This is a genomic window from Serinicoccus shuyuelongi (genome assembly GCF_045032955.1).
Classification (GTDB): Bacteria; Actinomycetota; Actinomycetes; order Actinomycetales; family Dermatophilaceae; genus Ornithinicoccus.
The window spans coordinates 54,208-166,706 of the sequence record NZ_JBJFZU010000010.1; the positions used below are offsets into that span (position 1 = coordinate 54,208).

A 112,499-nucleotide genomic window follows, 5' to 3' on the forward strand; every position below is an offset into this window, starting at 1 on the left:
TTCGAGTGTCGGACCCACGCCCTGCACGAGGCCGGTGACCACACCCTGGTGCTGGGCGAGGTGCTGGGGATGGAGGCCGAGCCGACCGACCGGCACGCCCTCGTGCACTACCGTGGGCGGTTGGGAGAGCTGCGCTGACGTGGGGGAGCGGCAGCCCCGGGACCATGTGTGACGAGAGGACGAGGCGATGGACGACGCCGTGGACCGACCCACGACGCTGACGGAGGAGTCCGACCGACGCGGTTGGGTTCCGGCGTTGCTCCGGCTGCTGATCGCGGCCGTCGTGCTGGGTGGCGCCTACGTCGCGGTGGCCCTGTACTTCCAGGACCGCGCGCCGGCCGGCGTCTCCGTCTCCGGCGTGGACATCGGGTCGCTGTCCGAGGACGAGGCCCGGGAGAAGCTGGACCGTGAGCTCGCCGACCGGCTGAGCGACCCGCTGACCGTGCAGCTGCGCCCGGGCAGCGACGGCGACGGGGACGAGGCCCTCGACCTGGTACCCCAGGAGGCAGGGATGTCCTTCGACCTCGACTCCACGTTGCGCGGCACCACCGGGCTCTCCTTCGACCCCAGGGTGCTGTGGGAGCACGTGACCGGTGGCGAGGAGACCGACCTCACGCTGGTCGGAGCCGTCGACCGGTCGGCCCTGGAGGAGGAGCTGCAGCGCCAGGCGCAGGACTACGACACCGCTCCGGTAGAGGGTGAGGTCTCCCTCACCGACGAGGGCGTCCAGGTGGTGGACGCGGTCGACGGGCGCACGCTGGACGTCGGGGCCACCGCGGCACGGCTCGACCGCGCGTGGGTCGACCAGGTCTGGGGCGAACGGCAGGAGCCGGGGCAGGAACGGCAGGTGGACGGGGAGGCGATGCTCGTCCCGCCCGCCCTGACCACGGAGGAGATCGCTGCGTTCACCGAGGAGGAGCTGGACCCGGCGCTGTCCGCACCGGTGCTCGTCGAGGCCACCCGCAGCTCGGGGGAGACCGAGCAGAGCGCGACCGCCGAGCTGGGCCGCCGCGACCTGCTCACCCTGCTGCAGATCTCGCAGGACGGTGACGAGCTGTCCCTGTCGATCGACGAGGAGGCCACCCTGGCCCGCGTCCGCCAGGACCTGGGACAGCTCGAGCGCGGTCCACGGGACGCCTCGGTACGGCTGGACGGCTCGGACGTCGAGACGGTCGGGGCGAGAGCCGGCTACAGCCTGGAGACCGACGGCCTGGTCGACGAGGTCTCGGCGGCCCTCGGGGCGACCGGTGAGGACCGTACGGTCACCGCCGAGGTCGCCAGCATCCAGCCGCAGATCCCCGACTCGGTCGCCGAGGACTGGACCTTCGGCGAGATGGCCAGCTTCACCTCGGCGTTCCCGACGGGGCCGGCCAACGAGGCGCGGACCGAGAACCTGCGGGTCGGCGTGCGCAACGTCAACGGGACCGTGGTCATGCCCGGCGAGCAGTTCCGCCTCGGCCAGGCGCTCGGCGACATCAGCGAGGACGCCGGCTACGTCGAGGCCCCGGTGATCCAGGACGGGCGCCTCGTCATGGGTCTCGGTGGCGGCCTGTCCCAGATCTCCACCGTGGTCTTCAACACCAGCTGGTTCGCCGGGGTGCAGCTGGACGCGCACACCCCGCACTCGTTCTACATCGCGCGGTACCCGGCCGGGCGTGAGGCGACCCTGGCGATCCCCTCGATCGACAACGTGTGGACCAACGACACCGACACCCCCGTCGTGGTCCGGGCCGGGATCAGCGGGGACGAGATCACCATGACCTTCCTCGGGGACCGGCAGTACTCCGTGCGCACCGTCGACGGAGAGCGTCAGGACGTGACCCGGGGGGAGCGGCGCAGCGACGACAGCGAGGACTGCGTGCCGCAGAACCCCGCCGAGGGCTTCACCATCCGTACCGTGCGGATCCTGAGCCAGGGCGGCGACGAGGTGGGACGGGACGAGTTCACCACCACCTACCAGGCGGCCGACGAGATCGTCTGCACGAACCCCGAGACCTCCGGTCGCTGACCGGTGGGCCCCGGCGCACCCCGTGGGGCCGAAGGGCCCCGGACGGCTTAGTCTGTGCTCATGACGTACGTGATCGCCCAGCCCTGCGTAGACCTGAAGGACAAGGCCTGCATCGAGGAGTGTCCGGTCGACTGCATCTACGAGGGTGAGCGCTCCCTCTACATCCACCCGGACGAGTGTGTCGACTGCGGTGCCTGCGAGCCGGTGTGCCCGGTCGAGGCCATCTACTACGAGGACGACGTCCCCGAGGAGTGGGCCGAGTACTACAAGGCGAACGTCGACTTCTTCGACGACCTCGGCAGCCCCGGTGGAGCGGCCAAGATGGGTGTCATCGCCAAGGACCACCCGATCATCGCGGCGCTCCCCCCGCAGGCCCACGACGAGTGACCGACCTTCCCCGGCCCCGGCCCCCCCATGACCAGGAGGAACTGATGACCGACCCCACCACCAGCCGCCCGGCGGCGACCCTCACCCACGGTGAGCACGAGCTGTCCCTGCCGGTCGTGCCGGCCGTCGAGGGCAACGACGGGCTCGACGTCAGCGCCCTGCTGAAGACGACCGGGGACGTGACCCTGGACGTGGGCTTCGTGAACACCGCGTCCTGCACGTCCGAGATCACCTACATCGACGGCGGCGAGGGCATCCTGCGCTACCGCGGCTACCCCATCGACCAGCTGGCGGAGCAGTCCTCCTTCCTGGAGACCAGCTACCTGCTGATCTACGGCAACCTGCCCAGCGCCGGGGAGCTCGAGGAGTTCGACCAGAAGCTGCGTCGTCACACCCTGCTCGTCGAGGACATGAAGAACTTCTTCGACGGCTTCCCGCGCGACGCCCACCCGATGTCGGTGCTCTCCTCCGGGGTGTCCGCGATGGGCACGTTCTACCAGGACTCGCTCGACCCGCACGACCCGGAGGCGGTGGAGATCTCCACCATCCGGCTGATGGCCAAGCTGCCCACCATCGCCGCCTACGCCTTCCGCAAGAGCCAGGGCCAGTCGATCCTCTACCCGAACAACGACTACAACCTGGTGGAGAACTTCCTCTGGATGACGTTCGGGCAGCCCACGGAGACGTTCCAGATGGACCCGCTCGTGGCCAAGGCGCTGGATCAGCTGTTCATCCTGCACGCCGACCACGAGCAGAACTGCTCCACCTCCACCGTGCGCCTCGTCGGCTCCTCCGAGGCCAACCTCTACAACGCCATCTCCGCGGGCATCCACGCGCTCTCCGGCCCGCTGCACGGCGGCGCCAACAGCGCAGTGCTGTCCATGCTCGGCCAGATCCAGGCCGACGGCGGTGACGTGGGCGAGTTCGTCCGCAAGGTCAAGGACAAGGAGGACGGGGTCAAGCTCATGGGCTTCGGCCACCGGGTCTACAAGAACTACGACCCGCGGGCGGCGATCGTCAAGGAGACCGCCCACGAGATGCTGGCCAAGGCCGGCAACAACCCGTTGCTGGAGCTCGCGGTCGAGCTGGAGCAGCGGGCCCTGGAGGACGACTACTTCGTCGAGCGCAAGCTCTACCCGAACGTGGACTTCTACACCGGCCTCATCTACGAGTCGATGGGCTTCCCCGCCGACATGTTCACGGTGCTCTTCGCGATCGGCCGGTTGCCCGGCTGGATCGCCCAGTACCGCGAGATGATCAATGACCCGGCCACCAAGATCGGCCGCCCGCGCCAGATCTACACCGGCGAGCCCGAGCGCAGCTACGTCCCGGTCGACCAGCGCGGCTGAGAGCCCTTCAGCCCACCTCGATGACGACGGCGGTCGGTGACAGCGTTCCTGTCACCGCACCGCCGTCGTCGTCGTTCCCGGACTCGACGAAGACCCGGGAGCGCCGGTCCCAGCGCATACCGTCCACCTGGACGCTGACGACGCGCTCGCTGGTGGCGTGGCTCACGGCCCAGGTGGCGGCTGCCCACGCGCGCGCCGTGTCACCGGTCTCGACCCGGACCCGCGGTCCGTCGGTGACCGGTTCCATGCCCAGCTGGGCGTTCACCTTGTCGGCCAGCTCCGCCGGGGAGCCGGTGCCGGTCGGGTCACCCAGCCGGCAGTCCAGGAGGGTCGCGCGGCCCTCCTGCCCGGTCAGCACCGAGGCCAGCACGCGCCCCTCCCACTCGTGGTCGGCGTAGGCGTCCGGGAAGGCGCTGCGCTGCACCTCCTGGGCGACCTCGGTCACCACCCCGGTCTCCCAGTCCTCCACCTGCACCAGCACGTCGTAGAAGGCGTTGCTCGCGTAGACCGCGTCGGTGACGTCGGCCACCGTGCCCCAGCCCTGGCTCGGGCGTTGCTGGAAGAGGCCCTGGCTGTCCGCGTCGCCGTAGCGCAGGTTGCGCAGCTTGCTCTCCTGGATCGCGGTGGCCAGCGCGATCGTGGTGGCCCGCGGCGGCAGCCCACGACGACCGGCGACCGCCGCGATGGTGGCCGCGTTGGCGGCCTGCTCAGGGGTCAGCCGGACCTCCTGGTCGGCGGCGGTGAACACGCACCGGGCGGGCGCGAGCTCGTCCACCGCCCAGCGGGTACCGACCACCGCGGCGCCGACGGTCAGGCCGGCGACGACGAGGAGGACCAGCGGACGACGCGGACGGGAGCGGGGCACCGGGTCAGTCTAGGAGGGCTCCCGACACGGCCCGGGGCGCACGCGCTCCGGCGGCACGGCGCTGTCGTAGGGTCGAGCCGTGACCCGACGCGACTACCACCAGGGGCCGGTGACCCTGCGGGGCAGCCAGGTGCCGCGGACCACCACGGACCAACGGCTGCTGGACGACCACGGCCCGGCCGACTGGCTGCACTCCGACCCCTGGCGGGTGATGCGGATCCAGGCCGAGTTCGTGGAGGGATTCGGCGCGCTGGCCGAGCTCGGCCCGGCGGTGGCCGTCTTCGGCTCGGCCCGGACCGTCCGGGACCACCCCACCTACGCGCTCGCCGAGCAGGTCGGTCACCGGCTCGCCCGGGCCGGGTACGCCGTCATCACCGGGGGTGGCCCGGGGGTCATGGAGGCGGCCAACAAGGGGGCGGCCGCCGCCGGCGGCACCTCCGTCGGGCTGGGGATCGAGCTGCCCTTCGAGACCGGGCTGAACGAGCACGTGGACCTGGGCGTGAACTTCCGCTACTTCTTCGTGCGCAAGACGATGTTCGTGAAGTACGCCGAGGGTTTCGTGGTGCTGCCCGGCGGGATGGGGACCCTGGACGAGCTCTTCGAGGCGGTCACCCTGATCCAGACCGGCAAGGTGACCAACTTCCCGATCGTCCTCCTCGGCCGGGACTTCTGGTCGCCGCTGCTCGGATGGATCACCGACACCCTGCTGTCCGAGGGGATGATCTCACCGGCGGACGTCGACCTGCTGAAGGTCACCGACGACGTCGACGAGGCGGTCGCCTGGATGACCGCGGGGGAGGGCGGCTAGGGCGGCGTCGGACCGGCGTGCCATCATCTGTGCCGTGATCATCATCGGGGCTGTCGCTGCGGTGCTCGTCGTGGGTGCGGGGCTGGCCTGGGCGATCACCCGCACCGGCGTGCCGGGGGTCGCGGACCCGGTCGCCACCCACGGGGCAGTGACCCTGCCCCCCGGGCCGGTCACCTCCGTGGACATCGCCGCGGTGCGTTTCGACCAGGCCTTCCGGGGGTACCGGATGAGCCAGGTGGACGACGTGCTGGAGCTGCTCGGCACCGAGCTGGCCGACCGGGACGCGGAGATCACCCGCCTGCGCGCGGAGGCAGATCGGAGGACGGGCACGGCCGTGCCCGGGAGGGGTGAGCATGACGAACGAGGCTGACTCGGACCTGCACGTCGGTCCGGACGGGGTGGCGCGCTGCGGGTGGAGCGGGATCCACCACGCCGACTACCGCGACTACCACGACCGTGAGTGGGGCAAGCCGGTGCACGGGGAGGCGCCGTTGCTGGAGCGGCTGTGCCTGGAGGGTTTCCAGAGCGGGCTGTCCTGGCTGGTGATCCTGCGCAAAAGGCCCGGCTTCCGGCGGGCGTTCGCCGACTTCGACCCCGACGTGGTGGCCGGCTTCGGGCCCGCGGACGTCGAGCGGCTGCTGCGCGACGAGGGCATCGTGCGCAACCGCCGCAAGATCGAGGCGACCATCGAGAACGCCCGCGCCACGGTGGCGCTGCGCGAGCACGGCGGGCTGGAGGAGGTGCTCTGGACGCACGCTCCCGAGCCGACCCCTCGCCCGCAGGGCTTCGCCGACGTCCCGGCGCAGACGCCCGAGTCAGAGCAGCTGGCCAAGCGGCTGCGCAAGGTCGGCTTCGTCCAGATCGGCCCCACCACCGTGTATGCCGCGATGCAGGCGTGCGGTCTGGTCGACGACCACCTGGCGGGCTGCTTCCGGGCCGGCGCCTCGCGGTCCGGGTCCCGACTGACGGGGATGCGCGCCGGCTCATGACGGTGGCCGACGCTCGGCGCACCGTCCCGGTGCGCCGACTCCTGGACGCCCGTTTCCTGGCGCTCGTCCTGCTGCTCTGGACCGTGCTGCGCCTGGTCAGCGGGGTGATCCTCTGGCAGGTCGCGCACCACCACCAGGACCAGTCCGTCTACGACGGCTCGTCGGTGCCCGTCTTCTTCCAGTTCGCCGTGCTCTGGGACGGGCAGTGGTACGAGCAGATCGCCACCCAGGGATACCCCGGGCGGCTCCCGACCGGGTCCGACGGCACCTCCGTCCAGCAGAACCCGTGGGCCTTCTACCCGATCTTCCCGCTGCTGGCGCGGGGCGTGATGGCGCTCACCGGCGTGTCCTTCGCGGTGGCCGGGGTGGCGGTCGCCACCGTGCTCGGGTATGCCGCTGCCGTCGTCGTCGCCGGGCTGCTGCGGGAGCAGGTGGGGCGGTGGGGCGCGCTGGCCGGGGTCACCCTGCTGGGTGCCTACCCCAGCGCCCCGACCTTCCAGGTCGCCTACACCGAGTCGCTGGCGCTGCTGCTGCTGGCTGCCGCGCTGTGGCTCCTGGTCCGGCAGCGCTGGTGGGCGGCGGCGCTGGTGGCGCTGCTGACCGGCCTGGCGCGTCCGGTGGCCCTGCCGCTGGGGCTGGTCGCCCTGGTCGTGGTGGTGGCCCGCTGGCGGGGCCGCGCCGCACGTCCGGTGCCGCGGGGGGAGTACGCGGGCATGGCCGCGGCCCTGGTCGGCTGCGGCCTGGCCGGGCTGATCTGGCCGGCGGTCGCCTGGTGGCGCACCGGGGTCCCGGACGCCTACACCCGGACCATGTCGTCCTGGCGGGGCGGGGAGAGCGTCACCCCCTTCCTGCCCAGCATCGAGCGGGCGCAGTGGCTGTGGGGGGACGTGCTCGGCCTGGTGGTGCTGGCGGTCGGTGCGGGGCTGCTGCTGACCGCCGTGCTGGGGCCGTGGGCGGCGGGGCTGGGGCTGGCGCTGCGCACCTGGTGCCTGGGGTATGCCTTCTACCTGTTCGCCGCGCTGGACCCGTGGACCAGCCTGTACCGCTACCTGATGCTGCTCTTCCCGCTCTTCGTGGTGCTGGCCGGGGCCGGCTGGGCCCGGGGCGCGGGACCCGACGTGCCCCGATGGGCCGCGCTGACCCGGACCGGGGTGCTGGCCGCGCTGATGGTGGCCTGGCAGGTGTGGTGGGTCTGGTACCTGTTCCAGTTCGTCCCGCCCAGCGACTACCCGCCGTGAGCGGCCTCAGCGCCCGGTGAAGACAGGCCGGTCCTTGGCCAGGAAGGCGGCCACCGCGCTGCGGTGGTCCTCGCTGGTGCCGGTGCGACGCATCTGCTCCTCCTCGAAGGCGAGCGACTCGCCGAGCCCGTGCCCGGCCGAGAAGGCCAGCGACCGGCGGACCGCGCCGTAGGCCAGCGTCGGCCCCGCGGCCAGGGTGGCGGCCACCTCGGCCACCCGGCCGGCCAGCTCGCCGTCCGGGACCACCTCGGTGGCCAGCCCCAGGTCGTGGGCCTCCTGCGCCGGCACCGTGCGCGGGAACAGCAGCAGCTCCTTGGCCTTGGCCGTCCCCACCAGGCGCGGCAACGACCAGGAGGTGCCGGAGTCGCAGGACAGGGCGATCCCGGTGAAGGCCAGGTTGAAGCCGGCGGAGGCCGCCACGTACCTCAGGTCGCAGGCGAAGGCGAAGGCGGCCCCGGCTCCGGCGGCCACCCCGTTGACCGCGGCCACGACCGGCTTGTCCATGGTCGCGATCAGCTCGACGACCGGGTTGTAGTGCTCCGCGACCGTGCGCCACAGGGCGGCCGGGTCCTGCTCGAGCAGGCCCACGTGCTCCTTGAGGTCCTGGCCCACGCAGAAGGCCCTCCCGGACCCGGTGAGCACCACGACACGGACGTCGGGGTCGGCGGCGACCTCACGGAGCGCGTCCAGCAGGGTCTCCTTGGTCAGGACGTCGAGGGAGTTCATCGCCTCGGGACGGGACAGGGTGAGGGTGGCCACCCCGTCCTGGTGGGTCAGGACGACGGGCGGGGTACTGCGCTGCGTGCTCATCCGGGCAATCTACCGACCGGTCACGCGCGCTCCGTCCCGGCCACCTCCAGGGCATGGTCCACGTGCCGACCCGCGGCCGGTGACAGCGTGGCGGCGACCTCCAGGAAGCGGGCCCGCGCCTGCTGCCCCGGCCAGGACGTCGGCAGCACGTCCGGCGGGAGCGCGGGGTCGCGGAAGAGGAACCTGCGCCACTCGTGCACCAGGCGGGTCCGGGTGGAGTAGGCCGGGCCCGGCGCCAACCGGCCCGCCCCCGCCACGCTCGGCAGCCGTGCGGAGAAGTCGGCGAAGTCCGCGCCGAGGCCGTCCAGGTCCCACACCCGGGCGGCGATCCGCGCGGCGTCCTGGGGTGGCTCCAGGTCGCCGTGCACCGCCACCCAGCCGACCGCCAGCCCCTCCAGCGAGGGGGCCAGCTCGGGGTTGGGCCGGGGGCTGACCCAGCCGCCGCCGCCGAGCCGGCCGTAGCCCAGGAACTCCAGGGTCCGGGCGACCTGGTCCCGCCGCCGCCGCTCGCCGCCGGTGCTCACGTGGACGACGTGCCAGCGCCCGTCCCAGGGGGCCGGCCGCTCGGCGTACACCCGCTCGTGCGCGCCCTGCCAGCGGTCCTGCGCGCGGGGGGTCGCGGCATACCCGCGCAGGCCGTGCGCGACCCGGGCGGAGAGCCACCCCTGGGCGCAGAGCCGGGAGATCGCGGTGCGGGTCGCGGCCGGCTGCACGTCGACCTCCGCGGCCAGGGCGACCACCGCCGAGACGGGCGCCCACCAGCCACGATGGCGCAGGTGGTCACCGTAGAGGTCGACGACGGCGGAGCGGGCGTGCACAGGTCCCAGTCTGCCGCAGGCGGCGGGCGGCGATCGACGGCCCGGGCCCGGCGGCGGGCACACCCGATTAGGCGGCGCGCGAGCCGGGGGGGAATAATGGGTGGGTGTTCGATTCCCGCCGACACCGAGGCGGGGGCGGTTCCGAGGGGCCGCGCCACGAGGAAGGGCAACCATGGCAGCAATGAAGCCTCGCACCGGAGACGGTCCGCTGGAAGTGACCAAGGAGGGGCGTGGCATCGTGCTGCGCATGCCCTTGGAGGGTGGCGGTCGGCTGGTCGTGGAGATGAACGCCGACGAGGCCAGCGCCCTGGGCGTGGCCATCAAGGAGTGCGTCGGCTAGCAGCGGACACCCAGCAACGAGCACAGCCCCCGGATCGTGTCGATCCGGGGGCTGTCGTGTCCGGTCGTCCATTGGGGGCCCGGCCGGGGACGGTCGGGGCCAGCCAGCAGATCGGTCAGCGGCGGACGGCCACCAGGAGACCGTCGCCGACCGGCAGCAGCGCCGGCACCAGGCCCTCCTCGTCGCGCAGCTTCTTGCCCAGGTCGCGCAGGGTGGAGGTGGTCTCGTCCCGCGCCGCGGGGTCGGCGACCCGGCCGTTCAGCAGCATGTTGTGCAGGACCAGCACCCCACCCGGTCGCAGCAACCGCAGCGCCGCCTCGACGTAGACCGGGTAGCCGTCCTCGTCCGCGTCGACGAGCACCAGGTCATAGGCACCGTCGGTCAGCCGCCCGAGCACGGACGCCGCGTCACCGCTGATCACCCGCGCCCGCTGGGACGGGATGCCGGCCGCCGCGTAGGCCTCCTTGGCCGCGCGCTGGCACTCCGGGTCGCTGTCGATCGTGGTCAGGATCCCGTCGCGGGGCATCCCCTGCAGCAGCCAGAGGCCGGAGCTGCCGGCCCCGGTGCCGAGCTCCACCACGTGCCGTGCCTGCACCGCGGCGGCCAGCATCCGCAGGGTGGCACCGGCACCGCTGCTGATGGGGGTGGCGCCGAGCTCCTCACCCCGCCGGGCGGCGGACTCGATGACGGGGTGGGGGCTGATGAAGTCCTCGGTGTAGGCGATCGAGGAGGCCTTGGGGGCTGCCATGGGCTCACCCTATCCCGGTGCGCGCCCCGTCCAGCCTCCTCCCAGCCTCGCCTGCCAGCCTGGAGCGGTGACGACGCAAGAGTGGGTCCCCCCGAGCTGGGAGGAGATCGTCCGCGAGCACTCGCCGCGTGTCTACCGGTTGGCCTACCGACTCACCGGTGACCCGCACGAGGCCGAGGACCTCACCCAGGACGTCTTCGTGCGGGTGTTCCGCTCGCTGGACACCTTCCGGCCGGGCACCTTCGAGGGCTGGCTGCACCGGATCACCACCAACCTCTTCCTGGACAAGGTGCGTCGCAAGCAGCGGATCCGCTTCGACGCGCTGACCGAGGACCTGGCCGCGCGGCTGCCGCTGCGCGCTTCCGGCACCGACCCGGAACAGGTCTACGCGATGACGCACCTGGACGACGACATCCAGCACGCGCTGGGGGCGCTGCCGCCGCAGTTCCGGGCCGCGGTCGTGCTGTCCGACATCGAGGGCTGCTCCTACGAGGAGGTGGCCCAGACGCTCGGCATCAAGATGGGCACGGTGCGCTCCCGCATCCACCGCGGCCGGTCCCTGCTGCGCCAGTCCCTGGCGCACCGCCGCCCCAGCCGCGGCGCGAGCCGGGGGGTGGCCCTCGCACGGCCCGCCCCCGCGCTCGGCTGACCGGACCCGCTGGCACAATCTCCTGCCATGACCGATCCCCTGCAGGAGCCGCCGCGGACCGACCGTCCGCCGTCGCGACCCCGCCCCGTGCGCCGCAGCATGCTGCCCGTGCTCGCGGTGGCCGTGGTCGCCGGTCTGCTGGGAGGTCTGGGCGGCGGGGTGCTCGCCCTGCAGCTCGACGCCGCCGGGTCGGGCGACCCGTCCGCGACGGAGGGCGCCGACGCCCCCGAGAGCTCCGCGTCGTCGGCGGCTGCCGACACGGCCGTCCCGCCGGTGCCGACGGACGGGTCGATCAGCGGTCTGTCCAGCGCGGTGCTGCCGAGCGTCGCGCTGATCCTGATCGGTGAGGACGGTGACCTGGGGGTGGGCTCCGGCTTCGTGATCCGCCCCGACGGCTACCTGCTGACCAACCACCACGTCATCGAGGCCGCCGGGGACGCACCGATCAGCGTGGAGTTCCCCGGGGCGGAGCCGTTGACGGCGCAGGTGGTCGGCTCGGACGAGGCCTACGACATCGCCGTGCTGCGGGTCGACCAGGCGGGCCTGGTGGCGCTGCCGTTCGCCGACTCGGCGCTCGTGCAGGTGGGCCAGACCGTGGTCGCGGTGGGGGCGCCGCTGGGCCTCAACAGCACCGTGACCAGCGGTATCGTGTCGGCGCTGGACCGCCCGGTGATCGCCGGGGACCGGGAGAGCACCAGCTACATCAGCGCGATCCAGACCGATGCCGCCATCAACCCGGGCAACTCGGGTGGGCCTCTGCTCGACCTCTCCGGCCAGGTGGTGGGCGTCAACTCGGCCATCGCCCAGGTGCCGAGCGGCGCCGGCGGGGGACGCCCCGCGGGCAGCATCGGCCTGGGCTTCGCGATCCCCGCGGAGCAGGCGAGCCGCACCGCCGACCAGCTCATCGAGACCGGGACCAGCGAGCACCCGGTGATGGGGGTGCTGATCGACCTGACCTACACCGGCGACGGTGCCCGGGTGCAGCCCGGTGCCGGGGAGGACGGCGGCGAGGCCGTCGTCGAGGGCGGACCGGCCGACCGGGCGGGGGTCCGTCCCGGTGACGTCATCGTCTCCGTGGACGGCGTACGGATCGCCGGCTCGCAGGAGCTGCTGGTCACGCTGCGCTCCTACGCGGTGGGGGACACCGTGGAGATGGTGCTCCGCGACGAGGACGGTCAGGAGCGCACGGTGAGCATCACGCTGGCGGGCTCGAACGACTAGGTAGGCTGCACCCTGCCGGCTCGCGCCTGCAGACACCGGACCGTGCCGAACCGAGGAGACGCGTGATTGGGAACCTGTCCGGCGGCGAGATCCTGCTGCTGGTCCTCGCCGCGCTGGTCATCCTGGGACCCGCCAGGCTGCCGGAGTATGCCGCCAAGCTGGCCCGCGGCGTGCGCTGGGTCAGGGACCTCGCCGAGGGAGCCAAGGGCCAGCTCAAGGACGAGCTGGGCCCCGGCTTCGAGGAGATCGACTGGCGCCAGCTGGACCCTCGCCAGTACGACCCGCGCCGGATCGTGCGGGAGGCGCTCAGCACCCCGGCCGAGGGGGGTGCCGCACCCGGCACCGAGAAGCCGGCGACCAGGATGGCCGCGGTGCCGGGGGCGTCGTCGGCCACCGCCCGCCGGGGCGTGGTGCACGACCCGACCCGGGCCACGCCCTACGACACCGACGCGACCTGAGGTCTCAGACCCGGGCGGTCGGGGTGATGCCGAGCTTGCGTCCGGCCAGCCCACGTCCCCGGCGGGCCAGCTGACGCGCGATCCCGCGCAGGGCCGTCGCGGCGGGGGAGTCGGGGTGCTCGGTGACGACCGGCAGCCCCTGGTCGCCGCCCTCGCGCAGGGCCACGTCCAGCGGCACCTGACCCAGCAGCGGCACCTCGGCGCCGATCGAGCGGGACAGCGACTCGGCCACCGAGCGGCCGCCCCCGCTGCCGAAGAGCTCCTGGCGGGAGCCGTCCGGCATCTCCAGCCAGGACATGTTCTCGATGACCCCGGCGAGGCGCTGGTGGGTCTGCAGGGCGATCGCACCGGCCCGCTCTGCCACCTCGGCCGCGGCCTGCTGCGGGGTGGTGACCACGATCAGCTCGCTGCTGGGCAGCAGCTGAGCGACGGTGATGGCGATGTCGCCGGTGCCCGGGGGCAGGTCCAGCAGCAGCACGTCCAGGTCGCCCCAGTAGACGTCGGCCAGGAACTGCTGCATGGCCCGGTGCAGCATCGGCCCACGCCAGACCACCGGCTGGTTGCCCGGCACGAACATCCCGATCGAGATGACCTTCACCCCGCTCTGCTCGGTCACCGGCGGCAGGATCATGTCGTCGACCTGGGTGGGGGGCTGGGAGACCCCCAGCATCCGCGGAACCGAGAAGCCGTAGATGTCCGCGTCGACGACCCCCACCCGCAGGCCCTCCTCGGCGAGCGCGACGGCCAGGTTCACGGTGACCGAGGACTTGCCCACACCGCCCTTGCCGGAGGCGATGGCATACACGGTGGTGAGCGAGTCGGGCTGGGCGAACGGGATCTCCCGCTCCGCCTGGCCACCGCGCAGCTGGTCCTTGAGCGACCCACGCTGCTCGTCGCTCATCACCCCCAGCCGGACGTCGACCCCGGTGACGTGCTCCACCTGGGACACCGCCTTCGTGACCTCGCGGGTGATGGTGTCCTTCATCGGGCAGCCGGGCACCGTCAGCAGGACGGTGACCTGGACCTGGCCGTCCTCGCCGGCCTCCACCGACTCGAGCATGCCGAGCTCGGTGATCGGCTTCCTGATCTCCGGGTCGTCGACGGTCGCGAGGGCGGCGTGCAGGGCTTCGGTGCTGGGGGCGGGCATACCCTCCATGGTAGGCGTCCTCGGGGCCGGTGCCGCCGCCCGGGGGAGGGGGCTCAGCCGGGTGGCCGCGGAGGTGCCTGGTCACCGCCGCCGCGGTCGCCCGGCTCCGTCCGCAGCTGCTCCAGCGCGGCCCGCCGACCGCGCTCCTCGGCCCGTTCCTCGAGCTCCTCGAGCAGGTCCCGCAGCTCGGACCGGACGAAGTCACGGGTGGCGAGCTCGCGCATCGAGAGCCGGAGCGCGGCGACCTCCCGGGTGAGGAACTCGGTGTCCGCCTGGGTGCGTTCGTCGCGCGTGCGGTCCTGCTCCATCTGCACCTTGTCCCGGTCGTCCTGCCGGTTCTGGGCCAGCAGGATGAGCGGCGCGGCGTAGGAGGCCTGGAGGCTGAGCATCAGGGTCAGGAAGATGAAGGCGTACGGGTCGAAGCGCGCCCCGTTCGGCAGCACCGTGTTCCAGGCGATCCAGACGATGACGAAGAGCGTCATGTAGACCAGGAACCGGGCAGTGCCCATGAACCTCGCGAACCGCTCGGCGAAGGCGCCGAAGCTCTCCGGGTCCATCCGCCGCTGCGGCATCCAGCGGGGCTGCTTGGCCAGCGGCTGGTCCAGGCCCACCGTGCGGGACGACCCGGCGGTGCGCTTACGGGCGGCCTGGTCGCGGACCGGTCGGCGGGAGGTCGGCTCAGACATGGCTGCCCACCTCGCCGGTCCCGCCCTCGCGCCAGTCGTCCGGGAGGATGTGGTCCAGGACGTCGTCGACGGTCACCGCGCCCAGCAACCGACCCTCGGCGTCGGCGACCGGCAGCGCGACCAGGTTGTCCGCGGCCAGGGCCCGGGTGACGGTGCCCAGCGAGGCCTCCGGGGGGACCGGGTCGATGTCCGTGTCGAGCACCGAGCCGACCGGCTGGTGGGGCGCCTCGCGCAGCAGCCGCTGGATGTGGATGCTGCCGAGGAGTCGACCGGTGGGGGTCTCGTGCGGGGGTCGGGTGACGTAGATCAGCGAGGCGGTCGCGGGGTGGAGCTCTTCGCGCCGCACCAGCGCCAGCGCCTCGGCGATGCTGGCGTCGGGGCCCAGGATCACCGGCTCGGTGGTCATCAGCCCGCCTGCGGTGTTCTCGTCGTAGGTCAGCAGCCGGCGCAGGTCCGCGGCCTCGTCCGGCTCCATCAGCTGGAGCAGCTGCTCCTGTACGTCCTCCGGCAGGTCGGAGAGAAGGTCGGTGGCGTCGTCCGGCTGCATGGCCTCGAGCACGTCGGCCGCCCGCTCGGTGGGCAGGTGGGTGAGGATCTCCAGGCGGTCGTCGTCCGGCAGCTCCTCGAGCACGTCGGCCAGCGTCTCGTCGTCCAGGGCGTCGGCGACCTCGGTGCGCCGCCGGACGGAGAGCTCGTGGATCGCCTCGGCGAGGTCCTGCGGCTTGAGGTCCTCGTAGGCCTCCAGCAGGGCGGTCGCAGCCTGCGGGGGGCCCTGCTCGGCGAGTCCGTCGACGACCTGGATGTCGACCAGCAGGGTCTCCCCACGTCGGCGCCGGAGCAGTCCGCGTCGCGCCTGCTCGTCGCGGCCGCGGCGCACGAAGAGCTTGGTCAGCCGCCAGTCACCGCTGCGCTGCCGGTCCATCGCGATGTCCTCCACGACGGCCGGGTGACGTTCGTCGCCGTCGGCGAGGGTGACCTGGCGGTCGAACAGCTCACCCACCACCAGGGTCTCCCCGGCCCGCTGCTCGAACCGGCGCATGTTCACCAGCCCGGTGGTGATCACCTGCCCGACGTCGATCGAGGTCACCCGGGTGATCGGGACGAAGAGCCGGCGACGCCCCGGCACCTCCACGACCAGCCCGATCACCCGCGGCCCCTGGGCCGCGGCCCGGCCGCCGAGGGTGACCACCACGTCACGCAGCCGACCGACCTCGTCACCCAACGGGTCGAACACGCTGAGCCCGTTCAGCCGGGCGACGAAGACGCGGGGGGTGCTCACCGGGCCAGACTATCGACCGTGTCCCGTGAGGCACGTCACGCAGTGGAATATCCCGCCTCACCAGGGCGTATCTCATACATGAGAAGTGCTGGTCCGCCCCTCGGGGCGGCCGCACCTCTCACTCTTCCTGTCGCAGCGTCGCGCAGACCCATCGCAGCAACCGAAAGGACCAGCAGACCCTCATGGGCAGCCTGATCGCATACCGTCCGACCGCCGACCGCGCCTACCGCCACACCCTGGCGGAGGATGTCGCGAAGCGTCCCGTCCGCCCGCGTCGCCGCTTCTTCCGGCGCTGACCCGAGCACACCCGCAGACCCCCGACGCCGCCCGGCGTACGGGGGTCCTTTGCTGTCGCGGCCGGGCCGGGGAGTTGGCACAATGAGCACCGTGACTTCCCCCGTCGGCGCGCCCCGCACCCTTCCCGGTCCCACCCTGGACCTCGACTACCCCCGCAGCCTCGGTGTCTTCGAGCAGTACGCGGACGCCCAGGCGGCCGTCGACTTCCTCTCCGACGAGGAGTTCCCGGTCGAGCACGTGCTCATCGTGGGGACCGACCTGAAGCAGGTCGAACGGGTCACCGGACGGCTGACGACCGGGCGGGTCGCGATCGGGGGAGCGCTGTCCGGCATCTGGCTCGGCCTCTTCGTCGGCCTCGTCTTCGCCCTCTTCGCCGGCCCCCGGGACGCCCTGGTCACGGTGATCGGGTCCATCCTCTTCGGTGCCGTCTTCGGCCTGGTCTGGGGGCTGATCGGGTATGCCCTCACCCGCGGCCGCCGCGACTTCACCTCGGTCAGCCAGGTGGTGGCCACCCGGTACGAGGTGCTGACCGAGCACAAGCACGCCGAGCGTGCGCGCGAGCTGCTGGACTCCCGCCCCGGGACAACCACTCTGACCTGACCTGACCTGACCTGACCTGGCGCCGCGCGGTCCGCGGGGCCGGGTCCGCGGCGTCGGCTGCGGTCAGCCCCGCCGGCCCCCGCCCTGGACCCAGGCCTCGACCTCGTCGGCGGTGCGAGGAAGCATCGCGGACAGGTTGCGCGCGCCGTCGGCGGTGATCACCACGTCGTCCTCGATCCGGACACCGATCCCGCGGAGCTCCTCGGGCACCAGCAGGTCGTCCGCCTTGAAGTAGAGGCCGGGCTCGACGGTCAGCACCATCCCCTCGCGCAGCTCCCCCTCCACGTAGTCCTCCCGCAACGCCTGGGCGCAGTCGTGCACGTCGATGCCCAGGTGGTGGCTGGTGCCGTGCACCATCCACCGGCGGTGGAACTGTCCCTCCTGGGCGTCCAGGGTCTGCTCCAGCGTGATGCCCTCGGGCAGCAGCCCCCAGTCGAGGAGGTGCCGGGCGATGACCTCGATGGCGGCGGCGTGCACGTCCTGGAACCTGTTGCCCGGTCGGGCCGCCGCCAGCCCGGCCTCCTGCGCCTCCAGGACGGCGTCGTAGACGCGGCGCTGCACCTCGGTGAACGTCCCGGAGACGGGCACCGTGCGGGTCACGTCGGCGGTGTAGAGGGAGTCCGTCTCCACGCCCGCGTCGAGCAGCAGCAGGTCGCCCTCGTGCACCTCGCCGGTGTTCCGGATCCAGTGCAGCGTGGTGGCGTGGTCCCCGGCCGCGCAGATGGAGTCGTAGCCCACGCCGTTGCCGGTGTGCCGTGCGTGCAGGCCGAAGACCCCCTCGATCCAGCGCTCGCCACGTCCGCGGCGGACCGCCTCGGGGAGCTGCTCGACGACGGCGTCGAAGGCGGTCGCGGTGGACTGCACCGCCTCCTCCATCTGGCGGACCTCCCAGTCGTCCTTGACCAGGCGCTGGGTGGACAGCGCACGGGACAGCTCGGCGTCCGCCTGCGCGCTCGCCTCCACCGCCTCGGTGGAGGCGAGGCCGGCCTGGGTGCGGATCCTGTCGACGATCCCGGCGACCTCGCGGTCCGCCTCGCGGACCACCCGCACGGCCAGGCCGGAGGGGCCGACGTCCTTGGCGACGGCGTCGTCCAGCTCGGCCAGGTGCCGGGTGGTGAGCCCCAGCTCGGCCGACGCCGAGTCCAGCGTCGGGCGGGCCCCCACCCAGAACTCACCGACCCGCGAGTCGGTGAAGAAGTCCGGGCTGTCCCGGTCCGCGAGCGGAGCGAAGTACAGGGTGGCCCGGTGTCGGCCCTCGGGCAGCGGGTCCAGCACCAGCACCGCGTCCGGCTCCCGGTCGGCGCCCAGCCCGGTCAGGTGCGCGAAAGCGCTGTGCGGGCGGAAGACGTAGTCGGTGTCGTTGCTGCGGATCTTCAGCCCGCCGGCGGGGACCACCAGGCGCTCGCCCGGGAAGGTGGCGGCCAGCACCTCCCGCCGCGCTGCGGCATACCTCGCCGCCTCGGTCAGCTCCGGGAGGGAGCCGGTGCGGGGTGCCCAGCCGTCCCGCATGAAGGCCATGAAGGCCTCGCCGGTCGGCCGGTTCCGATGCTCTGCCTTGTGCTGCTTCTCACTCACCTCGCCATCCTAGGTGCTGCCCGGGAACCTCCGACGTGACGGTCAGCGCGGAGCCCTAGGCTGGGCACCGATGAGCGAGCACACACCCCTCACGGACATGCCCGGCGAGGTCACCGGCCCCCAGCGCATCGCGCGCCGGCAGCTGATGCCTGCCTCGCGGCTGGGTCGGCACCTGCGCGACGCGGCTGTGCACGTGGTCCGGAGCACCTCGCCGCCGACCATCCCGCTCGGTCAGCGCTCGGCCTTCGACGACATCTCCCAGCGGCACGCCCGGGCGGTGATCGACCTCGCGCTGCGCGTCGGTGAGGCCCTGCTCTCCACCGGTGCCTCAGCGGCGGACACCGTGGCCACCGTGCTCCGGCTGGGGCACGCCTACGGCATCGTCGCGATGCACGTGGACATCACCTACACGTCCATCTCGGTGTCTATCCACCGCGGTGAGACCGAGGACCCGCTGACCGTGATGCGGGTCATCACCGACCGCTCCCCGGACTACACCCGGCTCGAGGCCGTGCAGAAGCACATCGACGACATCGTCGCCTCCGCGGGCACCGCCGGTCCGCTGGCCGACGTGGACGTGGCCCGGGAGCGGCTCTCCGACCTGCTCGCCTCGCCGCACCCCTACCGGCGCTGGCTGGTGACGGTCGGTGCCGCGGTGATGTCCGTCGGGGTGGTCATGCTCTTCGGCGCCGGACCCTTCATGTGGCTGGTGGCCGCGTTCTCGGCGGCGCTGGTGGACCGGGTGCAGCGCTGGCTCTACATCTGGGGTGTCGCGGCGTTCTTCAGCCAGATCCTCAGCGCCGCGATCCCGGCGGCGATCGCGCTCGGCATGTATGCCCTGGGCCGTGAGGCCCCGTCCGTGGTGGTGATCTCGGGCATCGTGGTGCTGCTGGCCGGGCTGGGGGTGCTGGGCGCCGCCCAGGACGCCCTCGACGGCTACTACGTGACGGCCGGGGCCCGGGGGCTGGAGGTCCTGATGCTCACGCTCGGGATCGCGGTCGGCGTCTCGCTGGTGCTGGGGATCGCCGGATGGTTCGGCGTCTCGATGCAGGCCTCGCCGATCATCGTGCTCGGTGGCACCCCCCTGATCAGCACGATCGGCGCCATGCTGATCGCCCTCGGTTTCTGCCTGACCACCTACGCCGGCCGCCGGGCCACCGTGCTCAGCATCCTCATCTCCGCGCTGGCCTGGCTGGTGCTCGAGGTGCTGCTGCTGGTCGGCATCGCCTCCCCGGTCGCGGTCGCGATCGCCGCCTCCGTGGTGGGGGCCCTGGCGTATGCCGCGTTCCGCCGGCTGCGGGTCCCGGAGGCCGCGATCGCGACGGCCAGCATCGTCTCGCTGCTCCCCGGACTGTCCGTGTACCGCGGGCTCTACCTGATCATGCAGAACACCCCGGTGACGGTGGCGAACGCCATCATCCACTTCGTCGCGGCCCTGTCCACCGGGCTGGGTCTGGCGGCCGGGCTGGCGATCGGCGGGTTCTTCGCGCGCCGCAAGTTCGGGCTGGACCGGGCGGCCATCCGGGCCCGGCGCCGCTCGCGCGGCACCGCAGGCGCCATCGACTGAGGCGCCCGTGCTCAGTCGGTCCAGGTCCAGCTGGCCAGCAGCTCGTCCAGCACCGGTGCCACGTCCTCCGCCTGGCTCTGCACCGCTGAGAAGGTCACCACGTGCAGCGTCCCGTCCCGGGAGATCCAGCGCTGGGTCTGCTGCACGGTGAGGTCCTGCACCTCCCGGGTGAGCGTGTAGCCCGGCGCCAGGTGCCCGTCGACCTCGGCCGGCTCCAGGATCTCGTACTCGCCGTCCTCACCGGCCAGCTGCTCGGCGGTGTTCTCGACCGCCGAGGTCAGGTTGCCGACGTACTCCTCCTGGGTCACCACGACGTTGGTGTAGAAGTCGTCGAGCCGCTCCGTCTGCCGGGCGGCGACCAGCACGGACTCCTCCTCGACGGTGTCCGTCACGTCCTCCCAGCCTTCGGGCAGACTCACCTCGAAGGTGTCGTCCAACGAGGTGAGGACGACCTCCTCGGCCTCCGGCTCCGGCGCGCTCGTCACGGCGGCGTCCTCGGGCGGCTCGGTCTCCTCCGCGTCGTCGGCCGGGGCGCTGGTGACCGCGGCGTCCTCGGGCGGCTCGGTCTGCTCCGCCTCGTCGGCGTCCTGCGGCGCGCTGGTGGCGGCCTCGTCCTCGGGGGAGGAGCTGGTCGACGGCTCCTGGGTGGGCTCCTCCTCCGCGCAACCGGTCAGCGCGAGGGTGGCGAGCAAGGTGGCGGCGCCAAGGGTCGTCAGGGACCGACGGGTGGGGGTCATTCTTCTCCTCGGGTCGGGTGCGCCGAGCGGCACGTCAGGGGTGAGGTTCCAGTATGACCCCATCGGCCGAGCGCATACCGTGTGCTCATGCCGCGACCCCCCCTCGACCCGGACGCCCGGATCGACCTGCACACGCACTCGGACCGCAGCGACGGCACCGAGAGCCCTGCCGTGCTGGTCCGCGAGGCGGCCGCCGCCGGGCTGGACGTCGTCGCCCTGACCGACCACGACGGCGTGTCCGGGTGGGCGGAGGCGGACCGCGCCGGGAGGCGGCACAAGGTGGTCGTGGTGCCGGGGGTGGAGATCTCCTGCAGCTGGCACGGCGTCTCCGTGCACCTGCTCGGGTACCTGGTCGATCCCGGGCACCCGGGGCTGACAGAGGAGCTGGGACGGACCCGGGAGAGCAGGCGGACGAGGCTGCGGCGGATGGTGGAGCTGCTGGCGGCGGAGGGCTTCCCGGTCAGCTACCCGGAGGTGCTCGCGCTGGCCGGGGACGAGGCGTCACTCGGTCGGCCGCACATCGCCGACGTGCTGGTCGGCAACGGCCGGTACGCCTCCCGGGACGAGGCCTTCGCCGACGTGCTGGCCAGCGGCAGTCCGTTCCACGTCGGGCACTACGCCCCCGGACCGGTGCACGCCACCGAGCTGGTCCGGGCGGCCGGTGGGGTCGCGGTGATGGCCCACCCGTTCGCCGCGGCGCGAGGGACGTTGGTCCCGGACGCGGTTATCGGGGAGATGGCGCGGGCCGGGCTGCTGGGCCTGGAGGTGGAGCACCGTGACCACGACCCGGAGCAGCGCGCCCACGGGCGCGAGCTGGCCCGGCGGCTGGGACTGCTGACCACCGGGTCCAGCGACTACCACGGTGCGGGCAAGCCCAACCGGTTGGGCGAGAACCTGACCGGCCCCGAGGTGCTCGACGCGATCCTCGGGGCCGGTAGTGGTCATCCGTTGCTGGGGGACTCCGGCTGACCGGAGGTGGTGCGACGGCGCCGCCGACGACGACCGCCGCCGGACCCGGGCTCGCCGCCCTCTGCGCGTTCGCGGCGCGGACGCTCCTCCTGACGGGGCTGGCCGGCGCCACCGTCAGGACGGCCGCCGCCGCTGCCTCGCCCACCGCTGCTCCGGCCTCCTCGACCTGCGCCACCGGCGGAGGGGCCGCGGCCCCGCTGCTGGCGTCGCTCGCCGGGTCCGTCGATGTCCTCGAGGCGCTCGCCGGAGAGCCCCTCACGGGTACGCGCCGACCTGGGCAGCGTGCCCCGGGTCCCCGCCGGGATCCCCAGCTGCTCGAAGAGGTGCGGGCTGGAGGAGTAGGTCTCCTCGGGCTCGGGGTAGCCGAGGTCGAGCGCCTTGTTGATCAGGCCCCAGCGCGGCATGTCGTCCCAGTCCACGAACGTGATCGCGACCCCGGTCGCGCCGGCCCGACCGGTACGACCGATCCGGTGCAGGTAGGTCTTCTCGTCCTCCGGGCACTGGTAGTTGATGACGTGGGTCACGGCCTCGACGTCGATGCCGCGGGCGGCGACGTCGGTGGCGACCAGGACGTCCACCTTGCCGGCCCGGAAGGCGCGCAGGGCCTGCTCACGGGCCCCCTGGCCCAGGTCGCCGTGGATCGCGGCGGACGCGAAGCCGCGGTCCGCGAGGTCGTCGGCCACCTTGGCCGCGGTGCGCTTGGTGCGGGCGAAGATGATGGACAGCCCACGACCCTCGGCCTGCAGGATGCGCGCCACCATCTCCACCTTGTCCATCGCGTGCGCACGGTAGGCGAACTGCTCGACAGCGGCCACCGTCTGGCCGCTGTCGTCCTCACTGATGGCCCGGATGTGGGTCGGCTGGGTCATGTAGAGGCGGGCCAGCGACACCACGGCGCCGGGCATGGTGGCCGAGAAGAGCATGGTGTGCCGACCGGCCGGGGTGAGGGCCAGCATCTTCTCCACGTCGGGGAGGAAGCCCAGGTCCAGCATCTCGTCCGCCTCGTCCAGCACCACCGTGCGGCAGTGCCCGAGGGTCAGGAACCCCTTGGCCGCGAGGTCGAGCAGTCGACCGGGTGTGCCGACGACGACCTCGACGCCGGCGGCCAGGGCGTCGATCTGCGGCTCGTAGGCGCGGCCTCCGTAGACGGTGAGGATGCGGATGCCCCGGTGCGCGGCGGCCTTGGCCAGGTCACCTGCCACCTGGACGGCGAGCTCACGGGTGGGTGCGACGACGAGGGCCTGCGGGGCTCCCGGGCGCTCGAGACGGGCGAAGCCGTCGTCCCCGGGGGCGACGGTGTTGTGCAGCAACGGGAGCCCGAAGCCGAGCGTCTTGCCGGTGCCGGTCTTCGCCTGGCCGATGATGTCGTGCCGGGCCAGCGCGACCGGCAGGGTCATCGCCTGGATCGGGAAGGGGTGGGTGATGCCACCGTCGGCCACGGCCCGGACGATGTCCGGGTGGAGGCCGAAGTCGGCGAACGTGCGGTCTTCCAGCATGCGTACTCCTGATCGGACGGATGGCCGCCTCCCGACAGGTGTGTCGGGGCGGTCCGGGCCGATCGGGTACGTGTGCGATGAAAGGGGACGGGGCGTTGTGCCCGACCCGCATCAACCGTCTGCCTACGGGGCAGGACGGCCGACCGGGCACCGGTGAACGCTGCAACTCTACCGGACGACGACGACGCGCCCTGCCCGAGCGGGCAGGGCGCGTCGTCGGACGTCGAGGTCAGCGCGTCAGCGGACGGCCTTGTTGTTGCGGCCGGTGATGGCCAGGTAGGCGACGACGGCGATGATCGCGAAGACCGTGCCGAGGATGAGGCCCCAGAAGCTGAACTGGGAGCCCTCGGTGCCGAGGAAGTTGGCACCGACGAAGGAGCCGACCAGGGAACCGACGGCACCCAGGCCGATGGTGGCGGGCAGGGAGATGTTCTGACGACCGGGGAGGATCAGCCGCGCCAGCGGACCGACGATGCAGCCGACGATCAGGGCGACGATGATGGTGGCGATCATGAGGTGGTGCCTTTCGAGACGTGTGTCCAGCACGGGGCACTCCCCGTCACTGGTGTCCTGCCGGCGACATCGGGTCGCCCGCAGGATCGGCGCTCATCGTAGAGCCGATCGGGGCGGCGCACCACCTCAACACGCCACCGCACCGGGGGGTCTCGCGGGGCGTGGCGTGACCGGTGGGTCGGTCAGTGCGTGCCGAAGCCGACGCGCCCCTTCTCCTGCACCCCGATCTCCACGTAGGCGAGCGCGGCGGTGGGCACCAGCACGAGCTGGCCCTTGTCGTCCTCCAGCTCGATGAGGGTGCTGTCCCCGGCCAGGGCCTCGGTGATGGCCGCGCGGACCTTCGCGGGCGTCTGGGCGGACTCGAAAGCGACCTCACGGGCGACGTCGCGGATCCCGATGCGGACCTCCACGGTGGTACCTCCATCGAAGCGGTGGGCAGGGCGGCCCCTGCGGTCGGTCACAGCCTAGTCCTCGGCGCTCGCCGCCCCGACGCCCGGGGGGACGGAGACCAGCCCGGTCCAGGTGACCGTGGTGACCAGGGACAGGACGCGCTCGCGGGGCAGCCGGTGCTGGTGCTGGTACCAGTAGAGGGCGGAGTTCTGCGCGATCCCGACCATGGTGATGCCCAGCAGGACGCACTCGTCCCAGGGAAGCGCCATCTCGGTGGACATCCTCCGCGCCATCGCCTCGCCGCACGCCTGGCGCGTCTCGTCGAGCAGGGTGGCCACCGCCGGTTCGGAGAGCATGTCGGAGGCGAACAGCAGGGAGAACCCGGAGGCCGGTCGTTCCACGAAGGTGAAGAAGTTCGTGAGGCAGGCGGTCATCCGTGCCTCGTTGTTCTCGGACGACGCCAGCGCCCGCTCGGTCATCTCGACGACCTCGTCGGCCACCCGACGCGCCACCGCGAGGTACAGGTCGAGCTTGCTCTCGAAGTGCCGGTACAGCACCGGCTTGCTGACGCCGGCGCGCTCGGCGATGTCGTCCATCGCCGTCGCGTGGTACCCGTCCTCGGAGAACGCCTCGAGCGCGGCGTCCAGCACCATGCCGCGACGCTCCTGCCGGCCGGGTCGTGCGCCCGGTGCAGGCGTTGGGGGGATGCTCACACGTCTCTCCTCTGGGTCGGTGCCCATCCTAGGCCGGGCACCTCGCCCACCGGCCAAGGACGGCACTGTCCGTACCGGGTGATGTGATGGGTGTCATGGCAGGTACCGCGACCACCCCCGCCCCCCACCGGCCGGACCCGGCGCACGCGCAGGTCATCGGGCACCGTGGTGGTGTGCTGCTGGTGCTCGGCGGGCCGGGGAGCGGGCGCACCACCGTGCTGACGCAGCACGTCCAGCACCGGGTGGCGCAGGGCCTCCTGCCGGACGAGTGCCTGGTGATCGCCGCGACCCGGCAGGGCGCCGCCCGGCTCCGGTCGGACATCGGGGCGGGGCTCGGGGCCACGCACACCGAGCCGTTGGCGCGGACCGCGGCCTCGCTGGCCTTCTCCGTCCTGCGCCTGGCGGCGGCCCGCGCCGGCGAGCCGGTCCCGCGGCTGATCTCCGGGGCGGAGCAGGACGCGGTGCTGCGCGAGCTGCTGGTCGGGCACCGGGAGAACGGCACCGGACCCGACTGGCCCGAGCACCTGCGGCCCGCGCTGACCACGACCGGTTTCCGGGGACAGCTGCGCGACCTGCTGATGCGCGCCGTCGAGCACGGGCTGGGGCGGGAGGACCTGGAGCGGCTGGCCGCCGAGCACGACCGGCCGGAATGGGCCTGCGCCGGTGAGGTGCTCGAGGAGTACGACCAGGTCACCGCGTTGTCGGACCCGGGAAGCTTCGACCCCGCCTGGATCTGCACCGCGGCGGCGGACGCCCTCGACCAGGACCACGAGCTCCGTGGCCTGGTGCACCGGAGGGTCCGTCTGGTCGGTGTGGACGACGCGCAGGAGCTGACGACCTCCGCGGCCCGCCTGCTGGCAGCGGTGCGCCCGCCCGGGGCAGACGCGCTGCTGGTCGGTGACCCGGACAGCACGGTGCAAGGCTTCCGGGGCGCCGTCCCCGGTCTGTTCCTGGAGCTGGGGCGCCGCTGGGCCGCCCAGGACGGGACCGGGACCCACCGCATCATCCTGGGGCACCGGCACGGCGTCGGGGCGCAGGTCGGCGAGGTCGCCGACCGGGTCGCCTCCCGCATCGGGGTGAGCGGGGACGCCGGGCACCGGCGGCCAGAGAGCGTCGACGCCGAGCAGAGGTCCGGCTCGGCGATGGTGCGCCTCACCCGGAGCCCGGCCCAGGAGGCGGCGCTGGTGGCCCGTTGGCTGCGCCGCGCCCATCTCGTGGACGGGGTGCCGTGGAACCGGCTCGCGGTCATCGCCCGGAGCGGGGGGCAGCAGGACACCGTCCGCCGGGTGCTCGCATCGGGCGGTGTCCCGGTCCAGGTGGACCGGTCCGGCCTGCCGCTGGGCGCGGACCCGGCCGTGCTGCCGCTGCTGCTGGCCCTGGACGTCGTCACCCGTCCCGGCGCGGAGCAGGGCTGGGTGGTGAGCGCGGAGGAGGCCACCGCCCTGTTGACCGGTCCGTTGGGCGGGCTCGACCCGGTCGGGCTGCGCCGGCTCCGTCGACGGCTCCGGGCCGAGGAGCTGGCGGCCGACGGCCGGCGGGGGGCCGACGAGCTCCTGGCACACGAGGTCACCGACCCCGGTCTGCGGTCCGGGTCACCCGCGCTGGTCCCGGCGGACAAGGAGGCGGTCGTCCGGGTCGGGCAGGTGCTCGACGCCGGGTGGCAGGCATACCACCGACCGGGCGAGGGCACCGCCGCCGGTGCCGGTGCGGCGGACGAGGTGCTGTGGGCCCTGTGGTCGGCCAGCGGGTTGGCGCTGACCTGGGGTGCGCAGGCGGCCGAGGGACGAGCAGTGGGTGCCCGGGCCGACCGTGACCTGGATGCCGTGCTGGTCCTCTTCGCGGCGGCCGAGAGCTACGTCGAGCGACGCCCCGGCAGTCGGGCGCGTGGCTTCCTGGACGAGGTGCAGAGCGCCGAGGTGGCGGCCGACACGCTGGTCACGGGTGCCCGGCGGGCCGAGCAGGTGCAGGTGCTGACGCCGCACGCGGCAGCGGGCCGACGCTGGGACCGGGTGGCCGTCATCGGGGTGCAGGACGGCATCTGGCCGGACCTGCGGCTGCGCGACACCCTGCTCGGCGCGGAGGCGCTGGTGGCGGCGGTGCACGGGCGTCCGGTCTCCGGCCAGGAGGCGTGGCGGGCTGCGCTGGCGCAGGTGAGGGCGGACGAGCTGCGCCAGTTCCACGTGGCCGTGACCCGCGCCCGGGAGCAGCTCCTGGTCACCGCCACCTCGAGCACCGACGACCAGCCCTCGGGTCTCCTGGACCTGGTGGAGCCGGGTTTCCGGGACCGCCCTCCGGTGGACGTCCCGGCGCCGATGACGTTGCGCGGGTTGGTCGGCGAGCTGCGGCGCACCGCGGCGCGTGCCCAGCGCGACGGTGACCGGGCCACCAGGGACCAGGCCGTCGACGTGCTGCTCCGCCTGGGGCAGGAGGGGGTCGCCGGCGCGGACCCGGGCTCGTGGTGGGCGACCCGGGACGTCTCCAGCGAAGGGCAGATCCGTCCGGAGGGTCCCGTGCGCGTCTCGCCGTCCCGACTGCAGACGTACCTCGACTGCTCGCTCCGCTGGTTCCTCACCTCCCGTGGCGCCGACACCGGAGAGGCGTTCGCCGCGGAGCTCGGCACCCTGGTGCACGACGTCGTGGCCGCCGCACCGCACGCGTCGGTGGCGCAGCTCGGGGAGGAGCTGGACCGACGCTGGCCCGACCTCGGGCTGCCCGACGGGTGGATCAACGACCGGGCCCGGGACGACGCCCGCACCATGCTGGAGCGCTACGGCCGGTACGTCGCCGAGGCGGCCGGGCAGGGACGCGACGTGGTCGGCGTGGAGCTGGACCTGGACGTGACCCTGCGCCCGGGGGAGGACGAGGTGGGGCGTGAGGTCCGGCTCGTGGGGGCGGTCGACCGGCTGGAGCGGGACGCCGAGGGTCGTGCGGTCGTCGCCGACCTCAAGACCGGGCGGACTCCGGTGCCGAAGGCGGACGCCGAGCGGCACGCCCAGCTGGGGGCCTACCAGGTCGCCGTCACCGAGGGCGCCTTCGCGGAGCAGGTGGGCACCGAGAGCGGCGGGGCGCTGCTGGTGCAGCTGGGCGCGACCGGGGCGATCGAACGGGACCAGCAGGCGCTGGACGGGACGGACGACCCGGGCTGGGCGCGGCGGATGGTGCTGGAGGTCGGTGAGGGTATGGCCGGGGCAGGGTTCACGGCCCGGGACCTGGAGCGTCGCTGTCGTCGCTGCCCCGCCCGTTTCGCCTGCCCGCTCCAGCCGGAGGGGCGGCAGCGATGAGCGGGAGCGACCCCACCCCGGCGGTGCGGTACACGCCGGGCGACCTGGCTGCGGCGCTCGGCACGCCTCCGCCCACCCCGGAGCAGGAGGCGGTCATCACCGCTGCGCTGCTGCCGACCGCGGTGGTCGCGGGCGCAGGCTCGGGCAAGACCGAGACGATGGCGTCCCGGGTGCTGTGGCTGGTGGCGAACGACCTGGTGGCACCCCAGGACGTGCTCGGTCTCACGTTCACCCGCAAGGCCGCGCTCGAGCTCGCCGGCCGGCTCACGAGCAAGCTGCGTCGGTTGCGTGAGGAAGGGCTCTGGTCGGGCTCGTCCGACCAGATGCCGGAGGGGGCCCACCCCGGTCGGTGGTCGGGGAGCTCCGACGACTTCGACCTGCCGACGATCTCCACGTACCACGCCTACGCCGGTCGCCTGGTGAGCGAGCACGGCCTGCGGCTGGGGGTCGAGCCGGACGCGGTGCTGCTCTCCGAGGCCGCCTGCTGGCAGCTCGCCCACGACGTGGTCAGCGGATACCACGGGGACATGGACGGGATGGACAGCGCGCCCAGCACCGTCGTGCGCTCGGTGATCGCGCTGTCCGGTGAGCTCGGGGAGCACCTGGTGGCGCCGGAGGAGGCGCATCGGCTGCTGCACCGGCTGGCCGACCGCTGCGAGGCGCTGCCGCACGAGGGGCGGCCGCTCAAGACGGGCGCGGACCTGGCCGGCACCCTGCGCAAGCAGGCGCTCATGTATCCGCTGGTGGAGGCATACCGTGCCGCCAAGGTGGCCCGGGGTGCGCTCGACTTCGGGGACCAGATGGCACTCGCCGCCCGACTGGCACGGGACGTCGACGCGGTCGGCCTGGGGGAGCGGACCCGGTACCGGGCGGTGCTCCTCGACGAGTTCCAGGACACCTCCGAGGCCCAGATGGTGCTGCTCACCTCGTTGTTCGCCGGAGAGCCCATGCCGGTGACCGCCGTCGGTGACCCGCACCAGTCCATCTACGGCTGGCGTGGTGCGAGCGCCACGACGCTGACCAGGTTCCCGCGGGACTTCGCCCTGGACGGGCGGGCCGCCCCCGTCCTGCAGCTGAGCACCTCCTGGCGCAACGACCACGCGGTGCTGGCCGCCTCCAACGCCGTCGCCGAGGAGCTGCGTCGGCTGACGGAGGTGCCGGTGGCCACCTTGCGACCGGGGCCGGCGGCGGGACCAGGGCTGGTCGAGGTCGCCCGCCTGGTCGACCACGTGGCCGAGGCCGAGCACGTGGCGGACTGGGTCGCCGAGCACTGGGGCCGGCCCGGAGCGGGCACCGCGGCCGTCCTGTGCCGGGCGCGGGCCCAGTTCCCGACGGTGGTGGACGCCCTGCGTCGCCGGGGCCTGCCGGTGGAGGTGGTCGGTCTCGGTGGCCTGCTGGACACCCCCGAGGTGCTGGACCTGGTCGCCCTCCTCTGGCTGGCGCAGGAGCCGACGCGCGGTGACCAGGTGATGCGGCTGCTCGCGGGCCCGCTCTGCAGGCTCGGTGCCACCGACATCGACGCCCTCTGGTCCCGTGCCAGGGAGCTGGCCCGGGATCCGGGGGACGACGTCGCCTCCGAGCGTGAGCACGCCGCCGTCCTGGCCGAGGCGGTGGAGCAGCCACCACCGCAGGGGTGGGTGGGACGCGGGGGGGAGCACCTGTCGCCGGAGGGCGGCCGGCGGGTGCAGTGGTTGGCGGACGTGCTGCGCAGGGTGCGCGCCCTCACCAGCCTGCCGCTGCCCGACCTCGTCGTCGAGGCCGAACGGCTGCTCGGGCTGGACCTCGAGGTCGCCTCCGACCCGGACCTGCACCCGAGCTGGGGGAGGGCACCCCTCGACGCGCTGGCCGACGTGGCCGCCGGGTACCTCGCCGGAGCCGACCGGAGCACCCTGGGCGGCTTCCTGGACTGGTTGGACGCGGCCCGTGAGCACGAGCGGGGCCTGGAGGACGTGGAGGTCCCCGAGCTGGCCGAGGTGTCGGTCGACGCGGGCGCCGTCCAGGTCCTCACCGTGCACGCCGCCAAGGGGCTGGAGTGGGACCTGGTCGCCGTGCCCGGCCTGGTCGAGGGCACCTTCCCGGCGGGCCGGACGACACCCACCCACCGGGAGGGGGAGTGGACCGTCAAGGACCGTGCCGAGAAGGGATGGCTGGCCGGGGTGGGCAGGCTGCCGACGCCGCTGCGCGGTGACCGCGAGGGACGGCCCGACCTGGCGTGGTGGTCGGTCCCGGACACCCGTGCCCTGCGGACGGACCTCGAGGAGCTGGGCCTGGCCAACGGCAGGTTCTCGGTCCAGGAGGAGCGCAGGCTGGCCTACGTCGCCTTCACCCGGGCTCGGCACCGGGTGCTCCTCACCGCGCCGGTGTGGTCCACCGGCCGGATGCCACGGGTGACCTCCCGCTTCCTCGAGGAGGTCGGTCGCGGTGACGGGGTGGACGTGCGGACCTGGGCCCCGATGCCCGACCCCGACGACGCGGCCCAGATGACCAACCCGCGGCTCAGCGAGCAGCTGAGCGCCCGGTGGCCGGTACCCCAGGACGAGCGTCGGTCAGCGGTGCGTGACCTCGCCTCGGCACTGCTCGCCGCCCGGGCGACCTCGGAGGAGCCCCCATCGACGACGGCCTCGCCCTGGGCGGAGACGGTGACGGTGCTGCTGGCCGAGCGAGCCGCGCGTGCCGGGGCGGCGCCCGGCCCGGTGCTGCCGGACCACCTGTCCACCTCGGCCCTGGTCGAGCTCGCCGCCGACCCGCAGGCTTTCGTCGCGCAGGTGCGTCGCCCGCTGCCGCGGCCACCGGCGCCGCGGACCCGGGTCGGCACCGCGTTCCACGCCTGGGTCGAGCAGCACTACTCCGCGGCCACCCTGGTGGACCTCGACACCCTCGAGTCGGCGGACACGGCCACCCAGCTCTCCCAGGACCTGGCGCCGCTGCAGGCACACTTCCTCGCCAGCGAGTGGGCAGGACGCACCCCGACGGCGGTGGAGGTCCCCGTCCAGACCTCCGTCGGCGGCCGCACGGTGGCGGGCCGGATCGATGCCGTCTTCGCCGAGCCCGACGGGGGCGTGACCGTGGTCGACTGGAAGACGGGCTCCCCGGGCAGCCCCGAGCAGCAACGGGCACGGGTGGTGCAGCTGGGGGTCTACCGGCTGGCCTACGCGCGGCTCATCGGGCTGGACCCGGGCCAGGTGGGTGCGGCCTTCTTCTACGCCGCCACCGGAAGGACGGTGCGTCCCGAGCTGCCCACCGAGGTGGACCTGGTCTCGCTGCTGGACCGGCTGTCCGGGCCCGGCTGAGAGCGGCTCAGGAACGGTCCCGGGGCGGCTGCGTCCGCTCGGGATCCTCGGCGGGCATCCCGTACAGCTCGTGCAGGCGCTCCTCGTCAGCCATCTCCTCGGACGTGTCGTCCTCCTCGGTCACACTCCCGGGAGCGACCCCCTCAAGACTGTCTTCGTCGCGCATACCCTCATCGGGTACGGCGCCGTCGTGCCCGGCCGACCCGACCTCGGTCGAGCGGTCGTCGGTGTCCTCGACGTCCTCGCTGTCCTCGGCGACCGGACGGGGGACCATCACCTCGGCCGTCGCGTCGGGGTCCACCGCCGGCACGTCGCCACCGTCCATCCTGTCCGTGGCTGTACCGGGGGCATCGTGGTCGGGTGCGTCGCCGTCGCCGTCGCCGTCGTCCTCAGGCTGGTCCACAGGGGCGTCCCCGGTGAGGACCGGTCGCACCTGCTCGGTCACCGTCCCTGCCGGGGTCGGTGCGGTCACCCCGGCAGCGCCGCGGGCCGTGGTCGGCACCAGCGAGTCCTCGTCCTCGGTGAGCCTGTCCATCCGCCGGAGCGACTCCACGATGCGACGGGCGAGGTCCTCCTCGCCCTCACCCACGGCCCGGGCGAGGCCCTGCAGCCGTCGGGTCTCGGAGATGAGCCGGGCGCGGGCGTGCAGGTAGGGATCGGGGCGGTGGGAGCGGGCGAGGCCGTAGCTGTCCAGCACCGACTCCCAGGCACCGGGGGTGGCCCGCGAGTACAGGTCCGCGAGGTCGGTCGCGGGGTCCGCCACCATCGCCTCCTCCCAGTCCGTGACCGCGACGACCCGGCCGCTGCCGGCGTCGTCGTCGGCGAAGGCGACGAGCACGGTGGACCCGCGGAAGGCGCCGTGCACCGGCGTGGTCGCGAACTGCCACAACGGCGCCGCCTCGAACGCCTCCTCCCACCGGGCCAGCAGCCGGGTCGGCACCCGGCCTGTCTCGGCGGCCCGGTCGATGTCCGCGATCAGCCGCTGCCGGCAACCGGCGGCGTCGAAGGTGGGCACGTCCTGGTTCTCGAACACGGCGGGAGGGATGTTGTGGATCGCGGCGATCGCCCGCCCCACCGCGTGCGCCAGCCCTGCCCCCTCCGGCAGGTGCGCCAGGTCCAGGGTCATCCCCTCGACGTGCGGGTAGACCGCGGCGCTCCCCTCGGCGCCGACGGCCGCGTACCCGGCCGGGGCCGGCACCGTGAACGGGAGGTGGCGGGACAGCTGGCGCACCAGCTCGTCGTTGCGCTGCAGCCGGGCCCCGGCCACCGCGGTGAGGGGGGCACGCACCAGCCACCGTCGGCCGGTCGCGTCCTCGACCACCGCCTGCTGCAGCTGGGCCTCGGCCTCGTCGATACCCATCCGCGCCACGGCCACCGGCTTCATCCCGGGGACGGCGGCGCTCGCGAGGGCGGCCAGGGCCAGGTCGCTGCGGTTCACGCCTCACACGGTATGCCGTGTCGCACGCCGACGGTGGCAGGCCACCCGGCACGTCCTCACCGTGTCGGGGGCGCCGCCTACAGTGGCGGGCGTGACACCTCCGGACGAGACCTACCTCGACCTTGCCCTCTCCCGTGCGTCCGTCGACCGGTCGGCCGCGGTCAGGGCCGACGACGACGCCGTGCGGGCCGCCCTGGCGGACCGACGCACCCGGGTGGTGGTCCTGCGGGACGGTGCCACGCCGGTGCGCACCGACGCCGACGGCCTGCACCTGCACCTGCGATCTCCGGTACCGGCCGACGCCGAGGGCGACCCCTGGTTCCTCGGTGTGCGTGACGGGGCCACCTACCTGGCGGTGCAGGAGCAGGACGCGCTGCCCGAGACCGCCCTGCCCGACGGAGCAGGTGCCGGCTGGGCCCGCCTCCGCGAGGTCGGGGCCGACCTGGACGACACCGACGCCGGTCTGCTGACCACCGCCACCGCGCTCGCCGAGTGGCACCGTCGCCACGGCCACTGCCCCCGGTGCGGGCGGGCCACAGAGGTGGTCGAGGCCGGCTGGGTGCGTCGCTGTCCGGAGGACGGCTCCCAGCACCATCCGCGCACCGACCCGGCGGTCATCATGGCCGTCACCGACCCCGACGACCGTCTGCTGCTGGGCACCGGGCTGCCCTGGCCGCAGGGACGGGTCTCCGTGCTGGCCGGGTTCGTCGAGGCGGGGGAGTCGCTGGAGGCGGCCGTCATCCGGGAGGTGGCCGAGGAGGTCGGGGTCGCCGTCACCGACCTGCGGTACCGCGGCAACCAGCCCTGGCCGTTCCCGGCCTCGCTGATGTTCGCCTTCCGGGCGAGCGCGTCGACGACGCGGCTGGTCCTGCAGGAGAGCGAGCTGCGGCACGCCGACTGGTACACCAGGGACGAGCTGGAGCAGGGGGTCGCCGAGGGGAGGCTCACCCTCCCGTCGCGGGTGTCGATCGCGCGCCGGCTCATCGAGGAGTGGTTCGGTGGCCCGCTGCCGGGGGACGGCCAGGTGGCCCCCCGGTGACGGAGGCACCTGACCCCGACGCCCTGCTGGCCGGGCTGGACCCCGAGCAGCGTGAGGTGGCCTCCGCCCCGCTCGGGCCGATGGTGGTGCTCGCCGGGGCCGGCACCGGCAAGACCCGTGCCATCACCCACCGGATCGCTTACGGCGTCGCCAGCGGCGCCTACCCGCCCGGTCGGGTCCTCGCCGTGACCTTCACCTCCCGGGCCGCCGGGGAGATGCGCACCCGGTTGCGGCAGCTCGGCGTCAGCGGCGTGCAGGCACGGACCTTCCACGCCGCGGCACTGCGCCAGCTGCAGTTCTTCTGGCCGCAGGCCGTCGGCGGCCCCCCGCCGACGGTGATCGCGGCGAAGGTCCCCGCGGTGGTGGAGGCCGGGGGACGGCTCCGGCTGCGGCTGGACCGCGCCGCGTTGCGGGACGTGGCCGCCGAGATCGAGTGGTCCAAGGTCTCGATGCTGACCGCCGCCACCTACCCGGCCCGGGCCAGGGCGCTGGGGCGCTCCGTCGCCGACCTGGACCCGAGCGCGATGGGCCGGCTGATCGAGACCTACCACGAGGTCTGCGCGGAGCGGCACGTCATCGACTTCGAGGACGTGCTGCTGCTGACCGTGGGGATGCTCGACCAGCACCCGCAGGTCGCCGCGACCATCCACCAGCAGTACCGGCACTTCGTCGTCGACGAGTACCAGGACGTGAACCCGTTGCAGCAGCACCTGCTCGAGCTGTGGCTGGGCGAGCGGAGCGACCTCTGCGTGGTCGGCGACCCGGCCCAGTCCATCTACTCCTTCACCGGGGCCTCGGCCGACCACCTCCTCGGTGTCACCGCCCGGTACCCGGATGCACGCACCGTGCGGCTGGTGCGCAACTACCGCAGCACCCCCCAGGTGGTCCACCTGGCGAACCTGGTCCTGGGGGCGGCCCCGGGCGCCGGGGGACCCGGCACCACCGCGGGCGCGCCGCTGGTGGCCCAGTCCGAGGACGGACCGGCCCCGGCGCTGGCCGCCTGTGCCGACGACGAGGCCGAGGCCGCCGGCGTGGCGCAGGGGGTGGCGCGGCTGCTGGCCGAGGGCGTGGAGCCGAGCGAGGTCGCGGTGCTCTTCCGCACCAACGGGCAGTCGGAGGTGATCGAGAGCGCGCTGGCCGGTGCCGGGATCCCCTACCTGGTGCGCGGCGGGGAACGGTTCTTCTCGCGGGCCGAGGTCCGCAACGCGGTGGTGCTGCTGCGGGGCGCCGTCCGTTCGGACGACGGGTCCGCGCCGCTGGGGGACCTGACCCGGGACGTGCTCTCCGGCGCCGGGTGGGCCCCTGACCCGCCCGCCGGCGCCGGTGCCGTGCGCGAGCGGTGGGAGAGCCTGCAGGCACTCGCCTCGCTGGCCGACGGCCTGGCTCGCGAGTCACCCCAGGCACGGATGGGCGACCTCGTCGTCGAGCTGGACCGACGCTCCAAGGAGCAGCACGCTCCGACGGTGCAGGGGATCACGCTGGCGTCGCTGCATGCCGCGAAGGGGCTGGAGTGGAAGGCGGTCTTCCTGGTCGGGTGCAGCGAGGGCCTGCTGCCGATCACCCTGGCGGACACCCCCGCGCGGGTCGAGGAGGAGCGTCGGCTGCTGTATGTCGGGATCACCCGGGCGCAGCAGCACCTGTTCCTGAGCTGGGCCGGTGCCCGTAGCCCCGGTGGCCGGCAGAGCCGGTCCGTCTCCCGCTTCCTGGCACCGGCGAGCGCGGTGCTCGGCGGGGAGGCCGTCGAGGCGGGACGCCCGGCCAGGTCGGCCAGGCGGTCGACCCGCTCAGGTCCCCGCCCGCCGCGGACCTGCCGCACCTGCGGTGCCATCCTCACCGGTGCGGCCGAGCGCAAGATGGGGCGCTGCGCGACGTGCCCGGCGACCTATGACGAGGCGGTCTTCGAGCGGCTTCGTGAGTGGCGACGGCACCAGGCCCAGCAGGCCGGGCTGCCCGCCTTCGTCGTCTTCACCGACGCCACCCTCATCGCGATCGCCGAGAGCACCCCGGGGGACCGGGTCGCCCTGCAGCAGATCTCCGGGGTCGGCGCCCGCAAGCTGGAGATGTACGGCGACGCGGTGCTGCAGATCCTGCACCAAGACGGCTGACGACCCCGTCGGTGGGCCCGTCGACGAGGTCGTGAGGAGCACCGTGGAAAAAGTCGTTGCGGCTTCTCGAGGAGTGCGCCTAGAGTGTTCCTCGTCCAGCCCGCGGCTCATGGCCCGGGGTCGAGCGCAGACGAGAGGAGGGTGGAAACGATGAAGACCATGATCGTCACCGGCGGCATCGCCCGTCTCCCGAGGTTCACCACGTCCACCCTCCGTGCCTTCCGCCCCCGTGCGGTCGGCGCGTACGAGGACGCGGTGGCTCCGCGCCCGGCCCTTTTCGAGGTCGGCGCTCCGGGGACCGGCACCGTGCCGTCCTCCGACCCCCTCCCTGGCCTGAGCTCTGCCCGGACACCCTAGAAGGCACCACCTTCCTGTTCCGGCCGCGAGTCCTCGCCAGAGGATCCGCGGCCGTTCTGCTGCCCAGCCGGTGCCTCCGGCGGCACGGTTCGTCCCCGGGTCCCTCCATCTCCGACGACGAGGCGACCGCCATGACGACACCGGCCCAAGACCCGCAGCAGCACCGACATCAGGAAGGATCCGCAGTGCTTCCCGCAGCCGACCGGCAGCACCGACCCGACGACCGGCACGCTCCCCTGGGGCTGGTGCCGCCCAGAGCCGCCCTGCCCTGCCACGAGCACCCCGCCGACCTCTGGTTCGCCGAGCTCCCCGCGGAGGTCGAGCACGCCAAGGAGCTGTGCGGCCCGTGCCCGCTGCGGGAGCAGTGCCTCGCCGGAGCCCTTGAACGCGCCGAGCCCTGGGGAGTCTGGGGAGGTCAGCTCCTGCTGCAGGGCCGGGTGATGGCCCGCAAGCGGCCGCGCGGACGCCCTCGCAAGGACGAGGTGGCCGCCTGAGGGTGGCGACGGTGACGTCGGCGAGGAGGGCTGATCCCGCTCACCCACCTGTCCCCGGCCGGTGCCATGGACAGGTGGGGTGGGTGGGCCAGCGGCGTGTCACCACGTGCGGTGGGGCAGGACCGAGCTCGTGCGCGATCCCCAGGACGCGAGGGACGGGCGCGGCCACGAGCAGGACCACCAGCGCCGTGACGGCCGCGACGACAGGGGCCGTGTGCCGCGGCGGCAGGGGCGCCGTGAGCGGGTCGTCGAGCGCGGCCGCGAGCCCTGGCCAATCCCGGTCGCGGTCGTTGCGGTGCAGGTCGAGGCAGTGCAGGCAGGGTCCGTCCGGCTGCCCGGTCCAGGGCCCCACGACCACACGGCCCGTCTGTGGGAGGACCGGCAGCACCGACCGGCCCAGCAGCGTCGGGTGGCGTGCCGATCCGACGGGGACCAGGTAAGGGCTGACGAGCACCACCGGCGCGCCCTCGTCCCCGGGGCCCAGACGGCGCAGCTCGCCGAGGTCGCGCACCGCGGTGACGTCCGGCGACGCGTGACCCAGCTCATCCGCCACCTGCCCGGTCCCGACCACCGTGAACCGGGTGGTGGTCGGGCCGGGCGGGGGTACCTGGGTGGTCCGCTCCAGCTGCCGCAGCAGCTGGGTCGCGGGGCCCTGCTGGTCCAGGGTGGGATCCCACCCGTCCACGACCCACGCCCCCGGGCCCACACCCACCTGGACGCGACCGTCGGGTCTGCGCAGCCAGGAGGGCCTGCCCGGCCCCGCCCCATCCGTAGGCGTCATGGCCAGACACTGCCACGGGTGGTACCGCGGTGCCCAGGGTTGTCCACAGCGACGCCGCGGGCTCAGGTCCTCGGGTCGTCACCGGCGTCGGTGCCGCCGTGGTCCTCCTCCGCTTCCCGGGTCGAGGACGGACCGGCCTCACCGCGCAGCAGCTGCTCGATGTCCGCGTCGGTGACCGTCAGGTCGACGTCGCCGCCACCGGCCCCGTGCCGTTGCACGTAGCCCAGCGGGTCGTCCAGGTCCGCACCGCTGGGGGCGACGTCGGGGTGTCCCCAGGCCTCGTCCCGTGCGTCGCGCCCGTGCTGCGACTCCAGCGCCGCCCACAGGTTGGCGGCGTCCCGCAGCCGACGGGGTCGCAGCTCCAGCCCGACCAGCGACGCGAACGTCCGCTGCGCCGGGCCGCCTGTGGCCCGGCGCCGACGCACCGCCTCGGACAACGCCTCGGCGTGCGGCAGGTGCGGCTCCACCGCCTGCGCGGCGACGACGTCGACCCACCCCTCGACGAGGGCCAGCAGGGTTTCCAGCCGGGTGAGCGCCGCCTGCTGGGCAGGGCTGGGCTCAGGGGAGAAGAGGCTGTCGCCCAGGGCGTCCTGCAAGGACTCCGGGTCCTGGGGGTCCGCCTGCCGGACGGCCTCCTCGATGCCCTCGGTGTTGATCCGGATGTCCCGCGCGTAGTCCTCCACCGCGGTCAGCAGCTGCGGGCCCAGCCAGGCCACGGCGGCGAAGAGCCGCACCCTGGCCGCCTCACGCACCGCCAGGTAGAGATGGACCTCGCCGCCGTCCACCTCCAGGCCCTCGGCGAAGGCGGCGACGTTGGCCGGCAGGATCGCGACCGACTCGTCGCCCATGATCGGCAGCCCCACCTCGGTGCCGGAGATCACGTCCCCGGCCAGGGTGCCGACAGCCTGTCCGACCTGACCGCCGAACATGCTCGCGGACATCCGGCGGACCATCGGCTCCATCTGCCCCATCATCGCGGCGGGGTTCATCCCGGGCGGCAGCCCGGGGATGGCGGGCGCACCGTCCTCGCCCAGCTGGGAGAGCTGCTGCTGCATGGCCGACGTCATCGCGGCCTGCAGGCCCTCCGCCACCGGTGTCGTCAGGCGCTCCCAGAGCGGGAGCGTCCGCTCCACCCACTCCGCACGGCTGAGGGCGATCCCGCTCCCGTCGGGGCGGGGCATCTCGGTCACCTGGTCGAGCCAGAGAGTGGCGACCTGCACCACCTGGTCGACGTCGCGGCGGGTGGCCTCCGTGATCGAGGAGTCCCCCTCCTGGGCGACGAGCTGCCGGGCGACGTCGTGCGCGAGCTCGGAGTTCACCGGTCCGTCGTCGCCTCCGCCACCTCCCATCAGCATCTCCATCTGGGACCGCATCTGTGCGACCTGGTCGGCATCGATGTCACCCAGCCCCATCGACTCCAGGGCGTCACGCAGCTGGGGTGGGACCGGGCCGCCGAAGATGGCCTCCAGGGGGTCCGGCTCGTCGGGGCGCTCTGCTGGCTCGTGATCGGACACGTGCGGTTCCTCCTCGGGTCAGGTGCTCGACCACCAGCCTGCCACTGCTGGGACGACACCGTGCGCGGTGCCGTCCCGACCGATGGTCCTGCAGTGTCCAACACCGCGCGGCCCGTGGGAGTTCCGCCCGCGAACCTGTTCCTGCGGGGCCGCGGCGCACAGCGGCCTCCCAGCCGGGATCAGGCATGATGGCCGCGTGAGCCAGCACCAGTCGATCGTCGTGGACGTCCGGGACCTCCCGCTGTCCGTGGACGAGGCGCTGCGCGAGGTCCGGCACCCCCGGGCCGGGGCGGTCAGCCTCTTCGTGGGGACCGTGCGCGAGCACGACGAGGGTCGCGAGGGAGTGACCCGCCTGGACTACTCCGCGCACCCCGGGGCCGTCGACCGGGTGCAGGCGCTGGTGGACGAGGTGGCCGGTCGACCCCAGGTGCACGGGGTGTACGCCGTGCACCGGGTGGGCACGCTCGAGGTCGGTGACCTGGCCGTCGTGTGTGCCGTCGCCGCCGAGCACCGAGCCGAGGCCTTCGACGGCTGTCGGCACCTGATCGAGGAGCTCAAGTCCACCGTGCCCATCTGGAAGCGTCAGCAGTTCGAGGCAGGGGAGCACGAGTGGGTGGGTCTGTGAGCGGGCAAGAAGCGGAGCCCACGGCCGCGAGGGCACCCGGCCGCTCGCATTCCGGCCCACCGCATACCCGGGTGGGTCGCCGCGCCACCGTGCTGCTCAGCGTGGTGGCCACCGGTGTGCTCGCCGGCTCGCTGCTGAACCTGGTGGAGGTGGACAGGGTGGTCTACGTGCCCGGTCCGGTCTACGACACCCTGGGCGAGATCAACGGCACCAGCGTGGTCAGCGTCGACGAGCAGCTCGAGAACTTCGACACCGACGGACACCTCTTCTTCACCACCATCCGGCTGCGGGGCGGCCCGGGGGACCCGTTGAGCGCCTGGGAGTGGCTGCGCGCCGAGCTGGACGGCTCCGCCACCGTGGTGCCGCGCGAGGACGTCTTCCCCGACGACGTGACCGCCGACCAGGTGCGGGAGCAGAACACCGAGCTGATGCTGCACTCGCAGGACGACGCCGCGGTGGTGGCGCTGCGCGCCACCGGCCTGGAGATCGAGGAGCAGGTGGTGGTGGCCCAGGTCATCGTCGACGCCCCGGCCGACGGGGTGCTGCGCGTCGAGGACCAGATCCTCCGGGTGGCCGGGCAGGACGTCACCGACGCGGAGGCGGTGCGGGAGCAGATCCAGGAGGTCACGCCCGGCACGAGCGTGCCGATGACCCTGGTGCGTGACGGTGAGGAGGTGACCCTCGAGGTCCCCACCGTCGAGGACGAGGAGACCGGACGCACCATCGTCGGGGTCTACCTGGCCCCGGTGTACGACAACCCCTACGAGGTCACCATCGACGCCGGGAACGTCGGCGGGCCGAGCGCCGGGCTGATGTTCTCGCTCGCGGTCTACGACGAGATCACCCCCGGGGCGATGACCGAGGGCCTGTCCGTCGCCGGCACGGGCACTATCACCGGCAATGGTGACGTCGGCGGGATCGGCGGGATCACCCAGAAGATGTATGCCGCCCGGGAGGCCGACGCCGCCCTGTTCCTCGCGCCGGCCAGCAACTGCACGGAGGTGGCCGGTGCCGAGCCGGACGGGCTGACGGTGGTGCCGGTGGCGACCTTCGACGAGGCCGTGCAGACGGTGGAGACCCTCACCGCGGACCCGGACGCCGATCCGGCGGAGCTGGACCTGCGCACCTGCGCCGAGGTCCTCGCGGAGGGGAACGGCTGACGCTACCGGGCGTCGTCCACCAGGGTCATCGCCAGCGCGTGCGTCAGCCCCGGTGCGAGGTCCTCGCCGACCGCGACCGCGTCGTCGGAGTCGTGGTCGCGCTGGCGCAGCAGGCAGGTCCGGGTGCCGTCGCGCAGGCAGGCGGCCAGCAGCCGCACGTCCTTGCGCGCGGGGTGCGCCATCAGGGTGTCGGTGGCCTCCTGACGGTCGGTGGGAAGGTCGCGCTCCGCCTCCGGCGGGACCACGATCCGCTCGATGGCCAACGCCACGCCTTCCACGTCCTCCGGCCAGGCGATCCGACCGAGCAGCGACTCCAGGTCGGTGGTCGGGGGGAGACGCTCCTGCTCGACGGCGGTGAAGCCGTCGTCCTCCGGGGCGGTGAGCTGCTCGGCCAGCGCCGGCTCGCGGTCGCGCAGCAGTCCGGTGCGGACGAGGGCGAAGAGTCGCGGCGGCTGGTCCCACCCCCCGCGGGCGACGTGCTGCTCGGTGTCGACGGCAGCCCGCAGCAGCGGGCCGGGGCCGGGGGTGTCGGCGGAGGACGGGGTGGTGTCGATCGGTGGCACCCCCACATGGTCGCACCGGACGCGCGTCCGCGACGACCCTGGCCGCCGGTTAGGCTGGAGCGGTGAGTGACGGCGATCCCAAGAACGGCCCTGGTCCGGACGAGTCCTCCAGCGGTATGCCCGGCCAGCGGCCGACTCCCGGGTCGGGAGGCGCCGGATCCGGTGGGCCGTCCTCGGTCGGCGGGCCCGGACGGGGCCCGGGCGGTGGCGGTCCGGGGGGCTCGGGTCCGTCCCGGCCGGGACGGGGCCGCACCGGTGGCATGCCGCGCGGGCGGCTCATCCCGACCGTCCTCATCGTCGTCGCCGTGGTGGCCCTGGTGGGCTGGGGAGCCACCCTGTGGACCGACGTGCTGTGGTACGAGTCGCTCGGCTTCCGTCAGGTGCTCGTCACCCGGCTGCTGACCCAGGTCGGCCTCTTCGTGGTCGCCGGTGCGCTGACCGGCGGCATCGTCTGGTCCGGGCTCTGGCTGGCCTGGCGGCACCGGCCGATCTACGCGCCCTCCACGCCGGAGCAGGCGGCGCTGGACCGGTACCGCAGCGCGCTGGACCCGGTCCGCCGGCTCGTCTTCGTCGCGGTCCCTGCGGTGCTCGGTCTCTTCGCCGGCACGGCCGCCGCCGCCCAGTGGCAGACCGTGCTGCTCTTCATCAACCGGCAGCCCTTCGGCGAGGTCGACCCTGAGTTCGGGATGGACGTCGGGTTCTTCGTCTTCAGCCTGCCCTTCTGGCAGATGGTCGTGTCCTTCGGCACGCTGGTGCTCGGACTCAGCCTGATCGGGGCGCTGCTGACCCACTACATCTACGGCGGCGTCCAGCTGCAGCCGACCTCCCGGGGCCAGCGCACCACGAACGCGGCCCGGATCCACCTGGCGGTGCTGCTCGGGCTGATCCTCGTCGTCCGCGCCGGCGGCTACTGGATCGAGCGGTTCTCCCTCTCGATGACCCAGCACGCGCGCATCACGGGTATGACCTACACCGACGCCACCGCGCTGCTGCCCACCCGCAGCATCCTGGCGGTGGCCGCGCTGCTGTGCGCCGCCTTCTTCATCGCCACCATCTGGACCAAGGCGTGGCGGCTGCCCGTCATCGGGCTGGCCGGACTGCTGGTGGTCGCGCTGGTGCTGGGCGGGGCATACCCCTCGCTGGTGCAGCAGTTCCGGGTGAACCCCTCGGAGGCCCAGCTGGAGGCTCCCTACATCCAGCGGGCGATCGACTCGACCCTCAGCGCCTACGGCCTCGAGGACATCGAGATGACCGACTACAACGCGGTGACCGAGGCCGAGCCGGGCCAGCTGCGCAGCGACGCTGACACCATCCCCGGCATCCGGATCGTGGACCCCTCGGTCGTCTCGCCGACGTTCCGGCAGCTGCAGGGTGTGCGCAACTACTACCAGTTCCCGGAGGCGCTCGACGTCGACCGCTACGAGGTCGACGGCGAGCTGGTCGACACCGTGATCGCGGTCCGCGAGCTCAACCTGGACGGCATCTCCGCGGACCAGCGCAACTGGGTGAACGACCACACGGTCTACACCCACGGGTTCGGGGTGGTGGCCAGCTACGGCAACCGTCGCTCCACCGAGGGCGAGCCGATCCTCTTCGAGCAGAACATCCCGCCGGTGGGTGCCTTGGGTGACTACGAGCCGCGAATCTACTTCGGTGAGTCCTCACCCGACTACTCGATCGTCGGCGCCCCGGAGGGCCAGGACGACCGGGAGCTCGACTACCCCGTCAGCGGCCAGGAGACCGGTGAGATCCGCAACACCTACAGCGGCGGCGGCGGGGTCGCGATGGGCACCTTCGTGCGCCGGGCGGCCTACGCGATCAAGCACCGGCAGATCGAGATCATGCTCTCGGACTCGGTGAACGAGGAGTCGCGGATGCTGGATCACCGCGAGCCCCGTGACCGGGTCGAGCGGGTGGCCCCGTGGCTGCGTCTGGACGGCAACCCCTATCCGGCGGTCGTCGACGGGCGGGTGAAGTGGATCGTGGACGGGTACACCGTCAGCGACCGCTACCCCTACAGCCAGATGGAGGAGCTGGGCGAGGTCACCGTCGACTCGCTGCAGAGCGCCGCCAACATCGAGGGGATCGGCCCCGGTCAGGTCAACTACATCCGCAACTCGGTCAAGGCCACCGTGGACGCCTACGACGGCAGCGTCGACCTGTACGCCTGGGACGAGGAGGACCCCCTGCTCAAGGCCTGGTCCTCGGCCTTCGACAACTCGGTGCAGCCGCTGTCCGCGATCGACGGTGAGCTGATGTCGCACCTGCGTTACCCCGAGGACCTGTTCAAGGTGCAGCGCGAGGTGCTCTCCCGCTACCACGTGGACGACGCGGGCTCGTTCTTCACCGGCCAGGACTTCTGGGCGGTCTCCGAGGACCCCAGTGTGGAAGGTGACAACCAGCCGGACATGCCGCCGCACTACCTGTCGGTGACGATGCCCGGGCAGGAGGAGCCGACGTTCAGCCTGACCACGACCTACATCCCGCGGGGCAACGAGCGGCAGAACCTCACTGGCTACATGGCCGTGGACGCGGATGCCGGCACCACCGCCGGGGAACGGCGGGACGGCTACGGCCAGATGCGCATGCTGGTGCTGCCCCGGGACACCACGGTGCGCGGACCCGGGCAGTTCCAGAACGACATCAACTCCTCGGACGCCAACTCCGACGCCTTCGGGCAGACGTTGTCCCAGTTCCTCAACCTGAACCGGAGCAGCGAGTCCTCCGAGGTGCTGCTGGGCAACCTGCTCACCCTCCCGGTCGGTGGTGGGCTGCTCTACGTGGAGCCGGTCTACGTGCAGGCGCAGGGCGGCAACGCCTACCCGCTGCAGCGGATCGTCGTCGTCGCCTTCGGCAACGACCTCGCCTGGTCGGACACCCTGGACGGCGCGCTCGACGAGCTCTTCGGCGGGGACTCCGGGGCCACCGCGGGTGACGCCGGGGACTCCGGACCGGTGGACGAGGACGGCGAGGTCATCGACCCGATCCCGGGCGAGGGTGACGAGGGTTCCGGCGAGGGCGAGACCCCGGAGGAGCCGGCCGAGCCGGTCGACCCCGACGGTGACCTCGCGCAGGCCCTGGCCGACGTCGAGGCCGCCTACGAGGAGGGCCAGGAGGCCCTGGCGGACAGCGACTGGGTCGCCTACGGCGAGGCCCAGGAGCGGCTGCAGGAGGCGATCGCGCGGGCGATCGAGGCCAGCCCCGAGGGTGGCTCGGTCAGCATCGAGGACGGGGGCGGCGCCGACGACGCCGCCCAGACGGAGGCGCCCTGACCGGGGCGCCCCGTCGGGGCTGGTCCGTGCCGGCCCTGTCGGCCCCCGATTTTGCCTCGGCGTCGCGATGACGTAACGTAGGAATCGCAACGACGCGGGGTGGAGCAGTTCGGTAGCTCGCCGGGCTCATAACCCGGAGGTCGTAGGTTCAAATCCTACCCCCGCTACGCAGCGCGTCGAACGCGGTCGAGAGGCCCGGACCAGTGGTCCGGGCCTCTCGCACGTCCGCCCCGGATGGGACGTAGGGTGTTCGTCCTATGCCCCCCACCTTCCCCGTCACCAGCACCACCCTGGACAACGGACTCCGGGTGGTGGTGAGCGAGGACCACGCCGTCCCCAGCGTCTCGCTGAGCCTCTGGGTGGACGTCGGCTCCCGCCACGAGCAGCCCGGGCGCACCGGGCTGGCGCACCTCTTCGAGCACCTGATGTTCGAGGGCAGCGAGCTGGTGGGGGAGGGCGAGCACATGAGCACCCTGATGGCGCACGGCGGGCGGGCGAACGCGACCACCAGCTTCGACCGCACCGCCTACGTCGAGTCGGTGCCGAGCAACGCCCTGGAGCTGGCGCTGTGGCTGGAGGCGGACCGGCAGGGGCACCTGCTGAGCGCGCTGACGCAGGAGAACCTGGACGTCCAGCGGGACGTCGTGGTCGAGGAGAAGCACCAGCGCTACGACACCGCCCCCTACGGCACCGCGCTGGCCCAGGTCTGCGAGCTGGTCCTGCCCGAGGGGCACCCCTACCGGCACCCGACGATCGGGTCGATGGAGGACCTGGCCGCGGCCAGCCTGCAGGACACCCACGACTTCTACCGGGCGCACTACGGCCCCGCAACCAGCGTGCTGACCCTGGTGGGCGACGTCACCCCGGAGACCGGCGTGGCCCTCGCCGAGCGTTACCTGGGCCACCTGGAGGGCGAGACGCTGCCGCGCCCGGCGCCGACGCCGCCGCTGGGGCCGTTGCCCGCACCGGTGCGCCGCGAGCTGGTCGAGGACGTGCCCTCCGAACGTCTCTACCTGGGCTTCCGGCTGCCTGCGGTCACGGACCCGCAGTTCCTCGCCTGCGCCCTGGCCCTGGACGCGCTCGGCGCACTGTCGGTGTCCCGGCTGCACCACCGTCTGCTGCGGCGCGAGGAGAGCGTCAGCGGATGCTCGGCGGTCGCCCTCGGGCTGCGCGACGGGGTCTCCGTCGGTCTGCTCGTCCTGGACGTCAGCGACGGGGTCGAGCCCGGTGCGGTCGAGGAGCAGGTGGGGACGGTGCTGCGCGAGTTCGCCGAGGACGGACCGACCGCCGGGGAGCTGGAGGCCTCCCGCGCGGACACCGAGCGGTCCTGGCTGGAGGCGATGGCCGGGTACGACGAGCGGGCCGAGCTGCTCAGCCGCGCCAGCCTGGTCTTCGGGGACCCGCAGCAGGTGAACCAGCACCTCGGCGAGGTGATGGCGGTGACCGCGGAGCAGGTGCGCCGTGCCGCCGCGCGCTGGGTCGTGCCCGAAGCGATCGGCACCCTGGTCTACCGCCGTCCGGAGCAGGTATGAGCGGCGCCGAGCGGGTGCTGACCCGCCCCACCGTCGGAGCGCCGGTGCCGTGGGCTTTCCCCGAACCGGCCACCAGCATCCTCCCGAACGGGCTGCGCCTGCTCCTGGTGCACCAGCCCGGCCAGCACGTGCTGTCCCTGCGGATGACGCTGCCGGCGCCGGTGTCGCACGAAGAGCCGGGGACCGAGGGGTCCACGCTGCTGATGGTGCAGAGCCTGGACGAGGGCACGGACCGGCACACCGCCGACGAGCTCGCCGAACTGAGCGAACGGCACGGGATCGCGCTCGGCGGCGGCGCGGGGGAGCGGGGCGTGCACCTGGGCGTGGAGGTGACCGCACGGCACCTGCCGGTGGCGCTGGAGCTGGTCGGCGAGTGCCTGACTGCCCCTACCTTCCCTGGCCCGGAGGTGGCCCGCCTGGCGCGGCACCGGATGGCCGACATCGCGCACGAGCGGGCCGACCCCGGCTCCCGTGCCTCAGCCGAGCTGCGGGGCGCCTACTTCGACCCGCGGGACCGGCCGCACCGACCCCTCGGCGGCACCCCGGAGAGCGTCGGCTCGCTCACCCCCGACGTGCTGCGCGCCCGGCACGCCGCCCTGGGGCCGACGGGCGGGGCCGTCGTGCTGGCCGGTGACCTCTCCACCGTGGACGGCCCGGAGCAGCTGCTGGCCCGCACGCTGGGCGCCTGGAGCGCCGGGGCGCCGCAGGCCCCGACCCCTCCCGGGCCGGCGCGACGGGCCGACGACGCCGCCCGGCTGGTGCTGGTCCGCCGACCGGGCCTGGCCCAGACCGAGCTGGCTCTGGCTCGGCCTGGGCCGGACCGGCGCACCGCGCACGGCTGGGGCACCTACCAGGCCCTCAGCCTGCTGCTGGGCGGGTCACCGCACGCACGGCTGGACCGCGTGCTCCGGGAGGAGCGCGGCTACACCTACGGAATGCGGCTGGGCTTCCGGCCCCGCTCGGTCGGCGGCCAGTGCGTGGTGGGTGGGTCGGTGCGCAGCGACGCGACCCTGCCCGCGACGGAGCAGCTGCTGAGCATCCTGGACGTCGCCGGCGCCGAGCTGACCACCCGGGAGGTGCGCGAGGCGGCGGACTTCACCGCGATGACCGCTCCCGGCCGCTACCTGACCGCCGACGCGGTCGCGGACGAGATCGTCTCCCTGGTGGGTGACGGGCTGGAGCCGGGCACCGTCACCCGGACCCTGGCACAGCTGCACGACCTGACCCGGGACCAGGCAGCGGCGGCCTGGGACGAGGTGCGTCGGGGTCCGGGCTGGACGGTGGTCGCGGTAGGCGACCCGGAGCAGATCGACGCCCTGGCCGACCTCGGGCTCGGTCCGGTCCGGGTGGTGGAGGGCTGAGCCACCCCGTCGGCACTCAGCCCTGGGGGCCCTCGCCCGGGGCGAGCACACCGAGCAGCTGGTCGTGCAGCCGGCCGTTGGAGGAGATGACCGGGTGGCCCCCCGCCCGCACGCCCAGCGGCCGGGCCGCGTCGGCACCCGAAGGATCGGTGACCTGCCCCCCCGCCTCGCGCACCAGCGGCGCGAGAGTGGCCATCTGGACCGGGTCGCCCCAGGCACCCAGGCCGGCGTCCACGGCGCCCTCGGCGACCAGTGTGTGGCTCCAGAACTCACCGTAGGCGCGGGTACGCCATACCCGGTCGGTCAGGTCGCGGAAGCCGTCGCCGTGCGGCCCGTGCACCCAGGCGGCGACGTCGTCCGCGGACAGCGACGCGTGCTCCAGCACCGAGGTCTGAGAGACGCCGACGCGGCGCGCCCGGGTCAGGTTCCGGCCGGTCCAGGTGCCCGAACCCACCCCGGCCCACCACCGGCGGTTCAGGGTGGGGGCGGCCACCAGGCCGAGCACCGGCTGGTCCTCGATGACGAGCGAGATCAGGGTGGCCCACACGGGCACCCCGCGGACGTAGTTGGCGGTCCCGTCGATCGGGTCCAGCACCCAGCGACGGTCACCGTGGCCGGTCGCCTCCAGGGTGCGGCCCTCCACCCGGTCCCGGGGACGGGTCCGCTGCAGCTGGTGCCGCAGCAGCTCCTCCAGCCGGGTGGCGGCCGAGGTGGTCAGCGCGCCGTCCGGACCCACCTGGACCTCCAGGTCCAGGGATCCGAAGAGCTCCAGCGCGGTGCGCTCGACCGCGTCCGCGAGGACGTGGGCGAGGCGCAGGTCGTCGTCGTAGCCGGGCACGCCCTCACGGTAGCCGCTGGCCGGTGATCAGCCGCGCTCATCCCCGGTGCGGCTGCGCAGCAGCCGGCGCAGCGAGTCGAGACGCTCCCGGCCGGCCTCCCCGGCCCGCCCCTGGTCCACCCAGTCGTCCAGGGCGCACTCCGGCTCGTCGTGACCGCAGCCACGGGGGCAGCCCTGGGTACCGGGGGCCAGGTCGTCGAAGTGCTCCACGAAGGTGTCCGGGTCGACGTGGCCCAGGCCGAAGGAGCGCACCCCGGGGGTGTCGACAACCCAGCCGCCGCCGGGCAGCTCGAGGGCGATCGCCGCGCTCGAGGTATGCCGCCCGCGCCCGGTCACCGCGTTCACCGCACCCACCGCCCGGGAGGCGTCCGGCACCAGGGCGTTCACCAGCGTCGACTTGCCCACCCCCGAGTGGCCGATCAGCACGCTGGTCCGGTCGGCCAGCAGCTCGCGCACCCGCTGCACGGAGTCCCGGTCCAGCAGCGGTGCCCCGGGCTGCCCGCCGGCGCTGCGGGTGACGACGTGCGGGACGTCGAGCGCGGTGTAGTGCCGCAGGAAGTCCTCGGCCGGGGCCAGGTCGGCCTTGGTGAGCACCAGCAGCGGTCGGAGCCCGGCGTCGTAGGCCGCGACCAGGCAGCGGTCGACCATCCGCGCCCGCGGCTCCGGGTCCGCCAGCGCGGTGACCACGACCAGCTGCTCGGCATTGGCGACGATGACCCGCTCCACGGTGTCGCTGTCGTCGGCGCTGCGCCGCAGCACGGTCCGGCGCTCCTCGACCCGCACGATCCGGGCCAGGGTGTCCGCGGTCCCGGTGGTGTCGCCGACCATCGCCACCCGGTCGCCGACGACGATCCGGCTGCGGCCCAGCTCCCGGGCGCGCATCGCCATCACGACCTCATCCCCGACCCGGGTCGTGTAGCGGCCGCGGTCGACCGTCGTCACCACTCCGAGGACGGCGTCCGTGTGCGCGGGGCGCTCCTTGGTGCGCGGACGGGAGCCGCGCCGGGAGGCACGGATCGGCACGTCCGACTCGTCCAGGTGGTCGTAGCGCCCGCTCATCCGGCCGACCCTGTCGTGCCGCTGATGCCGCTGCCGCCGATGTTGCTGGTCGCGACCGCGCGCTCCCAGGCCCGGTCGAAGCCGGGGAAGGTCTTGCCCGCGGTGGCGACGTCGACGACCCGGACCCCGGGGACCCGGGCGCCGACCACCGCGGCGAACATCGCCATCCGGTGGTCGTGGTAGGTCTGCAGCGTCGCGGGCCGCAGCGGCGCGGGGTCGATGACCAGGCCGTCGTCGGTCTCCCGGGCGTCCGCGCCCAGCCGGGAGAGCTCGGTCACCAGCGCGGCGAGCCGGTCGGTCTCGTGCCCCCGAAGGTGGCCGATGCCCCGCAGCCGGCTCGGTCCCTGCGCCAGCGCGGCGAGCGCGGCCACGACCGGGGTCAGCTCGCCCACCTCGGAGAGGTCGAGGTCGACCCCCCGCAGGCGTCCGTCGGGGCCGCCGTCGGCGACCAGCCCGTCGGCGCTGAGCCGGGTGCCGGCGCCCATGGACGCCAGGATCGTGCGCATCCGGTCACCGGGCTGGGTGGTCACGGCGGGCCAGTCCGGGACGACGACGCGCCCGCCGGTCACCGCGGCGAGGGCGAGGAAGGGGGCCGCCGAGGACAGGTCCGGCTCGACCGTGACGTCGAACGGGTCGACCGGCCCCGGGCGCACCACCCAGCTGGTCGGGGTGGGCCGCTCGACCTGCACCCCGACCCGGGCCAGCACCTCGAGCGTCATCTCGATGTGCGGCAGGCTGGGGACGTCCCGCCCGACGTGCTCGAGGCGCAGCCCGTCGGGGTATGCCGCGCCGGCCAGCAGCAGCGCGGAGACGAACTGCGAGCTGGCGGAGGCGTCGATCGGCACGCGGGGGACGGGCCGGGCCGTCCTGCCCGCGCCGTCGCCCCCGCCATCGGCGTGGTCCTCGTGGTCGTCACCCAGGGTTCGACGCGGGCGACCGCTGCCGACGACGGTGAACGGCAGGGTCCCCCGGTCGTCGTCCTGCACGCCGATGCCGAGGGCCCGCAGTGCCGCGAGGACCGGCCCGACCGGGCGGGTCCGGGCGCTGGGGTGGCCGTCGAAGTGCACCGGGCCGGTGGCCAGCCCGGCCAGCGGTGGCACGAAGCGCATCACCGTGCCGGCCTGTCCGCAGTCGACGTCGGTGTCCCCGACGAGGCCCCCGGGCGGGGGTGTCACGGACCAGCGGCCCTCGTCCGTGTCGTCCACGAGGGCCCCGAGCGCGCGCAGCGCGGCCACCATCCGCTCGCTGTCCTGGGAGCGGAGCGGGTGCCGCAGGGTGCTGACGCCTCCGGCGAGGGCCGCCAGCACGAGCCAGCGGTTGGTGAGCGACTTGCTCCCCGGCACCCGCACCCGGGCGTGGACCGGTCCGGTGGGGGAGGGCGCGGCCCAGGTCGGTGCGTCCGTCATGCGGTCGGGCTCCTGTGGTCGGGTCGGGGCGACGTCACCGTCGCCAGGAAGGACCTGGCGTGAGTCAGCACGTCCTCCAGGTGGGTCGAGGGGGAGTGCGTCCCGGGGACGGCGTGCAGGCTCAGGCCGTCGTGCGGCCCCACCGCGTCCCGGATCTCCTCAGGGCTCCCCATCGGGTCCCGGGTCCCGTTCACCACCAGGACGGGGAGGCCCGCCTGCAACGGCAGGGCGAGCTCCTCGGCGCGGCTGCGCTCGGGGCGTCCGGGTGGGTGCAGCGGGAACGCCAGGCACAGCACCGCGGCCACGCCCTCGACGGCGGCGGACCCGGGTGCGCTGGTCCGGCACGCCACCCGCGCCCCGGCGCTGCGGCCGCCGTAGACCCAGGGCCGGGGCAGCAGTGGGGACGCAGCAGCGGCCTCCGGTGCCGACCCCTCCGCCAGGTGGGTGAGCACCTCCGACCACGCCCGGTCCAGACCCGCCGGTGGGCCGGCCACCCGGCGTCCGGCCACCCGCCAGGGCTGGTCCACCAGGGCCACCGTCCAGCCGTCCCGGGTCAGGTCGGTCAGCGCCAGCACGTCGGCGGCGTCCCGCCGGCCGCCGGCCCCGTGCCCGAGGAGCAAGGTCCCGCGGGCGGGTCCGCCCCCGGACAGCACCCGGACGTGGGCGCTGCCGTCAGAGGTGGGGACCTCGACGGGAGCGGGGGTGGGGTGGGTGTCGGTCGTCGTGCCGGTCACGGACCGACCACCTCCCCGGTGCCCGGGTCCACCACACCTTCCAGCTCGGCGGGGTCGGCCGGCTCCATCAGTGTGGGCCCGTTGCTGCGCGGGCTGCCGACCGCACGCCCCACGGGCCAGGCCCGGAAGCGGCCCGGGACCTGCGCCGCTTCGGTCAGCGACCGCACGTCGTCGGGGGAGGTGAGGGCGGGGTCGAGCCAGTCGCTCCACTGCGCGGGCTCCAGGGCCAGCGGCTGCCGGTCGTGGATGCGGTCCAGCCCCGGCTCGGCGGCGGTCGTGACGATGGTGAAGCTGACGACCCAGGACAGCGGGTCCTCGGCCGGGGACGCGGGGTCGCGCCAGAACTCGTACAGGCCCGCGAGCGCCAGCGGTGCCTCGTCGGCGCGGGAGACGAAGAAGGGCTGCTTGCGCGGCTTGCCCTTGGCGTCGGTGGCCACCGGGCTGGCCTGCCACTCGTACCACCCGGTTGCCGGCACCAGGCAGCGGCGGCTGGCGGCGGCCTTGGCGAACGCGGGCTTGTCCAGCAGGGTCTCCACCCGGGCGTTCGTCATCCGGGCACCGACGGAGGGGTCCGTGGCCCAGGACGGCACCAGGCCCCAGGTGAGCAGCCGCAGCTGGCGCAGCGGCGGCGCCTCCGGCTCCTCCCGCGGTCGCCGGGTGAGCACCACGGGGGCCTGCTTGCTCGGGGCCAGGTTGTGGTCCGGCTCACCGGCCGGGGGCTGCTGCGGGTTCTTCAGCACGCTGCGCGAGACCTGGTCGGTGGCGTCCAGGTCCACCTCGTAGGCCTCGACCAGCTCGTCCGGGTGTGCGCTGGAGGCATACCGGCCGCACATCAGCCCGACCCCCGGCTCACTGTCGGTACCCGGCGAGGAAGTTACCCATCCGCTCCAGGGCGTCCTTCAGGTCGGCCCCCCACGGCAGGGTGACCACCCGCAGGTGGTCCGGGGTGGGCCAGTTGAAGCCGGTCCCGTGCACCACCAGGATCTTCTCCTGCTCGAGCAGGTCGAGGCACAGCTGCACGTCGTCCCGGATCTCGTGCACCTCGGGATCGAGGCGGGGGAAGACGTAGAGGGCCCCGGACGGGCGGACGCAGCTGACCCCGTGCATGGCGTTGAGCAGGGAGACGGCGACGTCCCGCTGCTCGGCGAGCCGTCCTCCGGGGCGGACCAGCTCCTCGATGCTCTGGTGCCCCGAGACCGCGACCTGGATGGCGTGCTGGGCCGGCACGTTCGGGCACAGGCGGGTCGAGGCCAGCAGCTCCACGCCCTCCAGGAAGCCCTTGGCGTGGGCGGTCGGTCCGGTGATGGTCACCCACCCCGCCCGGTAGCCGGCCACCCGGTAGGTCTTGGACAGGCCGTTGTAGGTCAGGCAGAGCAGGTCGGGTGCCAGTGAGGCCAGCGAGACGTGCTCGGCGTCGTCGTAGAGGATCCGGTCGTAGATCTCGTCGGCCATCAGCAGCAGCGAGTGCTCACGTGCCACCTCCACGAGCTCCTCCATGACCGCCCGCGAGTAGACCGCGCCGGTGGGGTTGTTGGGGTTGATCACGACGATGGCCTTGGTACGCGGGGTGACCTTGGCACGGATGTCCTCGATCGAGGGGTTCCACCCGTCCTCCTCGTCGCACCGGTAGTGCACCGGTATGCCCCCGCCGAGGCTGGTGGCGGCGGTCCACAACGGGTAGTCGGGAGCCGGTACCAGCACCTCGTCCCCCTGCTCGAGGAGCGCCTGGAGGGTCATCATGATGAGCTCGGAGACGCCGTTGCCCAGGTAGACCCGGTCCACGTCGAGGTCGGGGAAGCCCGGCACGTCCTGGTAGCGGGAGACGACGGCGCGGCGTGCGGGCAGGATCCCGCGGGAGTCGGAGTACCCCTGGGCGTCCGGGAGCGCCGCGATCATGTCCTGGACGATGATGTCGGGCGCCTCGAAGCCGAAGGGTGCGGGGTTGCCGATGTTGAGCTTGAGGATGCGGTTGCCCTCGGCCTCGAGCGCGGCGGCCCGGGCGGCGACCGGCCCCCGGATCTCGTAGAGGACGTTCTGCAGCTTGACCGGCTGGGTCAGCGGGCGCAGCGGTGGTCGGCTCGTCGGGCTCACCGGCCCATCGTCCCACCCGCGGGCCTCCCGGCCGCAGAGGCGTGCCCGGGAACGACCAGGCCCGGCAACGACCGGGCCCGGGAATGACTCGGTCGTGGTGCGGCGTTCTCGGGAGGTCCGTCGTCTGCACCAGGAGGCAGTGTTGCTCGCCACCCAACTCACCCCCGGCCCACGGGTCGGTGACTTCGCCGTGGTCGGCAGCCACGGGATAGGCTGGGCCTCGATGAACACCGACCAGCCGGCCCTCGATGTCGATGTCGACGTCTTCGACGATGCCAACGTCGACGTGGCGACCGAGTCGCCGGAGGACCGCGCGGCGCGGTTCGAGCGCGAGGCGATGCCGCTGCTGGACCAGATGTACAGCGCCGCCCTGCGCACCACGAGGAACCCGACCGACGCCGAGGACCTGGTCCAGGAGACCTACGCGAAGGCGTTCGCGGCCTTCCACCAGTACCGGCCCGGGACCAACCTGCGCGCGTGGATGTACCGCATCCTGACCAACAGCTACATCAACAGCTACCGCAAGAAGCAGCGTCAGCCGCTCGAGTCGGACGCCGCGGAGGTCGAGGACTACCAGCTGGCGCGTGCCGCGTCGCACAGCTCCAGCGGGCTGCGATCCGCCGAGGCCGAGGCGCTGGACCACCTCCCGGACAGCGATGTCACCCGGGCGCTGGCGACCATCGGCGAGGACTTCCGGATGGCGGTGTACCTCGCCGACGTCGAGGGCTTCGCCTACAAGGAGATTGCGGAGATCATGGACACGCCGATCGGTACCGTGATGTCTCGGCTGCACCGTGGACGCAAGCAGCTGCGCGAGCTGCTCACGGACTATGCCGTCGAGCGCGGCTTCGTGAGGCCGGGTGAGGGATCGTGAACGAGATGTCACGGGAGAGCGGGGTCGACTGCGCCGACGTGCTGCTCCGGTTGATCGAGTTCGTCGACAACGAGAGCCTGCCGCTGGACGCCGACCGGATCCAGGCGCACCTGGACGAATGCGGGTCCTGCCTGGCCGAGTACGACCACAACGTCCTGGTGAAGGCGCTGATCCGGCGCGCCTGTGTGCGCCAGAACGCCCCGGACGAGCTGCGCACCCAGATCCTGACGCGGATCACCAGCGTGACGATGGTCCGGCGCGAGGAGTGACCTGACGCTGCCCCGCGACGAGCGCGGGACATGACGAGGGCCGACCGGGAGATCCCGGTCGGCCCTCGTCGTTACCCGAGTGGGTCAGGCGTTCGGCTTGCGGCCGTGGTTGGCCGCCTTCTTCTTGCGGTCACGACGCTTGCGGGCGCGCTTGCTCATCTGAGTTCTCCTCGGCGTGTTGTGGTCCCTGCCAGTGTCCCATACGCTCGGGACAGGGCCGGGAGAGTGACCCATGTCACAGGAAGGGTAAAGGTTTGTCCAAGAATGTATCGGGTGGGGCAGGAGGTGCTCCATACACCATTTTGCTGTGAGAACATGAGTCTAAGACCGGCGACCTGGCCGGTCCCGCCCGTGCCCCAGTCCTCGGGGTCACCAGACGGAAGGACATCATCGTGATGCACCTCATTCTCGACTTCTTCTCCACCGGCTTCTCCTCCGGCGCCTTCGACGCGTTCAGCGCTGTGATCGACGTCGTCTCTTGGGAAGACAAGAAGTAACCCCTAGCAGCACGAGGGGCGCGGATCGGTCCGATCCGCGCCCCTCGTCGTTGCGTGTCGCGGTCCTGGTCGGCGGGATGTCGCTGGCGGCGGCGGGGCTGGTCTGGTGGACCCTGGTCTCCCTGCAGCCCACCGCCGGCGTCAAGCTGGGAGGCCTCGCGATCCTGCTCGGGCTGGCCATCATGGGCGTCCTGCTGCGAGAGCGTGGGCTCGGTCCCAGCCTGGGCGTGTCCGTCGCCACGGTGGTGATGGCGGCCGCCATCCCGGTCGCCGGCCCGGTGGGTGCGGCGACCGCGGTGGGCCTCGCCTACCTCGCGGACGTCCGTGCCCGGACCTGGCGCACCCGCCTCTTCAACACCGCGATGACCGCGCTGATGGGGGCGGTCGGGGGCGTCTGCTACATCCTGCTCGGTGGCGTGCTGGTCAACGACGCCCCCAACTCGGGGCTGGGGCTTGTCCTCCACGTCGGCCTGCCCCTGGTGGTGGCCTACGCGGTGATGACCGCAGTCAACGTGCTGTGCATCGGGGCCATGTCGGCGGCGGTCCGCGGCACCCCGGTGCTCGGGATGGCGGGCTCCGTCCTGCGCAGCCTGGGCTGGGGGTACATGGGGCACGTGGTCATCGGCTTCCTCTTCGTCGTGCTCTGGGGGCCGGTGGATCTCGGCGCGACCGCGGCGCTGTTCGTCCTGGGGCCGCTGCTCGTCGCGCACTGGACCATCGGCCGGGAGGCCCTGGCCCGGAGGGAGCACCAGGAGACGGTGACCACCTTCGTCGCGGCCCTGGAGCAGTCCGACCCGGCCTCGGTCGGGCACAGCGCGCGGGTGGCCGACCTGGCCGAGGCGCTGGGCAGCCAGCTGGGGGTCCGCGGGCCGCGGGCCGAGGAACTGCTCTACGCGGCCCTGCTGCACGACATCGGGATGGTCGTGGTGCGACCGGAGATGCCCGCGGACCCGCGCAGCGAGGAGGTCTCCTTCCTCGGTGCGTTGAGCGCGCACCCGCAGGCCGGGGTCAGCGTGCTCGGGGGGCTCGACTTCCTGGAGAGCGCGCTCCCCGCGATCCGCCACCACCACGAACGCTGGGACGGTCGCGGCTACCCGTCTGGGCTGAGCGGCGAGGAGATCCCGCTCGCGGCTCGGATCATCGCCGTCGCCGACGCCTTCGACGCGCTCACCTCGGCCGGTGCCACCGGGCCGGAGGCGGTGCTCGAGCAGCTGGAGCAGCGAACCGGCAGCCACCTCGACCCCGCCGTCGTGGCGGCCCTGCGCTCGGTGCTGGACCGCCCGCTGGTCGGCAGGTTCGCCGAGGGCCAAGGGCCGCGGACCGCGAGCCAGGAGCCGCGGGCGGTCCCGGACCACGACCACCCGGACGTCAGCGACTCCTTCGCCGACTGGCAGCTGGACCCCGTGGGACCGTACGGATGAGCGCGGCCCTGCGTAGCACCCCTGCACGAGGAGGACGCCGATGATGCTGACCTGGGGGATCGCCCTGGTGGCCCTCGTCATCATGGTCGTCGGTGAGATGTGGCGGATCGCCTCACCTGGACCGGTGGGCGAGGCGCCGCTGTCCCAGTCGACCGCGGTGGCCCTGGCGATGGCCACCGCGTGGACGCCGCTGGCGGCCGGCGCCCCGGACCCAGGGGGCGTCGGTGGCCTCGTCGGGCCGCTGCTGCTCTCCACGACCGCCGTGCTCGTCGTCGCGCTCACCCGTCGCCACCTGCGCCACCTGCGCCACGACCTGACCCGGCTGGTCCTGCCGGTGGTCCTCGCCGGTCTGCTGGTCCGGCTGCCGCTGCCGGGGGATCAGACCCTGATCGAGCGCACCGGGACCCCGCACGGGGGCCCTGTGGTCACCGCCCTGATGCTGCTGGCGGTCGCGGTCGTCGCGGTGACCGCGCCGGTGCTGCTGCGTGCCGTGCGACGCGGCCTGGGGGGCCACGAGCCGCTGCGCACCAGCATCGTGGTGGACGTGGGCCGGCACGGCCCGGTGGCGTTGGCGACCGCGTCCACCGCGGTGGTGATGGCGCTGGCGCTGAGCCACCTGGGCCCGGCCAGTCTGCTCATCGCCCTGGTGCCGTTGCTGGTGCTGCAGCCGGCGGTGGCCCGGCAGCGGCGGATCCGGCTGGCCCAGCGACAGACGGTCTTCGCCCTGGCCCGGCTGCCCGAGGAGGCCGGGCTGACCGCGGTCGGGCACGGGGCCCGGGTGGCCGCCCTGGCGGTCCCGGTGGCCCGCGAGCTGGGCGTCGAGGGCGCCGACCTCCCCGACGTGGAGGCCGCTGCCCTGCTGCACGACATCGGTCAGGTAGGGCTGTCCAGGCCGGTGCCCGGAGGGGCCACCGTCGAGGTCTCCGGCCGTGACCAGCGCCAGATCGCCGCCATCGGTTCCGCGATCCTGGCCCGCACCGCGGAGCTCTCCCGGTTGGCCACGGTGGTCGCGGACGTCGGGGTGTCCCACCACCGGGCGTTGGAACGCGGGGACGTCTCGGTGGTGGCCCGGATCCTGCGGGTGGTCTCCGCCTACGACGACCTCACCGGACGGGCGACCCGGCTGACCGGCGGCGGCAGCCCGATCAAGGCGCTGGACCGGATCCAGCGCAGCACGCCGCACGAGTACGACCCGCTGGTGGTGGACGCCCTCGTCCGGCAGCTCGAGCGTCGAGGGGTGCTCTCACCCGCCCAGGGTGCTCTGCTCCGCACATGACGCAGGGCCGCCCCGCGACGGCGGGGCGGCCCTGCGTCAGCAGGCGTGAGCGGGCTCAGGCCTTCTTGGTCTCCCAGAAGATCTCGGCGATCCGGTCGATCTTGGCCAGCAGCTCGTCCGCCCGGGCGACGTCGAACTCGCCCTTCGTGCCGGAGGCACCGGCGAGCTTGGTGGCCTCGTTCACGAGACCGTGCAGCTCGGGGTACTTCTCGAAGTGCGGCGGCTTGAAGTAGTCGGTCCAGAGCACCCACAGGTGCTCCTTGACCAGCTGCGAGCGCTGCTCCTTGATGACGATGGCGCGGGTGCGGAAGTCGGGGTCGTCGTTGCCGGCGACCTTCTCGCAGATCCCCTTGACGGACTCGGCCTCGATCCGTGCCTGAGCGGGGTCGTAGACACCGCAGGGCAGGTCGCAGTGCGCGCTGACCTCGATGGTGGGGGCGAAGAGAGTGAACATCAGCCATCCTTAATGCGTGGGTCGGGCAGGGCTCCAACACCCCCAACGGTAGCCTGAGCGGGTGCTGCTCGCGATCGATACCGCCACCGGGACCGTCGGCGCCGCCCTGCACGACGGGGATCGGGTGCTGGCCGAGCACGTGGCGCACGACGTGCGACGGCACGCCGAGCTGCTGGCCCCGGCGGTCGCCGACGTGCTCGCCCAGGTCGGGGCCGGACCCGCCGACCTCACCGCCGTCGTCTGCGGTGTCGGGCCGGGTCCGTTCACCGGTCTGCGGGTGGGGGTGGTGACGGCGCTGGTGCTGGCCCGCACCCAGGACCTGGACGCGCCGCAGGGGATCTGCTCGCTGGACGCCCTCGCCCACCAGGTCGTCGACCGCCACCAGGGCGAGCTGCTGGTCGCCACCGACGCCCGCCGCAAGGAGGTGTACTGGGCGCGCTACCGGCTCGAGGACGGGTGGGCCCGCCGGGTCGAGGGTCCGGGCGTCGCCCGCGCCCAGGACCTGCCGGAGACGCTGCGTCGGCTGCCGACGCTGGGCAGGGGCCCGGAGCTGTATCCCGAGGCCCTGCCGAACCCGCTGGCCGACGGACCGGTGGACCTGTCGCCGGGGGCCCTGGCCGACCTCGCCGCGGCCCTGCGGCGGAACGCGCACCCCGACGCCGGGTCGGCACTGCTGCCCCCGGTGCCGCTCTACCTGCGCCGCCCGGACGCGGTCGCGATGGCGGGGTCGTGAGCGGCCCACCCGGTATGACGGTGCGCGAGGCGGGCTGGCGCGACATCCCCGCGATGGGCGAGGTGGAGCGCGCCGCCTTCGACGACCCGTGGAGCGAGGCCACCCTCTGGGCGGAGCTGGCGGCGCGTCCGCGGCGCCACTACCTGGTCGCTACCGACGGCTCCGGGGTGCTGGCCCACGCCGGGCTGGACCTGACGGGGGAGGTGGCGGACGTGATGACCCTGGCCGTGCACCCGGCGGCGCGGGGACGGGGCCTGGGGGCCTGCCTGCTCGAGGAGCTGCACGGGCTGGCTCGGGACGCGGACGCCACCAGCATGCTGCTGGAGGTGCGCGCCGACAACACGGTGGCGCACCGGCTCTACCTGAGCCGGGACTACCGCCTCATCCGGACCCGCCCGGGGTACTACCCCGGGGGTGTCGACGCGCTGGTCCTGCGCAAGGAGCTGACATGAGCGAACCGTTGATCCTGGGGATCGAGTCGAGCTGCGACGAGACCGGGGTGGCCCTGGTCCGGGGCTCCACGCTGCTGCACGACGCCGTCGCCAGCAGCGTGGAGGAGCAGGCGCGCTTCGGCGGCGTGGTGCCCGAGGTGGCCAGCCGGGCGCACCTGGAGGCCATGGTCCCGACCATCGACCGGGCGTGCCGCGAGGCCGGCGTCCGCCTGCGGGACGTCGACGCGGTCGCGGTGACGGCCGGTCCGGGGCTGGCCAGCGCCCTGATCGTCGGGGTGGCCGCCGCGAAGGCGCTGGCCCTGGGACTCGGGGTCCCGATCTACGGGGTGAACCACCTGGCCGCGCACGTGGCGGTCGACGTGCTCGAGCACGGTCCGCTCCCGGAGCCGACCGTCGCCCTCCTGGTCAGCGGCGGACATACCAACCTGCTGCGCGTTGACGACATCAGCGAGCGGATCACCTCGCTGGGGCACACCCTGGACGACGCCGCGGGGGAGGCCTTCGACAAGGTGGCCCGGGTGCTCGGGCTGCCCTACCCCGGGGGCCCGCACATCGACCGGGTGGCCGCCGACGGCGACCCGCGGGCCATCACCTTCCCGCGCGGGCTGACCACCGGCCGGGACCTGCACAGGCACCGTTTCGACTTCTCCTTCTCCGGGCTGAAGACCTCGGTGGCGCGCTGGGTCCAGGTGCGCGAGGCCGCCGGGGAGCCGATCCCCGTCGCGGACGTCGCCGCCTCCTTCCAGGAGGCGGTCGTCGACGTGCTCACCGCGAAGGCGGTGGCCGCCTGCGCCGAGCACGGGGTCACCGACCTGCTGATCGGCGGTGGGGTGGCCGCGAACAGCCGGCTGCGGGCGGTCGCCGAGCAGCGGTGCGCGGCGGCGGGCATCCGGCTGCGGGTGCCCCGCCCGGCACTGTGCACGGACAACGGGGCGATGGTCGCGGCACTGGGTGCCCAGGTGGTGGCCAGGGGCCGGCACGCTTCCCGCCTGGACCTGCCCACCGACTCCTCGCTGCCGGTGGGACAGGTGCGGCTCTGACGCCGGAGGGGACGACGGTCCGGGTGTGACCACCCTCACGCCGCGTCGCCTTGCCGAGGTGACCCCCGAGGCGGACAGTGGTACCTCGTGCGTGTGATCCTGGCCCACCCGGCCCGCATGGTGACCCTGGGCTTCCTGCTGGTGATGCTCGTGGGGACCGCCCTGCTGCTGCTGCCGGTGGCCTACACCCCGTCCGGTTCCGGCGACCTGCTGGTCGCGGCCTTCACCACCGTCTCGGCGCTGTGCGTCACCGGCCTGGTCACCGTGGACACCGCGAGCTACTGGTCACCCTTCGGTCAGGCGGTGATCCTGGTGCTCATCCAGATCGGCGGTTTCGGGGTGATGACCCTGGCCACGCTCATCGCGCTGACCGTCCGCGGGCGGTTGGGGCTGCGCACCTCGCTGGCCGCCCAGACGGACACCCACAGCCGGTCGCTGGGGGACGTGCGCGGCATCGTGGGCCGGATGCTGCGGCTGGTGCTCGTCATCGAGGGGGTGGTCTTCGTCGCCCTCACGCTCCGGTTCCGCCTGGGCTACGACTACGCCTGGGACCGGGCCCTGTGGCACGGGCTCTTCCACTCCGTCTCCGCCTTCAACAACGCCGGTTTCGCGCTCTACGCCGACAGTGTCATCGGCTTCGCGCAGGACATCTGGGTGATCGGACCGCTGTGCGTCGCCCTGGTGCTGGGGGGCCTGGGTTTCCCGGTGCTGAAGGAGCTGCTGCGCGGACGCCGGCCACGGACCTGGACGGTGCACACCCGGCTGACGGTGTGGGGGTCGGTGCTGCTGATGGTGATCGGTGTCGCCGCCTTCTGGGTCTTCGAGTCGGGTGCGAGCGGGACGATGGCCGGCCAGTCCCTCGGCGGCCGGGCGGTCGGCGCGCTCGGCGGCGGGCTGTTCCCGCGGACCGCCGGCTTCAACGGTGTCGACTACGGCGCGGTGACCGAGGAGACCCAGGCGATCACGATGATCCTGATGTTCATCGGCGGCGGCAGCGCCGGGACCGCCGGGGGGATCAAGGTGACCACCTTCCTCATCCTGGCCGCGGTCATCTGGTCCGAGGTCCGCGGTGAGCCGGACGTGGTCATCGGTCGTCGACGGATCGGCGCCGCGGTCCAGCGGCAGGCGCTCTCGGTGGCGCTGCTGGCGGTCGGCCTGGTGATCTCCGCCACCGTGCTGATGATGATCCTCACCGACCTGCCGGCGCTGGACCTGGGCTTCGAGGTGATCTCCGCCTTCGCCACCGTCGGCCTGTCCACCGGCATCACGGCGGCCGTCCCGGCCTCGGGGCAGGTCCTGCTGATGGTGCTCATGTTCCTGGGCCGGCTCGGCCCGATCACGGTGGCGGCCGCGTTGGCCCTCAACACACGCCACCGCCACTACCGACTCCCCGAGGAGCGACCCATTGTTGGCTAGGAAGAAGCGCGGTCCCGAGCAGTCCGCCCCCACCGTGCTGGTGGTCGGGCTGGGCCGGTTCGGCACCGCCGTGTGCGAGTCCCTCGTCCGGCAGGGGGTCCAGGTGCTGGCCATCGACACCGACGAACGCCGGGTGCAGCGGTATGCCGACGAGGTCACCCATGCCGCGACGGCCGACGCCACCGACGGCGAGGCGATGCGCCAGCTGGGTGTCGAGGGCGTGGACCGGGCGGTGGTGGCGATCGGCTCCGACATCGAGGCCAGCGTGCTCAGCGTGATCACCCTCAGCGAGGCCGGTGTCGACCAGATCTACGCCAAGGCGATCACCCGTAAGCACGGCAAGATCCTGCAGAGCATCGGCGCCACCCACGTCATCTACCCGGAGTACGTGATGGGCCAGCGGATCGCGCACATGGTCACCGACGGCGTGGCGGACTACCTGGAGTTCGAGGACGAGTTCGCCATCGCCCGGTGCCTGGCCCCGGTGGAGACGTGGGACCGCACCCTGGCCGAGTCGGCCGTGCGCTCGCGGCACACCATCACCGTGGTTGGCCTCAAGCGACCCGGAGAGGCCTTCACCTACGCGGTGCCGGAGACGGTGGTCGAGCAGGGTGACGAGCTGGTGGTCTCCGGGCGGATCGCCGACGTCGAGCGCTTCGTGGCGCTGCCCCGGAGCCGGACGCGACGCTGACCGGCGAGCTCACCGGGGCTCGACGACCAGTGCCCGCGGGGTGCCGGCCACGCTGGTCAGGACCAGTGTCACGTCCTGGTCACCGGTCGGTCGACGGGGCAGCCGCAGGTCGCGCCGGAACGCCTCCGGGTCGGTCCGCACCCCCCGCTTCTTCACGGTGAGCGAGGCCACCGACCGGGACCGGAGCCAGGCGCGCACCGCCTTAGGGTGCAGCGGGAGCACCTCGCGGACGGCATACCAGCGCGCCCACGGCAGGTCGACCGGCGTGGGGGCGGTGACGTAGCCGGTGCCGGTGTCCAGCTCCCTGCCCCCGCAGGCGTGCGACAGCGCGTGGGTGAGCCCCGAGGCGAGCACCGCGCGGTCCGGTTCGGCGATCCAGGGCTGCAGGTCGACCTCGCTGTCCAGCCGGTCGGCCGGCGCACCGGCCGGCGCGGGCACCTCGTGCCAGACCACCCCGGCGGGGCCGGAACGGCCGATGACGGCCGCACGGCCCGGGGAGTCGACGGCGCCACCCCACCACAGCGTGCACTCGACCACGTCCCCGTCCAGCGAGACCCACTCGGCCAGGGTCCCCTCCGGCACCTGCCCCCGGGGAAAGGTGGGGGAGAGCTTGGCCACGGTCGCCCGGGCCTGCCCAGCCACCTGCTGGACCCGTGACCAGGAGGGGGAGAGGTCCTCCAGCCGGGTCAGCCGGCGGGTTCGACCGCTGGCGTCGGCGAGCCCGGGCGTACGGCGGGCGGGATCCAGGAAGGCACCCTGGTCGGGCGGGACGGTGACCTCGTCGGCATCGCCCTCGACCACCCGGACCCCGGGGTGGGCGGACAGGTTGGCCCGGGCGGCGGCGGCCACGGTCGGGTCGGACTCGACCGCCGTCACCGCCAGCCCGGCCTCCGCCAGGGCGAGCGCGTCCAGCCCGAGGCCGCAGCCGAGGTCGTGCACGTGCTCCACCCCGGAGCCGGCCAGCCTCGCGGCCCGACGGGCCGCCACCGGCGGCCGGGTGGCCTGCTCCGCCCCGTCGGCGGTCAGCAGCAGGTCGTCGACCAGGTCGCCGAGGCGGGGCCGGGCGCGGGCGCGCAGCCGCGACTGGGTGAGGGCCGCTGCCACCAGCTCCGGGTCGTGGCCCTCGCCGCGCAGCCGCTGGGCCAGGCGCAGCGCCTCACCCTCCCGGTAGGGGGGCAGGGCGGCGAGCAGCTCGGCCCCGACGCCGTCCTGCAGGCGCCGCAGCAGGTCGGCCGGGAGGTGGTCGCTCATCCCCCCATTCTGCGGGCCGGTAGGTTGTCGGCATGTCCCGACTCCTTCCCCGCAAGTACCGTCGGCTGCTGCGCCGGGGCCGACGCTGGGCGATGGCCGGTGCCGGGGCCGTGGTGGCCGGCCAGCTGACGCTGGCCGCGGGGATCACCGCGGCCGACGCGCTGCGCAAGCGGCGTGACCACGAGGAGCGGGACGCCCCGGTCCAGGACCCGACGACGATCGAGGTGAACGGGGCGGAGGTCACCACCTACACCTACGGCCGGTACCTCTACGACGACATGATCGCCGCGATCGACGGCGCACGTGACTACGTCTACCTCGCCTCCTACATCTGGAAGGGCGACGACGTCGGTCAGGACTTCAAGGAAGCCGTGCTGCGGGCCGCCGAGCGGGGCGTGCTGGTCTGCCTGGTCTTCGACGGCTTCGCGAACCTGGTCGTCCCCCGGGAGTTCCAGCGGTTCCCGGAGGGGGTGCACGTGCTGCACTTCCCGGTGCTGCGGACCACGCTGCCGATCATCGACTTCCGCGCCTCCGGCCGGGACCACCGCAAGATCCTCGTCGTGGACGGGCGGGAGGGCTTCGTCGGCGGCTACAACATCGGCTCGTTGTACGCCACCAGCTGGCGGGACACCCACGTGCGCGTCACCGGGCGTGCGGTCTGGGAGCTGCAGAACGCCTTCGTCGACTTCTGGAACCGGCACCGCGGCGCGCGCCGCCCCGTCCTGCCGGACACCGGCACCCCCGACTGGGAGACCACCGTCCGGGCCGCCCGGAACGAGCCCAGCCGGGCCAGCTACCCGGTCCGCGCGCTCTACCTGGAGGCGATCGACCGGGCGGTGCAGCGGATCTGGATCACCCAGGGCTACTTCATCCCGGACAAGGAGATCCTGCACGGGCTGCTGACCGCGGCCGCTCGCGGTGTCGACGTCCGGGTGGTCATGCCCGAGCGCTCCAACCACGTGGTCGCCGACGTGGTCGCGCGGTCCTACTACACCACCCTGCTCGAGGGCGGGGTACGCCTCTTCCTCTACCAGGACGTCATGGTGCACGCGAAGACGATGACCGTGGACGGCGAGTGGGCCACCATCGGCACCGCCAACATCGACCGGCTCTCGATGCTCGGCAACTACGAGATCAACCTCGAGATCGTGGACCGGGCGCAGGCGGCCCAGATGGAGCAGATCTTCCGCACCGACCTCGGCTACTGCCGCGAGCTCACCCTGGGGGAGTGGGAGGAGCGCGGGCTGCACCACCGTGTCGTGGAGCGCTTCCTGCAGCCGTTGCAGGTGCTGGTCTGAGGCCCCGGGTCCGCGACGCGCTGGCACTCGGCTTGACCGAGTGCCAGGTGCCTGCCTAGATTCGACCTAGCACTCTCGGCACGCAAGTGCCAGCCGCGAGCGCTGACCGACCCCCGCGACGGCGGTGGGCGCCAGCGGTGGAGTGACGACCACGCAGCACAGACCATCCCGACCGGTGCGCCGGTCGGCCCAGGAAAGGGAAGGTAACCGTGTCGGTTTCCATCAAGCCGCTCGAGGACCGGATCGTCGTCAAGGCCGTCGAGGCCGAGCAGACCACCGCCTCCGGCCTCGTCATCCCGGACACCGCGAAGGAGAAGCCCCAGGAGGGCGAGGTCCTCGCGGTCGGACCGGGCCGTATCGACGACAACGGCAACCGCGTCCCCATGGACGTCACCGTGGGCGACCGCGTCATCTACAGCAAGTACGGCGGCACCGAGGTGAAGTACTCGGGCGAGGAGTTCCTCGTCCTCTCGGCGCGCGACGTGCTCGCCATCGTCGGCTGACAGCCCCCCGGCTGTCCGTCGGACACCACGACTGACCGTGCCCGCCCCGGCCGCCGACCACCGGTGTCCGGGGCGTGCGCATGAGTGACGCACCATCACACATACCTCGAAAGGAGCTGTCCGCCTGTGGCGAAGCAGCTGGAGTTCAACGACAAGGCGCGCAAGTCGCTGGAGCGGGGCGTCGACGCCCTGGCCAACGCCGTCAAGGTGACGCTCGGCCCGAAGGGCCGCAACGTCGTCCTGGACAAGAAGTGGGGCGCCCCCACCATCACCAACGACGGCGTGACCATCGCCCGTGAGGTCGAGCTGGAGGACCCGTACGAGAACCTCGGGGCCCAGCTGGCCAAGGAGGTCGCGACCAAGACCAACGACGTCGCCGGCGACGGCACCACCACCGCCACCGTGCTGGCCCAGGCCATGGTCAAGGAGGGCCTGCGCAACGTGGCCGCCGGCGCCGCCCCCTCGGGTCTCAAGCGCGGCATCGACGCCGCCGTCACGGCCATCAACGACCGCCTGCTGGAGACCGCGCGCGAGCTCGAGGGCCGCGACGAGATCGCCCAGGTGGCCGGGCTGTCCGCCCAGGACCCGGAGATCGGCGAGCTCATCGCCGACGCCTTCGACAAGGTCGGCAAGGACGGCGTCATCACCGTCGAGGAGTCCTCGACCACTGCGATGGCGCTCGATTTCACCGAGGGTATGCAGTTCGACAAGGGCTACCTCTCGCCGTACTTCGTGACGGACACCGACCGGATGGAGGCCGTCCTGGAGGACGCCCTCGTGCTGCTGCACCAGGGCAAGATCTCCAAGGTCGCCGACCTGCTCCCGCTGCTGGAGAAGGTCGTCGGCGAGGGCAAGCCGCTGCTGATCATCGCCGAGGACGTCGAGGCCGAGGCCCTGTCGACCCTGGTGGTCAACAAGGTCCGCGGCACGTTCAACGCCGTCGCGATCAAGGCGCCGGGCTTCGGTGACCGCCGCAAGGCGATGCTGCAGGACATGGCCATCCTCACCGGTGGCCAGGTCGTCGCCGAGGAGGTCGGGCTGTCCCTGGACTCGGTCGGCCTCGAGGTGCTCGGCAGCGCCCGCCGGATCGTCTCCACCAAGGACACCACGACCATCGTCGAGGGCAACGGCGACGCGCAGGCCGTCCAGGACCGGGTGGCCCAGCTGCAGGCCGAGTCGGCCGCGTCCGACTCCGACTGGGACAAGGAGAAGCTCGCCGAGCGGATCGCCAAGCTCGCCGGCGGCGTCTGCGTCATCCAGGTCGGTGCCCACACCGAGGTGGAGCTCAAGGAGAAGAAGCACCGCATCGAGGACGCCGTCTCGGCGACCCGCGCGGCCATCGAGGAGGGCATCGTCGCCGGTGGCGGGTCCGCCCTGGTGCACGCCGCCTCGGCGGTCGACGACCTGGACCTGTCCGGTGACGAGGCCGTCGGTGCCGCGGTCGTCCGCCGCTCGGTGGCCGAGCCGCTGCGCTGGATCGCGGAGAACGCGGGTCTGCAGGGCTACGTCGCGACCACCAAGGTGGCCGAGATGGGCGTGGGCCACGGCCTGAACGCGGCGACCGGTGAGTACGGCGACCTGTTCGCCGCCGGCGTCATCGACCCGGTCAAGGTCACCCGTTCGGCGCTGCGCAACGCGGCCTCGATCGCCGCCATGGTGCTCACCACGGACACCCTGGTCGTGGACAAGCCCGAGGACGACGACGAGGGCCACAGCCACGGGCACAGCCACTGAGCTGAGCCCCTTGCACGACGCAGGCCCGGCAGGAACATCACGTTCCTGCCGGGCCTGCTTCGTGCCGGGCCGGGTGTCGGCCGCGGCTGCCGGGGATCAGCCCCCGGGGTGCCGGCGCGGCGGTGCCGCGTCCTCCTGCTCGTAGTGGGCTGCCCGCTCCTCCTCGGTCATCCCGCCCCAGACCCCGTAGGGCTCCCGGACCGTGAGGGCGTGCGTGCGGCACCGCTGCAGCACCGGGCAGCCGGCGCACACGGTCTTGGCCCGCTCGTCCCGGCGGCGCCGGGCGGGGCCGCGCTCACCCTCGGGATGGAAGAAGACCTCGGGGCTGGTGGTCCGGCAGGCCCCCTCGAACTGCCACTCCCACAGGTCCGCGACGGGACCCGGCTGGTGTGCACTGTCAGCCACGGGAAGGGGCTCCTCTCGGAGGGACACGGACGGACCGATCGTACTGTGCCCTCCTGCCCACGGACGAACAGCCGCCCACGCCTAGACTCGGACCATGACCTCCGGTGACACCCCCGGCCCGCACGACCCCTTCGCGACCCTCGGGCTGACCTACGACGACGTGCTCCTGCTGCCCGGGGAGACCGACCTCTCCCCGGACGAGATCGACACCACCAGCCGGCTGACGAGGGAGATCTCCCTGCGGCTGCCGCTGGTGTCGGCGGCGATGGACACCGTCACCGAGGCCCGGATGGCGATCGCGATGGCGCGCCAGGGGGGCATCGGGATCCTGCACCGCAACCTCTCGATCGAGGACCAGGCCTACCAGGTGGACCTGGTCAAGCGCACCCAGACCGGTCGGATCACGAACCCGGTGACGATCGGCCCGGACGCCACCCTGGAGGACCTTGACCACGTCTGCGGCGAGTACCGCGTCTCCGGGCTCCCGGTCGTCGACGAGGGTGGCCACCTGCTCGGCATCTGCACCAACCGCGACCTGCGCTTCACCCCGGTCGCCGAGTGGGACCGGACCCTGGTCCGCGACGTGATGACCCCGACGCCGCTGGTGACCGCCCCGGCGGACGTCAGCCGGGAGGAGGCGACCGCCGTGCTGCGGGCGCACAAGCGCGAGCGGCTGCCGCTGGTGGACGAGGAGGGCCGGCTGCAGGGGCTCATCACCGTCAAGGACTTCGTCAAGAGCGAGCAGTACCCGTTCGCCTCGAACGACGCTCAGGGACGGCTGCTCGTCGGCGCCGCGATCGGCTACTTCGGTGACGCCTGGGAGCGGGCCACCACCCTGGTGGACGCGGGGGTGGACGTGCTGGTGGCCGACACCGCGCACGGTCACGTGCGGATGCTCACCGACATGGTCCGCCGGCTGAAGAGCGACCCCGCCACCCGGCACGTCCAGGTGGTGGGCGGCAACGTCGCGACCGGCGCCGGTGCCGCCGCCTTCGTCGAGGCGGGGGCGGACGCGGTGAAGGTGGGGGTCGGCCCCGGGGCCATCTGCACGACCCGGGTGGTGACCGGGGTCGGGGTGCCGCAGCTGACCGCGGTGCACGAGGCATACCGGGTGGCGCGGGAGGCGGACGTCCCGGTGATCGCCGACGGTGGGATGAAGTACTCCGGCGACATCGCCAAGGCGCTGGTCGCCGGCGCCGAGTCGGTGATGATGGGCTCGATGCTGGCCGGCTGCGAGGAGAGCCCGGGGGAGCTGATCTTCGTCAACGGCAAGCAGTTCAAGAGCTACCGCGGGATGGGCTCGCTGGCCGCGATGAGCTCGCGCGGCAAGGCCTCCTTCTCCAAGGACCGCTACTTCCAGGCGGAGGTGGCCAGCGACGACCAGCTCGTCCCCGAGGGGGTCGAGGGCAAGGTCGCCTACCGGGGCATGGCCAGCGCCGTGGTGCACCAGATGGCAGGCGGGCTGCGGCAGGCGATGTTCTACGTGGGTGCCCGCTCGGTGCCCGAGCTGCGAGAGCGGGGTCGCTTCGTGCGGATCACCCAGGCCAGCCTGCAGGAGTCCCACCCGCACGACATCGAGATGACCGCCCAGGCCCCCAACTACGGCTGAGGAACCCGTGCCCGCAGGGCGGGTCACGGCCGGGAGGAGCCGCCGCGGCAGGTAGCCTGACCCGGTGAGCGAGATCGAGATAGGACGCGGAAAACGAGGCCGTCGGGCGTACTCCTTCGACGACATCGCGGTGGTGCCGTCGCGGCGGACCCGTGACCCGGAGGACGTCTCGATCAGCTGGCAGATCGATGCCTACCACTTCGAGCTCCCGGTGATCGCGGCACCGATGGACTCGGTGGTCTCCCCGTCGACCGCGATCGCGATCGGCCGGCTCGGCGGGGTCGGCGTCCTGGACCTCGAGGGGCTGTGGACCCGCTACGACGACCCCACCGACGCGCTCGCCGAGATCGCGGCGCTGGAGGGTGAGGCGGCGACCGCCAGGATGCGCGAGCTGTATGCCGCGCCGGTCCGCGCGGAGCTCATCACCGAGCGGCTGCGCCAGGTGCGCCAGGCCGGGGTCACCGTGGCCGGTGCCCTCTCCCCGCAGCGCACCCAGCAGTACTGGAAGGCGGTGGTCGACGCCGGGGTCGACCTCTTCGTGATCAGGGGCACCACGGTCTCGGCCGAGCACGTCTCCAGCCGGCAGGAGCCGCTCAACCTCAAGCGCTTCATCTACGAGCTCGACGTCCCGGTGATCGTCGGTGGCGCCAGCACCTACACGGCCGCACTGCACCTGATGCGGACCGGGGCGGCCGGCGTGCTGGTCGGCTTCGGTGGTGGGTCCACGCACCGCACCCGCACCGCCCTCGGCATCCACGCCCCGTTCGCGACGGCCATCGCGGACGTGGCCGCCGCCCGCCGCGACTACCTGGACGAGTCCGGGGGCCGCTACGTGCACGTCATCGCGGACGGCGGCACCAGCGTCTCCGGCGAGCTCGTCAAGGCCGTCGCCTGCGGTGCCGACGCGGTCGTGCTCGGCGCGGCCCTGGCGCGGGCGCAGGAGGCCCCCGGCGGTGGGTTCCACTGGGGGAGCGAGGCCCACCACCCGGAGCTGCCGCGCGGGGAGAAGGTGCACGTGGGCACCGTCGGGACCCTGGAGGAGGTCCTCGTCGGCCCGGCCCGGACCGCCGACGGCACGACCAACATGATGGGCGCCCTGCGCCACGCCATGGCGACCACCGGGTATACGGACCTCAAGGAGTTCCAGCGCGTCGAGGTGGTGGTGGCTCCCTATGGCGAACGCTGAGCACGGGTCGATGACCGTCAGCCAGGACCCGGTCCACGTGCGTCGCCGCCGGGTGGTGCTGATCGGACTGCTGGTCGCCCTGCTCGTCGTCGGGTGGGGTCTGACCCGGGTCCTCGGCGGCGGCGACGGTGCCGCCGCACCGGCCGCGCAGGAGAACGGCGAGGCTGCTGCGTCCGGGACCGACGACGCCGGGGATGCCGAGGACTCCGGCGACGGAGACGCCGAGACCGCCGAGGGTTCGACCGAGGACGACGGCAACGGCGACGGCGACCCCACGACGGAGGCCGAGGCCGAGTTCTGGCAGCAGCAGCCCGGCGACCCCGAGCACGCCAGCGACACCACCGCCCTGGAGCAGGTCGACTACCTCACCGGCGGGCTCACACCGAAGTCGGTGATGGCCTCCGGGCACGGGCTGATGATCGCCAACAACATGATGTACAGCCACACCTCGACCGTCTTCGACAGCCGGACCCGGGAGCAGGTCGCGGTGCTGGACGACTCCCTGGAGCTGGCCGACTTCGGGATCGAGGGGCACCCGGGCACCTCGAAGGGGTCGCCGGTGGAGGCGGTCTGGACCGAGGACGGGCGCTACGCCTACGTCTCGCAGTACACGATGTACGGCGAGAACTTCGGCGTCGAGGGCTTCGACGCCTGCACCCGGGACAGCGGCGTCGGACGTTCGTTCGTCTACCGCTTCGACGCGCAGGAGATGGACTGGGACCAGGTGATCGGGGTCGGCGCGGTGCCCAAGTACCTGGCGATCAGCCCGGACCAGTCACGGCTGCTGGTGAGCAACTGGTGCGACGAGACCATCTCGGTCATCGACACCGAGAAGGCCGAGGAGGTCGGCGTCATCCCGCTGTCGGCGGCACCCCGGGGCATCGTCATCATGCCCGACAACAGGACCGCCTACGCGGTGGCGATGTATGCCGAGCAGCTCTACAAGCTCGACCTCGAGGAGGGCAGCGCCGAGGTCGTGATGAGCACGGCGCTGCGACCGCGGCACCTGAACCTCGCCGACGAGGGCCGCACCCTCTACCTCACCACCAGCGCCGGCAACACGATCTTCAAGATCGACACCAGCACCGACGAGATCGTCGACCAGGTCCAGCCCGGGCTGGAGCCCCGCAGCGTCACCCTCTCCCCGGACGAGAAGGCGCTCTACGTGGTGAACTACAACGACGCCTCGGTGGCCAAGGTCCGCACCTCCGACATGGAGGTCATCGACACCGTGCCGGTGGACGCCAACCCGATCGGGATCGACTACGACCCGGTCACGAACACCGTCTGGGTCGCCTGCTACGGCGGCAGCATCTACGTCTTCGACGACCAGAGCACCCTGCTCTGACGTCCAGCCGCGTCACCTACCCTGGAAGGGTGATCCGGACCGCCCTCAGACCCGCCTGGCTGCTCCTGCTGGGGGTGCTGGTGGCCGTGGTGGTCTCCTTCTACCAGCTGGGGATGTGGCAGCTGGGGGTGAGCTCGAACCAGGCCTCCCGCGAGATGGCCGAGCGGCAGGCGGCGCGACCGACGGCGGAGCTGGGGCAGGTGACCGCCCCGCACCAGACGTTCCCCGACGACGGGGCCGGCCGGTCGGTCGGTGCCGACGGCAGCTACCGGGCAGAGCTGCAGTTCCTCGTCCCGGGACGGCTGCTCGAGGGCCAGTCCGGCTACTGGGTGGTCACCCCGCTGCGCACGGAGGCCTCCGGTGAGCCGGCGCTGCTGCCGGTGCTGCGCGGCTTCGTCACCGACCCCGCGCAGGCCACCCCGCCGCCGGCCGGCGAGGTGTCCGTCCTCGGCACGCTGGCCCCGGGGGAGTCCCCGGGCCCCGTCGACCTGCCTGAGGGTCAACGGGGGGCGATCGACACCGCCGACCTGGCCAACGACTGGGACGAGCCGATCTACAACGCCTTCCTGTTCCTGGTCGAGCAGGACCCGCCGCCGGCGACCGAAGAGCTGACGCTCGTCCCGCCCCCGGTCTTCGGCGAGAGCGGGATCGTCTGGCGCAACGTCGGCTACGCGATGCAGTGGTTCGTCTTCGCCGTCTTCGCCGTCTACATGTACGTCCGCTTCCTGCGGGACGCTTCCCGCGACCCGCGCGAGCCGGCCGACCCTGCCGACCCTGCCGACGGGCACGGTCCGGGACCGACCGGCGCGGCGCATACCGTGACCTCGACATCGACCGCCCCCGTGAAGGAGCCCACCTCATGAGCCCCCGTGCCAAGCTCACGTTCTTCCGCCTGATGGCCTTCGTGGTGGGTGTCGGCCTGCTGCTGCTGGTGGTGCACATGGTGCTGCGCTACGGCTTCGACAACGGTGCCCTGGAGTGGTGGCCCTCCCCGCACGGGTGGGTCTACATGGTCTACCTGGTGGCGACCGCGCTGCTCGGGTTCGAGCTGCGGTGGAGCCTGGGCAGGATGGTGGGCGTGATGCTCGCCGGGTGCATACCCTTCCTGTCGTTCTGGGTCGAGCACCGGGTGGCGCGCGACGCCCGCGCCCGGATCGAGGCCCGCGGATCCGACGCCGGTAGGGTTGTCGCGTGACCTCAGCACCCCCGCTCGGCCGCCGGCCGGAAACGGTGCTGGTCGTCGACTTCGGCGCCCAGTACGCCCAGCTCATCGCCCGCCGGGTCCGCGAGGCGGACTGCTACAGCGAGGTGGTGCCGCACACGATGCCGGCCGAGGAGATGCTCGCCAAGGAGCCGGCCGCGATCATCCTCTCCGGGGGACCCGCCTCGGTGTATGCGCCCGGCGCCCCCGCGCTGGACGAAGCGGTCGTCACCGCCGGGGTCCCGGTGCTGGGGATCTGCTACGGCTTCCAGGTGATGGCGCAGGCGCTCGGCGGCACCGTCGCGCGCACGGGTCGTCGTGAGTACGGCCAGACCGACGCCTCCGTCGCCGGTGCGCCGAGCACCCTCTTCACCGGGCAGCCGGAGCAGCAGGTCGTCTGGATGTCGCACGGCGACGCGGTCACCGAGGCCCCGGACGGGTGCGCGGTCACCGCCCGCACGGACGGCGCCCCGGTCGCCGCCTTCGAGGACGACGAGCGGCGTCTCTACGGGGTGCAGTGGCACCCCGAGGTGCTGCACTCCGCCCACGGGCAGCAGGTGCTGAGCAACTTCCTCACCCACGGGGCGGGGCTGTCCGGGTCGTGGACCAGCGAGAACGTGGCCGAACGGCTGGTGGAGCAGGCACGTGAGCAGATCGGTGCCGACCACGTGATCTGCGGGCTGTCCGGTGGCGTCGACTCCTCGGTGGCGGCCGCCATCGTGCAGCGGGCGGTCGGGGACCAGCTCACCTGCGTCTTCGTCGACCACGGGCTGCTCCGGCAGGGGGAGGCCGAGCAGGTGGAGACCGACTTCGTCGCGGCGACCGGGGTCGACCTGGTGGTCGTCGACGCCAGGGACCGCTTCCTGGACGCGCTGGCCGGGGTCAGCGACCCGGAGGAGAAGCGCAAGATCATCGGACGCGAGTTCATCCGCGTCTTCGAGCAGGCGGCCCGCGACATCGTCGCCGCGCACGCGCCCCGTGTCGACCGGCCCGCCGATGGGTCCGGCGAGGGTCAGCAGGACGGCGCGCAGCAGGGCGGCGCCCGCGAGGACGGCGAGCACCCGGTGCGCTGGTTGGTGCAGGGCACCCTCTACCCGGACGTGGTGGAGTCCGGCGGCGGGAGCGGCGCCGCCAACATCAAGAGCCACCACAACGTGGGCGGCCTGCCGGACGACCTGCAGTTCCAGCTCATCGAGCCGCTGCGCTCGCTGTTCAAGGACGAGGTGCGCCAGGTCGGCCTGCAGCTCGGGGTGCCCGAGGGCATCGTCTGGCGACAGCCGTTCCCCGGCCCGGGGCTGGGCATCCGCATCATCGGCGAGGTGACCGGTGACCGGCTCGACGTGCTCCGCCGGGCGGACGCCATCGCCCGGGAGGAGCTGACCGCGGCGGGGCTGGACCGGGAGATCTGGCAGTGCCCGGTGGTGCTGCTGGCCGACGTGCGCTCGGTCGGGGTGCAGGGCGACGGGCGGACCTACGGTCACCCGGTGGTGCTGCGCCCGGTCTCCTCCGAGGACGCGATGACCGCCGACTGGACGAGGCTGCCCTACGAGGTGCTGGCTCGGGTGTCCTCCCGGATCACGAACGAGGTCGAGGAGGTCAACCGGGTGGTCCTCGACGTGACCAGCAAGCCACCCGGGACGATCGAGTGGGAGTGAGGACCACGCTCGCGCTCGCGGCCGGCAAGGCGGCGCGGGTGGCGTCCCGGCTGCGCGGCGGCGGGTCCGCCCTGCCCGGGCTGGTCGCGGAGCGGATCGACCCGAAGGTGCTGGCGCACACCCTGGGATCGCTGCCCCGGGGGGTGGTCGTGGTCAGCGGCACCAACGGCAAGACCACCACCACCAAGATGCTGGTGGCGCTGCTGCGGGCGCACGACCTGGAGGTCTTCACCAACCCCACCGGTTCGAACTTCACCCGCGGGGTCATCTCCTCGCTGCTGGGGGAGGTCGGTCTCAGCGGCCGGCTGCGCGCGGACATCGCGGTCGTGGAGCTGGACGAGGCGCACGCGCTGCACTTCGCCGCCCAGGTCCCTCCGGAGCACGCCCTGCTGCTGAACGTCGCGCGGGACCAGCTGGACCGTTTCGCCGAGATCGACCACACCGCCCGGCTGCTCACCACGCTGGCCTCGGCGACCAGCCGGGGGCTCGTCCTCAACGCCGACGACTCCTTCATCTCCCGGATCCGCGACCACGCCGCGCCGGGCGTGCAGGTCGACTGGTTCGGGGTGGACCCGAGCATCGCGGACCGGCTCCCCGAGCTGCAGGAGGCGGACGTCCGCTTCGAGGCGGCGCAGGAGCGCCCGGAGCCCGGTGACGAGGACGCCCTGCTGCTGCCGGCCGACGACGGCCGCACCCTCACCGTGCGGTTCCCGGGGGAGGGCATCGCCGACGTGGGCCCGCTGCAGCTGCGGCAGCGGGGGCTGGCGGCGATGATCAACGCCACCGCCGCGAGCGCGATGGCCCGGCAGCTGCTCGGGGCGGACTTCTCCGCGGAGCGGGCGGCGCAGGCGCTGTCGACCGTCTCCCCGCCGTTCGGCCGGGGCGAGGTGATCGACGCCGGTGGTGCGCCGCTGGAGCTGGTGCTGGTCAAGAACCCCGCCGGGTTCACGGTGGCGCTGGGCACCTACGGCTCCGAGCCGGTGAGCACCATGGTCGCCATCAACGACAACTACGCCGACGGGCGGGACGTCTCCTGGCTGTACGACGTGTCCTTCGAGTCGCTGCGCGGGCAGGGGGTGACGCTCACCTCGGGGGTGCGCGCCTGGGACATGGCCCTGCGGCTGCGCTACGACGGGGTGGAGGTCGACGGCGTCGAGCCGGACCTGGACGCCGCCCTGGACCGCTTCCTGGCCCAGAACACCGGGCGACCCAGCCGGATCTTCTGCACCTACACCGCCATGATGCAGCTGCGCCGCCGGCTGGGTGACCGTTTCGGCCTGGCCCGTTTCGGAGAGGACCCGCAGCCATGACCGAGCAGCAAGGGGTGGCCGTCGCGCTGCCCGACGACGTCGCGGCGATGGCGGACGTGCCCGCCGACAAGGGCGAGGTGCACCTGGTCCATCTGTACCCGCGGGAGATGAGCATCTACGGCGACCTGGGCAACACCCGGTGCCTCGCGGCCCGGCTGCGCTGGCACGGGTACACGCCGGTGGTGCACGACCACCACCCGGGCGCCCGGTGGCCGGAGCGCGCCGACATCATCCTCGGCGGCGGTGGCCAGGACAGCGGGCAGGTACGGGTGACCGACGACCTGGCCCGGCACGCCGACCGGCTCCGCGCCCTGGCGGCCGACGGGGTGCCGATGCTGATGATCTGCGGGATGTACCAGCTGCTCGGCGAGGCGTTCATCACCGTCGAGGGGCAACGGCTGCCGGGCCTGGGCATCCTGGACGTCACCACCCGTGGCAACGCCACCCGGATGATCGGGCCGGTCGTCCTGGAGACCTCCTTCGGCCCCGTGGTCGGCTACGAGAACCACTCCGGGTCCACCGTCCTGGGGGAGGGGCAGGAGAGCTTCGGGCGGGTCCGGCACGGCCAGGGCAACAACGGCACGGACGGCACCGAGGGGGCACGGACCAGGCACGTCATCGGGTCCTACCTGCACGGCCCGATCCTGCCGGCCAACCCCGGCCTCGCCGACGGGCTTCTGGCGCTGGCGGCGCGCCGGGCCACCGGTGAGTGGGTGCCGGGTGAGGTGGACGACACCCTCGCGCACCGGGCGCACCAGGCCCAGGTGCGCAGGCTGCTGCGCACCGCCGGCTAGGTCCGGACCGCGGCCCGGCCGGGCCCGGCCCACCAGGACGCCAGGGCGGCCAGCCCGAAGGGCACCACCAGCAGGTGCGCGTAGATCGCGTACAGCAGGGCGGTGGCCGACGCCGCGCCCGGGTCCCCGCCGAGCAGGACCAGCAGACCGGCGGTGCCCACCTCGGTGATCCCCAGGCCTCCCGGGGTCACCGCGACCACGGTGAGCAGCTGGCGGAAGGTGTAAGCGCAGATGAGCTCGGCCAGCGGCAGGTCCAGGCCGACCACCCGGGCGGCGACGAGATAGAGCCCGAAGAGCAGCACGAACTGGCCCACCATGCCCAGCGTCATCAGCAGGCCACCGGAGCGGACCACGCTCTCCAGCCGCCGTCGCTGGTCACTGATCAGGTGGTCGACCCCCCGACCTCGACGCACCCGGTGGCGCACCGGGGTCAGCAGGACGCGCAGCAGCGAGGAGATCAGCGCGGCGACCCGGTCGGAGTGCACGACCAGGACCGAGACGACCACCAGGGCCGCCCCGATGCCACCGGCGACGAAGGCCCCGCGCACCACCACGTCGGGCGCCTCGATCGGCCCGGCGACCAGCACCAGGCAGCCGATGACCGGGAGCGCGATCCGGGCCAGCACGTTCCACAGCCCGGTCACCATCAGGGAGCTGGAGATCTCCCGCTTCGCGAAGCCCCAGGAGCGGTACATCAGCACCGTCGCCCCCAGCCCCAGCGCCGCCCCCAGCGGCACCAGGTTGGCGATGGTGGCGGACACGGCGTTCGCCTTGAGCGCCTGCACGTGGCCGAGCCCGGGCAGGGACCCGACCAGCACCCAGGTGTAGCTGACCAGGCCGGCGAGCAGCAGCACCCCCATCAGCACCGCGGTGCCCGGGCGGACCCGGGACAGCTGCGCCCAGATCTGTGCCCACGAGGTGTCCAGGAAGTAGGGCAGCCCGTAGGCGATGAGAAGCCCTGCGATCACCATCCCCACGGCCGAGCTGGCGACGTCGCGCCGGCGGAACCGTCGCAGCGTGGGATCGGTGTCGACATCGCCACCGACATCGACATCCGGTCCGGTCGAGACCCCTGGCCGCCCCGCCGTCATCGCGGCTCCCTGGCCGCTGACCCGGCCCGTGCCCCGGCGGACCCGAGCAGCCACCACAGGCCCACCGCGGGCAGCACCAGCGGGATGAACAGGTAGCCCTGGCCGAAGTGGCTCCACACCGTCTGGTCCGGGAACATCTGCGGTGCCAGGTAGCTCCAGGTGCCCACCACCAGGACCCCGGCCAGCTCCACCGACAGCGCGACCAGGCTCACCCACCAGGCCCGGGTTCCGCGCAGCGACAACGAGACCAGCGCCACCAGGTAGATCGCGGCCGCCACGGCGGACAGCGCGTAGGCCAGCGGCGCCTGCTCCCAGCGGGTGGAGATCTGGGCTGCGGAACGGGAGACGGTGCCGATGACGAAGATCAGGTACAGGGCCAGGATCACCCGCCCCGGCCCGTGCCGCCGGTCACCGGGGTCCGCGGTGGGCTGCCTCACAGGCCGGTCCCGACGCCATACCAGATCTGGGCGGTGCGGGCGCCCATCACGGCCACCACGAAGGCGGCCACGGCCAGCACGAAGGTGCTCCACCGGGTGGGCTCCTGCTGTGCCCAGATCAGCCCGAGGGCGGGCAGCAGCAGGATGGTGACCAGGTAGGCCCACAGCTCCCACGCCGGTCCCACCGGGCTCGCCCCACCCAGCTGACGCCCCAGGTAGGCCGCGCAGTAGGCGACGACCGCGGCCTGCAGCACCCAGCTCAGGCCGACGGTGAACCGCCCCGGGGGCCGTCCGTTGAGACCCGCGACCAGGCAGACGAGAGCCACCAGCAGCCCCCCCACCAGCAGGCCCAGCGTCGGCGCGTCCAGGTATGCCGAGGAACCGCCGGACGTGGCAGCACCGGCCAGGACGTCGTGGTTCACGGCTCCAGGGTAGGTGTCCGGGGCCTGCGCGACCGAACGGGCACGCAGGGGGGCGGCGACGTCGGTGCGGCTGCCTAGGATGGGTGGACGATGAGCGGCGTCTTCGACCACCTTCCTTTTGACCAGCCCGTCCCCTCGATGGGTACCTCCGCGGCCAGTGGGCACGCGGGGCACGAGGCGCACGGGGGACAGGTCGACGCCCGGGGGGTGCCGTCCTGGGCCGTCTCCGGCGACGACCCGGAGGGCGGCGGGGACACCGGCCCCGCGGCGCGCGGCCGACGGGGCCCGTCCGTGCAGGAGCTGCTCGCCGGGCTGAACGAGCCGCAGCAGGAGGCGGTGCGGCACGAGGGCAGCCCGCTGCTGATCGTGGCCGGCGCGGGCTCGGGCAAGACCCGGGTGCTCACCCACCGGATCGCCTACCTGCTCGAGCGCCGGCACGTGCACCCCGGGCAGGTGCTGGCGATCACCTTCACCAACAAGGCGGCCGCCGAGATGCGGGAGCGGGTGCAGGCCCTGGTCGGGCCGCGGGCGAAGGCGATGTGGGTGTCCACCTTCCACTCGGCCTGCGTGCGGATCCTGCGCCGGGAGGCCCAGACGGTCGGTCTGAAGTCCTCTTTCTCCATCTACGACGCCGCCGACAGCCAGCGGCTGATGGGCCTGGTCATCCGGGACCTCGACCTGGACCCGAAGCGCTACCCGGCGCGTGCCTTCCTGGCGAAGGTCTCCTCCGCCAAGAACGAGCTGGTCGACGAGGAGGACTTCGCCGCGCAGGTCGGCGGCAACACCTACGAGCAGAAGGTCGCCGAGGCGTACACCTCCTACCAGCGGCGGCTGCGGGCCGCCAACGCGCTCGACTTCGACGACATCATCACCACCACCGTGCACCTGCTGCGCGCCTTCCCCGCGGTCCGGGAGCACTACCGTCGCCGCTTCCGGCACGTGATGGTGGACGAGTACCAGGACACCAACCACGCCCAGTACGCCCTGGTGCGCGAGCTGGTCGGGTTCGAGGGGGACATCGTGGACGGGGGGACCCGTGCGCTGCCACCGGCCGAGCTCTGCGTCGTCGGCGACGCGGACCAGTCCATCTACGCCTTCCGTGGGGCCACGATCCGCAACATCGTGGAGTTCGAGGAGGACTACCCGCAGGCCCGGACCATCCTGCTCGAGCAGAACTACCGCTCCACCGCGACCATCCTGTCGGCGGCCAACGCGGTGATCGCCCGGAACCCCCAGCGTCGGGACAAACGCCTGTGGACCGACGAGGGCGCCGGGCAGCCCATCGTGGGCTACGTCGGCGACAGCGAGCACGACGAGGCCTCCTTCGTGGTGCGCCGGATCGACCAGCTCGCCGACGAGCGCGGCGTGCGACCGGGTGACGTGGCGGTCTTCTACCGCACCAACGCGCAGTCCCGGGCCCTGGAGGAGGTGCTGGTCCGCACCGGGCTGCCGTACAAGGTCGTCGGCGGCACCCGATTCTACGAGCGGCGCGAGATCAAGGACGCGCTCGCCTACCTGCGGGTGCTCGCCAACCCGGCGGACGACGTGAACCTGCGGCGTATCCTCAACACCCCCAAGCGGGGGATCGGGGACCGGGCCGTGGCGGCGGTGGGGGTGCTGGCCGAGCGGGAGCGGATCGCCTTCGTCGCGGCGCTGGGCCGGGCCGGCGACGCCCCCGGGATCGCCTCCCGGTCGGTCACCGCGATCACCGGCTTCACCCGGCTGCTCGAGGAGCTGGGCGAGCTCGCCGCGGCGCCGGACACCGGTCTCGGCGAGCTCACCGAAGCGGTGCTGGAGCGGACCGGCTACCTGGCCGAGCTGCGGGCCAGCCACGACCCGCAGGACGAGACGCGGGTGGAGAACCTCACCGAGCTGGTCACGGTCGCGCGGGAGTTCGACGACAACTACCCCGAGGGGGGTCTCGTCGACTTCCTCGAGCAGGTCTCGCTGGTCGCGGACGCCGACCAGATCCCGGACGGCAGCGACGGCCAGGACGCGGGGGAGGTGACCCTGATGACGCTGCACACGGCCAAGGGCCTGGAGTTCCCGGTGGTCTTCCTGACCGGCCTCGAGGACGGCACCTTCCCGCACCAGCGGAGCCTGGACGACCCCGCCGAGCTGGAGGAGGAGCGCCGGTTGGCCTACGTCGGCATCACCCGGGCCCGTGAGCAGCTGCACCTATCCCGGGCCGGCAGCCGGGCCGCCTTCGGCACCCCGCAGTGGTACCCGGCCTCCCGTTTCCTCGACGAGATCCCGGCCGAGCTGGTGAGCTGGGAGCGCACGGACGCCGACCGGATGAGCATGCAGGGACGGCGCTCGGCGTCCGAGGGGCTGTCCTGGTCCTCGGGCTGGTCCGGGGGCCGCGCGCCGGCGGTGCGCCTGGACCCTCGCGGGAGTGCGCCGAAACGGGCGCGCAGCGACGAGGAGGAGGCGCAGCTGGCCGGGCTCGGCGCCGGTGACCGGGTGACCCACGACAGCTTCGGTCTGGGCACCGTGGTCCGGGTCGAGGGCACCGGTCGGCACGCCATGGCGCACGTCGACTTCGGCGAGGCCGGGGTCAAGCGGCTGCTGGTGCGGGTGGCGCCCCTGGTCCGCCTCTGAGGGGACCCGCCGTCGGTGAGGGGACCGCTGCGATAGTGTGCGGCGCAGGCCGCCGACGGCTCTCCTCGCGAGGTGCCGGCCTGGTGACCGCGCACCCGCCGGAGCACCTCCGGTCACCGATCACACCGATGGGAAGCTGACTCGTGGATCTGTTCGAATACCAGGCACGTGACCTCTTCGAGAAGCACGGGGTCCCCGTGCTGGCGGCCGAGGTCGTGACCGACGCCGCGGACGCCGCCGCCGCCGCCGAACGGGTGGGCGCGGACAGTGGCGGCGTCGTGGTCGTCAAGGCCCAGGTCAAAGTCGGAGGCCGCGGCAAGGCCGGTGGGGTCAAGCTGGCCAAGACCCCGCAGGAGGCCACCGAGGCCGCCGAGGCCATCCTCGGGATGGACATCAAGGGCCACACCGTCAACGCGGTGATGATCGCCCAGGGCGCCAAGATCGCCGAGGAGTACTACTTCTCTCTGCTGCTGGACCGGGCCAACCGCTCGCTGCTGGCCATGTGCAGCAAGGAGGGCGGGATGGACATCGAGACGCTGGCGGAGGAACGCCCGGAGGCGCTGGCCCGGGTCGCGGTGGACGCCAACACCGGGATCGACGACGTCACCGCCCGGCGGATCCTCACCGAGGCCGGCTTCGAGACCTCCGACGTCGACGCGATCGCGCCGGCGCTGGTCCGGCTGTGGGACGTCTACAAGGGTGAGGACGCGACCCTGGTCGAGGTGAACCCGCTGGTCAAGACCGAGGACGGCACCGTGCTCGCGCTCGACGGCAAGGTCACCCTGGACGCCAACGCGGACTTCCGGCACGAGGGTCACGCCGATCTGGCCGACACCGAGGCCGCGGACCCGCTCGAGGCCAAGGCCGCTGCGCTCGGTCTCAACTACGTCAAACTCGACGGCAACGTCGGCATCATCGGCAACGGCGCCGGGCTGGTCATGTCCACCCTGGACGTCGTCGCCTACGCCGGTGAGGAGCACACCGCCGGCGCCGCGACCCCCGCCAACTTCCTGGACATCGGTGGCGGCGCCTCCGCAGAGGTGATGGCCAACGGTCTGGACGTCATCCTCGGCGACGAGCAGGTGAAGTCCGTCTTCGTCAACGTCTTCGGCGGCATCACCTCCTGCGACGCCGTCGCCAACGGCATCGTGTCCGCCCTGCAGATGCTCGGCGACGACGCGACCAAGCCGCTGGTGGTCCGCCTGGACGGCAACAACGTCGAGGAGGGGCGCCGCATCCTGGCGGAGGCGGCCCACCCCCTCGTCACCATCGAGGCGACCATGGACGGTGCCGCCCGGCGGGCCGCCGAGCTGGCCGCGAACTGACCCACCACACAGGCGAAGGAAACAGGGACACCACCATGGCGATCTTTCTGAACAACGACTCCAGGGTCATCGTGCAGGGCATGACCGGCTCCGAGGGGATGAAGCACACCCAGCGGATGCTGCGCTCGGGCACCACCGTCGTCGCCGGCGTCAACCCGCGCAAGGCGGGCACCACCGTTGACTTCGAGGACGGCGTCCAGGTGCCGGTGCACGGCTCCGTTGCCGAGGCGATGGAGGCGACCGGGGCGAACGTCTCCGTCCTCTTCGTCCCGCCGGCCTTCACCAAGGCGGCCGTCGTCGAGGCGGTCGACGCCGGCATGCCGCTGGCCGTGGTCATCACCGAGGGCGTCCCGGTGCAGGACACCGCCGAGTTCTACGCCTACGCGCAGGACAAGGGCGGCACCCGGATCATCGGCCCCAACTGCCCGGGCCTGATCAGCCCCGGCCAGTCCAACGCCGGCATCATCCCCGCCGACATCACCGGTCCCGGCCGGGTCGGGCTGGTCTCCAAGTCCGGCACGCTGACCTACCAGATGATGTACGAGCTGCGGGAGATCGGCTTCTCCACGGCGGTCGGCATCGGTGGTGACCCGATCATCGGCACCACCCACATCGACTGCCTGCAGGCCTTCCAGGACGACCCGGACACCGACGCCATCGTGATGATCGGCGAGATCGGCGGGGACGCCGAGGAGCGCGCCGCGGCCTACATCAAGGACAACGTCACCAAGCCGGTCGTCGGCTACGTGGCCGGCTTCACGGCCCCGGAGGGCAAGACGATGGGCCACGCGGGCGCCATCGTCTCCGGCTCCTCCGGCACCGCCCAGGCCAAGAAGGAAGCGCTCGAGGCGGCCGGCGTGAAGGTCGGCAAGACCCCCTCCGAGACCGCCCGGCTCATGCAGGAGGTCGTCGCCGGCCTCGGCTGACGGCATACCGGACCCGCACGGGGTCGACGCACCGGCACCGGGGCGTCGACCCCGTGCGGCGTCCCCGGGCGTGCCGGACCTGCCCCGGCGCGCCTCCCCGGCCGGGTCGTCCCGGTCCCCGAGCATAGGAACGATGACTGTGGTGGAGCGCGCGACCCGAAACCGGGCGCAGACAGAGCCGGGGCGTGACCCGGCGGCCGGACGGGGCGGGCCGCCCCTCCGGCGCCTGGCCGACCTCGCCGGCGCCGCCCTCGCGGGCTGTGTCTGCGTGCTGGTGGGCGTGGTCGCGATCGCCCTGCCCACGATCCTGACCTGGGCGGTGGACACCCGCAGCACCGCCACCCTCGGGCAGACGCTGGGGGTCGCCGTCGACGTCTGGGCGCTGGCCCACCGCGCCGAGATCCGCACCCCCGGGGCCGATCTCGTCATCGCGCCGCTGCTGCTCACCGCGGTGCCGCTGCTGCTGTGCTGGTATGCCGCGCGCCAGGTGGTGCTGGGACGCCCGGCCGCCCGGACCCCGAGGGTCGGCGGCTGGCGGGCGGCCTGGGCTGCGCTGAACGGGGCCGACGCCCTCACCTTCGTGCTCGGCTACCTGCTGGCCGGCCTGCTGGTGGCGCACCTGTCCGGGGTCGGGATCGCCGTGGTCCGGCTCAGCACCCTGGTGCCCGGCGCGGTGCTGGTGCCGACGGTCGCGGTCGCCCTCGTCTGGTGGGGCCAGCACCGCCGGGAGCAGCACCCGAGCGTGGGTGCCGGGCTGGCCTGGGTGCGGGGCCGCACCCCGGTCCTGGTGCGCCGGGCGCTGCCGCCGGCGGGGGAGGTGCTGCTCGCGCTGGCTACCCTGTGCTTCCTGCTGGTGCTGGGCCTGCTGCTGCTGCGGGGGGAGCGCATCCTCACCCTGTACGACTCGCTGGACGCTGGGCTGGTCGGCACCCTGACGCTGACCCTGGGTCAGCTGCTGGCGCTGCCGAACCTGATGGTGTGGGCGCTGGCCTGGCTCACCGGGTCCGGGGTCACGGTGGGCACCGTGCACGTCGACTGGACCCGGTCGACGCCGGGCGACCTGCCGCTGCTGCCGGTGCTGGGCGCGCTGCCCGAGCCCGGCGCCCTGCCGCCCGGGCTGTGGGCGGCCGTCGGGGTGCCGGTGCTGGCCGGTGCCTGGATCGGCTACCGGAGCGCCTCCTCGGCGTCCCGGCTATCGTCCTGGTGGACCAAGGCCCGGACCACGCTGGCCTCCTGCGCCGTGGTGGCGCTGGTCGTGCTGGTGTTTTCCTGGGCGGCCACCGGTGGGCTCACCCCAGGACTGCTCGGCACCGTCGGGGTGGAGCCGTGGCGGGTGGCCGGGCTGCTCCTGGCCGAGCTCGTGACCGGCGGCCTGCTGATGATGTCCGTGCTGCACCTGACCGGGCGGCGGCTCTGAGCACGGAGACCGGTCGGCCGCCCGCCCGCGTGGTGGTCCTCGTCTCCGGCTCCGGGACCCTGCTGCAGGCGGTGCTGGACGCTGCGCAGGACCCCGGCTACGGGGTGCAGGTGGTCGCGGTGGGCGCGGACCGGGACGACATCGAGGGGCTGCGACGGGCCGCCGCCCGGCACGTCCCCACCTTCGTGGAGAGGCTGCGCGACCACCCCGACCGGGCGGCCTGGGACGCCGCGCTCGCCGACCGGATCGGGGCATACCGGCCCGACCTGGTGGTCTCGGCGGGCTTCATGAAGATCCTCGGGTCCGCGGTGCTGGCCACCCACCGGGTGGTCAACACCCATCCGGCGCTGCTGCCCAGCTTCCCTGGTGCGCATGCCGTGCGGGACGCCCTCGCGCACGGCGTCACGGTCACCGGCTGCACCCTGCACGCGGTGGACGCCGGGGTGGACACCGGACCGATCCTGGCCCAGCGCGCCGTCGAGGTCCGGGCCGGGGACACCGAGTCCAGCCTGCACGAGCGGATCAAGGTGGCCGAGCGGGAGCTCCTGGTCACGGCCCTACCCGGGCTGGCGCGCGTGCACCCGCTCGATCAGCCCTAGCCCCTCCCGCTCCGTCGCCAGGACCTCCAGGCCGAGCGCGCGGACCACCCGCAGCGGCCGTCGTCGGAAGTGCTCCCCCTGCACCGGCACGCTCACCGTCTCGGCGAGAGCCTGACCGGCCCGCAGCCACCACGGGGCCGCCGCCACGTGGTCGGCCAGCAGCAGCGAGCCCCCGGGCCGCAGCACCCGCACCATCTCGGCGAGGGCGGCCTCCTCGTCGGGCACGCAGCACAGGGTGAAGGTGCTGAGCACCGTGTCGAACGCGTCGTCGGCCGCCTCCAGCGCACCGGCGTCGCCGTGCACGAAGGCCACCTCCAGACCCAGGCGTCGTGCCCTGGCCCGGGCCTGCTCCAGCATCGGATCGCTGCGCTCGAGACAGGTGAGGTCGGTCCCGGCGGGGTAGTGGGCGAGGTTGGCGCCGGTGCCGACACCGACCTCCAGCACGCGCCCGTGCACCCGCCCGGCCACCCAGGGACGGCTCGGGGCCAGGAACCGCCGCTCCACCCCGGCCGACAGGTCGTCGTAGCGGGCCGCCAGCCGGTCCCAGTGCCGCGCGTGCCGGGACTCCATGGCACGAACCTAGCTTCGACGGCGCACGGACGGGGCTAGACTGGCGGCACACGACTGGCGCGGGTGGGGCACCACCGGGAAGTGACACGCGTGGACATCGCCCGCCTGGGTGTCCGCACCGCAGCACCGTCCACCGACGGTCCCGGCGACCGTCGACCCCCGCACCGAGGAGCGACCCCACGTGAGCACGTCCACCCCGCCCAGGACCGACGAGCGGCGCCCGGTCCGCCGGGCCCTCGTCTCCGTCTTCGACAAGACCGACCTCGACGACCTGGTCACCGGCCTGCACCGGCACGGGGTCGCGCTGGTCTCGACCGGTGGCTCGGCCGCCCGCATCGCCGAGCTGGGCCTGCCCGTCACCCGGGTCGAGGAGCTCACCGGCTTCCCCGAGTGCCTGGACGGCCGGGTGAAGACCCTGCACCCCCGGGTGCACGCCGGGCTGCTCGCCGACACCACCGACCCCGAGCACCTGCGGCAGCTCGACGAGCTCGACATCGAGGCCTTCGACCTGGTGGTCTGCAACCTCTACCCGTTCAGCGAGACGGTCGCCTCCGGCGCCGGACCGCAGGAGTGCGTGGAGAAGATCGACATCGGCGGGCCCTCCATGGTCCGGGCCGCGGCGAAGAACCACCGCAGCGTCGCCGTGGTCACCAGCCCCGCGGCATACCCCGAGGCGCTGGCGGCGGTCACTGGCGGCGGCTTCACCCTGGGTCAGCGGGTGCGCCTCGCGGCGGAGGCCTTCGCGCACACCGCGAGCTACGACGTCGCCGTCGCGTCCTGGATGCTGGCCCGGGCGGACGAGGGCACGGCCGGGTCCTCGGACGAGGTCGCCTTCCCCGCGTGGATGGGTGCCACCTGGCAGCGGGGACCGGTGCTGCGCTACGGCGAGAACCCGCACCAGCGGGCCGCGCTCTACACGGCGGAGGCCACCGGGGCAGGCCTCGCCCAGGCCGAGCAGCTGGGCGGCAAGGAGATGTCCTACAACAACTACCTCGACGCCGACGCCGCCCGCCGGGCCGCCCACGACCACGGCGACCGGCCGACGGTGGCGATCATCAAGCACGCGAACCCCTGCGGCATCGCGGTCGGGGAGGACGTCGCGCAGGCGCACGCCAAGGCGCACGCCTGCGACCCCGTCTCCGCCTTCGGCGGCATCATCGCCACCAACCGTCCGGTCACCGAGGCGATGGCCCGGCAGGTGGCCGAGGTCTTCACCGAGGTCGTGGTGGCCCCCGACTTCGAGGCGGCTGCGCTGGAGGTGCTCGCGGCGAAGAAGAACCTGCGCCTGCTCAAGGTCCCCGCCCCCACCCGCGGCGGCGTCGAGGTGCGCCCCGTCTCCGGCGGACTGCTGGTGCAGGAGGTCGACACCGTGGACGCCGAGGTCGAGCACGGTGGTGACGAGGCCGCGCGCTGGCGCCTGGTCGCCGGGCAGCCCGCCGACGAGGCGACCCTCGCGGACCTGCAGCTGGCCTGGCGTGCGGTCCGCGCCGCCAAGTCCAACGCCATCCTGCTGGCCCACGACGGGGCGTCGGTGGGCGTCGGCATGGGCCAGGTCAACCGGGTCGACTCCTGCCACCTGGCGGTGAGCCGGGCGGGTGAGCGGGCGGCCGGGTCGGTGGCGGCCTCGGACGCCTTCTTCCCCTTCGCCGACGGCCTGCAGGTGCTGCTGGAGGCCGGGGTGCGGGCGGTCGTCGCCCCGGGGGGCTCGGTGCGGGACGAGGAGGTCGTGGCCGCCGCGGCCGCCGCCGGCGTCACCACCTACTTCACCGGCACCCGCCACTTTGCCCACTGAGCAGGACGGGCCGGACGAGCGACACGAACAGCAGCACGACCAGCGACACGAGCAGGAGCCCGGCTCCCGGCGGACCCCGGGCCCGACCCTCACCCCCCTGCTGGCCGCCGCCCTCTGCGGGGCCGTGCTGCCCGTCCAGGCCCGGGTCAACGGGACCCTGTCGGAGCAGGTCTCCGCGCTCCCGGCGGCCACCATCTCCTTCGGCACCGGGCTGGTGCTGCTGACCTGCCTGCTCGCGGTGCCGGGCATCCGGGCCCGGGCGGCCCGGGTGCCGCGCGCCCTGGCGCAGGGGCGGCTGCGCTGGTGGCAGGTGCTCGGCGGGGTCGGCGGCGGCGCGCTGGTCGCCAGCCAGACGTATGCCGTCCCGCAGGTCGGGGTGACCGCCTTCCTCATCGCGGTGATCGGCGGGCAGGCCGCCAGCGCGCTGCTGGTCGACCGGTGGGGACTGGGCCCGGGTCCGCCGCAGCCGCTGCGGACGACCCGGGTGCTGGCGGCGCTGCTGGCGGTGACCGGGGTGGCCGTCGCGGCGAGTGCGCCCGGGCGGGCGGCGGCGGGGGAGGGGAGCGGTCTGGCGCTGCTGGTCCCGCTGGCGGTGGTGCTGCTGGCCGGTGCCGGGACCTCGGTCCAGCAGGCCTTCAACGGGGTGGTCACGACGGTGAGCCGGGACCCGCTGGCGACCGCCTGGTTCAACTTCGTCACCGGCACCCTCACCCTGGTGGTGCTGGGTGGGGCCGCCCTGGTGGTCGGCGGTCAGGGTCCCCGGGCCGTGGACGGCCTGCCGTGGTGGGCCTGGACCGGGGGGATGATGGGGGTGCTCTTCATCGCGCTCGCCGCGTGGGCCGTGCAGCACGTGTCGGTGCTCGTCTTCGCCCTGGTGACCGTCAGCACGCAGCTGCTGGTGGGCTTGCTGACGGATGCCGCCGACCCGGTCAGCCGGGCGCTGCTCGGGCCCCAGGTGCTGCTGGGCGTGGGGCTCGCGCTGGTGGCCTCGGTCGGCGCCGCGCTGAGCCGGCCGGCGCAGCGCGCCCGGGATCTCCCCGGCGCGGGGGCGGCGGCTGCCGCCCGGCGGCGCTAGGGTCGGGCCATGGCCACTCTCGTGATCACCGTCATCGGCGACGACCGTCCCGGTCTGGTCAGTGCCCTGGCCGACGTCGTCGCGGAGCACTCCGGCAGCTGGGGGCGCAGCCAGCTGGCCCGCCTCGCGGGCACCTTCGCCGGGATCGTCACCGTGGACGTGCCCGGCAACCGGGTGGACGCCCTGCGGGCAGCGATCGGCGGCCTGGGCGGGGTGCTGGAGACCACTGTGCGGGTGGCGCCGGACCCGGACGCCACCGAGGGCGCCGCCGCGGAGGGACCGGTGCTGCACCTGGACCTGATCGGGAACGACCGGCCGGGCATCGTGCGGGAGATCACCGGGACGCTCGCCGCGCACCGGGTGTCGGTCGAGGACCTGCAGACCAAGGTGGTCCCGGCGCCGCAGGCGGGTGGGGACCTCTTCACCGCGCGGGCCGCCGTGCGCGCGCCCGCCGGTGCCGACCTGGGGGCGCTGCGGGAGGCCCTGGAGCACCTCGCCGGGGAGCTGCTCGTCGACCTGAGCTTCGAGGCCCAGGACCTCGCCGACTGGGAGTAACCGGCCGACACCGCGCGTCGGCGGGGGGTCGCGGTGCCGCCTGCGGCCGCGCCCTAGACTCGCGGGCATGAGCGCGACGATCCTGGACGGCAAGGCTGTGCACGCCACGATCAAGGACGAGCTGAGGGGGCGGCTCGCCCGGCTCGCCGAGCAGGGCGTCGTCCCTGGACTGGCCACCGTGCTGGTCGGGGACGACCCGGCCAGCACCTGGTACGTCGGCGCCAAGCACAAGGACTGCGCCGAGATCGGGATCGCCTCGGTGCGCCGCGACCTGCCGTCCGGCACCGGCCAGCAGGAGGTGCTCGACGTGGTGGACGAGCTCAACGCCGACCCCGCGGTGACCGCCGTCCTGGTGCAGCAGCCCACCAGGCTGGACGAGTTCGCCATCCTGTCCCGGGTGGACCCGGCCAAGGACGTGGACGGGCTGCACCCGGCCAACCTCGGCGCCCTGGTGATGGGGGAGCCGGCCCCGCTGCCCTGCACCCCGGTCGGCTGCGTCGAGCTGCTGCGCCGGTACGACGTGCCCCTGGCCGGTGCCGACGTGGTGGTGATCGGTCGCGGGCTGACCGTCGGCCGGCCGCTAGGCCTCATCCTCACCCGCCGCAGCGAGAACGCCACCGTGACCCTCTGCCACACCGGGACCCGCGACCTGGCCGGCCACGTCGCGCGCGCCGACATCGTGGTGTCCGCCGCCGGGGTGCCCGACCTGGTCACCCCGGACATGGTCCGGCCCGGTGCCGCGGTGCTCGACGTGGGGGTCGCCCGGCGCGACGGCCGGATCGCCGGAGACGTCCACCCGGACGTCCGCGAGGTCGCCGGCTGGGTCAGCCCCAACCCCGGCGGGGTCGGCCCGATGACCCGCGCGATGCTGCTGCGCAACGTCGTCGAGGCGGCGGAGGCGTCGCTCGCGGCCCGGGGCGGCGCTACTGCGTGAGCACGTGAGCACCGAGGAGGAGCCCGGCGCTGCCGGGCCGGGCGTCCCGCGGCAGCCCCTGGGCCTGTGGTGGCTCGGCGTGCTCGGCCTGGGGACCGCGGTGACGCTGCTCGTCTCGCAGAACCTGCGCGCCTACGGGTATGCCATGGGCGCCACCCTGGGCGTGCTCGCGCTGCTGCGCGCTGTGCTGCCCGGCCACCGGGTCGGCGGGCTGGTCGTGCGCGGCCGCGCCGTGGACGTCGCGACCCTGCTGCTGCTGGGCGCGTCGATCGCGGCGCTGTCCTTCACCCTGCGCCTGGGCTAGGGCCCCGACCGGTCCGAGGTCGACGACCTCGGACCCGGCCGAGGACCCGGACCTCAGATCAGACCGAGGTCGGTGACCGCCTGGCGCTCCTCGGCGAGCTCGGAGGTGGAGGCGTCGATCTTCCCGCGGGAGAAGTCGTCGATCTCCAAGCCCTGGACGATCTCCCAGTCGCCGTCCCGGGTGGTGACCGGGAAGGAGCTGATCAGGCCCTCCGGCACCCCGTAGGAGCCGTCGGAGCGGACCGCCATGGACACCCAGTCGCCGGCCGGCGAGCCGCGCAGCCAGTCCCGGGTGTGGTCGATGGTGGCGGAGGCGGCGGACGCCGCGGAGGACGAGCCACGGGCCTCGATGATCGCGGCACCCCGCTTGGCCACGGTCGGGATGAAGGTGTTCTCCAACCAGTCCTGGTCGTCCACCGCGGCGGCGGCGTTGCGGCCGGCGACCTCCGCGTGGAACAGGTCGGGGTACTGGGTGGCCGAGTGGTTGCCCCAGATGGTCATGTGGCTGACGTCGGTGACGGGGGCGCCGACCTTGGCGGCCAGCTGGGCGATCGCGCGGTTGTGGTCGAGCCGGGTGAGGGCGGTGAACCGCTCGGCCGGGATGTCCGGGGCGTTGCTCATCGCGATCAGCGCGTTGGTGTTGGCCGGGTTGCCGGTGACCGTGACCCGGACGTCCTCGGCCGCGTGCGCGTTCAGGGCCTTGCCCTGGGCGGTGAAGATCGCCCCGTTCGCCTCGAGCAGGTCGGCGCGCTCCATCCCCTTGGACCGCGGGCGGGCACCGACCAGCAGAGCCACGTTGACCCCGTCGAAGACGACGTTCGGGTCGTCACCGATCTCGATGCCGGCCAAAGCCGGGAAGGCGCAGTCGTCGAGCTCCATCACGACGCCCTCGAGGGCACCCAGCGCGGGAGTGATCTCCAGCAGCCGCAGCTCGATCGGGGTGTCCTTGCCGAACAGCTCGCCCGAGGCGAGACGGAAGAGCAGGCTGTAGCAGATCTGACCGGCCGCGCCGGTGACCGCGACCTTGACGGGGGTGTTCACGAGGGATGACCTTCCTTCGACAGCGGGCGGGGAGGCGTCGTCGCGTGGCTCCACGGGGGACCGGGGGCGTCGACGCCGCTGCCGCCGACGCTAGCATCACCGTCCTGCGCCGTCGTCGTCACTGCCGCGAGGCGCTAGCGTGGCCGTGACCGGCACCGGTCAGCGTGGTCGACCCGGCCCCTCGGTGCCCGCAGGAAGGAGACGCGCGGTGGCTCTCATCGACATGATCAGGTCGGTGCTGCGCGGTGGCCGGCACCGGCCGGCACCGGCAGCGGAACCGGCACCGTCACTGCCCGAGCAGGGACGGCCGACGGTCCGACAGGGATCGCGCCAGCAGGGATCGCGGACCCCCGCGTCCGAGGTCGAGGCGGCGACGCCCGTGCCGGCGGCGGGGGCACCTGGGCAGCGGCTGCGTCGGCATACCGTGCTCCCTGGACAGACCCTGGAGGAGGTCGCCCGGCAGCACGGGGTGAGCGCCGCCGGGGTGGCCGAGCTGAACGGCATCGAGCAGCCCGAGCTCATCTACCCCGGGCAGGTCTTCCGGGTCCCCGACGCCGAGGAGCCTCAGCCGGTCAACGGGTAGTCGGCCACCGTCCGCCACAGGCCGTCCCCGTCGTGGGCGTAGAGCCGGAAGCCGGTCGCCGGCCAGCCGCAGCTGAAGGCGGCGAGATCCAGGAAGGCGCGGTCCAGGACCGGCTCGGCCAGGCCGTGCGCCAGGGTCACGTGCGGGTGGTAGGGGAACTCGAGCTCGCGGACCACCGGGCCGGAGCGCACCGCCCGCTCCAGCCGTTCGCAGCCGGCCACCCCCTTCGCGACCTGGACGAAAACCACGTCCGAGACCGGGCGGAAGGTGCCGGTGCCGCGCAGCAGCACCTCGAACGGCGGGTGGCTCGCCGCCACCCGGGACAGGTGCCCGGTCAGCGCCTCGAGGACGCTCTCGGGGACCGGGGTGGGGGGCAGCAGCGTGATGTGGGTGGGGATGTGCTGGGCATGGTCCTCGCCGTACCCGGTCCGCAGCCGCTGCAGGTGGCCACCCCACGGTTCGGGGACGGGCAGCGCCACACCGACGACCACGTCGGTGCCCGGCTCACGCGTGGGCTGCGGTGTGCTCACCCGCTCCACCCTACTGCCGGCCCCCGCGCCGCACCGGGTCAGGCGACCGACCGGGCGGCCCCCCGGATGGCGTGCGTGTAGTGCTCGACCAGCTGGTCCACCAGCGCGGGCCAGGAGCGCTCCTCCACCCGGTGGCGGCCGGCCGCCCCCAGCCGAGCCCGCAGCGCGGCGGCGTCGGTGCCCTCGGACCCGACCAGCGGCAGCACCGCCTCCCGGAGCGCGCCCCGCCGTTGCGGGTCGAAGAGGTCGCCGGTGCGGCCGGGCTCGATCAGGTCCACCGGGCCGCCGCTGCGGGGCGCCACCACCGGCAGGCCGGTGGCCGAGGCCTCCTGCAGGGTCTGGCCGAAGGTCTCCCGGGTGCCGGTGTGCACGAAGACGTCGAAGGCGGCATAGGCGTGCGCGAGCTCCTGGCCCTCCTGCCGGCCCAGGAAGACGGCACCGGGGAGCTGGGCCTGGAGCATCTCCCGGCTCGGTCCCTCCCCGACCAGCACCAACCGGGTGCCGGGGATGCCGGCCAGCTCGGTGAGCCGGTGCAGCTCCTTCTCCGGTGCCAGCCGGCCCACGTAGCCGAGCAGGGTCTCGCCGCGAGGCGCGAGCCGGTCCCGCAGGGCGGTGGTGGCAGGCTCCCGGCGCCGGTCCGGGTGGAACAGGTCCGCGTCGACCCCGCGACCCCAGAGCGCGATCCGCGGCACCTGGTGCTCGGCCAGGTCCCGCAACGCCGAGGTGGAGGGCGCCAGCGTCAGGTCCGCCTGCTCGTGGATCCGGCGGATCCACCGCCAGGTGGCCCGCGCCGTGAGCTCGCCCGCGGGGCCGGCGTGCTGGCGGATGTAGGACGGCATGTCGGTCTGGTAGATCGCCACCGACGGGATCCCGAGCGCCCGCGCCGCGGTGAGCCCGCGCATCCCCAGCACGAAGGGCGAGGCGACGTGCATCACGTCCGGACGGAAGCGGTGCAGCACCGTCTCGATCTCGTAGGAGGGCAGCCCGACGCGGAACTGGCGCACCGGGACGCTGGTGACGGCGTGCACCGGGAAGCCCGCGTAGTGCTCCGGCGTCATCACCGGGCTCCAGGGGCTGGTACCCGGGGCGATGACCAGGGCCTCGTGGCCCTGGTCGCGCAGGCACTCCAGCACCTTGCAGACACTGGTCGTGACGCCGTTCAGCGCCGGGAGGAAGGACTCGGTGACGATCGCGACCCGCACGTGCTCGAGCCTGCCGGAGGTGGGGGTGTCCCCGGCGGCCTCCGGGGGTGTGTCCGATGACCGGCGGGTGAGCAGATGGTGTCCGATGCCGTCCCGCACCCGCCGTCGGCCGGCCCGCTCGGGGGCGTGCCGGGGAGTGGGGTGGGCGCTCACGTCAGGTCCTCCCGTCCCAGCCGCTGCAGCGCGGCCACCACCGAGCGCACGTCCTGACAGCGCCCGCGGGTGGTGACCAGCAGCGCGTCGGGGGTGTCGACGACCACGATGTCCTCGACGCCGAGGGTGACCACGGTCCGGCCGCTGTGGGCGGCGACGACCCCGGTGGAGTCCTCGGAGAGCACGTCGCCGGCGGGTCCGAGGACCCGCAGGCCGGGGTGATCCTCACTCTCTTCCAGCAGGGTGGCCAGCGAGGCGAAGTCGCCCACGTCGTCCCAGGGGAAGTGCGCGGGGACCACGCTGACCTGCCCGGCCCGGGCTGCCGGTTCGGCGACCGCGTGGTCGATGGCGATGTCGTCCAGCGAGGCCCACAGCTGCTCCAGCTGCCCGGGGTCGGCCGCGATGTCGCGCAGCACCCGGGTCATCTCCGGCCGCTGTGCGGCCAGCAGGTCCAGCAGGGTGGAGGCGCGCACCACGAAGATCCCCGCGTTCCACAGGTGGTCGCCCTCGGCCAGGTAGGCCTCCGCGCGCTCGCGGTCCGGCTTCTCGACGAAGGTCTCGACGTGGCGCACGTCCGGCGCCCCCTCCAGCGGCCGGTCCCGTCCGACCTTGACGTACCCGAAGCCGGTCGAGGGGTAGTCGGGGCGGACCCCGAGGGTGACGAGCGACCCGGCCCGGGCGGCCACCACCGCCTGCCGCACGCACTCGGCGAAGGCGGTCTCGTCACCGATGACGTGGTCCGCGGCGAACGACCCGAGGACGGCGTCCGGGTCACGGCGCTCCAGGAAGGCCGCCGCCAGGCCGATCGCCGGCATCGAGTCCCGCGGGCCCGGCTCCAGCAGCAGGTTCTCCGGGAGCAGCCCCGGCAGCTGCTCGCGCACCGCCGCGGCGTGCAGGGCGCCGGTGACCACCATCAGCCGGTCGCCCACCAGGGGCTCGAGCCGGTCCGCGGTCGACTGCAGCAGGGAGCGGCCGGTGCCGGTCAGGTCGTGCAGGAACTTCGGCATCGCCCGCCGCGAGAGCGGCCACAGCCGGGTGCCCACCCCGCCCGCCGGGATGACCGCTGTGAGGTCGGACAGTACGTCGCTCAGGTCGCTCGCCCGGGTCGTTCCGGGATCGCTGGGGGAGTCCACCGCGCCAGTCTAGGGTTGCCGGTATGCCCGCGCCCACAGCCTCGCCCGCCGCCCGCACCGCGAGACGGCTGGTGGGCTCGGCCGGGGGAGCGGCCTACCGGCGGCTCGCGCGCCCGGCACTCTGGAGGATGGACGCCGAGATCGCCCACCACGGCACGCTGGTCGCCGCCGACCTGCTCGGCCGCAGCCCGGTGACCCGGGCGCTCACGGCCGCCGCCGGGTATGCCGTGCCGCCGGGCGAGCCGGTCGAGCTGCTGGGGCTGCGCTTCGACCACCGGATCGGGCTGGCCGCCGGGATGGACAAGGACGGCCGGGCGGTGGCGACCTGGGGTGCGCTGGGGCTCGGGCACGTCGAGCTGGGCACGGTCACCGCCCGCCCGCAGCCGGGCAACCCCCGGCCCCGGATGCTGCGGCTGCCCGAGAGCGGTGCGGTGATCAACCGGATGGGCTTCAACAACGAGGGGGTGCACGCGCTGGCCGGGCGGCTGCGCGCCGCCCGTGCAGCGGGCCTGGTCCGGATCCCGGTCGGGGTGAGCATCGGCAAGAGCAAGGTGACGCCGGTGCCGGACGCGGTCGGGGACTACCTGGAGTCGGTGCAGGCGTTGGCGGGGTTGGCCGACTACCTGGCGGTCAACGTCTCCAGCCCGAACACCCCGGGGCTGCGCTCGCTCCAGGACGCCGGCCCGCTCGCCGAGCTGCTGGACGCCGTGGTGCGGGCGGCGGACGTCCCGGTGCTGGTCAAGCTGTCCCCGGACCTGACCGACCCCGCCCTCGAGGAGGCCGTCGGGGTGGCGGTCACCGCCGGGGTGGCCGGCATCATCGCCACCAACACCACGCTCGCCCGGGACGGGGTGGCTCGGCACGAGCGGGTGCGGGCGGAGGCCGAGGCGGGCGGCCTCTCCGGGGCCCCGCTGACCCTGCGTGCCCGGGAGGTGGTGCGCCGGGTGCGTGCGCTCACCGCCCTCCCGGTGATCGGCGTCGGTGGGGTGATGACCGGGCGGGACGCCGCCGCGCTCGTCGAGGCGGGCGCCGACCTGGTCCAGCTCTACACCGGTCTGGTCTACGCCGGCCCCGCCGTGGTCGCCGAGGCGGTGGACCGGACGCGTACCCTGGGGAGTCGCCCCTGACCCTCCTGGAGAAGCCGTTGAAGACCGACCCGCTGAGCCCGACCGCCCAGACCGCGACCCCTCCGACGAGCACGCTGCCCGAGGTGCTCCGGCGGGCGGAGAGCGAGGTCGAGGCCCGGGCGCAGGAGCTGCTGGGCTGGCGCCGGGACGTGCACGCGCACCCGGAGGTCTGCTGGCGCGAGCACCGGACCACCGAGCTGGTCGTCGCGGCCCTGACCGAGGCCGGTGCGCAGGTCCGCCGGATGCGGGGGACCGGTGCCGTCGTCGACATCGGCCACCCCGACCCGCGGGAGCGGGTCGCGCTGCGCGCGGACCTGGACGCGCTGCCGATCGAGGAGGAGACCGGGCTGCCGTTCGCCTCGCAGAACTCGGGCGCCTGCCATGCCTGCGGGCACGACGTGCACACCATCGGCCTGCTGGGCGCCGGGCTGGCCCTGCAGGCGCTGTCCGAGGAGCTGGTGGCCCGGGAGGCCGCCGTGCGCCTGGTCTTCCAGCCCGCCGAGGAGACCCACCCCGGTGGCGCGCTGACGATGATGGACCAGGGTGTGCTGGAGGGGGTGGACCGGATGCTGGCCGTGCACTGCGACCCCTCCATCGACGTGGGGACCGTGGGCCTGCGGGTCGGCCCGGTCACCGCCGCCGCCGACGAGGTGCACGTCACCATCACCGGGCGCGGGGGGCACACCTCCCGGCCGCACCTGACGCAGGACATCACGTATGCGCTCGCCAAGGTGGTCACCGACGTCCCCGCCGCACTCACCCGCCGGCTCGACCCGCGGGCCGCGGCGGTGCTCGTCTGGGGCGTGGTCCGGGCGGGCTCGGCCGCGAACGTCATCCCGGCGCGCGGGGAGGCCGTCGGCACCCTGCGGATGCTGGACGCCGAGCTGTGGGAGGTCGTCGAGCCGATCTTCACCGCCACCGTCGAGGCGGTCGTCGCCCCCTACGGCGTCCGGGCCACCGTGGAGTACACCAAGGGGGTCCCACCGGTCGACAACGAGAACACCTCCGTGGTGGCCTTCTCCAAGGCGGCGATGATGCTCCTGGGAGCGGGGTCGGTCCAGCCCACCCGCCAGTCCATGGGTGGTGAGGACATGGGGTGGTACCTGCAGGAGGTCCCCGGGGCGATGGCCCGGCTGGGGACGCGGACCCCGGGCGGGACGACCTACGAGCTGCACCAGGGTGACCTGGTGGTCGACGAGCGCTCCGTGCTGGTCGCGGCAAAGCTGCTGGCCGGGGCCGTGTTCACCGCGCTGGGCACCGACGCCCGGGCGTGACCCCCGGGGCCCGTGTGGCAGGTGGTGGCGCCGCAGGTCACGACTTCGTCACTCTTTGGCCGCGGGCCCGTCATCCGCGTGTTACCCGCCGGTCCGCAGGGTTACCATCGACGCGTCAACCCCCCCCAGGACAGAAGGAGAACCCCGTGCGTCGGGTCCTGAAGCTTGCCACCGCCGGTGCGGCCGCCACCCTCGTTCTCGCCGCATGCGGCGAGGCCCCCTCCGACAGCGACGACACCGGGACCGAGGCCGACGCCGGCAGCGGTGCCGAGGACGGTGAGGACACCGCCGCCGAGACCGGCTCCGGTGACGACGCCGCCGCCGACTTCCAGGCGTGCATGGTCTCCGACTCCGGCGGGTTCGACGACCAGTCGTTCAACCAGTCCGGCAAGGAGGGGCTGGACGCCGCGGCCGAGGCCCTCGGCATCGAGACCACCGAGGTCGAGTCCCAGGCGGACACCGACTACTCCACGAACGTCGGCAACCTGGTCTCCCAGGGCTGCTCCATCACCATCGGCGTCGGCTTCCTCCTCGAGGACGCCGTCCAGGCGGCGGCCGAGGAGAACCCGGACACCAACTTCGCACTCATCGACTCCGCGTTCAGCGACGCCGAGTTCAACCCGGTCGAGCTCGACAATGCCAAGCCGATCCTCTTCAACACGGCTGAGGCCAGCTTCCTGGGCGGCTACGTGGCGGCCGGGATGAGCGAGTCCGGCACGGTGGCCACCTTCGGCGGCCAGCAGATCCCGTCGGTCTCCATCTTCATGGACGGTTTCGCGGACGGCGTGGACCAGTACAACGAGGACAACGGCACCGACGTCCAGCTCCTCGGCTGGGACAAGGAGGCGCAGGACGGCTCCTTCTCCGGTGACTTCGAGAACCAGAGCCAGGGTCAGACCCTGACCGAGCAGTTCATCTCCCAGGGCGCCGACGTCATCATGCCGGTGGCCGGCCCGGTGGGTCTGGGCGCCGCGGCCGCCGCGTCCGAGGCCGACGGCGTGCGCATCATCTGGGTCGACTCCGACGGCTTCCTGACCGCTTCCGAGTACTCCGACATCATGCTGACCTCGGTCATCAAGCAGATCGGCCCGGCGGTGGAGACCACCATCACCGAGACCGTCGATGGTGGCTTCACCAACGAGCCCTACGTCGGCACCCTGGAGAACGACGGTGTCGGCCTGGCCGAGTTCCACGACTACGCCGACGAGGTCGAGGGCACCATGGTGACCGGCCCCGACGGCGAGGAGATGAGCCTGGACGCCGCGGTGGCCATGCTCGAGGAGCAGATCATCTCCGGTGACCTGGTCGTCGAGTCGGAGAACTCGCCCCAGCAGTGACCTCGGGCGGTGGGTCGGTGTGCCGCCCCGCTGCCGGTAGCGGCCCGGCCCCTGCGGCCGGGCCGCTACGCTGTCCCCCCGCCGTCGGCGTCGACGGTCCCCCTCCGATGAATCTCCCGTGAGGTACGCATGACGCAGGAGCCCCGATGAAGCTCGAGCTGCAGGGCATCACCAAGGTCTTCGGCACCCTGGTGGCCAACGACCACATCGACCTGGTCGTCGAGCCCGGCGAGATCCACGCCCTCCTCGGTGAGAACGGCGCGGGCAAGTCGACGTTGATGAACGTCCTCTACGGTCTCTACGACCCGGACGACGGGCAGATCCTGCTGGACGGCACCCCGGCCCGGTTCAAGGGGCCCGGGGACGCCGTGGACGCCGGGATCGGGATGGTGCACCAGCACTTCATGCTGGTGCCCGTGTTCACGGTCGCCGAGTCGGTGGCCCTCGGCTACGAGCCCGCCGGCCCGGCCGGCGTGCTCCGCCTGGACGAGGCCCGGCGCCGGGTCGTCGAGCTCTCCGACCGGTTCGGCTTCCACGTCGACCCGGACGCCCTGATCGAGGACCTCCCGGTCGGGGTGCAGCAGCGGGTGGAGATCATCAAGGCGCTGTCCCGGGACGCGAAGGTGCTCATCCTGGACGAGCCGACCGCGGTGCTTACCCCGCAGGAGACCGACGAGCTCATCGGCATCATGCGCGAGCTCAAGGACGCCGGGACCTCCATCGTGTTCATCACCCACAAGCTGCGCGAGGTGCGGGCGATCGCCGACCGGATCACCGTCATCCGGCGGGGCAAGGTCGTCGGCGAGGCGAGCCCCGGCTCCACCGAGACCGAGCTGGCCTCGCTGATGGTCGGCCGCTCGGTCAGCCTCACCGTGGACAAGGGTGCCGCCACCCCGGGGGAGGCCGCCTTCGAGGTCGCCGGGCTCACCGTCAGCACCCGCGCCGGGACGGTGCTGGTCGACGACGTCTCGTTCAGCGTGCGGTCCGGGGAGATCCTCTGCGTCGCGGGCGTGCAGGGCAACGGCCAGACCGAGCTGGCCGAGGTGATCCTGGGCATCGAGGAGGCGGACGCCGGCTCGATCAGGCTGCAGGGGGAGGAGATCCTGGGCACCAGCGTGAAGTCCCGGCTCCGGTCCGGCATCGGCTTCGTCCCCGAGGACCGGTCCACCGACGGGGTGGTCCCCAGCTTCAGCATCGCCGAGAACCTGGTGCTCGACCTCTACGACACCGCCCCCTTCGCCCGGGGCATCTCGATGAGCCCCCGCCGCATCGGTACGCACGCGGAGGAGCGCACCCGCGAGTTCGACGTCCGACTGACCTCCGTGCAGGACCCGATCTCGACGTTGTCCGGCGGCAACGCCCAGAAGGTCGTGCTGGCCCGCGAGATGTCCCGCCCGCTGCGGCTGCTGGTCGCCTCGCAGCCCACCCGGGGCCTGGACGTCGGCTCCATCGAGTTCGTCCACCAGCGGGTGATCGCCGAGCGGGACAAGGGCACCCCGGTGATCATCGTCTCCACCGAGCTGGACGAGGTGCTCGGCCTCGCCGACCGGATCGCCGTGATGTACCGCGGCCGGGTCGTCGGCATCGTCGACGCGGTCGGTGAGGACGGCACCCCGGTCAGCCGGGACGTGCTGGGCCTGATGATGGCCGGCATCCCCCTGGAGGACGCCCAGGCCCAGGCCGCCGCGCACCGCTCGGTGCTGGGCAGTGCCGACCTGGAGAGCACCGACCGGGCCGACGGCATACCGGGCGGGCGGCAGGACGCGCACCCCGACCCCGCACCGACGACGACCCCCGAGGAGCAGTCGTGAGCGACGAGACGCGACCCGGACCCGGCCAGCGCGACGAGCAGGCCGACGAGGCCGGGCCGGCCACCGGACCGAACCCGGGGGAGACCGGGACCGTCAGCGGTCCCTCCCTGCGCGAGCAGGAGCGTCCCACGGTGCTCCACCAGATCCTGTCCGGCAGCGCCCTGATGTCGGTGCTGGCGGTGGTGGTGGCCCTGCTGATCGGCGGACTGCTCATCGCCTTCGCCGACCAGGACACCCGGGAGGCGGCGACCTACTTCTTCGCCCAGCCCGGGGCCACCCTGAGCGCCGGGTGGACGGCGATGACCGATGCCTACATCGCGCTGTTCCGCGGGTCGGTGTTCGACTGGCAGGCCGCCAGCCTGGCGGGGATGGTCAAGCCGCTGACCGAGTCCATGGTCTTCGCGACCCCGCTGATCCTGGCCGGCCTGGGCATCGCCATCGGCTTCCGCGCCGGGCTGTTCAACATCGGTGCCCAGGGGCAGATCATCGTCGGCGCCATCGCCGCCGCCTGGCTGGGCTTCGCCTTCGACCTCCCCCCGGTCGTCCACCTGCTGGTGGCGATCCTCGGCGGCGTCATCGGCGGGGCCGTCTGGGGAGGCATCCCCGGCGCGCTGAAGGCCCGCTTCGGCGCCAACGAGGTGATCGTCACGATCATGCTCAACTACATCGCCGTCTACCTGATCAGCTACGTGCTGAAGCAGCCGAGCTTCAACCCCGGACGCACCGGGCAGCGGAGCCCCGCGGTGGCCGAGCAGGCCACCTACCCGCTGCTGGTGCCGCAGTGGCTGTGGCCGGAGAACGGCTTCCGGCTCCACTGGGGCTTCGTGGTCGCCATCCTCGCGACGCTCCTGGTGTGGTGGCTGATGGAGCGGTCCACGGTCGGCTTCCAGATCCGCGCCGTCGGCGCCAACCCGGCGGCCGCCCGGACGGCGGGGATGTCGGTGGGGCTGGTCACCTTCATCACCATGGTGATCGCGGGGGCGCTCTCCGGTCTGGCCGCCACCGGCCAGGTGCTCGGGACCGAGGGGTCGCTGACCGCCGGGGTCGCCGCCACCTTCGGGTTCGACGCCATCACCGTGGCGCTGCTGGGACGGTCCCGACCCTGGGGCACGTTCTTCGCGGGGCTGCTCTTCGGCGCGCTGAAGGCGGGCGGGTTCCTGATGCAGTCGCTGACCGCCACCCCGATCGACATCGTGCTGGTGGTGCAGTCGCTCATCGTGCTGCTCATCGCGGCACCGCCGCTGGTCCGGGCCATCTTCCGGCTGCCCGACCCGGACCGGCCCCGGCGCCGGCCCGCCCGCGCCGCGACCACGGAGGTGAACGCATGAGCACCACGACCGAGCACACGCCGCCGGCGACCCCCTCCGACGACGTCGCGGTGACCCGCACCCGTCCCAAGGTGAGCCTCAAGGCCCCCGTCGTGTATGCCCTCGCCGCCCTGGTCACGCTGCTGGCCTGGGTGCTGGAGACCCCGGCGGACGTGAGCACCACCTTCCAGTTCGGCACCGGCTCGGACCTGGTGCGGATCCCGGACATCGCGGCGCCCGCCCGGATCACGCTGCTGGTGATGCTGGCCGTGATGCTGGGTGCGCTGGCGTTCGCCGTGGTCCGCTACCGGGCGCACCGCCAGCTGCCGGCCGTGCTGCACGTGGTGGTGGGCATCGCGTTCGTGCTGTCCTTCCTCACCTACGTCGGGGCCGGGCGCAGCACCGTCATCCCGATCGTCTCGCTGCTCGCCGGGGCGCTGGCGCTGTCGGTGCCGCTGGTCTTCGGCGCGATGTCCGGGGTGATCTGCGAGCGCTCGGGCATCATCAACATCGCGATCGAGGGCCAGCTGCTGATCGGTGCCTTCGCGGCGGCGGTGGTGGCCTCCGCGGCAGGCTCCGGCTACGTGGGGCTGGTCGCCGCACCGATCGCCGGCGGTCTCGTCGGTGCCGTGCTGGCGTGGTTCGCGGTGGCATACCGGGTCAACCAGATCATCGTGGGCGTGGTGCTGAACACGCTGATCATCGGGCTGACGGGCTTCCTCTTCTCGACCCTGCTGTCGGACAACAAGGCGCTGTGGAACACCCGGATGCCGCTGCCGCGGATCCGGATCCCGCTGCTCTCCGAGATCCCGGTCGTCGGCCCCGTGCTGTTCAACCAGACGGTCCTCGTCTACCTGATGTACGCGCTGGTCGTCGTCCTGCACGTGATGCTCTTCCGCAGCCGGTGGGGCCTGCGCACCCGGGCCGTCGGGGAGCACCCGAAGGCCGCGGACACGGTCGGGATCAAGGTCAACACCCGGCGCGTGTGGAACACCATCCTCGGTGGCGCGGTCGCCGGCCTGGGCGGTGCCTTCTTCACCGTCGGCACCGGCCTGGCCTTCGGCCGGGAGATGTCCGCCGGGCAGGGCTACATCGCCCTGGCCGCGATGATCCTGGGCCGCTGGAACCCCTGGGGCGCGGTGCTGGCGGCCCTGCTCTTCGGCTTCTCCAAGAACCTCGGCAACGTGCTGTCCTCGATCGGCAGCGACGTGCCCTCGGAGCTGCTGCTGATGCTGCCCTACGTCATCACCATCTTCGCCGTCGCCGGCTTCGTCGGTCGGGTACGCCCGCCGGCCGCCGAGGGCGTGCCCTACACCAAGAGCTGAGGAGAGCCATGGACCGGCACGAGGTCGACTGGGAGCCGCTGCGCGAGGCCGCGGTACGGATGACCGAGCGGGCGTACGCGCCCTACTCCGGCTACCCGGTCGGGGTGGCGGGGCTGGTCGACGACGGCCGGGTGGTCGCCGGCTGCAACGTCGAGAACGCCGGCTACGGGGTCACCCTGTGCGCGGAGTGCGGCATGGTCTCCGACCTGGTCGCCGGCGGCGGTGGGCGGCTGCGCGCGGTCTGGTGCGTGGACGGCCGCGGGGCGACCATCATGCCCTGCGGGCGCTGCCGGCAGCTGCTCTGGGAGCATGGCGGGCCCGAGTGCCTCCTGCAGACCCCCGAGGGCGTGCTGACGATGCGCGAGGTGCTGCCGCAGGCCTTCGGCCCGCAGGACCTCTACCGGACCTGAGGCCGTCAGTCGCCGGCGGTGTCCTGCTCCGGCGGGGGGCCCGCCGGCTCCTGCGCGAGCAGGCTGGTGCGGGGCAGGCCGGCCTGCAGCGCCAGCCGGCCCGCCTCGGCGCTGCGGGCGATGTAGAGCGCACGGCCACCCACCGGGGTGATGCGCTCCTGCAGGGTCTTCACGGTGCCGGCGTCGACCACCACACGACCCTGCTCCGGCGGCAGGAAGGTGTCCTCGCCGAAGGTGCCGGCGCGGTCGTTGCGGGCCACCCGGCGCACGTCCATCGGACGCTGCCCCATCGCTTCGGCCAGCAGCCGCAGCGTCCCGGCGCCCTGGCCGGTCGGCTGGCCACCGTCCACCGGCACCGAGAAGCGCACCTCGTCCTGCGCCTCGGTGACCTCCTGCAGCACCCACCGGGCCTGGCGCTCGCGGGTCATCACGGCATACGTCAGCGCGGGTCGCTCCTCGTCGAGCAGGGCCTCCGCGGCCACCACCAGGGCGGCCGGGTCGAGCCCGACGGCCATCGCGGTGGCCGCGTCCAGGGTGACCTGGATGCGGGGCGTGGAGACGGTGGCCACGACGCGCCCGTGCCGGACCGCGATGATGGTGGGGTGCATCGGCTGGGGCGTGGACGCCCCGGTCCTGGCACGACGCAGCAGATCGGTCACCGGAGGAGCGACGAGGGACATGATGTCAGCGATGAGCACGGGGCACAGGATGTCACACCGACGGCTCGCCACCGGGTCGGCACGGACCACAGGGCCGGGCCGATGAAGGGCGTGCCGTGGTGGGGCTGGGTGCTGATCGGCATCTTCGTCCTCAACGTGCTCGGGGACGGGACGAGCTCCTTCCTGCCGCTGGTGGTCATCGCGATGATCACCGTCGCCATCGTCGGGCAGCGCCGGCGGACAGGCGGACGCGGGCAGGAGGCCGCCCCGGGCTCCCGGGTGGGGCCGGCGGCAGGCCGGACGGGTCCGCTGGACGGACCGCAGCCACCGCCGCCGCAGGGTGACGTGCAGCCCGGGCCGCAGCCGCCCCCGCTGCCGCGCATCGACGTCCCCGCCTACCCGGGCGCGGCCGCCGGCGCGCCCCCTGCCTCCACGTCCCGGACCGGGACCGGCGCCGTCGGCCCGGGCGACCCTGTCGTCTCGCTGGCTCAGCTGCACCTGGCCCGGCTGGGGCGTGAGCTGGACGCGGCCGGACGGGCCGGCTCGGGCGCCGACGTCGGCCGCCTGCTGGAGGAGACCGGTGACCTGGCGGCACGGATGGTGACCATGCTGTCCGGGGCGCAGGGGCTGCCGGGCAGCGGGCGCCAGGAGTTCGAGTCCGGGCTGCGCCGGCTGCAGGGTGAGGTCGCCGCCGCCCGGGCCGAGCAGGCGCTAGGCCCCCGGCTCGCCCGGGTGGTGCGGACCTGCACCTCGATGGGTCAGACTGGGCGCCATGAGTGAGCCCTTCGACACCGTCGACATCATCCGGACCAAGCGTGACCGCGGCGAGCTGAGCAGTGCCGAGATCGCCTGGGTGATCGACGCCTACACCCGGGAGGCGGTCGCCGACGAGCAGATGTCGGCGCTGGCGATGGCGATCCTGCTCAACGGCATGGACCGCCGGGAGATCGGCGACTGGACCGCGGCGATGATCGCCTCGGGCGAGCGCATGGACTTCTCGGGGCTGTCCCGGCCGACCGCCGACAAGCACTCCACCGGTGGGGTCGGGGACAAGATCACGCTGCCGCTGGCGCCGCTGGTCGCCGCCTGCGGGGTGGCCGTCCCGCAGCTGTCCGGGAGGGGCCTGGGGCACACCGGCGGCACCCTCGACAAGCTGGAGGCGATCCCGGGCTGGCAGGCCTCGCTCAGCAACGAGGCGATGCTGCAGCAGCTGGAGGAGGTGGGTGCCGTGATCTGCGCCGCCGGCTCCGGGCTCGCGCCCGCGGACAAGCGGCTGTACGCCCTGCGCGACGTCACCGGGACGGTGGAGGCCATCCCGCTGATCGCCTCCTCGATCATGAGCAAGAAGATCGCCGAGGGCACCGGCGTGCTGGTGCTGGACGTCAAGGTCGGCTCCGGGGCGTTCATGAAGACGCAGGAGGACGCCCGCGAGCTCGCCGAGACCATGGTCGCCCTGGGCCAGGACGCCGGGGTGCACACGGTCGCGCTGCTCACCGACATGTCCACCCCGCTCGGTCTCACCGCCGGCAACGGCCTGGAGGTGCGCGAGTCGGTGGAGGTGCTGGCCGGCGGCGGCCCGCAGGACGTGGTCGACCTCACGGTGGCGCTGGCCCGGGAGATGATCGAGGGCGCGGGCGTCACCGACGTGGACCCCGCCGAGGCGCTGCGGGACGGACGCGCGATGGACGTGTGGCGGCGGATGATCCAGGCTCAGGGAGGCGACCCGGACGCCCCGATGCCGACGGCCCGGGAGACCCAGCAGGTCACCGCCGACACCGACGGCGTCCTCACCCGGCTGGACGCGCTCGCGGTCGGCGTCGCCGCCTGGCGCCTCGGCGCCGGACGGGCCCGCAAGGAGGACCCGGTGCAGGCCGCCGCCGGGGTGGAGCTGCACGCCAAGCCCGGGGACCGGGTGCGCGCCGGGCAGCCGCTGATGACGCTGCACACCGACGAGCCGGGACGTTTCGAGCGGGCCGGCGCGGCGCTCGAGGGCTGCTGGGACGTGGACGGGTCCGGCGACGCAGGGCATACCCGGCCCGAGATCGTCATCGACCGGGTCTCCTGAGCCGCGTCCCCCTGCGGAGTGCGGTCACCCTGTCGGGACCTCCATCGCCCTACAGGGTGATGGAGGTCCCCGCAGGGTGACCGCGGTCGGTCAGTAGGCCGCGTCGCTCGAGCTCGGCTCGGACCCGGTGGCGCCGGCCTCCGGCACCACCAGGGTCCCCGCCTCGTCCCGCTCCCGGGCACCGGCCAGCAGCGCCGCGGTCGAGGACGTCCCGATCCGGGTCACGCCCTCGGCCACCATCGCCAGCAGGGTGTCGATGTCGCGGACCCCGCCGGAGGCCTTCACCTGCACGGTGCCGGAGACCGCGGCCCGCATCAGCCGGACGTCGGGCAGGGTGGCGCCCCCACCGGCGAAGCCGGTGGAGGTCTTCACGAAGTCGACACCGGCCTCCTCGCCGGCCCGGCAGCCCGCCTCCTTCTGGGCGTCGTCCAGCAGGGCGGTCTCGAGGATCACCTTCACCAGGACGCCGGCCGCGTGACCGACGTCCACCACGGCCGCGATGTCCTGCTTCACCGCCTCGAGGTCGCCGCCGCGCAGCCGACCGATGTTGAGCACCATGTCGAGCTCGGTCGCGCCGTCGGCCAGCGCCTGCCGCGCCTCGGCGACCTTGGCCGCGGTGGAGGTGGTGCCGTGCGGGAAACCGATCACGGTGCAGACCCGGGTCCGGTGGCCGTCGACGGCGGCCAGCGCCAGCCGCACGTCACCGGGCCGGACGCAGACCGACCAGATCTCCTCCCGGGCCAGCTCGGCGCAGGCGGACTCCACCTCGGCCGGGGTGAGCTCGGGCTTGAGCAGGGCGTGGTCGATGAGGTCGGCGACGTCCTGGACGGTGAGGGTGGTGCCGGGGGCGATGGTGTGCGTCATACCCACCAGAATAGGATCACCGCATGCTGACGATGTTGCAGCCGGTCCGGGTGCCCGGGACCGGGGACAAGCTGATCCAGGAGCTGGCGGGGGTGGCCAGCACCGGTCAGGACGGGGTCTCGGTCGCCCGGATGACCGCCCCGGCCGGCTGGGACGAGCCGGGGCAGCGCCCCGAGTTCGACGAGATCACCTACGTGCTGGCCGGGGAGCTGGTGGTCGAGCACGAGGGTGGCCGGCTGTCGCTGGGCGCGGGGGAGTGCGTGCTGGCCCGGGCGGGGGAGTGGGTCCGCTACGCGGCCGGACCGGGCGGGGCGGAGTACCTCGCCGTCTGCGCGCCGGCGTTCACCCCGGAGCGGGCGCACCGCGATGACTGAGAGGCTGACCGAGGACCGGATCCGCGCCCTGCCCAAGGTGCTGCTGCACGACCACCTGGACGGGGGCCTGCGCCCAGCCACCGTGCTGGAGCTGGCCCGGGAGCAGGGGTATGCCGCGCTGCCCGCGGACGACGTCGAGTCCCTCTCCCGGTGGTTCTCGGAGTCCGCCGACAGCGGCTCCCTGGTGCGCTACCTGGAGACCTTCGAGCACACGGTCGGGGTGATGCAGGTGGCTCCCGCGTTGACCCGGGTGGCCCGCGAGTGCGTGCTCGACCTCGCCGCCGACGGCGTGGTGCACGCCGAGATCCGGTATGCCCCCGAGCAGCACCTGCAGGGCGGCCTCACCCTGGACGAGGTGGTCGAGGCGGTCGACGCGGGCCTGCGCGAGGGTGAGGAGCTGGTCGCCTCCGGCCAGGCGCCGGCGCCCGCCGGGCCGATCCGGGCCCTGGCCATGCTGACCGCGATGCGGCACGCCGCCCGCAGCACCGAGATCGCCGAGCTGGCGGTGCGGCACCGGGACAGCGTGTGCGGCTTCGACATCGCCGGCGCCGAGGACGGTTTCCCGCCGACCCGCCACCTGGCCGCCTTCGAGCTGCTGCGGCAGGCGAACGCGCACTTCACCGTGCACGCCGGGGAGGCCTTCGGGCTGGCCAGCATCTGGGAGGCCATCCAGTGGTGCGGTGCCGAGCGGCTGGGGCACGGCATCCGGATCATCGACGACATCCGGCTCGAGGGCCGACCGGTCACCGAGGACCTGCCGACCGCGATCCGGCGCGCGGCGCAGGAGCCGGGGGCGTTCGAGCTGGGGGAGCTGGCGGCCTACGTCCGCGACCGGCGTATCCCGCTCGAGCTGTGCCCGAGCAGCAACGTGCAGACCGGTGCGGCCCCCTCCATCGAGGAGCACGCGATCCGGCTGCTGGGCTCGTTGCGCTTCCGGATCACCCTCAACACCGACAACCGGCTGATGAGCGCCACCTCGATGACCCGGGAGGCGCAGCTGCTGGTGGAGCGGGCCGGGTGGGAGCAGGCGGACCTGCGCCGCTGCAGCGTCAACGCGATGAAGTCGGCCTTCCTGCCCTTCGACGAGCGCCTGGACGTCATCGAGCGGGTGCTCAAGCCCGCCTACGACGGCTGAGCCTGCGACGGCGGCCGGGTCGACCCGTCGGTGCGCGTCCTCAGCGGGCCTCGGGCAGCACCCGGGCCCGCAGCGCGTCGGCGCGGTCCAGCCGCTGCTCGTCCCGCCGGCGACGCTGCGCCAGCACCGTCGCCATCACCTCTTCCGGGTGCGCCCCGGCCGGTGGTGCGGGAGCCACGTGGGCCAGCAGGGCGGTGTGCAGCTCGGTGCCGGTGCGGACCCGCGCGGCGGGGGTGAGGCTGGTGGCGCGCGCCAGGAACTGCCGGGTCGCGACGACCAGCGCGTCCGGCAGCACCCCGATGTCGGCCGTCTCCGCCCAGCCCTCCAGCGCGGGGCTGGCCTGCGGCGGCTCGGCCAGCCGCAGCCGCACCCGGTCCCGGACGACGTAGGTCCCGGCCAGCAGGTCGCCGAGGCGTTTGGCCCGTTCGTTGGTCATCGCCACCAGCAGGGCGAGCCCGCCGAAGGTCATCCACAGCTCCAGGGTCCCGGCGAGGGCCCGGATCACCGCGTGCCGCAGCCCGATCGGCCCGGTGTCGTCGCGGACGGTGCGCAGGCCCATCACCATCTTGCCGACGGTGCGACCGCGGGTCAGGGTCTCGAGGGTGATCGGCAGGCCCGCCATCACCATCGCCAGCACCAGCACGGTGAAGGCCTGGGTGAGCGCGGCATCCAGCCCGAACAGGTCGTAAGGGAGCAGGTAGACCAGCAGCAGCACCCCGCCCAGCACCAGCACCAGGTCGATCAGCCCGGAGACCATCCGGATCGGCACCTGCGCGGCCGGCAGCTCGACCTCGACGGCCTCGCTGGTCACGAAGCGCTCGGTCTCGAAGATGCCCCGGGTCGCCATGGTGGGACTGTAGCCGTCAGCAGGTCCGGGGTGCCGCGGGGAGGTCCGGGGTGCTGCCGGTCCTGCGCGCCGTGGCCACGGGCATACCGCCTAGAGTGACGGGGTGGACCTCGACGCACTGGTGGGACGGCGCCGGGGGGCGTGGGCCCGGCTCGACGCCCTCGCCCGGCGCCGACGGCTGTCCGGGGCGGAGGCCGACGAGCTGCTGGACGGCTACCAGCGGGCGGCGACCGACCTGTCGGTGGTCCGCTCCAGCGCCCCCGACGCAGCGGTGGTCAGCCACCTCTCGACGCTGGTGGCCAGGGCCCGGGCACGGGCGGCGCGGGTCCGCACGGTGAGCTGGTCCGGCGTCGGACGGTTCTTCGCCGAGGACTTCCCGGCCGCGCTCTACCGGCTGCGCTGGTGGTGGGGGATCACCGCGCTGGCGAACGTGGTGGTGGGCCTGGTGCTGGGCTGGTGGTTGGTGCAGAACCCGGTGGTGGAGCAGTCGCTGCTGTCCACCGAGGAGGTCACCGAGCTGGTCAACGTCCGGTTCGAGTCCTACTACAGCGAGAACGCGGCCAGCAGCTTCTCCACCCTGGTCTGGGTCAACAACGCCTGGGTCGCGGCCCGTTGCCTCGGGATGGGGGTGCTGGGGTTCCCGGTGATCTGGGTGCTCTGGCAGAACATCGCCAACGTCGCGGTGATCGGCTCGCTGATGCACCGGCACGGCCGGGCGGACGTCTTCTGGGGGCTGCTGACCCCGCACGGGCTGCTGGAGCTGATGGCGATCTTCGTGGCGGCCGGGGTCGGCCTCCGGCTGTTCTGGGCCTGGGTCGCGCCCGGCCCGCGGACCCGGCTGGCCAACCTGGCGGCCGAGGGACGGACCGCTGCGGGGGTCGCGATGGGGCTGGTGGTGGTGCTGCTGCTCTCCGGGCTGATCGAGGGCTTCGTCACTCCCTCCCCGTTGCCCACCTGGGCCCGGGTGGGGATCGGCGTGGCGGCCCTTGGGTTGTTCTTCGTGTATGTCTTCACCCTCGGTCGTCGGGCCGCGCGGCGGGGCGTCACCGGTGACGTGGGCGGCGACCTGCAGGCCGCCACCGCGCCCACCTCCGGCTGAGCGACAGACTCAGAGCAGGCCCTGGGCCTTGAGCGCCAGGTAGTGGTCGGCCAGCGCGACCGGCAGCCGCTCGGGGGTCTCGTCCAGCACGCTCACCCCCAGCTGGCCCAGGGCCAGCGAGGTGCGGTGCCGCAGCGTGCCGGTGCGTTCCGCGGCGGCGGCGTCGTAGACCTGCTCGATCCCGGAGGTGTCGGTGCGCATCCGGTCCAGCTCGGGGTCGGCGACCGAGGCCACCACGACCCGGTGGTGCGCGGTCAGCGTCGGCAGCACCGGGAGCAGGCTCTCCTCGACCGCGGCCGGCTCCAGCGGGGTGAGCAGCACGACCAGGGCCCGGCGCCGGGTCAGCCCGTTCACCGCACCGGCGAGCATCGGCCAGTCCGTCTCCAGCAGCACCGGCTCCAGGGTGGACAGGGCGCTCACCATCTCGTGCAGCAGCCCGGAGCGGGCAGCACCGCCACGGGAGCCGACCCGGGCGCGGACGGTGCGGTCACCGGCCAGCAGGTCCACCCGGTCACCGGCCCGGGAGGCCAAGGCCGCCAGCAGGAGCGCGGCGTCCATCGCCGCGTCCAGCCGGGGCTCGTCCCCGACCCGTCCGGCGCTCAGCCTGGCCGTGTCCAGCACCAGGATCACCCGACGGTCCCGCTCCGGCTGCCAGGTCCGGACCACCACGTGCTGGCGCCGGGCGGTGGCGCGCCAGTCGATGGAGCGCACGTCGTCCCCTTCGACGTAGTCGCGCAGCGAGTCGAACTCGGTGCCCTGGCCACGGGTCCGCACGGCCGACCGGCCGTCCAGCTGTCGCAGCCGGGCGAGCCTGCTCGGCAGGTGGCGTCGGGACCGGAAGGGCGGCAGCGAGCGCACCGACCCGGGCACCGTGACGGTGCGCTGCCGTCCGCCGAGGCCGAGCGGACCGTGGCTGCGGACGGTGACGCCGACCGCCGGCCTGTCTCCTCGCCGGGTCGGGCGCAGGACGGTGGTGACCGCTCGCCGCTCGCCGCCGGGCACGTCGAGGGTATGCCGGGCCCCGTCCGCCCCCGCCGAGGGCACCCACGCGTCGCGCAGCACCCCCCGCAGCCGACGGGAGCCGGGGTTGGTGAGGGTCAACGTGCTGCTGGTCACCTCCTGCAGCCGTACCTGGGGCACCGGTCCACGCTCGAGGCGCAGG

General features: G+C 73.4%; 107 protein-coding genes, 1 tRNA gene and 1 riboswitch (2 of these 109 only partly in view). Of the genes, 69 read left to right on the plus strand and 39 right to left on the minus strand.

The window, feature by feature from the left end; genetic code table 11:
* The 4 genes in view from ACI3EY_RS12105 to ACI3EY_RS12120 are tightly spaced (at most 60 nt apart) and all read left to right on the plus strand, a layout consistent with a single transcriptional unit that may run on beyond the window.
* Nucleotides 1-138 carry the end of a flavin reductase family protein gene (locus tag ACI3EY_RS12105; protein WP_405038376.1) on the plus strand. 369 nt of this gene lie to the left of the window's left edge, so the window shows 138 of its 507 coding nt (coding positions 370-507); its start codon lies off the left edge, out of view; it ends in the stop codon at nt 136-138.
* Between the two features lie 49 nt (nt 139-187).
* Nucleotides 188-2,008, plus strand: coding sequence for a VanW family protein (locus tag ACI3EY_RS12110; protein WP_405038375.1), 1,821 nt, complete (start codon nt 188-190; stop codon nt 2,006-2,008).
* A gap of 60 nt (nt 2,009-2,068) precedes the next feature.
* Nucleotides 2,069-2,395, plus strand: a complete 327-nt coding sequence (fdxA, locus tag ACI3EY_RS12115) for a ferredoxin (RefSeq protein ID WP_405038374.1) — start codon at nt 2,069-2,071, stop codon at nt 2,393-2,395.
* 44 nt (nt 2,396-2,439) lie between these two features.
* Nucleotides 2,440-3,744 carry a citrate synthase gene (locus ACI3EY_RS12120; protein ID WP_405040543.1) on the plus strand — a complete coding sequence of 435 codons (1,305 nt, stop codon included), beginning with the start codon at nt 2,440-2,442 and terminating at the stop codon, nt 3,742-3,744.
* Nucleotides 3,745-3,751: 7 nt separating this feature from the next.
* Here ACI3EY_RS12120 and ACI3EY_RS12125 read toward each other — a convergent pair whose 3' ends face one another.
* Nucleotides 3,752-4,609: a hypothetical protein gene (locus ACI3EY_RS12125; RefSeq protein ID WP_405040544.1), complete on the minus strand. Its 858-nt coding sequence runs from the start codon at nt 4,607-4,609 to the stop codon at nt 3,752-3,754.
* Between the two features lie 79 nt (nt 4,610-4,688).
* Between ACI3EY_RS12125 and ACI3EY_RS12130 the strand changes: the two genes are divergently transcribed.
* From ACI3EY_RS12130 to ACI3EY_RS12145, 4 genes are read left to right on the plus strand one after another with little or no spacing between them, the layout of a single operon-like run.
* Nucleotides 4,689-5,417 (plus strand): LOG family protein, encoded by a 729-nt coding sequence (locus ACI3EY_RS12130; RefSeq protein WP_405038371.1) that lies wholly within the window; start codon nt 4,689-4,691, stop codon nt 5,415-5,417.
* A gap of 34 nt (nt 5,418-5,451) precedes the next feature.
* Complete coding sequence (locus tag ACI3EY_RS12135; protein ID WP_405038370.1) at nt 5,452-5,787, plus strand: DivIVA domain-containing protein; 336 nt, start codon at nt 5,452-5,454, stop codon at nt 5,785-5,787.
* Nucleotides 5,771-6,406, plus strand: a complete 636-nt coding sequence (locus ACI3EY_RS12140) for a DNA-3-methyladenine glycosylase I (protein ID WP_405038369.1) — start codon at nt 5,771-5,773, stop codon at nt 6,404-6,406. The genes ACI3EY_RS12135 and ACI3EY_RS12140 overlap by 17 nt, the downstream gene beginning before the upstream one ends.
* On the plus strand, nt 6,403-7,644 hold the full coding sequence (locus ACI3EY_RS12145) for a hypothetical protein (protein ID WP_405040545.1): 1,242 nt from the start codon (nt 6,403-6,405) through the stop codon (nt 7,642-7,644). Before ACI3EY_RS12140 ends, ACI3EY_RS12145 begins: the two co-directional genes overlap by 4 nt.
* A 6-nt stretch (nt 7,645-7,650) precedes the next feature.
* On the opposite strand, the gene ACI3EY_RS12150 is transcribed toward ACI3EY_RS12145, so the two are convergent.
* Both ACI3EY_RS12150 and ACI3EY_RS12155 read right to left on the minus strand, forming a co-directional pair.
* Nucleotides 7,651-8,454, minus strand: coding sequence for an enoyl-CoA hydratase/isomerase family protein (locus ACI3EY_RS12150; protein ID WP_405040546.1), 804 nt, complete (start codon nt 8,452-8,454; stop codon nt 7,651-7,653).
* A 20-nt stretch (nt 8,455-8,474) separates the two neighbouring features.
* The gene (locus tag ACI3EY_RS12155; protein ID WP_405040547.1) at nt 8,475-9,272 is read right to left on the minus strand and encodes a PaaX family transcriptional regulator; all 798 of its coding nucleotides are present in this window, start codon (nt 9,270-9,272) and stop codon (nt 8,475-8,477) included.
* Nucleotides 9,273-9,444: 172 nt separating this feature from the next.
* Between ACI3EY_RS12155 and ACI3EY_RS12160 the strand changes: the two genes are divergently transcribed.
* A complete protein-coding gene (locus ACI3EY_RS12160) occupies nt 9,445-9,612 on the plus strand; it encodes a DUF3117 domain-containing protein (RefSeq protein ID WP_405038365.1) in 168 nt (55 codons plus the stop codon).
* A 115-nt stretch (nt 9,613-9,727) separates the two neighbouring features.
* On the opposite strand, the gene ACI3EY_RS12165 is transcribed toward ACI3EY_RS12160, so the two are convergent.
* A complete protein-coding gene (locus ACI3EY_RS12165) occupies nt 9,728-10,360 on the minus strand; it encodes an O-methyltransferase (protein WP_405040548.1) in 633 nt (210 codons plus the stop codon).
* On the opposite strand from ACI3EY_RS12165, the gene sigE reads away from it, so the two are divergent.
* The 3 genes from sigE to ACI3EY_RS12180 all read left to right on the plus strand — a co-directional run bounded on the left by sigE (nt 10,359) and on the right by ACI3EY_RS12180 (nt 12,688).
* The gene (sigE, locus tag ACI3EY_RS12170; protein ID WP_405040549.1) at nt 10,359-11,009 is read left to right on the plus strand and encodes an RNA polymerase sigma factor SigE; all 651 of its coding nucleotides are present in this window, start codon (nt 10,359-10,361) and stop codon (nt 11,007-11,009) included. The two genes, ACI3EY_RS12165 and sigE, sit on opposite strands and share 2 nt — an antisense overlap.
* Before the next feature lie 27 nt (nt 11,010-11,036).
* Nucleotides 11,037-12,230 carry a S1C family serine protease gene (locus tag ACI3EY_RS12175; protein WP_405040550.1) on the plus strand — a complete coding sequence of 398 codons (1,194 nt, stop codon included), beginning with the start codon at nt 11,037-11,039 and terminating at the stop codon, nt 12,228-12,230.
* 62 nt (nt 12,231-12,292) lie between these two features.
* Entirely contained in the window at nt 12,293-12,688 is a 396-nt protein-coding gene (locus ACI3EY_RS12180; RefSeq protein ID WP_405040551.1) for a Sec-independent protein translocase family protein, read from the plus strand.
* 4 nt (nt 12,689-12,692) lie between these two features.
* Here the strand turns inward: ACI3EY_RS12180 and ACI3EY_RS12185 are convergent, their stop codons facing one another.
* From ACI3EY_RS12185 to ACI3EY_RS12195, 3 genes are read right to left on the minus strand one after another with little or no spacing between them, the layout of a single operon-like run.
* A complete protein-coding gene (locus ACI3EY_RS12185) occupies nt 12,693-13,835 on the minus strand; it encodes an Mrp/NBP35 family ATP-binding protein (protein WP_405038360.1) in 1,143 nt (380 codons plus the stop codon).
* Nucleotides 13,836-13,888: 53 nt separating this feature from the next.
* Nucleotides 13,889-14,521 (minus strand): DUF1003 domain-containing protein, encoded by a 633-nt coding sequence (locus ACI3EY_RS12190; RefSeq protein WP_405038359.1) that lies wholly within the window; start codon nt 14,519-14,521, stop codon nt 13,889-13,891.
* On the minus strand, nt 14,514-15,800 hold the full coding sequence (locus tag ACI3EY_RS12195; protein ID WP_405038358.1) for a magnesium transporter MgtE N-terminal domain-containing protein: 1,287 nt from the start codon (nt 15,798-15,800) through the stop codon (nt 14,514-14,516). Before ACI3EY_RS12195 ends, ACI3EY_RS12190 begins: the two co-directional genes overlap by 8 nt.
* Before the next feature lie 378 nt (nt 15,801-16,178).
* On the opposite strand from ACI3EY_RS12195, the gene ACI3EY_RS12200 reads away from it, so the two are divergent.
* Nucleotides 16,179-16,697, plus strand: coding sequence for a YflT domain-containing protein (locus ACI3EY_RS12200; RefSeq protein WP_405040552.1), 519 nt, complete (start codon nt 16,179-16,181; stop codon nt 16,695-16,697).
* Between the two features lie 63 nt (nt 16,698-16,760).
* Here ACI3EY_RS12200 and ACI3EY_RS12205 read toward each other — a convergent pair whose 3' ends face one another.
* Nucleotides 16,761-18,272 (minus strand): aminopeptidase P family protein, encoded by a 1,512-nt coding sequence (locus ACI3EY_RS12205; protein ID WP_405040553.1) that lies wholly within the window; start codon nt 18,270-18,272, stop codon nt 16,761-16,763.
* 70 nt (nt 18,273-18,342) lie between these two features.
* Here ACI3EY_RS12205 and ACI3EY_RS12210 point away from each other — a divergent pair, with 70 nt between their 5' ends.
* Nucleotides 18,343-19,839 carry a threonine/serine exporter family protein gene (locus ACI3EY_RS12210; protein ID WP_405040554.1) on the plus strand — a complete coding sequence of 499 codons (1,497 nt, stop codon included), beginning with the start codon at nt 18,343-18,345 and terminating at the stop codon, nt 19,837-19,839.
* Between the two features lie 11 nt (nt 19,840-19,850).
* Here the strand turns inward: ACI3EY_RS12210 and ACI3EY_RS12215 are convergent, their stop codons facing one another.
* Nucleotides 19,851-20,576 carry a hypothetical protein gene (locus ACI3EY_RS12215; protein WP_405040555.1) on the minus strand — a complete coding sequence of 242 codons (726 nt, stop codon included), beginning with the start codon at nt 20,574-20,576 and terminating at the stop codon, nt 19,851-19,853.
* 87 nt (nt 20,577-20,663) lie between these two features.
* Here ACI3EY_RS12215 and ACI3EY_RS12220 point away from each other — a divergent pair, with 87 nt between their 5' ends.
* Entirely contained in the window at nt 20,664-21,545 is an 882-nt protein-coding gene (locus tag ACI3EY_RS12220) for a PHP domain-containing protein (RefSeq protein ID WP_405040556.1), read from the plus strand.
* On the opposite strand, the gene ACI3EY_RS12225 is transcribed toward ACI3EY_RS12220, so the two are convergent.
* The 4 genes from ACI3EY_RS12225 to ACI3EY_RS12240 all read right to left on the minus strand — a co-directional run bounded on the left by ACI3EY_RS12225 (nt 21,518) and on the right by ACI3EY_RS12240 (nt 24,657).
* Nucleotides 21,518-23,041, minus strand: coding sequence for a DEAD/DEAH box helicase (locus ACI3EY_RS12225; RefSeq protein WP_405038352.1), 1,524 nt, complete (start codon nt 23,039-23,041; stop codon nt 21,518-21,520). The two genes, ACI3EY_RS12220 and ACI3EY_RS12225, sit on opposite strands and share 28 nt — an antisense overlap.
* Before the next feature lie 237 nt (nt 23,042-23,278).
* Nucleotides 23,279-23,554, minus strand: a complete 276-nt coding sequence (locus ACI3EY_RS12230; RefSeq protein ID WP_405038347.1) for a GlsB/YeaQ/YmgE family stress response membrane protein — start codon at nt 23,552-23,554, stop codon at nt 23,279-23,281.
* A 182-nt stretch (nt 23,555-23,736) separates the two neighbouring features.
* Nucleotides 23,737-23,964: a DUF3107 domain-containing protein gene (locus tag ACI3EY_RS12235; protein ID WP_405038346.1), complete on the minus strand. Its 228-nt coding sequence runs from the start codon at nt 23,962-23,964 to the stop codon at nt 23,737-23,739.
* Between the two features lie 54 nt (nt 23,965-24,018).
* Nucleotides 24,019-24,657, minus strand: coding sequence for a TetR/AcrR family transcriptional regulator (locus tag ACI3EY_RS12240; RefSeq protein ID WP_405038345.1), 639 nt, complete (start codon nt 24,655-24,657; stop codon nt 24,019-24,021).
* A 95-nt stretch (nt 24,658-24,752) separates the two neighbouring features.
* On the opposite strand from ACI3EY_RS12240, the gene ACI3EY_RS12245 reads away from it, so the two are divergent.
* Entirely contained in the window at nt 24,753-27,938 is a 3,186-nt protein-coding gene (locus ACI3EY_RS12245) for an ATP-dependent helicase (protein ID WP_405040557.1), read from the plus strand.
* A complete protein-coding gene (locus ACI3EY_RS12250) occupies nt 27,935-31,228 on the plus strand; it encodes an ATP-dependent helicase (RefSeq protein ID WP_405040558.1) in 3,294 nt (1,097 codons plus the stop codon). The genes ACI3EY_RS12245 and ACI3EY_RS12250 overlap by 4 nt, the downstream gene beginning before the upstream one ends.
* Before the next feature lie 7 nt (nt 31,229-31,235).
* Here ACI3EY_RS12250 and ACI3EY_RS12255 read toward each other — a convergent pair whose 3' ends face one another.
* Complete coding sequence (locus ACI3EY_RS12255) at nt 31,236-32,666, minus strand: phosphotransferase (RefSeq protein WP_405040559.1); 1,431 nt, start codon at nt 32,664-32,666, stop codon at nt 31,236-31,238.
* A gap of 91 nt (nt 32,667-32,757) precedes the next feature.
* Between ACI3EY_RS12255 and nudC the strand changes: the two genes are divergently transcribed.
* The 3 genes from nudC (at nt 32,758) to ACI3EY_RS12270 (ending at nt 36,661) form a co-directional block, all read left to right on the plus strand.
* Nucleotides 32,758-33,705, plus strand: coding sequence for an NAD(+) diphosphatase (gene nudC / locus ACI3EY_RS12260; protein ID WP_405038340.1), 948 nt, complete (start codon nt 32,758-32,760; stop codon nt 33,703-33,705).
* Nucleotides 33,702-35,810, plus strand: coding sequence for an ATP-dependent DNA helicase UvrD2 (locus ACI3EY_RS12265; protein WP_405040560.1), 2,109 nt, complete (start codon nt 33,702-33,704; stop codon nt 35,808-35,810). Before nudC ends, ACI3EY_RS12265 begins: the two co-directional genes overlap by 4 nt.
* A gap of 542 nt (nt 35,811-36,352) precedes the next feature.
* A complete protein-coding gene (locus tag ACI3EY_RS12270; RefSeq protein ID WP_405040561.1) occupies nt 36,353-36,661 on the plus strand; it encodes a WhiB family transcriptional regulator in 309 nt (102 codons plus the stop codon).
* 40 nt (nt 36,662-36,701) lie between these two features.
* On the opposite strand, the gene ACI3EY_RS12275 is transcribed toward ACI3EY_RS12270, so the two are convergent.
* Both ACI3EY_RS12275 and ACI3EY_RS12280 read right to left on the minus strand, forming a co-directional pair.
* Nucleotides 36,702-37,442 (minus strand): hypothetical protein, encoded by a 741-nt coding sequence (locus ACI3EY_RS12275; protein WP_405040562.1) that lies wholly within the window; start codon nt 37,440-37,442, stop codon nt 36,702-36,704.
* A 62-nt stretch (nt 37,443-37,504) separates the two neighbouring features.
* A complete protein-coding gene (locus ACI3EY_RS12280) occupies nt 37,505-38,956 on the minus strand; it encodes a zinc-dependent metalloprotease (protein WP_405040563.1) in 1,452 nt (483 codons plus the stop codon).
* A 196-nt stretch (nt 38,957-39,152) separates the two neighbouring features.
* On the opposite strand from ACI3EY_RS12280, the gene ACI3EY_RS12285 reads away from it, so the two are divergent.
* Nucleotides 39,153-39,581 (plus strand): molybdenum cofactor biosynthesis protein MoaE, encoded by a 429-nt coding sequence (locus ACI3EY_RS12285; protein WP_405040564.1) that lies wholly within the window; start codon nt 39,153-39,155, stop codon nt 39,579-39,581.
* Nucleotides 39,578-40,741: a YlbL family protein gene (locus ACI3EY_RS12290; protein WP_405038333.1), complete on the plus strand. Its 1,164-nt coding sequence runs from the start codon at nt 39,578-39,580 to the stop codon at nt 40,739-40,741. The genes ACI3EY_RS12285 and ACI3EY_RS12290 overlap by 4 nt, the downstream gene beginning before the upstream one ends.
* Before the next feature lie 2 nt (nt 40,742-40,743).
* Here the strand turns inward: ACI3EY_RS12290 and ACI3EY_RS12295 are convergent, their stop codons facing one another.
* A complete protein-coding gene (locus tag ACI3EY_RS12295) occupies nt 40,744-41,310 on the minus strand; it encodes a PPA1309 family protein (RefSeq protein ID WP_405038332.1) in 567 nt (188 codons plus the stop codon).
* Nucleotides 41,311-41,366: 56 nt separating this feature from the next.
* On the opposite strand from ACI3EY_RS12295, the gene ACI3EY_RS12300 reads away from it, so the two are divergent.
* The 4 genes from ACI3EY_RS12300 (at nt 41,367) to ACI3EY_RS12315 (ending at nt 47,469) form a co-directional block, all read left to right on the plus strand.
* Entirely contained in the window at nt 41,367-44,576 is a 3,210-nt protein-coding gene (locus ACI3EY_RS12300; RefSeq protein ID WP_405040565.1) for a UPF0182 family membrane protein, read from the plus strand.
* Between the two features lie 93 nt (nt 44,577-44,669).
* Nucleotides 44,670-44,743: transfer RNA gene (locus tag ACI3EY_RS12305), tRNA-Met, on the plus strand.
* Nucleotides 44,744-44,833: 90 nt separating this feature from the next.
* Nucleotides 44,834-46,108: a M16 family metallopeptidase gene (locus ACI3EY_RS12310; protein WP_405038330.1), complete on the plus strand. Its 1,275-nt coding sequence runs from the start codon at nt 44,834-44,836 to the stop codon at nt 46,106-46,108.
* Nucleotides 46,105-47,469, plus strand: a complete 1,365-nt coding sequence (locus tag ACI3EY_RS12315) for a M16 family metallopeptidase (protein WP_405038329.1) — start codon at nt 46,105-46,107, stop codon at nt 47,467-47,469. The genes ACI3EY_RS12310 and ACI3EY_RS12315 overlap by 4 nt, the downstream gene beginning before the upstream one ends.
* Nucleotides 47,470-47,485: 16 nt before the next feature.
* On the opposite strand, the gene ACI3EY_RS12320 is transcribed toward ACI3EY_RS12315, so the two are convergent.
* Genes ACI3EY_RS12320 through ACI3EY_RS12345 form a run of 6 tightly spaced genes read right to left on the minus strand, consistent with a single transcriptional unit; the run spans nt 47,486 to nt 53,597 of the window.
* A complete protein-coding gene (locus ACI3EY_RS12320) occupies nt 47,486-48,307 on the minus strand; it encodes an inositol monophosphatase family protein (RefSeq protein WP_405038328.1) in 822 nt (273 codons plus the stop codon).
* A 27-nt stretch (nt 48,308-48,334) separates the two neighbouring features.
* On the minus strand, nt 48,335-49,366 hold the full coding sequence (gene rsgA / locus ACI3EY_RS12325) for a ribosome small subunit-dependent GTPase A (RefSeq protein ID WP_405040566.1): 1,032 nt from the start codon (nt 49,364-49,366) through the stop codon (nt 48,335-48,337).
* Nucleotides 49,363-50,772 (minus strand): 3-phosphoshikimate 1-carboxyvinyltransferase, encoded by a 1,410-nt coding sequence (locus ACI3EY_RS12330; protein WP_405040567.1) that lies wholly within the window; start codon nt 50,770-50,772, stop codon nt 49,363-49,365. Before ACI3EY_RS12330 ends, rsgA begins: the two co-directional genes overlap by 4 nt.
* On the minus strand, nt 50,769-51,506 hold the full coding sequence (locus tag ACI3EY_RS12335; protein WP_405040568.1) for an alpha/beta hydrolase family protein: 738 nt from the start codon (nt 51,504-51,506) through the stop codon (nt 50,769-50,771). The genes ACI3EY_RS12330 and ACI3EY_RS12335 overlap by 4 nt, the downstream gene beginning before the upstream one ends.
* Nucleotides 51,503-52,339, minus strand: a complete 837-nt coding sequence (locus tag ACI3EY_RS12340) for an SOS response-associated peptidase (protein ID WP_405040569.1) — start codon at nt 52,337-52,339, stop codon at nt 51,503-51,505. Before ACI3EY_RS12340 ends, ACI3EY_RS12335 begins: the two co-directional genes overlap by 4 nt.
* 16 nt (nt 52,340-52,355) lie before the next feature.
* Nucleotides 52,356-53,597 carry a pyridoxal phosphate-dependent aminotransferase gene (locus tag ACI3EY_RS12345; protein WP_405040570.1) on the minus strand — a complete coding sequence of 414 codons (1,242 nt, stop codon included), beginning with the start codon at nt 53,595-53,597 and terminating at the stop codon, nt 52,356-52,358.
* A gap of 223 nt (nt 53,598-53,820) precedes the next feature.
* Here ACI3EY_RS12345 and ACI3EY_RS12350 point away from each other — a divergent pair, with 223 nt between their 5' ends.
* The gene (locus tag ACI3EY_RS12350) at nt 53,821-54,471 is read left to right on the plus strand and encodes a sigma-70 family RNA polymerase sigma factor (RefSeq protein WP_405038322.1); all 651 of its coding nucleotides are present in this window, start codon (nt 53,821-53,823) and stop codon (nt 54,469-54,471) included.
* A 5-nt stretch (nt 54,472-54,476) separates the two neighbouring features.
* Nucleotides 54,477-54,740, plus strand: a complete 264-nt coding sequence (gene rsrA, locus ACI3EY_RS12355; RefSeq protein WP_405038350.1) for a mycothiol system anti-sigma-R factor — start codon at nt 54,477-54,479, stop codon at nt 54,738-54,740.
* 84 nt (nt 54,741-54,824) lie between these two features.
* Here the strand turns inward: rsrA and ACI3EY_RS12360 are convergent, their stop codons facing one another.
* Nucleotides 54,825-54,899 carry a 50S ribosomal protein bL37 gene (locus ACI3EY_RS12360; protein ID WP_373288732.1) on the minus strand — a complete coding sequence of 25 codons (75 nt, stop codon included), beginning with the start codon at nt 54,897-54,899 and terminating at the stop codon, nt 54,825-54,827.
* 388 nt (nt 54,900-55,287) lie between these two features.
* Between ACI3EY_RS12360 and ACI3EY_RS12365 the strand changes: the two genes are divergently transcribed.
* Both ACI3EY_RS12365 and ACI3EY_RS12370 read left to right on the plus strand, forming a co-directional pair.
* Entirely contained in the window at nt 55,288-56,658 is a 1,371-nt protein-coding gene (locus ACI3EY_RS12365) for an HD-GYP domain-containing protein (protein ID WP_405040571.1), read from the plus strand.
* Nucleotides 56,659-56,698: 40 nt separating this feature from the next.
* A complete protein-coding gene (locus ACI3EY_RS12370; RefSeq protein WP_405040572.1) occupies nt 56,699-57,934 on the plus strand; it encodes an HD-GYP domain-containing protein in 1,236 nt (411 codons plus the stop codon).
* A 55-nt stretch (nt 57,935-57,989) separates the two neighbouring features.
* Here the strand turns inward: ACI3EY_RS12370 and sodN are convergent, their stop codons facing one another.
* Entirely contained in the window at nt 57,990-58,388 is a 399-nt protein-coding gene (sodN, locus tag ACI3EY_RS12375; RefSeq protein WP_434056918.1) for a superoxide dismutase, Ni, read from the minus strand.
* A gap of 61 nt (nt 58,389-58,449) precedes the next feature.
* Here sodN and tsaB point away from each other — a divergent pair, with 61 nt between their 5' ends.
* The 5 genes from tsaB (at nt 58,450) to ACI3EY_RS12400 (ending at nt 62,720) form a co-directional block, all read left to right on the plus strand.
* Entirely contained in the window at nt 58,450-59,121 is a 672-nt protein-coding gene (tsaB, locus tag ACI3EY_RS12380; protein ID WP_405038319.1) for a tRNA (adenosine(37)-N6)-threonylcarbamoyltransferase complex dimerization subunit type 1 TsaB, read from the plus strand.
* Entirely contained in the window at nt 59,118-59,573 is a 456-nt protein-coding gene (gene rimI / locus ACI3EY_RS12385) for a ribosomal protein S18-alanine N-acetyltransferase (RefSeq protein ID WP_405038318.1), read from the plus strand. The genes tsaB and rimI overlap by 4 nt, the downstream gene beginning before the upstream one ends.
* Nucleotides 59,570-60,613 (plus strand): tRNA (adenosine(37)-N6)-threonylcarbamoyltransferase complex transferase subunit TsaD, encoded by a 1,044-nt coding sequence (tsaD, locus tag ACI3EY_RS12390; protein ID WP_405040573.1) that lies wholly within the window; start codon nt 59,570-59,572, stop codon nt 60,611-60,613. The genes rimI and tsaD overlap by 4 nt, the downstream gene beginning before the upstream one ends.
* 87 nt (nt 60,614-60,700) lie before the next feature.
* A complete protein-coding gene (locus ACI3EY_RS12395) occupies nt 60,701-62,029 on the plus strand; it encodes a TrkH family potassium uptake protein (protein WP_405038316.1) in 1,329 nt (442 codons plus the stop codon).
* Nucleotides 62,019-62,720, plus strand: coding sequence for a potassium channel family protein (locus ACI3EY_RS12400; protein WP_405038315.1), 702 nt, complete (start codon nt 62,019-62,021; stop codon nt 62,718-62,720). The genes ACI3EY_RS12395 and ACI3EY_RS12400 overlap by 11 nt, the downstream gene beginning before the upstream one ends.
* Before the next feature lie 9 nt (nt 62,721-62,729).
* Here ACI3EY_RS12400 and ACI3EY_RS12405 read toward each other — a convergent pair whose 3' ends face one another.
* Complete coding sequence (locus tag ACI3EY_RS12405) at nt 62,730-63,971, minus strand: THUMP-like domain-containing protein (protein WP_405040574.1); 1,242 nt, start codon at nt 63,969-63,971, stop codon at nt 62,730-62,732.
* Nucleotides 63,972-64,003: 32 nt separating this feature from the next.
* On the opposite strand from ACI3EY_RS12405, the gene ACI3EY_RS12410 reads away from it, so the two are divergent.
* The 3 genes from ACI3EY_RS12410 to groL all read left to right on the plus strand — a co-directional run bounded on the left by ACI3EY_RS12410 (nt 64,004) and on the right by groL (nt 67,506).
* Complete coding sequence (locus ACI3EY_RS12410) at nt 64,004-65,269, plus strand: phospholipase D-like domain-containing protein (protein ID WP_405040575.1); 1,266 nt, start codon at nt 64,004-64,006, stop codon at nt 65,267-65,269.
* Between the two features lie 209 nt (nt 65,270-65,478).
* The gene (gene groES / locus ACI3EY_RS12415) at nt 65,479-65,772 is read left to right on the plus strand and encodes a co-chaperone GroES (protein WP_405038312.1); all 294 of its coding nucleotides are present in this window, start codon (nt 65,479-65,481) and stop codon (nt 65,770-65,772) included.
* 126 nt (nt 65,773-65,898) lie between these two features.
* Nucleotides 65,899-67,506: a chaperonin GroEL gene (gene groL / locus ACI3EY_RS12420; RefSeq protein WP_405038311.1), complete on the plus strand. Its 1,608-nt coding sequence runs from the start codon at nt 65,899-65,901 to the stop codon at nt 67,504-67,506.
* A 96-nt stretch (nt 67,507-67,602) separates the two neighbouring features.
* On the opposite strand, the gene ACI3EY_RS12425 is transcribed toward groL, so the two are convergent.
* Complete coding sequence (locus tag ACI3EY_RS12425; RefSeq protein ID WP_405038310.1) at nt 67,603-67,911, minus strand: WhiB family transcriptional regulator; 309 nt, start codon at nt 67,909-67,911, stop codon at nt 67,603-67,605.
* A gap of 94 nt (nt 67,912-68,005) precedes the next feature.
* Here ACI3EY_RS12425 and guaB point away from each other — a divergent pair, with 94 nt between their 5' ends.
* The 8 genes from guaB (at nt 68,006) to ACI3EY_RS12465 (ending at nt 77,014) form a co-directional block, all read left to right on the plus strand.
* Nucleotides 68,006-69,520 (plus strand): IMP dehydrogenase, encoded by a 1,515-nt coding sequence (guaB, locus tag ACI3EY_RS12430; protein WP_405038309.1) that lies wholly within the window; start codon nt 68,006-68,008, stop codon nt 69,518-69,520.
* A gap of 64 nt (nt 69,521-69,584) precedes the next feature.
* Entirely contained in the window at nt 69,585-70,706 is a 1,122-nt protein-coding gene (locus ACI3EY_RS12435) for a GuaB3 family IMP dehydrogenase-related protein (protein WP_405038308.1), read from the plus strand.
* Nucleotides 70,693-72,054, plus strand: coding sequence for a YncE family protein (locus tag ACI3EY_RS12440; RefSeq protein ID WP_405040576.1), 1,362 nt, complete (start codon nt 70,693-70,695; stop codon nt 72,052-72,054). The genes ACI3EY_RS12435 and ACI3EY_RS12440 overlap by 14 nt, the downstream gene beginning before the upstream one ends.
* Nucleotides 72,055-72,083: 29 nt before the next feature.
* The gene (locus tag ACI3EY_RS12445; RefSeq protein WP_405040577.1) at nt 72,084-72,917 is read left to right on the plus strand and encodes an SURF1 family protein; all 834 of its coding nucleotides are present in this window, start codon (nt 72,084-72,086) and stop codon (nt 72,915-72,917) included.
* On the plus strand, nt 72,914-73,249 hold the full coding sequence (locus ACI3EY_RS12450) for a DUF3817 domain-containing protein (RefSeq protein ID WP_405038305.1): 336 nt from the start codon (nt 72,914-72,916) through the stop codon (nt 73,247-73,249). Before ACI3EY_RS12445 ends, ACI3EY_RS12450 begins: the two co-directional genes overlap by 4 nt.
* On the plus strand, nt 73,246-74,910 hold the full coding sequence (guaA, locus tag ACI3EY_RS12455; RefSeq protein ID WP_405038304.1) for a glutamine-hydrolyzing GMP synthase: 1,665 nt from the start codon (nt 73,246-73,248) through the stop codon (nt 74,908-74,910). The genes ACI3EY_RS12450 and guaA overlap by 4 nt, the downstream gene beginning before the upstream one ends.
* Nucleotides 74,907-76,220: a MurT ligase domain-containing protein gene (locus ACI3EY_RS12460; RefSeq protein WP_405040578.1), complete on the plus strand. Its 1,314-nt coding sequence runs from the start codon at nt 74,907-74,909 to the stop codon at nt 76,218-76,220. The genes guaA and ACI3EY_RS12460 overlap by 4 nt, the downstream gene beginning before the upstream one ends.
* Nucleotides 76,217-77,014 (plus strand): type 1 glutamine amidotransferase, encoded by a 798-nt coding sequence (locus tag ACI3EY_RS12465; RefSeq protein ID WP_405040579.1) that lies wholly within the window; start codon nt 76,217-76,219, stop codon nt 77,012-77,014. Before ACI3EY_RS12460 ends, ACI3EY_RS12465 begins: the two co-directional genes overlap by 4 nt.
* Here the strand turns inward: ACI3EY_RS12465 and ACI3EY_RS12470 are convergent.
* From ACI3EY_RS12470 to ACI3EY_RS12480, 3 genes are read right to left on the minus strand one after another with little or no spacing between them, the layout of a single operon-like run.
* On the minus strand, nt 77,011-78,105 hold the full coding sequence (locus ACI3EY_RS12470; RefSeq protein ID WP_405040580.1) for a lysylphosphatidylglycerol synthase transmembrane domain-containing protein: 1,095 nt from the start codon (nt 78,103-78,105) through the stop codon (nt 77,011-77,013). The two genes, ACI3EY_RS12465 and ACI3EY_RS12470, sit on opposite strands and share 4 nt — an antisense overlap.
* Nucleotides 78,102-78,542 carry a hypothetical protein gene (locus tag ACI3EY_RS12475; protein ID WP_405038300.1) on the minus strand — a complete coding sequence of 147 codons (441 nt, stop codon included), beginning with the start codon at nt 78,540-78,542 and terminating at the stop codon, nt 78,102-78,104. The genes ACI3EY_RS12470 and ACI3EY_RS12475 overlap by 4 nt, the downstream gene beginning before the upstream one ends.
* Nucleotides 78,539-78,964, minus strand: coding sequence for a hypothetical protein (locus tag ACI3EY_RS12480; RefSeq protein ID WP_405040581.1), 426 nt, complete (start codon nt 78,962-78,964; stop codon nt 78,539-78,541). The genes ACI3EY_RS12475 and ACI3EY_RS12480 overlap by 4 nt, the downstream gene beginning before the upstream one ends.
* Nucleotides 78,965-79,054: 90 nt before the next feature.
* On the opposite strand from ACI3EY_RS12480, the gene pcrA reads away from it, so the two are divergent.
* From pcrA to purN, 5 genes are all read left to right on the plus strand, one after another.
* Entirely contained in the window at nt 79,055-81,565 is a 2,511-nt protein-coding gene (gene pcrA, locus ACI3EY_RS12485; RefSeq protein ID WP_405040582.1) for a DNA helicase PcrA, read from the plus strand.
* Between the two features lie 143 nt (nt 81,566-81,708).
* Nucleotides 81,709-82,890: an ADP-forming succinate--CoA ligase subunit beta gene (gene sucC / locus ACI3EY_RS12490; protein WP_405038297.1), complete on the plus strand. Its 1,182-nt coding sequence runs from the start codon at nt 81,709-81,711 to the stop codon at nt 82,888-82,890.
* 35 nt (nt 82,891-82,925) lie between these two features.
* Nucleotides 82,926-83,816 carry a succinate--CoA ligase subunit alpha gene (sucD, locus tag ACI3EY_RS12495; protein ID WP_405040583.1) on the plus strand — a complete coding sequence of 297 codons (891 nt, stop codon included), beginning with the start codon at nt 82,926-82,928 and terminating at the stop codon, nt 83,814-83,816.
* Nucleotides 83,817-83,949: 133 nt separating this feature from the next.
* Complete coding sequence (locus ACI3EY_RS12500; protein ID WP_405040584.1) at nt 83,950-85,233, plus strand: cell division protein PerM; 1,284 nt, start codon at nt 83,950-83,952, stop codon at nt 85,231-85,233.
* Between the two features lie 29 nt (nt 85,234-85,262).
* Nucleotides 85,263-85,832, plus strand: a complete 570-nt coding sequence (purN, locus tag ACI3EY_RS12505; protein ID WP_405040585.1) for a phosphoribosylglycinamide formyltransferase — start codon at nt 85,263-85,265, stop codon at nt 85,830-85,832.
* Here the strand turns inward: purN and ACI3EY_RS12510 are convergent.
* Complete coding sequence (locus ACI3EY_RS12510) at nt 85,791-86,402, minus strand: class I SAM-dependent methyltransferase (RefSeq protein ID WP_405040586.1); 612 nt, start codon at nt 86,400-86,402, stop codon at nt 85,791-85,793. The genes purN and ACI3EY_RS12510 overlap by 42 nt on opposite strands.
* A gap of 40 nt (nt 86,403-86,442) precedes the next feature.
* A riboswitch (ZMP/ZTP riboswitch) is annotated at nt 86,443-86,520 on the plus strand.
* A 63-nt stretch (nt 86,521-86,583) separates the two neighbouring features.
* Between ACI3EY_RS12510 and purH the strand changes: the two genes are divergently transcribed.
* The 5 genes from purH to ACI3EY_RS12535 all read left to right on the plus strand — a co-directional run bounded on the left by purH (nt 86,584) and on the right by ACI3EY_RS12535 (nt 91,062).
* Entirely contained in the window at nt 86,584-88,194 is a 1,611-nt protein-coding gene (purH, locus tag ACI3EY_RS12515) for a bifunctional phosphoribosylaminoimidazolecarboxamide formyltransferase/IMP cyclohydrolase (RefSeq protein ID WP_405040587.1), read from the plus strand.
* Nucleotides 88,184-89,269 carry a DMT family transporter gene (locus tag ACI3EY_RS12520; RefSeq protein ID WP_405040588.1) on the plus strand — a complete coding sequence of 362 codons (1,086 nt, stop codon included), beginning with the start codon at nt 88,184-88,186 and terminating at the stop codon, nt 89,267-89,269. The genes purH and ACI3EY_RS12520 overlap by 11 nt, the downstream gene beginning before the upstream one ends.
* Before the next feature lie 9 nt (nt 89,270-89,278).
* Nucleotides 89,279-89,824, plus strand: a complete 546-nt coding sequence (locus ACI3EY_RS12525; RefSeq protein WP_405040589.1) for a glycine cleavage system transcriptional repressor — start codon at nt 89,279-89,281, stop codon at nt 89,822-89,824.
* Nucleotides 89,825-89,891: 67 nt separating this feature from the next.
* The gene (locus ACI3EY_RS12530; RefSeq protein WP_405040590.1) at nt 89,892-90,758 is read left to right on the plus strand and encodes a bifunctional methylenetetrahydrofolate dehydrogenase/methenyltetrahydrofolate cyclohydrolase; all 867 of its coding nucleotides are present in this window, start codon (nt 89,892-89,894) and stop codon (nt 90,756-90,758) included.
* A 4-nt stretch (nt 90,759-90,762) separates the two neighbouring features.
* Nucleotides 90,763-91,062, plus strand: a complete 300-nt coding sequence (locus ACI3EY_RS12535; RefSeq protein WP_405038288.1) for a DUF3017 domain-containing protein — start codon at nt 90,763-90,765, stop codon at nt 91,060-91,062.
* Between the two features lie 53 nt (nt 91,063-91,115).
* Here ACI3EY_RS12535 and ACI3EY_RS12540 read toward each other — a convergent pair whose 3' ends face one another.
* Nucleotides 91,116-92,102 carry a malate dehydrogenase gene (locus tag ACI3EY_RS12540; RefSeq protein WP_405038287.1) on the minus strand — a complete coding sequence of 329 codons (987 nt, stop codon included), beginning with the start codon at nt 92,100-92,102 and terminating at the stop codon, nt 91,116-91,118.
* A 208-nt stretch (nt 92,103-92,310) separates the two neighbouring features.
* On the opposite strand from ACI3EY_RS12540, the gene ACI3EY_RS12545 reads away from it, so the two are divergent.
* Nucleotides 92,311-92,685, plus strand: coding sequence for a LysM peptidoglycan-binding domain-containing protein (locus ACI3EY_RS12545; RefSeq protein ID WP_405040591.1), 375 nt, complete (start codon nt 92,311-92,313; stop codon nt 92,683-92,685).
* On the opposite strand, the gene ACI3EY_RS12550 is transcribed toward ACI3EY_RS12545, so the two are convergent.
* From ACI3EY_RS12550 to ACI3EY_RS12560, 3 genes are all read right to left on the minus strand, one after another.
* The gene (locus tag ACI3EY_RS12550; protein ID WP_405038285.1) at nt 92,667-93,215 is read right to left on the minus strand and encodes a 2'-5' RNA ligase family protein; all 549 of its coding nucleotides are present in this window, start codon (nt 93,213-93,215) and stop codon (nt 92,667-92,669) included. The genes ACI3EY_RS12545 and ACI3EY_RS12550 overlap by 19 nt on opposite strands.
* Nucleotides 93,216-93,253: 38 nt before the next feature.
* Nucleotides 93,254-94,417, minus strand: a complete 1,164-nt coding sequence (locus tag ACI3EY_RS12555) for a glycosyltransferase family 4 protein (protein ID WP_405038348.1) — start codon at nt 94,415-94,417, stop codon at nt 93,254-93,256.
* A 149-nt stretch (nt 94,418-94,566) separates the two neighbouring features.
* Nucleotides 94,567-95,703: a mannose-1-phosphate guanylyltransferase gene (locus tag ACI3EY_RS12560; protein WP_405040592.1), complete on the minus strand. Its 1,137-nt coding sequence runs from the start codon at nt 95,701-95,703 to the stop codon at nt 94,567-94,569.
* Nucleotides 95,704-95,726: 23 nt separating this feature from the next.
* Between ACI3EY_RS12560 and ACI3EY_RS12565 the strand changes: the two genes are divergently transcribed.
* From ACI3EY_RS12565 to ACI3EY_RS12595, 7 genes are all read left to right on the plus strand, one after another.
* Nucleotides 95,727-96,830 carry a quinone-dependent dihydroorotate dehydrogenase gene (locus tag ACI3EY_RS12565; RefSeq protein WP_405040593.1) on the plus strand — a complete coding sequence of 368 codons (1,104 nt, stop codon included), beginning with the start codon at nt 95,727-95,729 and terminating at the stop codon, nt 96,828-96,830.
* A gap of 17 nt (nt 96,831-96,847) precedes the next feature.
* On the plus strand, nt 96,848-98,104 hold the full coding sequence (locus tag ACI3EY_RS12570) for an amidohydrolase (RefSeq protein ID WP_405040594.1): 1,257 nt from the start codon (nt 96,848-96,850) through the stop codon (nt 98,102-98,104).
* Between the two features lie 146 nt (nt 98,105-98,250).
* Nucleotides 98,251-99,441: a BMP family lipoprotein gene (locus ACI3EY_RS12575; RefSeq protein ID WP_405038281.1), complete on the plus strand. Its 1,191-nt coding sequence runs from the start codon at nt 98,251-98,253 to the stop codon at nt 99,439-99,441.
* 146 nt (nt 99,442-99,587) lie between these two features.
* The gene (locus ACI3EY_RS12580) at nt 99,588-101,252 is read left to right on the plus strand and encodes an ABC transporter ATP-binding protein (protein ID WP_405038275.1); all 1,665 of its coding nucleotides are present in this window, start codon (nt 99,588-99,590) and stop codon (nt 101,250-101,252) included.
* Nucleotides 101,249-102,580: an ABC transporter permease gene (locus tag ACI3EY_RS12585; RefSeq protein ID WP_405040595.1), complete on the plus strand. Its 1,332-nt coding sequence runs from the start codon at nt 101,249-101,251 to the stop codon at nt 102,578-102,580. The genes ACI3EY_RS12580 and ACI3EY_RS12585 overlap by 4 nt, the downstream gene beginning before the upstream one ends.
* Nucleotides 102,577-103,884: an ABC transporter permease gene (locus ACI3EY_RS12590; protein WP_405038273.1), complete on the plus strand. Its 1,308-nt coding sequence runs from the start codon at nt 102,577-102,579 to the stop codon at nt 103,882-103,884. Before ACI3EY_RS12585 ends, ACI3EY_RS12590 begins: the two co-directional genes overlap by 4 nt.
* An 8-nt stretch (nt 103,885-103,892) precedes the next feature.
* Nucleotides 103,893-104,294 (plus strand): cytidine deaminase, encoded by a 402-nt coding sequence (locus ACI3EY_RS12595; protein ID WP_405040596.1) that lies wholly within the window; start codon nt 103,893-103,895, stop codon nt 104,292-104,294.
* 5 nt (nt 104,295-104,299) lie between these two features.
* On the opposite strand, the gene ACI3EY_RS12600 is transcribed toward ACI3EY_RS12595, so the two are convergent.
* Complete coding sequence (locus tag ACI3EY_RS12600) at nt 104,300-104,992, minus strand: hypothetical protein (protein WP_405038271.1); 693 nt, start codon at nt 104,990-104,992, stop codon at nt 104,300-104,302.
* 63 nt (nt 104,993-105,055) lie between these two features.
* Between ACI3EY_RS12600 and ACI3EY_RS12605 the strand changes: the two genes are divergently transcribed.
* Together ACI3EY_RS12605 and ACI3EY_RS12610 are read left to right on the plus strand one after the other, a co-directional pair.
* Nucleotides 105,056-105,733, plus strand: coding sequence for a hypothetical protein (locus tag ACI3EY_RS12605; RefSeq protein WP_405040597.1), 678 nt, complete (start codon nt 105,056-105,058; stop codon nt 105,731-105,733).
* Nucleotides 105,726-107,018, plus strand: coding sequence for a thymidine phosphorylase (locus ACI3EY_RS12610; protein WP_405040598.1), 1,293 nt, complete (start codon nt 105,726-105,728; stop codon nt 107,016-107,018). The genes ACI3EY_RS12605 and ACI3EY_RS12610 overlap by 8 nt, the downstream gene beginning before the upstream one ends.
* A 90-nt stretch (nt 107,019-107,108) precedes the next feature.
* On the opposite strand, the gene deoC is transcribed toward ACI3EY_RS12610, so the two are convergent.
* On the minus strand, nt 107,109-107,882 hold the full coding sequence (gene deoC / locus ACI3EY_RS12615; RefSeq protein ID WP_405038268.1) for a deoxyribose-phosphate aldolase: 774 nt from the start codon (nt 107,880-107,882) through the stop codon (nt 107,109-107,111).
* Nucleotides 107,883-107,905: 23 nt separating this feature from the next.
* On the opposite strand from deoC, the gene ACI3EY_RS12620 reads away from it, so the two are divergent.
* Complete coding sequence (locus ACI3EY_RS12620; RefSeq protein ID WP_405038267.1) at nt 107,906-108,256, plus strand: cupin domain-containing protein; 351 nt, start codon at nt 107,906-107,908, stop codon at nt 108,254-108,256.
* The gene (locus ACI3EY_RS12625) at nt 108,249-109,391 is read left to right on the plus strand and encodes an adenosine deaminase (protein ID WP_405040599.1); all 1,143 of its coding nucleotides are present in this window, start codon (nt 108,249-108,251) and stop codon (nt 109,389-109,391) included. The genes ACI3EY_RS12620 and ACI3EY_RS12625 overlap by 8 nt, the downstream gene beginning before the upstream one ends.
* 40 nt (nt 109,392-109,431) lie before the next feature.
* Here ACI3EY_RS12625 and ACI3EY_RS12630 read toward each other — a convergent pair whose 3' ends face one another.
* The gene (locus ACI3EY_RS12630) at nt 109,432-110,238 is read right to left on the minus strand and encodes an RDD family protein (RefSeq protein WP_405040600.1); all 807 of its coding nucleotides are present in this window, start codon (nt 110,236-110,238) and stop codon (nt 109,432-109,434) included.
* 103 nt (nt 110,239-110,341) lie between these two features.
* Here ACI3EY_RS12630 and ACI3EY_RS12635 point away from each other — a divergent pair, with 103 nt between their 5' ends.
* Nucleotides 110,342-111,337, plus strand: a complete 996-nt coding sequence (locus ACI3EY_RS12635; RefSeq protein WP_405038264.1) for a stage II sporulation protein M — start codon at nt 110,342-110,344, stop codon at nt 111,335-111,337.
* A gap of 9 nt (nt 111,338-111,346) precedes the next feature.
* On the opposite strand, the gene ACI3EY_RS12640 is transcribed toward ACI3EY_RS12635, so the two are convergent.
* Nucleotides 111,347-112,499, minus strand: the 3' portion of a protein-coding gene (locus tag ACI3EY_RS12640; RefSeq protein ID WP_405038263.1) for a DUF58 domain-containing protein. 155 nt of this gene lie beyond the right edge of the window; the window shows 1,153 of its 1,308 coding nt (coding positions 156-1,308); its start codon lies beyond the right edge, outside the window; its stop codon occupies nt 111,347-111,349.

Coding starts and splice junctions, on each gene's coding strand:
- ACI3EY_RS12110 (WP_405038375.1), top strand. CDS start 188: ATGGACGACGCCGTGGACCGACCCACGACGCTGACGGAGGAGTCCGAC.
- fdxA (WP_405038374.1), top strand. CDS start 2,069: ATGACGTACGTGATCGCCCAGCCCTGCGTAGACCTGAAGGACAAGGCC.
- ACI3EY_RS12120 (WP_405040543.1), top strand. CDS start 2,440: ATGACCGACCCCACCACCAGCCGCCCGGCGGCGACCCTCACCCACGGT.
- ACI3EY_RS12140 (WP_405038369.1), top strand. CDS start 5,771: ATGACGAACGAGGCTGACTCGGACCTGCACGTCGGTCCGGACGGGGTG.
- ACI3EY_RS12145 (WP_405040545.1), top strand. CDS start 6,403: ATGACGGTGGCCGACGCTCGGCGCACCGTCCCGGTGCGCCGACTCCTG.
- ACI3EY_RS12150 (WP_405040546.1), bottom strand. CDS start 8,454: ATGAGCACGCAGCGCAGTACCCCGCCCGTCGTCCTGACCCACCAGGAC.
- ACI3EY_RS12160 (WP_405038365.1), top strand. CDS start 9,445: ATGGCAGCAATGAAGCCTCGCACCGGAGACGGTCCGCTGGAAGTGACC.
- sigE (WP_405040549.1), top strand. CDS start 10,359: ATGGGCTCACCCTATCCCGGTGCGCGCCCCGTCCAGCCTCCTCCCAGC.
- ACI3EY_RS12165 (WP_405040548.1), bottom strand. CDS start 10,360: ATGGCAGCCCCCAAGGCCTCCTCGATCGCCTACACCGAGGACTTCATC.
- ACI3EY_RS12175 (WP_405040550.1), top strand. CDS start 11,037: ATGACCGATCCCCTGCAGGAGCCGCCGCGGACCGACCGTCCGCCGTCG.
- ACI3EY_RS12185 (WP_405038360.1), bottom strand. CDS start 13,835: ATGCCCGCCCCCAGCACCGAAGCCCTGCACGCCGCCCTCGCGACCGTC.
- ACI3EY_RS12190 (WP_405038359.1), bottom strand. CDS start 14,521: ATGTCTGAGCCGACCTCCCGCCGACCGGTCCGCGACCAGGCCGCCCGT.
- ACI3EY_RS12200 (WP_405040552.1), top strand. CDS start 16,179: ATGAGCACCGTGACTTCCCCCGTCGGCGCGCCCCGCACCCTTCCCGGT.
- ACI3EY_RS12210 (WP_405040554.1), top strand. CDS start 18,343: ATGAGCGAGCACACACCCCTCACGGACATGCCCGGCGAGGTCACCGGC.
- ACI3EY_RS12215 (WP_405040555.1), bottom strand. CDS start 20,576: ATGACCCCCACCCGTCGGTCCCTGACGACCCTTGGCGCCGCCACCTTG.
- ACI3EY_RS12220 (WP_405040556.1), top strand. CDS start 20,664: ATGCCGCGACCCCCCCTCGACCCGGACGCCCGGATCGACCTGCACACG.
- ACI3EY_RS12225 (WP_405038352.1), bottom strand. CDS start 23,041: ATGCTGGAAGACCGCACGTTCGCCGACTTCGGCCTCCACCCGGACATC.
- ACI3EY_RS12230 (WP_405038347.1), bottom strand. CDS start 23,554: ATGATCGCCACCATCATCGTCGCCCTGATCGTCGGCTGCATCGTCGGT.
- ACI3EY_RS12245 (WP_405040557.1), top strand. CDS start 24,753: ATGGCAGGTACCGCGACCACCCCCGCCCCCCACCGGCCGGACCCGGCG.
- ACI3EY_RS12250 (WP_405040558.1), top strand. CDS start 27,935: ATGAGCGGGAGCGACCCCACCCCGGCGGTGCGGTACACGCCGGGCGAC.
- ACI3EY_RS12275 (WP_405040562.1), bottom strand. CDS start 37,442: ATGACGCCTACGGATGGGGCGGGGCCGGGCAGGCCCTCCTGGCTGCGC.
- ACI3EY_RS12310 (WP_405038330.1), top strand. CDS start 44,834: ATGCCCCCCACCTTCCCCGTCACCAGCACCACCCTGGACAACGGACTC.
- ACI3EY_RS12315 (WP_405038329.1), top strand. CDS start 46,105: ATGAGCGGCGCCGAGCGGGTGCTGACCCGCCCCACCGTCGGAGCGCCG.
- rsgA (WP_405040566.1), bottom strand. CDS start 49,366: ATGAGCGGGCGCTACGACCACCTGGACGAGTCGGACGTGCCGATCCGT.
- ACI3EY_RS12330 (WP_405040567.1), bottom strand. CDS start 50,772: ATGACGGACGCACCGACCTGGGCCGCGCCCTCCCCCACCGGACCGGTC.
- ACI3EY_RS12340 (WP_405040569.1), bottom strand. CDS start 52,339: ATGTGCGGCCGGTATGCCTCCAGCGCACACCCGGACGAGCTGGTCGAG.
- ACI3EY_RS12350 (WP_405038322.1), top strand. CDS start 53,821: ATGAACACCGACCAGCCGGCCCTCGATGTCGATGTCGACGTCTTCGAC.
- rsrA (WP_405038350.1), top strand. CDS start 54,477: ATGTCACGGGAGAGCGGGGTCGACTGCGCCGACGTGCTGCTCCGGTTG.
- ACI3EY_RS12370 (WP_405040572.1), top strand. CDS start 56,699: ATGATGCTGACCTGGGGGATCGCCCTGGTGGCCCTCGTCATCATGGTC.
- sodN (WP_434056918.1), bottom strand. CDS start 58,388: ATGTTCACTCTCTTCGCCCCCACCATCGAGGTCAGCGCGCACTGCGAC.
- tsaD (WP_405040573.1), top strand. CDS start 59,570: ATGAGCGAACCGTTGATCCTGGGGATCGAGTCGAGCTGCGACGAGACC.
- ACI3EY_RS12405 (WP_405040574.1), bottom strand. CDS start 63,971: ATGAGCGACCACCTCCCGGCCGACCTGCTGCGGCGCCTGCAGGACGGC.
- ACI3EY_RS12410 (WP_405040575.1), top strand. CDS start 64,004: ATGTCCCGACTCCTTCCCCGCAAGTACCGTCGGCTGCTGCGCCGGGGC.
- guaB (WP_405038309.1), top strand. CDS start 68,006: ATGACCTCCGGTGACACCCCCGGCCCGCACGACCCCTTCGCGACCCTC.
- ACI3EY_RS12440 (WP_405040576.1), top strand. CDS start 70,693: ATGGCGAACGCTGAGCACGGGTCGATGACCGTCAGCCAGGACCCGGTC.
- ACI3EY_RS12450 (WP_405038305.1), top strand. CDS start 72,914: ATGAGCCCCCGTGCCAAGCTCACGTTCTTCCGCCTGATGGCCTTCGTG.
- ACI3EY_RS12465 (WP_405040579.1), top strand. CDS start 76,217: ATGACCGAGCAGCAAGGGGTGGCCGTCGCGCTGCCCGACGACGTCGCG.
- ACI3EY_RS12470 (WP_405040580.1), bottom strand. CDS start 78,105: ATGACGGCGGGGCGGCCAGGGGTCTCGACCGGACCGGATGTCGATGTC.
- pcrA (WP_405040582.1), top strand. CDS start 79,055: ATGAGCGGCGTCTTCGACCACCTTCCTTTTGACCAGCCCGTCCCCTCG.
- sucD (WP_405040583.1), top strand. CDS start 82,926: ATGGCGATCTTTCTGAACAACGACTCCAGGGTCATCGTGCAGGGCATG.
- ACI3EY_RS12500 (WP_405040584.1), top strand. CDS start 83,950: ATGACTGTGGTGGAGCGCGCGACCCGAAACCGGGCGCAGACAGAGCCG.
- ACI3EY_RS12510 (WP_405040586.1), bottom strand. CDS start 86,402: ATGGAGTCCCGGCACGCGCGGCACTGGGACCGGCTGGCGGCCCGCTAC.
- ACI3EY_RS12525 (WP_405040589.1), top strand. CDS start 89,279: ATGGCCACTCTCGTGATCACCGTCATCGGCGACGACCGTCCCGGTCTG.
- ACI3EY_RS12530 (WP_405040590.1), top strand. CDS start 89,892: ATGAGCGCGACGATCCTGGACGGCAAGGCTGTGCACGCCACGATCAAG.
- ACI3EY_RS12565 (WP_405040593.1), top strand. CDS start 95,727: ATGCCCGCGCCCACAGCCTCGCCCGCCGCCCGCACCGCGAGACGGCTG.
- ACI3EY_RS12580 (WP_405038275.1), top strand. CDS start 99,588: ATGAAGCTCGAGCTGCAGGGCATCACCAAGGTCTTCGGCACCCTGGTG.
- ACI3EY_RS12590 (WP_405038273.1), top strand. CDS start 102,577: ATGAGCACCACGACCGAGCACACGCCGCCGGCGACCCCCTCCGACGAC.
- ACI3EY_RS12595 (WP_405040596.1), top strand. CDS start 103,893: ATGGACCGGCACGAGGTCGACTGGGAGCCGCTGCGCGAGGCCGCGGTA.
- ACI3EY_RS12605 (WP_405040597.1), top strand. CDS start 105,056: ATGAAGGGCGTGCCGTGGTGGGGCTGGGTGCTGATCGGCATCTTCGTC.
- ACI3EY_RS12610 (WP_405040598.1), top strand. CDS start 105,726: ATGAGTGAGCCCTTCGACACCGTCGACATCATCCGGACCAAGCGTGAC.
- deoC (WP_405038268.1), bottom strand. CDS start 107,882: ATGACGCACACCATCGCCCCCGGCACCACCCTCACCGTCCAGGACGTC.
- ACI3EY_RS12620 (WP_405038267.1), top strand. CDS start 107,906: ATGCTGACGATGTTGCAGCCGGTCCGGGTGCCCGGGACCGGGGACAAG.
- ACI3EY_RS12625 (WP_405040599.1), top strand. CDS start 108,249: ATGACTGAGAGGCTGACCGAGGACCGGATCCGCGCCCTGCCCAAGGTG.
- ACI3EY_RS12630 (WP_405040600.1), bottom strand. CDS start 110,238: ATGGCGACCCGGGGCATCTTCGAGACCGAGCGCTTCGTGACCAGCGAG.